Source organism: Pseudomonas sp. AC016, assembly GCF_979253365.1.
In genome coordinates this window covers 5,902,856-6,005,051 of record NZ_CEEDCC010000001.1, presented here as the reverse complement: position 1 = coordinate 6,005,051, position 102,196 = coordinate 5,902,856, and the positions used below count along the sequence as shown (strand labels likewise).

General features: G+C 59.2%; 83 protein-coding genes, 2 tRNA genes and 5 pseudogenes. 49 read left to right on the top strand and 41 right to left on the bottom strand.

Going from position 1 to position 102,196, the window contains the following annotated elements:
- On the bottom strand, positions 1-278 hold a 278-nt coding region (locus tag AC0IXS_RS27045), incomplete at its 3' end, for a hypothetical protein (RefSeq protein WP_471826169.1).
- A 366-nt stretch (positions 279-644) separates the two neighbouring features.
- On the opposite strand from AC0IXS_RS27045, the gene AC0IXS_RS27040 reads away from it, so the two are divergent.
- From AC0IXS_RS27040 to AC0IXS_RS27030, 3 genes are read left to right on the top strand one after another with little or no spacing between them, the layout of a single operon-like run.
- A complete protein-coding gene (locus tag AC0IXS_RS27040; protein ID WP_191958021.1) occupies positions 645-1,088 on the top strand; it encodes a MarR family winged helix-turn-helix transcriptional regulator in 444 nt (147 codons plus the stop codon).
- A gap of 19 nt (positions 1,089-1,107) precedes the next feature.
- The gene (locus AC0IXS_RS27035) at positions 1,108-1,842 is read left to right on the top strand and encodes an NADPH-dependent F420 reductase (RefSeq protein WP_057410179.1); all 735 of its coding nucleotides are present in this window, start codon (positions 1,108-1,110) and stop codon (positions 1,840-1,842) included.
- A 40-nt stretch (positions 1,843-1,882) separates the two neighbouring features.
- Positions 1,883-2,122 (top strand): hypothetical protein, encoded by a 240-nt coding sequence (locus AC0IXS_RS27030; protein ID WP_471826166.1) that lies wholly within the window; start codon positions 1,883-1,885, stop codon positions 2,120-2,122.
- 54 nt (positions 2,123-2,176) lie between these two features.
- Here the strand turns inward: AC0IXS_RS27030 and AC0IXS_RS27025 are convergent, their stop codons facing one another.
- A complete protein-coding gene (locus AC0IXS_RS27025; RefSeq protein WP_057410180.1) occupies positions 2,177-2,380 on the bottom strand; it encodes a hypothetical protein in 204 nt (67 codons plus the stop codon).
- Positions 2,381-2,644: 264 nt separating this feature from the next.
- On the opposite strand from AC0IXS_RS27025, the gene AC0IXS_RS27020 reads away from it, so the two are divergent.
- From AC0IXS_RS27020 to AC0IXS_RS27010, 3 genes are all read left to right on the top strand, one after another.
- On the top strand, positions 2,645-2,851 hold the full coding sequence (locus tag AC0IXS_RS27020) for a hypothetical protein (protein ID WP_025993582.1): 207 nt from the start codon (positions 2,645-2,647) through the stop codon (positions 2,849-2,851).
- 138 nt (positions 2,852-2,989) lie between these two features.
- On the top strand, positions 2,990-3,259 hold the full coding sequence (locus AC0IXS_RS27015; protein WP_025993581.1) for a DUF6388 family protein: 270 nt from the start codon (positions 2,990-2,992) through the stop codon (positions 3,257-3,259).
- A gap of 534 nt (positions 3,260-3,793) precedes the next feature.
- Positions 3,794-3,867 (top strand) — tRNA-Cys (locus AC0IXS_RS27010).
- Positions 3,868-4,004: 137 nt separating this feature from the next.
- On the opposite strand, the gene AC0IXS_RS27005 is transcribed toward AC0IXS_RS27010, so the two are convergent.
- The 4 genes from AC0IXS_RS27005 to AC0IXS_RS26990 all read right to left on the bottom strand — a co-directional run bounded on the left by AC0IXS_RS27005 (position 4,005) and on the right by AC0IXS_RS26990 (position 9,254).
- Complete coding sequence (locus AC0IXS_RS27005; RefSeq protein WP_471826164.1) at positions 4,005-5,726, bottom strand: tannase/feruloyl esterase family alpha/beta hydrolase; 1,722 nt, start codon at positions 5,724-5,726, stop codon at positions 4,005-4,007.
- 464 nt (positions 5,727-6,190) lie between these two features.
- On the bottom strand, positions 6,191-7,591 hold the full coding sequence (locus AC0IXS_RS27000; protein ID WP_471826162.1) for an LLM class flavin-dependent oxidoreductase: 1,401 nt from the start codon (positions 7,589-7,591) through the stop codon (positions 6,191-6,193).
- 4 nt (positions 7,592-7,595) lie between these two features.
- Positions 7,596-8,036: an acyl-CoA dehydrogenase gene (locus AC0IXS_RS26995; RefSeq protein WP_122668281.1), complete on the bottom strand. Its 441-nt coding sequence runs from the start codon at positions 8,034-8,036 to the stop codon at positions 7,596-7,598.
- Between the two features lie 15 nt (positions 8,037-8,051).
- Positions 8,052-9,254, bottom strand: coding sequence for an SfnB family sulfur acquisition oxidoreductase (locus AC0IXS_RS26990; protein WP_164672301.1), 1,203 nt, complete (start codon positions 9,252-9,254; stop codon positions 8,052-8,054).
- Positions 9,255-9,624: 370 nt separating this feature from the next.
- On the opposite strand from AC0IXS_RS26990, the gene AC0IXS_RS26985 reads away from it, so the two are divergent.
- Positions 9,625-10,863 (top strand): acyl-CoA dehydrogenase family protein, encoded by a 1,239-nt coding sequence (locus tag AC0IXS_RS26985; protein WP_122668279.1) that lies wholly within the window; start codon positions 9,625-9,627, stop codon positions 10,861-10,863.
- Positions 10,864-10,872: 9 nt separating this feature from the next.
- On the opposite strand, the gene AC0IXS_RS26980 is transcribed toward AC0IXS_RS26985, so the two are convergent.
- The 6 genes and pseudogenes from AC0IXS_RS26980 to AC0IXS_RS26955 all read right to left on the bottom strand — a co-directional run.
- A complete protein-coding gene (locus tag AC0IXS_RS26980) occupies positions 10,873-11,859 on the bottom strand; it encodes an ABC transporter permease (protein ID WP_057410263.1) in 987 nt (328 codons plus the stop codon).
- Complete coding sequence (locus AC0IXS_RS26975) at positions 11,856-12,860, bottom strand: ABC transporter permease (protein WP_057410262.1); 1,005 nt, start codon at positions 12,858-12,860, stop codon at positions 11,856-11,858. The genes AC0IXS_RS26980 and AC0IXS_RS26975 overlap by 4 nt, the downstream gene beginning before the upstream one ends.
- Positions 12,847-14,403: a sugar ABC transporter ATP-binding protein gene (locus tag AC0IXS_RS26970; protein ID WP_471826159.1), complete on the bottom strand. Its 1,557-nt coding sequence runs from the start codon at positions 14,401-14,403 to the stop codon at positions 12,847-12,849. The genes AC0IXS_RS26975 and AC0IXS_RS26970 overlap by 14 nt, the downstream gene beginning before the upstream one ends.
- Before the next feature lie 13 nt (positions 14,404-14,416).
- Positions 14,417-15,421 (bottom strand): sugar ABC transporter substrate-binding protein, encoded by a 1,005-nt coding sequence (locus tag AC0IXS_RS26965; RefSeq protein WP_137203346.1) that lies wholly within the window; start codon positions 15,419-15,421, stop codon positions 14,417-14,419.
- Positions 15,422-15,662: 241 nt separating this feature from the next.
- Positions 15,663-16,370: a methyl-accepting chemotaxis protein gene (locus AC0IXS_RS26960; RefSeq protein WP_412778834.1), complete on the bottom strand. Its 708-nt coding sequence runs from the start codon at positions 16,368-16,370 to the stop codon at positions 15,663-15,665.
- 393 nt (positions 16,371-16,763) lie between these two features.
- A pseudogene (locus AC0IXS_RS26955) lies at positions 16,764-17,291 on the bottom strand (MCP four helix bundle domain-containing protein); the annotation flags it as partial.
- Positions 17,292-17,530: 239 nt separating this feature from the next.
- On the opposite strand from AC0IXS_RS26955, the gene AC0IXS_RS26950 reads away from it, so the two are divergent.
- The 3 genes from AC0IXS_RS26950 to AC0IXS_RS26940 all read left to right on the top strand — a co-directional run bounded on the left by AC0IXS_RS26950 (position 17,531) and on the right by AC0IXS_RS26940 (position 21,088).
- Positions 17,531-17,959: a VirK family protein gene (locus AC0IXS_RS26950; protein ID WP_025995871.1), complete on the top strand. Its 429-nt coding sequence runs from the start codon at positions 17,531-17,533 to the stop codon at positions 17,957-17,959.
- 177 nt (positions 17,960-18,136) lie between these two features.
- Entirely contained in the window at positions 18,137-18,709 is a 573-nt protein-coding gene (locus AC0IXS_RS26945; RefSeq protein ID WP_471826156.1) for a sterol desaturase family protein, read from the top strand.
- A gap of 75 nt (positions 18,710-18,784) precedes the next feature.
- Entirely contained in the window at positions 18,785-21,088 is a 2,304-nt protein-coding gene (locus AC0IXS_RS26940) for an FdhF/YdeP family oxidoreductase (protein ID WP_471826154.1), read from the top strand.
- Between the two features lie 28 nt (positions 21,089-21,116).
- Here the strand turns inward: AC0IXS_RS26940 and AC0IXS_RS26935 are convergent, their stop codons facing one another.
- Entirely contained in the window at positions 21,117-23,108 is a 1,992-nt protein-coding gene (locus tag AC0IXS_RS26935) for a sigma-54 interaction domain-containing protein (protein WP_191958028.1), read from the bottom strand.
- A 191-nt stretch (positions 23,109-23,299) separates the two neighbouring features.
- Between AC0IXS_RS26935 and AC0IXS_RS26930 the strand changes: the two genes are divergently transcribed.
- From AC0IXS_RS26930 to AC0IXS_RS26915, 4 genes are all read left to right on the top strand, one after another.
- The gene (locus tag AC0IXS_RS26930) at positions 23,300-24,322 is read left to right on the top strand and encodes a Gfo/Idh/MocA family oxidoreductase (RefSeq protein ID WP_320471606.1); all 1,023 of its coding nucleotides are present in this window, start codon (positions 23,300-23,302) and stop codon (positions 24,320-24,322) included.
- Entirely contained in the window at positions 24,319-25,107 is a 789-nt protein-coding gene (locus AC0IXS_RS26925; protein ID WP_057408900.1) for a TIM barrel protein, read from the top strand. Before AC0IXS_RS26930 ends, AC0IXS_RS26925 begins: the two co-directional genes overlap by 4 nt.
- Positions 25,108-25,174: 67 nt before the next feature.
- Complete coding sequence (locus AC0IXS_RS26920) at positions 25,175-26,101, top strand: sugar ABC transporter substrate-binding protein (RefSeq protein ID WP_471826152.1); 927 nt, start codon at positions 25,175-25,177, stop codon at positions 26,099-26,101.
- Between the two features lie 191 nt (positions 26,102-26,292).
- Entirely contained in the window at positions 26,293-27,372 is a 1,080-nt protein-coding gene (locus tag AC0IXS_RS26915) for an alpha/beta fold hydrolase (RefSeq protein ID WP_122436928.1), read from the top strand.
- 118 nt (positions 27,373-27,490) lie between these two features.
- Here the strand turns inward: AC0IXS_RS26915 and AC0IXS_RS26910 are convergent, their stop codons facing one another.
- Positions 27,491-27,619, bottom strand: coding sequence for a hypothetical protein (locus AC0IXS_RS26910; protein ID WP_471826150.1), 129 nt, complete (start codon positions 27,617-27,619; stop codon positions 27,491-27,493).
- A 216-nt stretch (positions 27,620-27,835) separates the two neighbouring features.
- Here AC0IXS_RS26910 and AC0IXS_RS26905 point away from each other — a divergent pair, with 216 nt between their 5' ends.
- Genes AC0IXS_RS26905 through AC0IXS_RS26875 form a run of 7 tightly spaced genes read left to right on the top strand, consistent with a single transcriptional unit; the run spans position 27,836 to position 35,676 of the window.
- Positions 27,836-28,585: a FadR/GntR family transcriptional regulator gene (locus tag AC0IXS_RS26905; protein ID WP_471826148.1), complete on the top strand. Its 750-nt coding sequence runs from the start codon at positions 27,836-27,838 to the stop codon at positions 28,583-28,585.
- A complete protein-coding gene (locus AC0IXS_RS26900) occupies positions 28,582-29,586 on the top strand; it encodes an ABC transporter ATP-binding protein (RefSeq protein ID WP_471826146.1) in 1,005 nt (334 codons plus the stop codon). Before AC0IXS_RS26905 ends, AC0IXS_RS26900 begins: the two co-directional genes overlap by 4 nt.
- Complete coding sequence (locus AC0IXS_RS26895; RefSeq protein WP_449123871.1) at positions 29,583-30,701, top strand: ABC transporter ATP-binding protein; 1,119 nt, start codon at positions 29,583-29,585, stop codon at positions 30,699-30,701. The genes AC0IXS_RS26900 and AC0IXS_RS26895 overlap by 4 nt, the downstream gene beginning before the upstream one ends.
- Positions 30,698-32,200, top strand: coding sequence for an ABC transporter substrate-binding protein (locus tag AC0IXS_RS26890; RefSeq protein WP_057408906.1), 1,503 nt, complete (start codon positions 30,698-30,700; stop codon positions 32,198-32,200). Before AC0IXS_RS26895 ends, AC0IXS_RS26890 begins: the two co-directional genes overlap by 4 nt.
- A gap of 34 nt (positions 32,201-32,234) precedes the next feature.
- Positions 32,235-33,182, top strand: a complete 948-nt coding sequence (locus AC0IXS_RS26885) for an ABC transporter permease (RefSeq protein WP_122436933.1) — start codon at positions 32,235-32,237, stop codon at positions 33,180-33,182.
- Positions 33,179-34,051: an ABC transporter permease gene (locus AC0IXS_RS26880; protein WP_057408908.1), complete on the top strand. Its 873-nt coding sequence runs from the start codon at positions 33,179-33,181 to the stop codon at positions 34,049-34,051. Before AC0IXS_RS26885 ends, AC0IXS_RS26880 begins: the two co-directional genes overlap by 4 nt.
- A gap of 29 nt (positions 34,052-34,080) precedes the next feature.
- A complete protein-coding gene (locus AC0IXS_RS26875) occupies positions 34,081-35,676 on the top strand; it encodes a gamma-glutamyltransferase family protein (protein WP_057408909.1) in 1,596 nt (531 codons plus the stop codon).
- 216 nt (positions 35,677-35,892) lie between these two features.
- On the opposite strand, the gene AC0IXS_RS26870 is transcribed toward AC0IXS_RS26875, so the two are convergent.
- From AC0IXS_RS26870 to AC0IXS_RS26850, 5 genes are all read right to left on the bottom strand, one after another.
- Positions 35,893-35,968 (bottom strand) — tRNA-Gly (locus AC0IXS_RS26870).
- A 66-nt stretch (positions 35,969-36,034) separates the two neighbouring features.
- Positions 36,035-36,595 carry a CDP-diacylglycerol--glycerol-3-phosphate 3-phosphatidyltransferase gene (gene pgsA / locus AC0IXS_RS26865; protein ID WP_004879535.1) on the bottom strand — a complete coding sequence of 187 codons (561 nt, stop codon included), beginning with the start codon at positions 36,593-36,595 and terminating at the stop codon, positions 36,035-36,037.
- Positions 36,596-36,627: 32 nt separating this feature from the next.
- Positions 36,628-38,451, bottom strand: a complete 1,824-nt coding sequence (gene uvrC, locus AC0IXS_RS26860) for an excinuclease ABC subunit UvrC (RefSeq protein ID WP_025992956.1) — start codon at positions 38,449-38,451, stop codon at positions 36,628-36,630.
- Positions 38,452-38,453: 2 nt separating this feature from the next.
- Entirely contained in the window at positions 38,454-39,098 is a 645-nt protein-coding gene (gene gacA / locus AC0IXS_RS26855) for a response regulator transcription factor GacA (RefSeq protein WP_025992955.1), read from the bottom strand.
- A 242-nt stretch (positions 39,099-39,340) separates the two neighbouring features.
- On the bottom strand, positions 39,341-39,700 hold the full coding sequence (locus AC0IXS_RS26850; protein WP_025992954.1) for a helix-turn-helix domain-containing protein: 360 nt from the start codon (positions 39,698-39,700) through the stop codon (positions 39,341-39,343).
- A gap of 82 nt (positions 39,701-39,782) precedes the next feature.
- On the opposite strand from AC0IXS_RS26850, the gene AC0IXS_RS26845 reads away from it, so the two are divergent.
- The 11 genes from AC0IXS_RS26845 to AC0IXS_RS26795 all read left to right on the top strand — a co-directional run bounded on the left by AC0IXS_RS26845 (position 39,783) and on the right by AC0IXS_RS26795 (position 51,719).
- Positions 39,783-40,013, top strand: a complete 231-nt coding sequence (locus AC0IXS_RS26845; RefSeq protein ID WP_043303799.1) for a DNA-binding protein — start codon at positions 39,783-39,785, stop codon at positions 40,011-40,013.
- A 211-nt stretch (positions 40,014-40,224) separates the two neighbouring features.
- A complete protein-coding gene (locus AC0IXS_RS26840; protein WP_471826142.1) occupies positions 40,225-40,371 on the top strand; it encodes a hypothetical protein in 147 nt (48 codons plus the stop codon).
- A 329-nt stretch (positions 40,372-40,700) separates the two neighbouring features.
- Positions 40,701-41,783, top strand: a complete 1,083-nt coding sequence (locus AC0IXS_RS26835; protein WP_057408910.1) for a 3-deoxy-7-phosphoheptulonate synthase — start codon at positions 40,701-40,703, stop codon at positions 41,781-41,783.
- An 83-nt stretch (positions 41,784-41,866) separates the two neighbouring features.
- Positions 41,867-42,148 carry a peptidylprolyl isomerase gene (locus AC0IXS_RS26830; RefSeq protein ID WP_004879546.1) on the top strand — a complete coding sequence of 94 codons (282 nt, stop codon included), beginning with the start codon at positions 41,867-41,869 and terminating at the stop codon, positions 42,146-42,148.
- A gap of 154 nt (positions 42,149-42,302) precedes the next feature.
- Positions 42,303-44,165, top strand: a complete 1,863-nt coding sequence (locus AC0IXS_RS26825; RefSeq protein ID WP_122690003.1) for an extracellular solute-binding protein — start codon at positions 42,303-42,305, stop codon at positions 44,163-44,165.
- Positions 44,166-45,230: a microcin C ABC transporter permease YejB gene (locus AC0IXS_RS26820; protein WP_057408912.1), complete on the top strand. Its 1,065-nt coding sequence runs from the start codon at positions 44,166-44,168 to the stop codon at positions 45,228-45,230.
- Positions 45,230-46,252 carry an ABC transporter permease gene (locus AC0IXS_RS26815; protein ID WP_057408913.1) on the top strand — a complete coding sequence of 341 codons (1,023 nt, stop codon included), beginning with the start codon at positions 45,230-45,232 and terminating at the stop codon, positions 46,250-46,252. Before AC0IXS_RS26820 ends, AC0IXS_RS26815 begins: the two co-directional genes overlap by 1 nt.
- A gap of 1 nt (position 46,253) precedes the next feature.
- Positions 46,254-47,837 (top strand): ABC transporter ATP-binding protein, encoded by a 1,584-nt coding sequence (locus AC0IXS_RS26810; RefSeq protein ID WP_137203332.1) that lies wholly within the window; start codon positions 46,254-46,256, stop codon positions 47,835-47,837.
- 57 nt (positions 47,838-47,894) lie between these two features.
- A complete protein-coding gene (locus AC0IXS_RS26805; protein WP_471826138.1) occupies positions 47,895-49,307 on the top strand; it encodes a sigma-54 interaction domain-containing protein in 1,413 nt (470 codons plus the stop codon).
- Positions 49,308-49,558: 251 nt separating this feature from the next.
- Positions 49,559-50,950 (top strand): GntP family permease, encoded by a 1,392-nt coding sequence (locus AC0IXS_RS26800; protein WP_057408916.1) that lies wholly within the window; start codon positions 49,559-49,561, stop codon positions 50,948-50,950.
- A 10-nt stretch (positions 50,951-50,960) separates the two neighbouring features.
- Positions 50,961-51,719 carry a 3-hydroxybutyrate dehydrogenase gene (locus AC0IXS_RS26795; RefSeq protein ID WP_004879569.1) on the top strand — a complete coding sequence of 253 codons (759 nt, stop codon included), beginning with the start codon at positions 50,961-50,963 and terminating at the stop codon, positions 51,717-51,719.
- 12 nt (positions 51,720-51,731) lie between these two features.
- Here the strand turns inward: AC0IXS_RS26795 and AC0IXS_RS26790 are convergent, their stop codons facing one another.
- Positions 51,732-52,898, bottom strand: coding sequence for a PilT/PilU family type 4a pilus ATPase (locus tag AC0IXS_RS26790; protein WP_122668262.1), 1,167 nt, complete (start codon positions 52,896-52,898; stop codon positions 51,732-51,734).
- Between the two features lie 111 nt (positions 52,899-53,009).
- Between AC0IXS_RS26790 and AC0IXS_RS26785 the strand changes: the two genes are divergently transcribed.
- Positions 53,010-53,285 (top strand): peptidylprolyl isomerase, encoded by a 276-nt coding sequence (locus AC0IXS_RS26785; protein WP_004879573.1) that lies wholly within the window; start codon positions 53,010-53,012, stop codon positions 53,283-53,285.
- Positions 53,286-53,339: 54 nt separating this feature from the next.
- Here AC0IXS_RS26785 and pgm read toward each other — a convergent pair whose 3' ends face one another.
- From pgm to AC0IXS_RS26760, 5 genes are all read right to left on the bottom strand, one after another.
- Positions 53,340-54,986 (bottom strand): phosphoglucomutase (alpha-D-glucose-1,6-bisphosphate-dependent), encoded by a 1,647-nt coding sequence (pgm, locus tag AC0IXS_RS26780; RefSeq protein ID WP_449123873.1) that lies wholly within the window; start codon positions 54,984-54,986, stop codon positions 53,340-53,342.
- A 106-nt stretch (positions 54,987-55,092) separates the two neighbouring features.
- The gene (locus tag AC0IXS_RS26775) at positions 55,093-57,387 is read right to left on the bottom strand and encodes an ATP-dependent DNA helicase (protein WP_471826307.1); all 2,295 of its coding nucleotides are present in this window, start codon (positions 57,385-57,387) and stop codon (positions 55,093-55,095) included.
- 126 nt (positions 57,388-57,513) lie between these two features.
- The gene (locus AC0IXS_RS26770; protein ID WP_471826134.1) at positions 57,514-58,929 is read right to left on the bottom strand and encodes an aminotransferase-like domain-containing protein; all 1,416 of its coding nucleotides are present in this window, start codon (positions 58,927-58,929) and stop codon (positions 57,514-57,516) included.
- Between the two features lie 94 nt (positions 58,930-59,023).
- Positions 59,024-60,526 carry a hypothetical protein gene (locus AC0IXS_RS26765; protein WP_471826132.1) on the bottom strand — a complete coding sequence of 501 codons (1,503 nt, stop codon included), beginning with the start codon at positions 60,524-60,526 and terminating at the stop codon, positions 59,024-59,026.
- Positions 60,527-61,218: 692 nt separating this feature from the next.
- On the bottom strand, positions 61,219-62,241 hold the full coding sequence (locus AC0IXS_RS26760; RefSeq protein WP_057408921.1) for a zinc-dependent alcohol dehydrogenase family protein: 1,023 nt from the start codon (positions 62,239-62,241) through the stop codon (positions 61,219-61,221).
- Between the two features lie 318 nt (positions 62,242-62,559).
- On the opposite strand from AC0IXS_RS26760, the gene AC0IXS_RS26755 reads away from it, so the two are divergent.
- The 5 genes from AC0IXS_RS26755 to hxsA all read left to right on the top strand — a co-directional run bounded on the left by AC0IXS_RS26755 (position 62,560) and on the right by hxsA (position 67,441).
- Positions 62,560-63,474, top strand: a complete 915-nt coding sequence (locus AC0IXS_RS26755; protein WP_004879583.1) for a LysR family transcriptional regulator — start codon at positions 62,560-62,562, stop codon at positions 63,472-63,474.
- A 343-nt stretch (positions 63,475-63,817) separates the two neighbouring features.
- Entirely contained in the window at positions 63,818-64,117 is a 300-nt protein-coding gene (gene hxsD, locus AC0IXS_RS26750) for a His-Xaa-Ser system protein HxsD (RefSeq protein ID WP_057408922.1), read from the top strand.
- The gene (gene hxsB, locus AC0IXS_RS26745) at positions 64,114-65,601 is read left to right on the top strand and encodes a His-Xaa-Ser system radical SAM maturase HxsB (RefSeq protein ID WP_057408923.1); all 1,488 of its coding nucleotides are present in this window, start codon (positions 64,114-64,116) and stop codon (positions 65,599-65,601) included. Before hxsD ends, hxsB begins: the two co-directional genes overlap by 4 nt.
- On the top strand, positions 65,601-66,836 hold the full coding sequence (gene hxsC / locus AC0IXS_RS26740) for a His-Xaa-Ser system radical SAM maturase HxsC (RefSeq protein ID WP_122668256.1): 1,236 nt from the start codon (positions 65,601-65,603) through the stop codon (positions 66,834-66,836). The genes hxsB and hxsC overlap by 1 nt, the downstream gene beginning before the upstream one ends.
- Positions 66,833-67,441, top strand: a complete 609-nt coding sequence (gene hxsA, locus AC0IXS_RS26735) for a His-Xaa-Ser repeat protein HxsA (RefSeq protein ID WP_057408925.1) — start codon at positions 66,833-66,835, stop codon at positions 67,439-67,441. The genes hxsC and hxsA overlap by 4 nt, the downstream gene beginning before the upstream one ends.
- 466 nt (positions 67,442-67,907) lie before the next feature.
- Here the strand turns inward: hxsA and AC0IXS_RS26730 are convergent.
- A pseudogene (locus tag AC0IXS_RS26730) lies at positions 67,908-68,981 on the bottom strand (IS630 family transposase).
- Between the two features lie 164 nt (positions 68,982-69,145).
- Positions 69,146-72,181: an HD domain-containing protein gene (locus AC0IXS_RS26725; protein WP_057408926.1), complete on the bottom strand. Its 3,036-nt coding sequence runs from the start codon at positions 72,179-72,181 to the stop codon at positions 69,146-69,148.
- A 287-nt stretch (positions 72,182-72,468) separates the two neighbouring features.
- On the opposite strand from AC0IXS_RS26725, the gene AC0IXS_RS26720 reads away from it, so the two are divergent.
- Positions 72,469-72,846, top strand: a complete 378-nt coding sequence (locus AC0IXS_RS26720; protein WP_057408927.1) for a hypothetical protein — start codon at positions 72,469-72,471, stop codon at positions 72,844-72,846.
- Between the two features lie 1,025 nt (positions 72,847-73,871).
- Positions 73,872-74,117: pseudogene (locus AC0IXS_RS26715) on the top strand (transposase); the annotation flags it as partial.
- A gap of 355 nt (positions 74,118-74,472) precedes the next feature.
- Here AC0IXS_RS26715 and AC0IXS_RS26710 read toward each other — a convergent pair.
- From AC0IXS_RS26710 to AC0IXS_RS26680, 7 genes and pseudogenes are all read right to left on the bottom strand, one after another.
- The gene (locus AC0IXS_RS26710; RefSeq protein ID WP_471826129.1) at positions 74,473-80,055 is read right to left on the bottom strand and encodes a DUF3320 domain-containing protein; all 5,583 of its coding nucleotides are present in this window, start codon (positions 80,053-80,055) and stop codon (positions 74,473-74,475) included.
- A gap of 851 nt (positions 80,056-80,906) precedes the next feature.
- Positions 80,907-82,193, bottom strand: a complete 1,287-nt coding sequence (locus tag AC0IXS_RS26705) for a type II toxin-antitoxin system HipA family toxin (protein WP_122668255.1) — start codon at positions 82,191-82,193, stop codon at positions 80,907-80,909.
- Positions 82,186-82,503: a helix-turn-helix domain-containing protein gene (locus tag AC0IXS_RS26700; protein WP_057408930.1), complete on the bottom strand. Its 318-nt coding sequence runs from the start codon at positions 82,501-82,503 to the stop codon at positions 82,186-82,188. The genes AC0IXS_RS26705 and AC0IXS_RS26700 overlap by 8 nt, the downstream gene beginning before the upstream one ends.
- 230 nt (positions 82,504-82,733) lie before the next feature.
- Positions 82,734-83,111, bottom strand: a pseudogene (locus AC0IXS_RS26695) (MFS transporter); the annotation flags it as partial.
- A 153-nt stretch (positions 83,112-83,264) separates the two neighbouring features.
- Positions 83,265-83,372: pseudogene (locus tag AC0IXS_RS26690) on the bottom strand (GntR family transcriptional regulator); the annotation flags it as partial.
- Positions 83,373-83,488: 116 nt separating this feature from the next.
- On the bottom strand, positions 83,489-84,268 hold the full coding sequence (locus AC0IXS_RS26685) for a YkgJ family cysteine cluster protein (protein WP_057408932.1): 780 nt from the start codon (positions 84,266-84,268) through the stop codon (positions 83,489-83,491).
- A 240-nt stretch (positions 84,269-84,508) separates the two neighbouring features.
- Positions 84,509-85,093: a TetR/AcrR family transcriptional regulator gene (locus AC0IXS_RS26680; RefSeq protein ID WP_057408933.1), complete on the bottom strand. Its 585-nt coding sequence runs from the start codon at positions 85,091-85,093 to the stop codon at positions 84,509-84,511.
- 207 nt (positions 85,094-85,300) lie between these two features.
- Between AC0IXS_RS26680 and AC0IXS_RS26675 the strand changes: the two genes are divergently transcribed.
- The 4 genes from AC0IXS_RS26675 (at position 85,301) to AC0IXS_RS26660 (ending at position 88,361) form a co-directional block, all read left to right on the top strand.
- Entirely contained in the window at positions 85,301-85,978 is a 678-nt protein-coding gene (locus AC0IXS_RS26675) for a type 1 glutamine amidotransferase domain-containing protein (protein WP_057408934.1), read from the top strand.
- A gap of 114 nt (positions 85,979-86,092) precedes the next feature.
- Complete coding sequence (locus AC0IXS_RS26670; RefSeq protein ID WP_122668254.1) at positions 86,093-87,217, top strand: alkene reductase; 1,125 nt, start codon at positions 86,093-86,095, stop codon at positions 87,215-87,217.
- Between the two features lie 146 nt (positions 87,218-87,363).
- Positions 87,364-87,789, top strand: coding sequence for a GNAT family N-acetyltransferase (locus AC0IXS_RS26665; RefSeq protein WP_122668253.1), 426 nt, complete (start codon positions 87,364-87,366; stop codon positions 87,787-87,789).
- 128 nt (positions 87,790-87,917) lie between these two features.
- A complete protein-coding gene (locus AC0IXS_RS26660; RefSeq protein ID WP_122668252.1) occupies positions 87,918-88,361 on the top strand; it encodes an NUDIX hydrolase in 444 nt (147 codons plus the stop codon).
- 332 nt (positions 88,362-88,693) lie between these two features.
- Here the strand turns inward: AC0IXS_RS26660 and AC0IXS_RS26655 are convergent, their stop codons facing one another.
- The 5 genes from AC0IXS_RS26655 to AC0IXS_RS26635 all read right to left on the bottom strand — a co-directional run bounded on the left by AC0IXS_RS26655 (position 88,694) and on the right by AC0IXS_RS26635 (position 93,991).
- Positions 88,694-90,448: an OPT family oligopeptide transporter gene (locus AC0IXS_RS26655; RefSeq protein WP_057408939.1), complete on the bottom strand. Its 1,755-nt coding sequence runs from the start codon at positions 90,446-90,448 to the stop codon at positions 88,694-88,696.
- 80 nt (positions 90,449-90,528) lie between these two features.
- Entirely contained in the window at positions 90,529-91,248 is a 720-nt protein-coding gene (locus AC0IXS_RS26650; RefSeq protein ID WP_057408940.1) for a haloacid dehalogenase type II, read from the bottom strand.
- 90 nt (positions 91,249-91,338) lie between these two features.
- Positions 91,339-92,193 carry an oxidoreductase gene (locus tag AC0IXS_RS26645; RefSeq protein WP_449123979.1) on the bottom strand — a complete coding sequence of 285 codons (855 nt, stop codon included), beginning with the start codon at positions 92,191-92,193 and terminating at the stop codon, positions 91,339-91,341.
- A 122-nt stretch (positions 92,194-92,315) separates the two neighbouring features.
- The gene (locus AC0IXS_RS26640; RefSeq protein ID WP_449123980.1) at positions 92,316-92,846 is read right to left on the bottom strand and encodes a nuclear transport factor 2 family protein; all 531 of its coding nucleotides are present in this window, start codon (positions 92,844-92,846) and stop codon (positions 92,316-92,318) included.
- 74 nt (positions 92,847-92,920) lie between these two features.
- A complete protein-coding gene (locus AC0IXS_RS26635) occupies positions 92,921-93,991 on the bottom strand; it encodes an aldo/keto reductase (protein WP_122668250.1) in 1,071 nt (356 codons plus the stop codon).
- Positions 93,992-94,141: 150 nt separating this feature from the next.
- Here AC0IXS_RS26635 and AC0IXS_RS26630 point away from each other — a divergent pair, with 150 nt between their 5' ends.
- Positions 94,142-95,044, top strand: coding sequence for an AraC family transcriptional regulator (locus AC0IXS_RS26630; protein WP_471826125.1), 903 nt, complete (start codon positions 94,142-94,144; stop codon positions 95,042-95,044).
- 27 nt (positions 95,045-95,071) lie between these two features.
- Here AC0IXS_RS26630 and AC0IXS_RS26625 read toward each other — a convergent pair whose 3' ends face one another.
- Both AC0IXS_RS26625 and AC0IXS_RS26620 read right to left on the bottom strand, forming a co-directional pair.
- On the bottom strand, positions 95,072-95,953 hold the full coding sequence (locus AC0IXS_RS26625) for a DUF6528 family protein (RefSeq protein WP_471826124.1): 882 nt from the start codon (positions 95,951-95,953) through the stop codon (positions 95,072-95,074).
- Between the two features lie 36 nt (positions 95,954-95,989).
- On the bottom strand, positions 95,990-97,120 hold the full coding sequence (locus AC0IXS_RS26620; RefSeq protein ID WP_057408945.1) for an ROK family transcriptional regulator: 1,131 nt from the start codon (positions 97,118-97,120) through the stop codon (positions 95,990-95,992).
- Positions 97,121-97,387: 267 nt separating this feature from the next.
- Between AC0IXS_RS26620 and AC0IXS_RS26615 the strand changes: the two genes are divergently transcribed.
- From AC0IXS_RS26615 to AC0IXS_RS26600, 4 genes are all read left to right on the top strand, one after another.
- Positions 97,388-99,931, top strand: a complete 2,544-nt coding sequence (locus AC0IXS_RS26615) for a TonB-dependent receptor (protein ID WP_471826122.1) — start codon at positions 97,388-97,390, stop codon at positions 99,929-99,931.
- Between the two features lie 64 nt (positions 99,932-99,995).
- Positions 99,996-100,682, top strand: a complete 687-nt coding sequence (gene tolQ, locus AC0IXS_RS26610; protein ID WP_471826120.1) for a protein TolQ — start codon at positions 99,996-99,998, stop codon at positions 100,680-100,682.
- Complete coding sequence (gene tolR, locus AC0IXS_RS26605; protein ID WP_025993701.1) at positions 100,679-101,125, top strand: protein TolR; 447 nt, start codon at positions 100,679-100,681, stop codon at positions 101,123-101,125. Before tolQ ends, tolR begins: the two co-directional genes overlap by 4 nt.
- Positions 101,122-102,117 carry an energy transducer TonB gene (locus AC0IXS_RS26600; protein ID WP_057408948.1) on the top strand — a complete coding sequence of 332 codons (996 nt, stop codon included), beginning with the start codon at positions 101,122-101,124 and terminating at the stop codon, positions 102,115-102,117. The genes tolR and AC0IXS_RS26600 overlap by 4 nt, the downstream gene beginning before the upstream one ends.
- Positions 102,118-102,196 lie beyond the last annotated feature (79 nt).

The following is a 102,196-nucleotide window of genomic DNA, read 5'->3' as shown; positions in this document are numbered from 1 at the left end:
TCCGCGTTTTTGGCAGCGGCCGTAGCGAATTCGTAGTTGACCCAGTAATCCTGTTCCGTGACCGTCCTGGACCCTTGCAGATTTTCAAGACAACGTTGCAGGGCATGAACAATCAGACCGTCTTTTAGCGCGACTTTGGCGGCTTCGGGGCCTTCATTGAGCCTGATAGTCTCTTCGAGCTGTTGAACTTCAATGATCTTTTCCTTGAGCGCCTGCTTTGCAAATGCGTCGCGATCGAGGATCTTGTTCCACAACCTGTTCACCAGCCTGACTGCCATCTTGAGCTCCGTTGATCCGGCGTCATGCCGGTCATCCGTAATACCTCATCCACAATCGACTTACCACCCTATGCGCAAGCAGCAGGGAGCTTCGATATAAAAAACAAAAGCTGTTCACTAATGGTTTCCAGATTTTCGATATAAGAGCGTGCCCCAAAAAACTGATCACCTTTACCGTTCCTGATTTTGCCCAGGCGCGATCCTGTGGGGCAATTCGCTGGCGGCCTGCTGCCCGAGCGCAGTCATGGGTTCCAGTACCGCCCACTGAAAGCCGACCACTCCTACGTCCAGCCAAACCCGAGGCTTGATCATCTCCAGCAAACCCGCTAATTTATCTAGCACACTACATAATAGCCAACTAGATAAATGCCAAATCAAAACGATACCCCCACCCGTAGAGAAGTCGGCCAGCAGCTGTCATTCGCGCTCTACAGCGCAGCGAACCGGATGGCGCGGCTGCACAAGCCGCTTCTGGAGCCGTTTGGCCTGACGTTCCCCCAGTACCTCGTGATGCTGGAGCTTTTCAGCGCCGCGCCTCGTGCAGTGGGCGACCTGGGCACGAAGCTTGGCATGGACACCGGTACGATCACGCCGCTTTTGAAGAGGCTTGAGCTTCTGGGCGTCGTGACTCGCACCCGCGACCGGACCGATGAGCGCCGGGTACTTGTGGCGCTTTCTGCCGCAGGCGAAGCGCTGCGGCATGAGCTTTGGGGCATTACCGAGAAAATCGAATCAGCGTGTCAGCTTACAGCCGAAGGGTTGCTGGACCTTCGTGACACGCTCAATGCGTTTGCACACCCAGCCAAATGACAGTACGGAGTTTATCCAAATGAAAATCGGAATTATCGGCGCAGGCAATATCGGCTCCACCCTCGCCCGCAAGCTCGCTGCCTGCGGCCATGACGTCAAACTGGCGAATTCGAAAGACCCTCAGAGCATTCAGGCGCTTGCCAATGAACTCGGCGCACGCGCAGTCGCCAAGGAAGAGGCGGTAGCGGATGTGGACGTCATCATTCTCTCGGTACCTTTCGCAAAATACCCGGATCTTCGGGGCACATTGAGTAAAGCCTCCGAGTCAACGGTCGTCATTGATACGTCCAACTATTACCCGGTACGTGACGGCGCAATCAAGGAAGTCGATGATGGCAAGCCGGAGAGTATCTGGATCAGCGAGCAAATCGGCCGCCCTGTCGTCAAGGCGTGGAATGCGGTGCTCTCGGCGACTCTGATTGAACAAGGCCAGCCCGCAGGTTCCTCTTCACGCATAGCCTTGCCTGTAGCGGGCGATGACGTGGACGCAGTGGCAATTGCGCAGAGACTTGTAGAGGATACGGGATTCGATGCGCTGGCCACGGGCAATCTCGCAAACTCATGGCGTCAGCAGCCTGGCACACCCGCCTACTGCACCGAATTGACGCTGCCAGAACTGAAATTGGCTCTGGATGCAGCGGATAAAGCACGCGTGGCGCAAAACCGGGATGCGCTGTTTACCCGGTTTACGGCCTCTTGGGGCCAACTTACACGCGAGCAAATGGTCGCTTCCAATCGTGCCATGACGGCATGAAGAGCGGCCGATGTACCCTCAGTCAACGAGGAATGCAGCGATGAAACTCGAAGAGATGGCCCTCGCGCCAGCGATAGAGACCGAGGCAGCCCGTATTGTGCAACGGATCGAAATCGCTGACGGTTTGCTGGAAATGGCGACTGCAGGCGGCGTGGGCGAAGGCTTTTTAATGGGGTTGGCCTGTGCCAATGCAGTGTCGACGCAAGATATAGAAGCACTTGAAGATCTGTTCAGTCAGGTCATGACACGCAAGCTGGCTGAAGCCCGCAAACAGTCGTAAACAGCGCGTTGCAAAAGACCCCGCCTGGGCGGGGTCTGGCGCTCGTGACGTACTTCAGGCGCCGCTGCCCAGCGACGGAACCTCTGTTTCATCAACCGGAGGATTGACCGGCATGTCCGGGTCGCCACTCAGGTCGTTGCGAGAGGTATCCTGGTCGTCAGCCTGGTCGCTCTCTTTATCCGGATAAACCTCTTCCTCGCTACCGGGCTCTGCCGGTCCGGGATAAGCGTTTTCGGGTCCATTGTCTTCAATGCTCATTATCAGCTCCTCAAACCTGCTGCGCAGGATATCTGCGCTTAAAGATGAGAAAATGGCGGGCAACTGGAAGTGCCTGAAAGCAGACAAGCGGAACGAAAACGTCGCATGTTTCATGACTCGGAGCCGTCTGTCAGGGTTTTGCGCCGACCGGTGCACTGTATGGCTCGCGGCTTGCTATATAACGTTCTGACGGCGTCAGAAACGATGTATTTCTGACGTGTCAGCCACCCTTTGGAATGCCGTTCAGTCATCAGGAGATGCACCGTGTCAACTCTCAGTGAAATCGCAGCGAACCACGCGAAGCACTTATCAGCACTGGAAACTGAGTCGGCTCGATTGAACGCGCCCTGCACGCCTGTTTTACAGGTCTTTGAAACGCCGCCATTCCTGGCCATAGAGCAAATGCCGCCGCACGCCATCGCAGCCATCAGCGAAGGCATTCAGACCCAGACAGCAAGCTACTCACTCTGAACCTGAACACCCCGTGTCAGTGCCAAACGTCCGGCGCTGACTGCTGCCTTCGGCAAACATTCGCCGACGAACTGCACACAACATTTGCTCAGGTCCGCCGATAGAGGTATCGGTCGATATTTTCAAGGAGAGAAACACATGCTTTTCACGGACACCCAGATCAGCCAGGCACTCGAAATCTTCATCCGTCGCGATGAACAACTTCAGCAGGAGCTGGCCAACTTCAATCGTCACCCAGGCGGTTTGTTCATCAGCGAGCGTCGTGCGGAGCACGCACGGTCGGCGTTCCTGCGGGCAGCACAGGAACGCGATACAACGCCTCATGACTTTGCCTTAAGACTTCTCGCTCGCACGCCTTCGGAGCTGGAGCAACTGCGCGAAGAACGTCGGATGCGGATGGCGGGCTGAATCAGGCGCCGGGATCCGTTTCGGAAAAGTTGACGTCAAACGCCTGATAGAAAGCAGCGCCAGTGTCCGCCACTATCCAAAGCAACAAGATCAAGTGGTGCCCTTTTTAGTGAGCGGAAGGAGGACCTAGTGCCTGTCCTTGGGCTTCATATCTGCCTGATGATCGTAGTAAGGCTCATATGAATACAGGTCGTCATAAAAAGGATCAGGCTCAAGTTCGGCACGCGTGATGCGAGCTTTTTCGTTCCAGTGGACGAAATCCAAATCATGCCTTGAGCGCTGCCCGCAAAACCGGTCGGCATTTCATAGTGCTGCAGCCTGAGGCTGTCGAGAAGAACGTATCATCGTTAAGGCACCCGATGAATTATTTTCGCCCCGTTCTTGACATGCCATTCGAACCAGTACAGAATTGCGTCCATTCCCGACTGGGGAATTGAAAAAAACCCTTAAGATTCAATGGGTTGGAAGACAAAGATATTTCTCTTCCGAAAAGTTTACTACGTTTGGTGCAGCGGTAACGCATCGGATGTTTGAGGCCGAGTAGCAAAATGGTTATGCAGCGGATTGCAAATCCGCCTACGCCGGTTCGATTCCGACCTCGGCCTCCACTCTTGAAAACCCCGTCAGTTTCGATTGACGGGGTTTTTTATTGCCTGGCAGAAATGCGCCGGCATCACAGCATGGGCACGATCAGTAATTACCTGATCATGCCCGTTCGTTCTGCGTCGAAAACTTGCCAGAGCAATCAGCGCTGCAACGGCTCGTAAGGCTGGAAGAAGCCGCTGCCCATCCATTTCGGTGTCTTCTCGGCCGTCAGCGGTTCAGAGCGCTGGTAGCTGTTGGCGCGTTTCGAATAGCCCTTGTGGTCGTACTCGGCCATGTACGGATACGGGAACACCTTGCGCGTGCGACCGCGATTGGAAATGTCTTCCCGGGTCATGAACGCTGGCAGGCTCGCTGCAACAACCTTATCGACCGGCTGCGGCTGGTACTGACGGGCAACGATGGCGCCCGGAGCCTGACCTTTTTCCACCCAGGCCATGATCGGCGTCAGCAGGTCTACCTCGCTCGGCCCTTCTCCACGACCGCAGTGGTAGACGCCGGGCAGCATGTACAGCCGCGTAAAGGATTCAGTGCGCGCCTTGCCCATGTACGCCTCGACCGCCTCGTGATAGGCCAGGGTATTGAGGGGCGAGACCTGCGGATCGGCCCAGCCGTGCCAGAGGATCAGCTTGCCGCCGCGGCTGGCGAAAGGAGCGAGATCGGGATTGGTCGCGTCGTACAGCGTATGCAGCGGACGCAGACGTTCGAAGGTGCTTTTGTCAAAGCGCAGATCGGCCAGCTTGAAGTCCGCCGGAGGGTTTTTTTCGAACACCAGGCTGCGAATGGACTGCTCGGCAATCTGTTGACTGACGATAGGCTGATCAGCAGAAACAGGTACGAACAGACCCGCCCAGGCCAGCTCCGAACCGGGTTGCGGACCGCCCACGATCAGCCTTTCTCCGCTTGCCGGATCTTTGGGGCCGTCGTAGATGCGCCGCACAGCCTCCACTTCCGGCGCGGTGAGGCATTTGGCGGTGTCGGCAGACACTTTGCACTGCACCACCGAGGGGTCAAAGCGGCAGAGTCTGGGGTCGGAGATCAGACCATCGATCTGTCCATCCAGCACGTCGCACTGCGCCAGCACCGCCTTGTGCAGGATCGGCAGGCGGGACGCGAGGATGATCGGCTTGCCATCAGGACCGGTGTTGGCGCGCGCTACCCATCCGTGAAACAACACTTTCTGCACCTGAAAATTCAGCGCAGCGGCGCCCGCGATGATGCCATTGAAGTCTTCCGGGTAGCGTTGCGCTTCGACCAGCGCTTCACGGCCGCCGTCCGAACAGCCGGTGAAATACGCATACTCCGCCTTGCGGCCATAGAACGTCTGGATCAGCTTCTTCGACGCCAGTGCCGTGAGGTGTACGCCGCGATGGGCAAAGTCTGCACGTTTCTGCGGGTCTTCGCCAAAGGTGGTGTCTACCGTCTTATGCCCCATGTCGGTGGACGCCACGGCAAACGCGCCCGTCTTGAGCGGCTTGCAACTGTCAGCAACGCCCGGTCTTGAATCACTGTGACCACAAAAGCCGCCGCAGCCGACCTGCAGGTAACGTTGCGCCCACGTGTTGGTCGGCAGTTCCAGCTTGAAACCGATCTGCGGCGCCAGCAGGCCTTCCACGGCGCACACCGCCACGCCATCACGGCTGGATTCGCTGGCTGACACCAATCGGCTGCCGGAGCCGCCAATATCACTGAGATCGGTCTGGGTCAGTGCTGCGCAGGCAGTGACTGGCGTGACGACGGGCAGTTGGGCCAGGTTATCGGCCACGTTCGAGGACGGCGTTCCGGCCAGCGCCGGGGTCAGCGGAAAGAAAGAGATGACCAATAGCGCAAATACGCTGGAACGACTCGGCATCGTCGGTTTCATGAGAACTCCTGTTCATGATGGATCAAGACTGAAGCGCGAGCGGGCACTGCCCGACCGCGCAGCAGGTGTCAGTAAAACGTTTGGGGCGTCTCTCGATTCAAAGGTTAGCCAGAGAGATGATTACAGATTCCGGCTTTCATCCATGACGTTGTAAACGGTGACATGAAGGCTCTGCGCCGAGGTATGCAGTCGGGTCACACCATTGGGGAGGATGTTGATCATGCCCACGCGGAACGATGGGCACGATCAGTGTTTGACAGACTTGTGTATAACGATGAGCGCGGAGCGTAGGAACGATCAGCGTGATCTCAAGCACGCCGATCATGCCCATGCCTGTGCTCAGCGTTATACCCGAGTCCTGCCGCCTCCCACGGGGTATGCATTCAGTGCGCGTCTTGCGGATTTGTGTACAACGATGAGCACAGAGCGGGGGGAACGCTCGTCATCGTATTGCACGAGGACGCTCAGGCGCTCTGCAGCTCTCGCTGGCGAGCCAGCGCCGCCAGATCACGAAACGCCGCGCCCGGATGAGGTGCCTGCAGACGTGGTCCGCTGTCGAACAACTTCTCGCGCAGCGTGCCCTGAGCGTATTCGGTCTTGTAGACACCACGCTTCTGCAACTCCGGCACCAGCAGGTCAACCGCGTCGATAAAGGTTTCGTGGGTCAGCGCGTACGCCAGATTGAAGCCATCGACGTCGGTGTCTTCGACCCATTCCTGCAACAGATCGGCGACGGTTTCCGGGCTGCCGACGAACAACGGGCCGAAACCACCGATGCCGACCCAGTCGGCCAGTGCCTGTGGGGTCCAGATGGTGTCGGGGTCGGCGGTAGAGAAGGTTTTCACGGCTGACTGGATGGCATTGGTGTGCACATGCCTGAGGGGTTCGTCGGGTCTGAACTGGCTGAAGTCGATGCCGGTCCAGCCGGAAATCAGCGCCATTGCGCCCTCATAGCTGACCCAGCTTTTGTACTCCTCGAACTTGGCTTTCGCCTTGGCATCGGTCTCGCCCAGGATCACGGTCTGCAGGTTGAAAATCAGCACGCTGGCCGGATCCCGACCCGCTTCGGCCGTGCGCCGACGAATGTCGGCAACCGTTTTCTTCAGCAGCACTTTCGATGGCGAGGCGACAAACACGCATTCGGCATGCTCGGCGGCGAATTGCTTACCCCGGCTGGACGCACCGGCCTGATACAACACGGGCGTACGCTGTGGCGAAGGTTCGCACAGGTGGATGCCGGGTACCTGGAAATGCTTGCCGACATGACGAATCTCATGAATTTTGCTCGGGTCGCTGAACACGCGTCGCTCCCGGTCGCGCAGAATAGCGCCCTCTTCCCAACTGCCTTCCCAGAGCTTGTAGCAGACCTCCAGATACTCCTCGGCGTAGTCATAGCGGGCATCGTGTTCGGTCAAGGTTTTCTGACCCAGATTCTTCGCCCCACTTTCCAGATAGGACGTCACGATGTTCCACCCTGCCCGGCCTTTGGTCAGGTGATCCAGAGTCGAGAGGCGTCGGGCGAACGGGTACGGATGTTCGAACGACAGTGAAGCAGTCAGTCCGAAGCCCAGATGCTCGGTGACCAGCGCCATCGGCGGAATCAGTTGCAAGGGATCATTGACCGGCACCTGCGTAGCCTGGCGTATCGCCGCCTCGCCATTACCGCGATAGACGTCGTAAATACCCAGCACATCGGCGATGAACAGGCCGTCGAACTTGCCGCGCTCCAGAATTTTTGCCAGATCGGTCCAGTATTCCAGGTCCTTGTACTGCCAGGAGCGATCTCGGGGATGAGCCCACAGACCCGGTGATTGATGACCCACGCAGTTCATGTCGAAGGCATTGAGGCGAATTTGACGGGACATGCAATCACTCCTGAAGCTGGGGCGGCGCGACGCCGTTGAGGCGGTGGTTGCCCAACACCTGATAGTGCCAGCGCAGCGGCTCACGACCGGCCATCGACGGCAGAGACTGACGCTGGCCGGTCAGTTCGTGCTGGACGTTGTCTACCGCCAGCAAGGCATCGGCGCTGGCAATGACCGCTTCGGTGCTGGCGATCAGACGCTGTTCGGGCGAGCCGTCAAGCGTCTGTGCCCGCTCCAGCAGTGCTGCCGCCAGGTCGATGCGAATCTGTAGATCGCCGATCTTGCCGATCACATAAGGGTCCTCGACGATGCGCTGCACATCGCTGAACGCCCAGGGCTGACCCTGCTCGCGCAGGTATTCGAGGGTCTGCTGCAAACCTTCACGGGCGTAGCTCAGTTCTTCGGCAGCGACCGCCAGTTGAGTGTCGATAGTTGGATGAGACAAATGACTGCTCCTCGATCAGTTCCAGGCATGGCGCGGCGGCGCGACACCGTTGAGTACGCGATTGCCGATCAGGTGATATTTCCAGCGGGCGGGGTCATGAAGCGTGTGGGTTCTGGCGTTGCGCCAGTGGCGATCCAGATTCAATGAGCCCAGCACTGAACGGGTGCCAGCGAGTTCGAACAGTTTGCTGCTGATCAGCAAAGCAATCTGCGCCGACAGCACTTTTGCCTGAGCCACCACCACTGAGGCGTGCGCAACGCTGGCTTCACTGGGTGCGGCCAGTGCCTGATCGATGGCCTGCCCGGCCTTGGCCAGAATCGCGTCGGTGCCGTGCAGACGCCATTGCAGATCGCCGATGGTTGCGATGCTGAACGGGTCCTGCCAGCCGAAGTCCAGTTTGCTGTCGATCCATGGCCGCGCAAGACGCGCATGCCTGAGGGTTTCCTCGAACGCGCCGTGGGCGATGCCGGTATCGACCGCCGCCTGAATGATCTGCGAAATCGGACCATGAGCCGTGGGTTCATCGAATGCCCGATGCGCCGGTATCACCGAAGTCCTGGGCACTCTAACCGCCTTCAGGACCGCACCGCCGCTGGCCGTGGTGCGCTGACCGAAACCGTCCCAGCTGTCGATGATGGTCAGGCCGGGATTGTCGCGCTCCACAAAGGCGATAAACGCGTCGTCCTGCTCATCCACGCCCACCACCGGCACGATGTGAGCGAACAGCGCTCCGGTGCAGTAGAACTTCTCACCGTCCACCACTGCGTGTTCGCCGTCGAAGCGAATACGCGTCTGAAAGGTGCCAGCATTTTTGCTTTTGGATTCCGAGAACGCGTTGCCGAAGCGATAGCCCGCCAGCGCCTTGGCAAAGTAATGAAGCTTCTGCTCTTCCGTTCCGGTCTGCAACAGGATGTCCAGAATGCCCAGATGGTTCTGAGGGATCTGTCCCAACGAAGGGTCAGCTGCGGAGATAATCTTGATCACCTCGGCAACCGTCACATAAGACACTCCCGCGCCACCGTAGGCCTTGGGCACAGTGATTGCCCACAGGCCGCTGGCAGAAAACTCATCCAGTTCGGCAGCGGGCAGACGACGCTCGCGGTCACGAACCGACGCCTCTTCGGCAAAACGCACAGCCAGCGCTCTGGCGACCTCGATGGCCTCGGCATCCGATGCAATGACATGGGCCCTTGGCGGGCTTTTTACGGGTTGGGTCATGGGCAGGTTCCTGATCATCGATAACAGGTTGAAAGCAGCTCAACACACAGGATTCAGGTATTGCACAGGCCATGCCTAAACATGACTTTTCTTTAAATACAGTGAGTTAGGAAATACTCTTCAAGCAACATGAGTATTTACCTGAACATATTGTTTGAACGCTGTTGCTGGACGAACAGCGGCGCGCTCGGTATGCCTGAGCCTGGATCAACAGGGCTGTTGTTACGCTGTTCCGCAGCAAACAGCTGGACCCACATAAAAATAAAATATCATTTAAGATCAATAACATAACTTCGGGCACAGACTATGCAACGACCTGAGCGACCTTTCATTGGCCGAGTGCCAATCTTCCAGCGCTCAGGAGTACTGCATGACTTTATCGACCGACGCCAACCCGCTGTCCCTTGGAACCGACTACGAAACCCTCGCCCACCGCTTCCGCCCGATCTTTCGGGAAATCAGCGCGGGTGCGGTCGAGCGCGAAAAAGGTCGCGCCCTGCCCCATGAACCCATTGCCTGGCTCAAGCAGGCAGGCTTTGGTGCGGTCCGCGTGCCCAAGGAATATGGCGGCGGCGGTGCTTCGGTGGGCCAACTGTTTCAGTTGCTGATAGAGCTGGCTGAAGCGGATTCGAACATTCCACAAGCACTGCGCGCGCACTTCGCCTTTGTCGAAGACCGCCTGAATGCGCCCGCCAGCGCGGACCGGGATAAATGGTTCGCGCGCTTTGTTGCAGGTGATCTGGTCGGCAACGGCTGGACCGAAGTCGGCGCGGTGAAGATTGGCGACGTGATCACCAAGGTCAGCGCCCAGGGCGACGGCTTCGTGCTCAACGGGCGCAAGTTCTACAGCACCGGCAGCATCTTCGCGGACTGGATCGATGTGTACGCCCAGCGTGCCGACAACGGCGCCGACGTGATAGCCGTAGTCGATGCGCGCCATGCCGGTGTGCGTCACAGCGATGACTGGGACGGTTTCGGCCAGCGCACCACCGGCAGCGGCACCTCGGTGTACGAGAACGTGCCGCTGCCCGCCGAACACGTGATCCCGTTCGAGCAGCGTTTCAAATACCAGACGGCTTTTTATCAGTTGGTGCTGCTGGCCGTACTGGCAGGCATTGGCCGGGCTGTCGAGCGCGACATCGCTCAGGAAGTACGTGATCGCAAGCGCGTGTTCAGCACCGGCAATGCCGACAGCGTGAGCCAGGACGCTCAGGTGCAGCAGGTGGTCGGGCAGATTGCAGCGCAGGTCTACGCGGCCGAGGCGGCAACCCTGCGTTCGGCGGAACCTCTACAGCGCGCTTACGTGGCCCGGTTCGGCCACGATGCGCAGCAGGAGAAAGACGCCAACATCGCCGCCGAAATCGAAACTGCCAAGGCGCAGGTGATTGTCTCGGAGCTGGTGCTGCGCGCAGCCACCGACCTGTTCAACGCACTGGGCGCATCGGGTGTCAGCGTCAACAAGGCGCTGGACCGCCACTGGCGCAACGCACGCACGGCGGCGTCGCACAATCCGCTGATCTACAAGGCACGCATCGTCGGCGACTGGCGCATCAACGGCACCGAGCCGCCTTACGTCTGGCAGATCGGTAACGGCTCGGGCAAGGCCTGAGCCGCGCTTTCAATGAGTATCCTGTAACAGGTGGCGACTGGCGAAACTGAAGGCCAGCACCAGAAAGATCAGTGCCCCGGTCGCGACCTGTTGCCAATAGAAATTCCAGCCGATCAATAACAAGCCATTGGCAATGACATTGATAAACAGCACGCCCAACAGCGTTCCGGCGATATTGGGCCGCCCCTGACGGCTCAAGGTGGTGCCCATGAATACCGCGCCGATGGCGCTGATCAGGTAGGCATTGCCTGACATCGGCACGTAGGCGTTGACGGTCGAGCCGAGCAGAATGCCCGCCACCGCGCAGGCCAGTGCGCTGCCGATAAACACCTGAACGACAATGCGCCGGATCGACAGACCCGAGTAATAGGCCAGCTGTGGCTGCGTGCCCACCGCCAGAATCTCGCGCCCCAGACGCCCACGCGCCAGCACCAGCCCGTAGACGCCCGCCAATAACGCCACCAGCCAGACCGGCAACGGCAGGCCCAGAATCACCACGCCGGTGATGCCAGGCAATACACCCTGAGCGATGTAGATCGGCTGCCCGCCATCCGACAGCAATTGCTGCACGCTTGTGCCGATGAACAGTGTGCCCAGCGTCGCCAGAAATGGCGAAATCCGCAGCCCTGCAATCAACAGCGCATTGAACGCTCCCGCCGAGCCGCCCGCCAACAACGCGACGACCACTGCAGCGCCCAGCCCGTAACCGCCATTGAGCGCGACCACGAACCCCAGGCTGGCAAAGTCCACGGCGGTGCCCACCGAAAGATCGATACCGCCTGCCGCCACCGCCCAGGTCATACCCACGGCGACGATTGCCAGCAACACGAAGTTGTTCAGAATGAGGCTCGACAGGTTGCCCCAGCTCAGGAAACCCGGCGCCTCCAGCGCGAAGAACACCAGAATGATCAGCACCAGCGCCGGTAATGTGGCCGTCAACAGTCGCGCAAGAACACTGTTTCGTGGCGATGACGCGGTCAGTGTCAGCGTACTCATTGTTCACCCTCCGGTTGGCCGACGGCGCCGGAAAAGGCCACCACCAGCAGAATCAGCACGCCTTGCACGCCGTTAACCCAGAAGCTGGAAATGTTCAGCAACTGAAAGCCGTTGATGAGAAAACCCAGCAACAGGGTCGCCAACAGCGTGCCGGGAATATTGGCGGTAAGACGTCTGGAAAACACCGAGCCTAGAAAGGCGATCGCCACCACCGACAGCAGCAGGTCTCCAGAGCCGGTCGTGCTGCCGCTGAACACCGCCGCGGAGCAGAACGCCCCCAGTGCTGCGCAGGTTCCGGCAATCAGGTAAGTGGAGAACACATAACCACGGGGGTTCAAGCCAGCCGCTTTTGCTGCCAACGGGTATTCGCCAATGGCGTACAGGCGCAGGCCATAGGCGCTGTGCTGAATGAGCACATGCAGCACAGCGGCCACGCTCAATAACATCCAGGCCAGGGCCGGTAAGCCCAGCCACTCACCCGATGCCAGCACGTCCAGCAGTGCAGAGTCGGTGGCCAGCACGGTGTTCTGGGTCAGCACCAGCTCCAAGCCTGCGATCAGGTTCATGCTCGCCAGAGTTGCCAATAACGGCGGCAAGCGCAGAAGCACCACCGCCAGCCCATTCACTGCACCGACCAGCAGACCGCAGCCCAGCGTGAGCACTACGGCTTGCCAGGTTTCCAGTCCTGCGTTGTTGAGGCTGCTGTAGACGGCCGCACACAATCCCAGATTGGCCGCCAGCGACAGGTCCAGCCCACCGCGAACCACGTTGGAGCCGCCGCCGATGACCACGCAGGTCAGCCCCAGCGCGAGAATGCCCAGCACAGCCGACTGGGCAAACACGTTGCTGAGATTGCCGAGGCTCAGGAAGTTGGGCGCACTCAGGGCAAACCCCAGCAGAATGATCAGAAACACCAGCAGCGAACCACGCTGGGCCAGGCGCAGCAGCCAGCCTGCCGACAGGTTCGCTGGCTGATGAAGGGAAATTTCAAGCCCTGACATGTTGGCGCTCCTCATGGGTATGATCAAAGACGGTCTCGCGCTCACTGGCCCCGGTGGCGCAGGCCAGCAACTCATCGCTATCAGTGGTGCGCGCATCGAACTCCCCGGCGATGCGACCCCGGTGCAGCACCACGATGCGCTGCGTGATGCCGATCAGTTCCGGCAGGTCCGAGGACAGCACCAGAACCGCAGCACCGCCCTCGGCCAGCCGGGCGATCAATCGATAGATTTCTGTCTTGGCGCCGATATCGACACCCACGCTCGGCTCGTCCAGCAAATACAACGACGACTGTCGGCTGAGCCATTTGGCCAGCGCGACTTTCTGCTGATTGCCACCGCTGAGCGATTGCACCGCGCTGCCCTGCCCCGAGGTCTTGATCGCCAACTCATGGATCAGCCGTTCGCTCTCGCGAACCTGCGCCTTGCCATCCAGCAGCCCCCAGCGGCTGAACCGGCCCAGACTCGCCAGTGTGATGTTTTCCAGCACCGACAGCGCCGGTGCGACGCCGTGGCTGCGACGCTCTTCCGGCACCAGCGCGATGCCCTCACGGATGGCATCCCGTGGCGACTTCAAATGCAGCGGCTTGCCGTTGAGCAGCAGCTCGCCACGCGAAGGCTTGACCAATCCAAACAGGCTCTTGAGCAGTTCCTTGGCCCCTGAACCGACCAGCCCGGTCAGACCGACCACTTCGCCGCGTCCCACTGTCAGGTCGATGCCGTCATAGGCGTTTCCCGAACCCAGTCCCTTCAATACAAGGACCGGGGTGCCCGGTATGGCCTGCGTCCGGGGATACAGCTCGCCCACCTCACGATTGACCATCAGCCGGGCAATCTGCGCGGTACTGGTGACAGCCGGGTCCACCACTGCCACGTCGCGCCCGTTGCGCAGCACCGTTACCTGATCACACAGCGATTCGATTTCCTGCAGGTAATGCGAGATGTACAGAATCGTCAGCCCTTCATGGCGCAGGCGACGCACGATGGACAGCAAGCGGTCCACTTCCCGCTTCACCAGCGACACGCTTGGCTCGTCGAACACCAGTATTTTGGGCCTGGCAATCAGCGCGCGAATGATCTGCACAATCTGCCGCTGGGCACTGTCCAGATCGCGGATCAGCGCCCCTTTGGGAAACGCCATGGCGAAATAATCATGGATCAACCGTGCAGCCTCACGCTCTTGAGCGCGACGATCTACCAGCAGGCCATGCCTGATTTCCTGACCGAAGAACAGCGCCTCACCCACCGTGAAGCTTGCGGGCAGCAAGCGCTCCTGATGAATGAACTGCACGCCCAGCGACTCCACCTGACGCGGCGTGAAGGCGTCGAAGGACTGGCCGTGAACGCTCAGGCGGCCCTTGTCGGCCTTGTGGATGCCAGCCAGTACCTTGATCAGGGTCGATTTGCCCGCACCGTTTTCACCGACCAGACCATGAATGATGCCCGGCTCGACGCGCAGATTGACCGCATCCAGCGCCTGGGTCGCGCCGAAGCGTTTGGAGATGCCTTGCAGGTGCAAGGCAGGCGGTGACGTCACTGAAGTCATGGTCAATCCCCGATCAATTATCGCCGCGAAGCTGCCGCACTTCGGGCAGATTGCCTGCGGTGGTGAGCAACGTGGGCACCTGGGTTTCCCTGGGCAGATCACGCTGCCCCGCCAGATAGCGCGCGACGTTCTGCACGGCTGTCTTGCCGATCAGCACCGGCTGCTGCGCCACAACGGCTCCGATGGGCGAATCGCTACGGCCAAGCAGTTCCAGCACTTCCGGCGTGCCGTCCACGCCATAGGTCTTGATCTCGGTGCGCCCGGCATCGATCAGCGCCTTGCTGGCGCCCAGTTGCGGAATGTCCCAGGCCGACCAGATGGCCGACACGCTGCCCTTGGGGTATTTGTTGAGCAAGGCCGAGACCTGCGAATAGGCGTCCTGAACGGTATTAGGGATGACATCGCGCAACTCGGGCTCGATGATCTTCAACTCTGGATGATCCTTGAGCGCCAGCTTCAGTTGGTCGTAGCGAATCGCGCAGACCGGCACACCGTAAAAACCGTTGAACACCAGAATGTTGCCCTTGCCACCCGCATCCTTGATCAACTGCCCGGCCAGCGCCTTGCCGGTGGCGACGTTGTCGGAGGTGGTGTTGTTGAGGCTGTACTGCGACGGCGCATCGATGGTGAACAGCGGAATCCCCGCCTTGCTGATGCGTTTGAGCCAGGGATCGACCACGCTCAACGTACCGAGCGTCTGAATGACCGCGTCGGGTTTCTGGGTGATCACGGTCTGCAGCTGGTTCACCAGGTTCTTGTCGTTGCGCCCTGCATCCAGGGTGATCGGTGTACCGCCCAGCCTTTTGACCTCATCGACCTGCGCCTGGAACGCTTTGATATCGAAGTAATGACTGGTGCCGGTCATGCTGATTGCGATGCGCTTGCCTTCCAGCGATGGAACGTCGCTGTCATCGGCCTGTGCAGACATGCCCATGCAGGCAGCCATTAACGTCAGTGCCAGTGCGGGCCAGCGTTTGCCAAAGCGGTTGGAAGTCGAAGGGAGAACGGCATCGGGCATCGGGGTAACTCCGCAGATTCAGGACAGGAATCCGAGGAGCAGTGCACAGCCCGTGCCCGAGCGAGGCGCTGAGGGTTGAACATCGCTGCAAGCCACGGTATTTGGTCCTTTCAGGCCTTTCACCTGAAGCCACCCGACGTGCTTGCGAGCTATAAAACATCCGACAGCGCAGCGCAAATTGCCGATCTGCTGTTGCAGGGGCAACAGCGCACGACGCGTCCACCTTTTTCCAGACAGGCCATCAACGCAACGTAAATTGCCCCAGTGTGGTGTTCAAACCATTGGCCAACTCTGCCAGCGACTGGCTGGCACTCCCGGTCTGCCCGGTGCGGACCGCCGAGTGTGCGGACAGGTCGCGAATGCGCACCAGATTGCGGTCCACTTCACGTGCAACCTCTGCCTGTTGCTCAGACGCGGTGGCGATCATGGTGTTGCGCTCGTCGATGACTGCGACTGACTTCGCGATCAACGCCAGCGCCGCATTGGCCGACTCGGCCTGCTGCCGGGTCTTTTGCGCCTGTTCGGTGCTGACCTCAAGGGCCGTCAATGTACTTTGAGTGCCCAGCTGGATATGCCCGATCATGGTTTCGATCTCGCGAGTCGACTCACTGGTTCGATGCGCCAGCGCGCGGACTTCATCGGCAACCACAGCGAAGCCGCGCCCTGCATCTCCGGCGCGAGCGGCCTCGATAGCGGCGTTGAGCGCCAGCAGGTTGGTCTGCTCCGACACGGCGCGGATGACGTCCAGCACCTTGGTGATGTCCAGCGTTCGAGTGGCCAGCGATTTTGCTTCGTGAGACGCGGTGCCGACGTTCTGCGTGAGTTCAAGAATCGACTTGACGGTGTGATTGAGCTCTTCCTGCCCTTGGCGCGCCGACGCTGAAGATGCCTTGGACTCCTGCGACGTGGCCACGGCATTGCGTGCCACCTCATCAACAGCCTGACTCATCTCGGTCACTGCCGTTGCGGCCATTTCGATTTCGCTGTTCTGCGCCACCAGATCGTTGTTGCTGTCGACGATCAACGCGTTCATTTCTTCGGTCGCCGAGGCCAACTGATTCGCCGCGTCACCCACGTGGGTCAATGTCTTACTCAGACTCAGACGCATCTGTTCCATCGACTGCAGCAACAACGCGGCTTCATCGGTGCCTGCGCGGTCTACGCCGGTAGGTCGTAAATCACCCGAGGCGATGGTTTCCGAGGTCAACAACGCCTGACTGATGGGCACTGATAGGCTGCGCGACAGGCGCCAGGCAAGCAGTACGGTGAGCAGTACCGCCAGCAGCATCACCGCCAGGGTGACGGAGAATGCGCTTCCGTAGACGCTGGTGGCACTGGCGCTCGATTCCTCTTCCGAGGCGTCATTGAGCTTTTCCAGCTTGCCGACCAGCGCTTCCATGCTTTCGGCGATAGCTTTCATCTCGACCCAGGCCAATTGCTGTCCGGCGTCGATCTGATTGTCCTTGACCAGTTGGTAGACCCGCTCGGCACCCTCGGCATACGACTGATACCCCGCGCCGAGCTGATTGATCAGGGCGCGCTCGTCCTCGGATGTGATCAATGGGGCGTAAGCTTGCATGGCGTTCTGAAAACCGGCCTTTTTTTCCAGCAATTCCGCATGCACTTGTTCGACCTGCTGATCCGTATGAGTCGACAGCATTTTCATCGCCGTGGTGCGGGTTTTCTCGAACGCCAGCGCGATGTCATCGCCCAGTGCAATCCCTGGCAGCGAGTCGTTTTCGATCTCCAGGGACTGTTCACGGATGCTTCGTAGCTGTTGAAGGCTGAAAACCCCGAGCCCGATGACGAGAACCACCATCAGCGTAAAGCAAACGGCCGTTCTGACTGCGATTTTCAGCTGTCTCAGCATTTCCAACCCTCTTCCTCAAAGCGGCGACCATATTGCCACCATCATTTGTATCGGCAGATGTCTGAAAAGGATAACCGGACAAACTTTCATGTTGGCCACTGCGACAGGAGGCCCATCCGGGAAAAGCCTTATGGTAGGGTTCGCGCTGCCTAATAACCCCGGATTTGAGCGGCCCCGTCACGTTGCAACACCCTTGTAGCAGGTGACGAGGACCGGTCTGCATTGCTGGAGAGTCAACCATGAAACGTTATTGCGCTGCATTCATTGCCCTGTCACTGCCCGCCTTCGCTTTCGCAGGCGACGCCCTTCGCGACCAGCCTTCCATCATCAAAGCCTTGAACACCGGCGAGTCGGTATCGGTAGTGATCGATCTCGGACAGTGCACGTCCTCGATCAAAGGCGCGGAGCCGTCAAAGACCCAAGGCGGTAAACGTATCGATGCCTATCGCATTACCCCCGATGGCATGTTGGCGTTCTCGGACACACACTTCACGCTCGATCGGGATAACAAGCCTATCGAGCAGTTCATTCGCTACCGCGTACGTCCGAACGGCACAGCCGATTTCAGCATGACCACGCTTAGCGTGCCGGGTTACCAACCAGTGGGTCAGGCCGTGAGTTACGACTGTGCGGTTGGCAAGGGTTTGAGCTTTTTCGCAGGGAAATGAGTGCCTGCACATGAGTAAACGGCGCGTGGCGGCACAGTATCTGTGACGTACGTCACTGGAATCGCGCAACCTTTACCATCGCCGCCACGCGCCTGTTCAGATCAAGGTACATTCGCCCGCTCAAACCCTACGCCATTCCACCTTATGAGCCTTCGGGCACCCACGGATACCTTGAGCATGGCTGCCTCGAACAAATGGCTGATGTCATCGTTTGCGTACTACCTGGATTTCTTCACCGTTCCGCTATTTGTCGTCGTTGCGCTTGGCATCGCGCCTTTTCACCCGTTGCAAGCGATCGCCGGGCTGCTCATCTGGTCGTTGCTCGAATACCTGGTGCACCGCTTTCTGTTTCACGGACTTTACCGTAAGGAACACTGGACGCATCACGTCAATGTGCTGGCTTACATCGGCGTTTCGAGCTGGAAGACCAGTTCGGTCTATTCGGTACTCCTGCTGCTGGCCTGGCTGACCGGACTGACCTCGGCGTTCGTCGGGCTGGTGGCTGGCTATTTCTGCTACATCAGCGTGCATTTCGTGATGCACCGGCCTACGCACCCGGCTTATCGTTTTATTACCGGACTGATCGCCAACCATGATCTGCATCACCGTAAAGGCATCGAGAAGAACTTCGGCGTGTCTTCCCCGCTCTGGGATCATGTGTTCCGTAGCTATCTGCGAACTGAAGCCAGCGCGGTCAGTGCCGAAATTCCCTTGAGACCGCAGGCCTGCGAACAAACTGAACACCCCTGAAATCCGCTGAACCTTTCTCCCCTCGGCTTCGTCCCAGCCTTATCAAGCAGCCTGCTTAATGGCCTGGAGCGACCGATGCTGATTTACCCCAAGACCCGTTTCAAACCCTATACCAACGCCAGCGGCGGCTGGGGGTCGGCTAAGTCGGTGGCGCAGATTCTCTGGCGGGAGAAAGCGCTGACCAAGCCAGCCGTTGCGCTGTTGAAACAGAACAAACCCGATGGTTTTGCCTGCGTCAGTTGTGCGTGGGCCAAGCCCGGCCACCCGCGCGCGCTGGAGTTCTGTGAAAACGGTGCCAAGGCCACTGCCTGGGAGCTGACGTCGCTGAAAACCGACCCGACATTTTTTGCCGGGCACACGCTCAGCGAGTTGCGCGGCTGGGCCGACTACGATCTGGAGCAACACGGCCGGCTGACCCATCCCCTGCGCTACGACGCCAGGAGCGACCGTTACCTGGAAACATCCTGGGAAGAGGCCTACCGGGAGATCGGCGCACAGCTCAAGAGCATGGAGCCGGACAGCGTGGTGTTTTACGCTTCCGGGCGCGCTTCGCTGGAAACCTCGTTCATGTACCAGTTGTTCGCCCGCGCCTATGGCACCAACAACCTGCCCGACAGTTCCAACATGTGCCACGAAAGTACCTCGGTTGGTTTGCAGGAAAGCATCGGCGTGCCTGTCGGCACTGTGACGCTGGACGATTTCGAGCACACCGACTGCCTGTTTTTCTTCGGCCAGAACGTCGGCAGCAACAGCCCGCGCATGCTTCATCAATTGCAGGAGGCGCGCCAGCGCGACGTGCCGATCATCACCTTCAATCCGCTGCGTGAGCGCGGGCTGGAGCGCTTCGTCAATCCGCAATCGCCCGGCGAAATGCTGATCCCCGGCTCGACCGTTATCAGCACGCAATATCATCAAGTGGCCACTGGCGGTGACACGGCTGCCATGACCGGTATCGCCAAGGCCTTGCTGGAAATGGAAGAAAAAGCCACCGCCAACGGTACGCCGCCCGTGCTGGACCACGCATTCATCGCCAGCCATACCCAGGGCTTCGACACCTTCACAGACTATGTCCGCCACAGCACCTGGTCGGAACTGGAGCGCCAGAGCGGCCTGACACGAGGGGCGCTGGAAGCCGCTGCGAATGTTTATGCCCGCAGTCAGCGTGTCATGTTTGTCTATGGAATGGGCCTCACCCAGCACCGGCGTGGTGTGACCAACGTACAGATGCTGGTGAACCTGATGCTGATGCGCGGCAATATCGGCAAGCCGGGAGCCGGTATCTGCCCGGTGCGTGGCCACTCCAACGTGCAGGGCCAGCGAACCGTCGGCATCACCGAAGACCCGAAAAAAGTCCCGGCTGACCTGATCGAGCAGCACTTCGGCTTCAAGGTCCCGGAACAGAAAGGCATGGCGACGGTGGACGCCTGCGAAGGCATCCTCGATGGTCGTGTAACAGGTTTTATCGGTCTGGGCGGTAATTTCCTGCGGGCTATTCCCGACACCTCGCGCATGGAGCCCGCCTGGCAACGACTGCAGTTGAATGTCCAGATCGCGACCAAACTCAATCGCACGCATCTGGTGCCCGCCCATAACACCTGGTTGCTGCCTTGCCTGGGCCGAATCGAAATCGACCGGCAAAACGGCGTCGAACAAACCTACACCACCGAAGACAGCACCGGCTGCATACATGGCTGGAAAGGCAGCGCCCAGCCGGTAGGCCCTGCTGTCCGAGCGGAGGCAAGCATTGTCGCCGGGCTTGCTGCCGCCGCGGTGCCCGATGGCTGTTTGATTGACTGGCAAGCCTGGAGCGACGATTACACGAAAATCAGAACAGCCATCGGCAGCATCTATCCGGAAATCTTTCACGACATGGAAACCCGCATGGCCGAACCCGGTGGTTTTCATCGTCCGCTCGCCGCCGCGCAGCGCAAATGGAACACCGAAAGTGGCAAGGCACAGTTTGTCACGCCTGCCACGCTGGTCGAAAACGACGACATCGCGCTTCCTGAATCCGCTCGCGACGTGCTGCAACTGATGACGTTGCGCAGCAACGACCAGTTCAACACCACCATCTACGGCTATGACGATCGTTTTCGAGGTGTGAGCGGGACCCGTGAGGTGATTTTCATGCATTGCAATGACATAGAGCGGCTGGGCTTCAAGGTCGGTGAGCGCGTCCTGCTGACCACTGCGGTGGAGCCCGAGGTGAAGCGTCAGGTCGGACCGTTCGAAATCATCGCCTACGACATTCCAGAAGGGTGCGCTGGCGCTTATTACCCGGAGTGCAACGCACTGATCCCGATCTGGCACCATGCCGAGCGCAGCAAGGTGCCGGCGGCGAAATCGGTCCCGGTGCGGCTGACCTCGATCAACGCGTAATTCAAGCGAGGGGGTTGCGCGCAGCCAGTCATGATCGGAACGCCTCGGCCTTGAGTCCGTAGCGTTCCATCTTGTTGTACAGACCGCCGCGCGAGACCTTCAGCCGCTGGGCAGCCTGACGAATGTTGCCTCGCGTTTCCTCAAGGGCGGCGGCGATTGCGTTCATCTCATGGGCGCCAAGGTCCGGCGTTGTCCGAATCTCGGACACGATCCCCGGCGCCAGTGGGCGCAAACCTTGCCGGATTTCCAGCGGCAGGTCACTGAGCTGAACACGCTCATTCGTAGCGAGATTGGTCGCGCGCTCGATGATATTTTCCAGCTCGCGCACATTGCCTGGCCAGTGATAGCCGCACAGGGTATCCAATGCCTCCTGCGAAAAATCGCGCACAGGTTTGCGCAGCGAGCGGGCACAGCGAACGAGAAAGTGGCGCGCCAGCAAGGGCACGTCCTCGCGCCGCATTCGCAAGGGAGGCACGGTCAGGTTCAGCACGTTGAGACGGTAATAGAGGTCTTCACGAAAGGCTCCATCAGCCACCGCCTGACTCAGATTGCGATGAGTCGCCGCGATGATCCGCACGTTCACCCGTTGCGATTTCTTCGCCCCGACACGAGTCACTTCGCCTTCCTGCAGAACCCGTAGCAGACTGACCTGAGCATCGAAGGACATGTCTCCGATTTCATCGAGAAAGATTGTTCCGCCATCAGCCAGTTCGAACTTCCCTGCGGCGCCCCCGCGAGCCGAACCGGTGAAGGCGCCTTCTGTGTGACCAAACAGTTCGCTCTGCACCAGATCCCGCGGAATGGCTCCGCAGTTGACCGCCACAAAAGGACCGCCGCACCGTTCACTGGCGTTATGGATCGCCTGGGCGAACAACTCCTTGCCGGTACCGCTCTCGCCCAGGATCAGTGTCGTGGAATCACTACGACTGGCGATCCGGCCCAGATGCAGCGCGTCCTGTATCGCGCGTGAACTGCCCTGAATGGTGTCGAAGGTGTAGCTGGCCTGGCTGCCGATGATCTTGTGGGTGATATCCCGAATCCGTCTTTTCTCACGCAACGAAACAATCAGGCCACCCTGCTCCAGCGGGCAGATCGAAACCAGACACGCCAGATGACTGCGGTCATGCAACTCGAAGGTGCAATCCAGATCACGCACCCCTTCCCCGCCACGCTGCAGGATTCCATCGGTCAGCTCGCTCTGACCGAGCTGTTGAAAAGGACTGCCCAGCACATCAAGCCCGACGCGAAACAGCTGCCGGGCGTAACGATTGAGTGCTTTTATGCAGCCTTGCCCGTTCAACACCACCAAGCCCTCATTGAGCACCTCAAGCACCGCCTGCTGTTCTTCCAGCAGCGCCTGCAAAGCCATCTGCCGTGACACCGCCTCGGCTGCGGCCTGAACGGTGCCGAGCGTATGGAAATGAAACCAGCCCGGCTCTGCGGTCAGGGTCAACATCGCCAGTGTGCGCCCCTCCGTGTCCCTGATGGGTGCAGCGGCGCAGTGCATGCTCCGTTGTCGCAGGCCTGAACCGAAGTTCTCCTCGGCCAGCACATAGACCAGTCGATCTTCGGCGAGCGCCAGGCCGGTGCAGTTGGTGCCCTGTACCGACTCCAGCAATACGCTGCCCACCGGCGTGAGATCCAGCCCGCAGAAATACAGGGTCGTGCCCTGTGCGTCAGTCAGGTTGATATGACCTCTGGGGTTATAAGCCAGCAAGCCGCCCATGACCTGAGCCGCTGCGGCGATCAATGCACGATTTGTCGCCAACGCCGCATTCAACTCGCCGGGCGTGACGAAACGGTATTCGCCATCGGCCGGATCGATATCGGCTTCAACGCTGCGTAACCACGAATCCCAGATGACCTGCCTGATTTCTGCAGGCCGCTCGGTGCATCCCTCAAGGCAAGCTATCCAGGCGCTTTTCAGCGCCTCGCTCGGCCCGGCGTTCATTGAGGCCGGACCGAGTGCAGTGAGGTAATCGCGGTCCTCCGCACTGAGAATCATCGGCTGTGGGCTCATCGCTCATCTCGCTATGTTCATATTTTTGACATGTCAGTGTAGACATGTCTTTTAAATACACATAATTATTCAGTTTTTAAAATAATTATCTTTAAAATCAGCTACTTATTAATTGGCACAGTGATTGCTCCTGCCCTGATGCCGACCGCCCTTACCGTCGGCAAACCCAACAACAATAAAAAGGAAACGTCATGAGTACATCGCAAACGATCCGTCTGGGTCTCATCGGCGCCGGACGCATGGGTAGCTTTCACGGCCTGACCGCCGCACGGCATATTCCCGGAGCAAGTCTGACTGCCATCGCTGACCCCTCTCACGCCCACGCGACACGCCTGGCAGCAGAGCTGGGCGTGCAAAAAGTCTACTCAGACCCACAGCAACTGCTGGACGACCCGGACATCGACGGCGTTCTGATCGCCGCGCCTGCCCGCAGCCATGCCGAACTGGTGATAAAAGCCGCCCGCGACGGAAAAAGCGTCTTCTGTGAAAAACCGATGGCAATCACGCTGGACGAGGCCGACCGCGCTATCGCTGCGGCTGCCGATGCACAAGTGACCTTGCAGGTCGGCTTCAACCGGCGCTTCGCGAAAAGTTTTCGCACAGCCCATCTGGACGTTGTTGCAGGCCGAATCGGGACGCCACAGCTGCTGCGATCGCTGACTCGCGATCCGGCCCTGAATAATCCGGCCGCGTCGCCTCAGTGGGTGATCTTCCTCGAAACCCTGATTCATGACTTCGACACCCTGCGCTATCTCAATCCAGGCGCGGAAGCGGTCGAGGTGTTTGTCATGGCAGACGCCCTGATCGCCCCGGAATTCAAGGCCAACGGATTTCTCGATACCGCCGTGGTTACCGTCCGCTTCGATAACGGCGCGATTGCGGTTGCCGAGGCGAATTTCCAGGCGGTCTATGGCTACGATGTCCGGGGAGAAGTCTTTGGCAGCGCTGGCATGCTGAGCATGGGCAGTGTCAATGAGTCCGACCTGCTTCGCTATCTGGCGACCGGCGTCCAGGCTGACACCCAGAGAATGGACACCGACCTGCTGCGCGATGCCTATGTCGCCGAACTCAACCATTTCGTTGGCTGCATGCGCAGTGGCGAAAAACCTTTGGCAAGCGGCGAAGATGCACGGGCAGCCCTGGCCATTGCCCGCGCCTGCATCGAATCCTTTCAGCAAGGCAAGGCGGTACGCGTGCAAGGAGCCGCCTCATGAGCGTCACGCCCTTTAAACTGGCCGTCAGCGCTGAAATGGTATTCCTAGACCTGCCCTTCACCGAACGCGTCGAGCGTATCCATGCGCTGGGCTTCAGCGTCGAGATCTGGAACTGGACGACCACGGACATCGCGGCCCTTGTGGCCACGGGCGCAGATTTTACCTCCATGACCGGCTACATCTCCGGCAACCTGACCGATCAGGACGACATCGGTCGGTTGCTCGACTCCGCACGCGAATCACTGAGGGTCGCCGAGCAGTTGAACTGCCCGAGCCTGAACCTGCATGGCACCGGCCTGGACGCTGACGGCCTGCCGGTCAAGCCGGTCGCGCATACCACAGGGCGCATGTGGCTGAGCGCCTGCAAGACATTGGAAAAGATCGCGCGGCTGGGCGAGGACGCGGGCCGGGTGTTTCTGCTGGAAAACCTGAACACCGAGGTCGATCACCCCGGCACGCCCTTCGCCCGCGCCGAAGATACACTGGCACTCATCGAAGCCGTAGACAGCCCGTACCTGAAAATGAATCTTGACCTGTATCACGCGCAAATCGGGGAAGGAAACCTGATCGAGCTGATCCAGCGCGCCGGCAAGGCCATCGGTGAAATTCAGGTCGCGGATGTGCCCGGTCGCATGGAGCCCGGTACTGGCGAGATTCACTACCCGGCGATTGCCAGAGCATTGTCCCGCATCGGTTACAGCGGCGTGGTCGGCCTCGAGGGCTGGGCCAGCGGCGACAGCGAACGGGCACTTGAGCGTTTCCGTCACGCGTTCACGCTTGACTGAGCACGCCGCACTGAGCGCCAACGCTTGTCAGTGAAGGTCTACCCATAACAACAAAAGGAACACCGTCATGCGCATTTACACACTGCTGCTCGCTACGCTGCTGACCCTGTTCAGCCACTGGGCCGCCGCCAGTTACCGCATCGGGGTCAGTATCGCCAGAGTTGACGATAACTTCATGACCTATGTGCGTAACGGTCTGGATGACGCCGCCAGGCAGGAGAACGTCCAGATCCAGTTCGAGGACGCACAGGGCGATGTGGTTCGCCAGCTCAATCAGGTTCAGGGATTTCTCAATCAAAAAGTCGATGCAGTCATCGTCCTGCCCGTCGACACTTCCGCCACAGCGAGCATGACCCGCGCTGCGGTGGCAGCAAAAATTCCGTTGGTGTACGTCAATCGTCACCCGGACGAACGCAAGCTGCCCACAGGGGTGGTCACGGTCGCGTCCAACGATATCGAGGCCGGGCAACTGCAAATGCGTTATCTGGCTGAAAAGCTGGGAGGCAAAGGCACCCTCGCAATCATCATGGGCGACCTGGCGCAAAACGCCACGCATGACCGTACCGAAGGCGTCAAACAGATCCTCAAGGACTACCCGAACATAAAGGTCGTTGAACAGCAAAGTGCCGAGTGGCAACGCAGCAAGGGAATGGACCTGACCAGCAACTGGCTGCTCGCAGGCAGCCGTTTCGACGCGATCATTGCCAATAACGACGAGATGGCAATCGGCGCAGCCATGGCCCTGCAGCAGGCAGGCAAGGCAAAGGGCGAGGTTGCGATTGTCGGTATCGACGGCCTGCCTGACGGTCTGGCAGCGATCAAACGCGGGATGCTGGTTGCGTCGGTCTTTCAGGACCCCAAGGCCCAGGCCGCCAGTGCGATGCAGTCAGCGATCAAGATGATCAAGGGTGAGCCAGTCACAGCTGACGTGTGGGTGCCTTTTCAATTGATCACGCCAGAAAATCTGGCGACGTTCGAGCAGCGCTATAAGTAGCCCGCTCGACTTCTGGTCTATGGCACCTGGCGGTTTACCCCAGAAACGAAAAAAGGACCTAAGGTCCTTTTTTCGTTGCCCAATGTTAATCATTGTTAACTGAAAAACAGCTTCACAAAATACGATCACAGGAGGAGTATCCGTCCGGCACGCATACAACCTGACAATAAAAACCAGACAGGATACCTTTCATGCAGCGCTCCGCCTTGCGCCCTGCCACCGGGCTGATGTTTCTGTTTTGTCTCGCCTCCAGCCTTCACGCCGCCCCCCTCCCGGCTGCGAAAGAAGGCGACTGGGTCGCCCCCGAGTTCACCTTTCACACGGGTGAAAAACTCGCCAACCTGAAACTGCACTACATCACTCTCGGCGACCCGAAGAACCCTGCCATTCTTTTCCTGCACGGCACTTACCGGCCCGGCAGCGACATCCTGGCCAAGGATTTTGGGGGTGAGTTATTCGGCGAAGGCCAGCCGCTGAGCGCGAGCAAGTACTACATCATTTCCACCGATGGCATTGGCATGGGGCAATCCACCAAACCCTCGGACGGCCTGCGCGCCAGCTTCCCCGAATACAACTACGCCGATATGGTTCAGGCGCAGTATCGACTGGTGACCGAGGGACTTGGCGTCAAGCACCTGCGCCTGATCATTGGTAATTCCATGGGCGGCATGCAAACCTGGATGTGGGGTCAGACCTGGCCGCAGATGATGGATGCACTCGTGCCGATGGCCTCGCAACCCACGCCAATGTCATCGCGCAACTGGATGATGCGTCGGCTGCTTGTGGAATCAATCAAGCAGGATCCGGCCTGGAACAACGGCAACTACACCACACAACCGCCGTCCCTGCGCCTGGCCAACGCAATGTTCAGCATCGGCACCAGCGGTGGCAATCTGGCCTATCAGGCTGCGGCCCCTTCCCGGGCGCTGGCTGACAAGTACGTGGATGACCGGCTCAACTCACCACAGACGTCTGACGCCAACGACTTCATCTATCAATGGCAGTCCTCCGCCGATTACGACGCGTCGAAGGGGCTGAATAAAATCCAGGCGCCAGTGCTGGCGATAAACGCGGCAGACGACGAACGTAACCCACCGGAAACAGGGCTGCTGGAAGGCTCGCTACGAGAGATCAGGAACGCCAGGCTGCTGCTCATCCCTGCCAGCGCCGAAACCCGAGGCCATGGGACGACAAGCAACGCGAAGTTCTACAGCAAGGAACTGGAGCAGTTCATGCGGGAGACCGAAAAGCCGCACGTGGCGAACAACTGAGTCGCGGTTTGCGTAGAAATAAAAAAGGACCTTCAGGTCCTTTTTCTTAGAGGCCGTTTTGATCGCTGCCTATTGGTGTCAAAGGTGCGGCTTCCCCGCCAACGCAGGCTCTACGGCATCAGCTGGAAGGCAGACATAGAATCACCAGCACTGGAATCGCATTCCAGATCAATACCAGGCACCAGCCCGGCGCACTGCGCACGAATCGATGCACAATCCGCATCAGCGACAAAATTGGTTCAATCATCCACGAACCAATTCCCTTTCATCCCCTGAACATGCCGACGAATCTTTGCTTATTGGCCCCTGCCTCCGCGACTTCTGAGTAATAGCCTGGCACATGGCGCCAATCCCTGTGTGAACCAATTTTGATTGGCATCGCTCTTGCACTTGCACCTTTGCCTCGATCTCCTGCCTACAGGCAGCTCGGAGCGTACGTTTATGGACTGCCGCGAGTACCAGGATGCAAAGGTTCGACCCCGACACCTCCATCGACGCCCGCATCGACAACACGTCGAAACTGGCGCTGGATGCCTTGCGGCAGATGGTCGCGCAACATGCTGCCTTCCCGCAGCGGGCATTGCCGACCGAACGGGATCTGGCCGCCGATTTTGGCGTCAGTCGCCGGGCGATCCGGCGGGCGCTGGCGGTACTGGAAGCCGAAGGGCAGATCTGGCGGCGTCAGGGCAAAGGAACCTTCGTCGGCCCTACTCCGCCCAGTGCGGCCATGAGCTTTGCCCGGTTGTCCGGACGGACCAATTTCAGCGAGGTGATGGAGGCGCGCCTGCATCTGGAACCGGCACTGGCTTCCCTGGCGGCGGTTCGAGCCAACGGCGACCAGATGGCAATCTTGCGCCGCCTTGCCGAACGCACCAGACACCAACAGGCCACCGAGCCTGCCGATGCCGAGGGCATTGAGCTGTGGGACAGCGCCCTGCATCGCGCAATCGCCGAGGCCGCAGGTAACCGCCTGATGCTGGATATCTTTGAAATGCTCGATGCGATCCGGCTCGACCCGGCATGGCGTGACCTGCGTCAGCGGGCTCGTAACGCAGACCGCCTCGACAACTACAGCCACGACCACAACGACATTGTCGGCGCTATAGAAAGCCGTGATCCGATCAAAGCAGCCGCAGCCATGCGTGGCCATTTGCGCGCGTTGCAACAGGCGCTGGACACCGTCATCAACCAAGATCTGGAGGCAAGCTCATGAGCACCACAACTCAGGCTATCGACACGGTATTGAGTGTCAGCAACTTGACCGTGTGCTTTGCAGGCGCACCCGCCAATGTCGTGGATGGCGTCTCGTTCTCGGTCCAGCGCGGCAAGACCCTGGCCATCGTTGGAGAGTCAGGATGCGGTAAAAGCGTTACGTCCATGGCGCTGATGGGCTTACTGCCTGACACCGCCAGGATCACCGCCCGTACCTCCGCCCTGCTCGATGAAGCCTTGCTGGGCATGTCCGACGAGCGCTTGCTGGATGTGCGCGGCAACCGTATGGCGATGATTTTCCAGGAGCCCATGACCTCCTTGAACCCGGTCTTCACCATTGGCGAGCAGATCGCCGAAAGCGTGATCCGCCATCAGGGCATGTCGGTCCGGGACGCCCGTCAGCGCGCGCTGCAAATGCTCGAAAAGGTCCGTGTGCCTGATGCCGCGCAACGCCTGGACGCTTACCCCCATGAGCTGTCCGGCGGCATGCGGCAGCGGGCAATGATTGCCATGGCGCTGGCCAACGATCCGGCGCTGATCATCGCCGACGAACCCACCACAGCTCTGGACGTGACCATTCAGGCGCAGATCCTGTCGCTGATCGCCAATCTGCAGTCTGAAACCGGCACGGCCATGATCCTGATCACCCACGATCTGGGCGTGGTCGCCGAAGTCGCTGACGACGTGATGGTGATGTACGCAGGGCAAGTGGTGGAAAGCGGCCCGGTAAAAACCCTATTCGATGACCCCCAGCACCCTTACACCATCGGCCTGATGGGTTCGATGCCATCTATTGGCCCGCGTGAAGGTCGCCTGGCAACCATCAGTGGTCGCGTCCCGACGCCTGCGGAGATGCCCACCGGTTGCCGATTCGCCGGGCGCTGCCCTTTTGTGATTCAGGCCTGTCACGAGGCGCGCCCAGCGCTGCTTGAGCTTACCCCCGGACATTTCGCTGCGTGCATTCGTGCGCCACTGGAACAGCATATCGGAGTCAGTGCGTGAGCCTTTCTGAACGCCACATCATTGAGGGTGCAAACCCCGAGATCATTCTCGAAGGCATCGACCTGAGCAAACACTTCGGGGTGGAAAGCGGCTTGTTTCAGCGCAAAAAGCCGCCGGTGCAAGCCGTCAATCAGGTCAATCTGTCGGTGCGCAAAGGGGAAACCCTGGCGTTGGTAGGCGAGTCCGGCTCGGGTAAATCAACCCTCGGCCGTCTGCTGCTCAACCTGCTCAAACCTACGGCAGGTGACGTCATCTATGAAGGCCGCAACCTGGCCAATCTGTCCCCGGAAAAGCTGCGCCAGGTACGGCGTGACTTGCAGATCATTTTTCAGGATCCCTTTGCCTCGCTCAATCCGCGCATGACTGTGGAATCCATCGTCGGTGAGCCTATCTGGCTGCACGACGATATCAGCCGTAGCGACCGCCAGGCCAAAGTCGCCGAGTTGCTGTGCACCGTGGGCCTCGCGCCCGAGCACGGCAACCGCCACCCTCACGAGTTCTCCGGTGGTCAGCGTCAGCGCATCGGCATTGCCAGGGCACTGGCGTCCGACCCGCGTCTGATTCTGGGTGACGAGCCTGTGTCCGCGCTGGACGTTTCGGTGCAGGCGCAAGTGGTCAACCTGCTGGAAGACCTCAAGCATCAGTTCGGTCTTACCTTGGTGATTGTCGCCCACGGCCTGGCCGTGATCCGCCACATGAGCGACCGGGTAGCCGTGATGTATCTGGGGGAAATCGTCGAACTGGCGCCGGTCAACGATCTGTTTGAAAACCCTCTGCACCCTTACACCCAGGCGCTGATGGCCGCCGTGCCGGTCAGCCATCCGGACCTGCGCCAGCCACGCCCATTGCTGGGTGGCGACATGCCGAGCCCGAGCCGCCCGCCATCGGGTTGCCGCTTCCATACCCGCTGCCCGCACGCCCGGGCGCTGTGCAAGGAAGTCGTGCCCGTGATGGAAACCGTCGAGGCCGAGCGTCAGGTGGCGTGTCACTTCTGGCGTGAAATCGCCAATGCCGGTGCAGGCACCCTGATTTTACCGACACCCAGCGCTGCCTATACCCAGCGCCTGAACCTGTTCAAGAACCATCAATCCCTTGCAATGGAGAGCCAGCCATGAAAATTGCACGCGTCATGACAGGAACCTTGTTATTGCTGGCTGCCAACGCCGCTTTTGCCGAGTCAATCCTGCGCATCGGCATTCAGGACGATCCTGACGGGCTTGACCCGCATCGTTCGCGTACCTATTCGGGCCGCCTGGTCTATACGGCACTGTGTGACAAGCTGGTAGATGTGAATCCGGACCTGACTTACGCTCCACAACTGGCCACTGCCTGGAACTGGAGCGAAGACGGCAAGACCCTGACCATGACGCTGCGCGAAGGGGTGACTTACCACGACGGCGAAGCGTTCGATGCTGCCTCGGTGAAGTTCAACCTGGACCGCGCCCGCACCCTGCCCGACTCCCTGCGCAAGAGTGAACTGGCCTCGGTGGACAGCGTTGAAGTGGTCGACGCCAAAACCGTTGCCATCAAACTCAAGCAAGCGGACGCCACCCTGGTCTCCCAACTTTCGGACCGCGCCGGAATGATGCTTGCGCCGAAGGCCACCCAGGGTGAGTTTGCCTCCAGACCGGTGTGCTCCGGCCCTTACAAATTCGTCCAGCGCGTGCAGCAGGATCGCATTGTGCTGGAGCGATTCGATAACTACTGGAACAAGCAGGCTTATCACTTCGACAAAGTGATTTTCCTGCCGATTCCGGACACCTCCGTGCGTCTGGCCAACCTGCGCTCCGGCGACCTGGACATCATCGAACGGGTCGCCCCCACCGACGTGAAAACCGCCAAGGCGGACAGCAAGCTGGCGGTCTACAACACTCCCGGGCTTGGCTACATGCAGTTGATGTTCAACATCAACAACGGCGAAAAGGCCAGTTCGCCGATGGGCAAAGACAAGCGCGTGCGCAAGGCATTCGAGCTGTCCATCGACCGTGACGCGATCAACCAGGTGGTGTTCGAAGGCCTGTATGCGCCAAGCGCCCAGCCGTTTCCGAAAAACAGCCCGTACTACGACAAGGATCTGCCGATCCCGACCCGCGATGTGGAAAAGAGCAAGGCCTTGCTGGCCGAAGCAGGCGTGAAGCTGCCAATGGCAGTGGACCTGAAAGTGGCCAACAACCCTATCGCACAACAGGTCGGACAGATCATTCAGGCCATGGCTGAGGAAGCGGGTTTCAAGGTCAATCTGATTGCCACTGAATACGCCACCCTGCTTAGCGAACAGCAAAGCGGCAACTTCCAGATCGGCATGAGCGCCTGGTCGGGCCGTCCTGATCCGGATGGTGACATTCACCAGTTCGTGACCTGCAAGGGCGGCCAGAATGACGGCAAATATTGCAACGCCAAACTCGACGAGCTGTTGAACAAGGCCCGTACTGTCAACGATGTTGCCCAGCGTCAGGCCCTTTACAACGAAGCCCTGCGTTTACTGGCTGATGAAATGCCGACCGCGTACCTGTATTTCGATCCGCGAATCATTGCCATGCGTAACAACGTAACCGGTTTCGTGCCAAACCCGGATGGCCTGATTCGTCTGAACAATGTCGCGTTCAAGCCATGACAGTGAATGATCGCCGCAGAAAAGAGGGTCCGGTATGCTGATGTTTATTCTGCGACGCCTGCTTAGTGCGATCCCGACACTGATTCTGGTTTCGCTCTTCGTCTTCACCCTGCAGAAACTGTTACCGGGCGACCCGGTGCTTGCCATGGCAGGTGAAGAGCGTGACCCGGCGGTGATGGAATACCTGCGCGACAAGTATCGGCTCAACGACCCGATCCCCTTGCAGTACCTGAACTGGGTCGGCAATGTCCTGACCGGCGACTTCGGCACTTCGCTGCGCACCGAACAACCGGTGACCACGCTGTTGGCGTCCAAGCTGCCGGTGACACTGGAGCTGGCGGTGCTGGCTTTGCTGATCGCGCTGCTGATTGGCATACCCACAGGGATCATTTCGGCGGTGCGCAAAGGCACTGCCGTCGACTACGGGGCCAACGTCGTGGCGTTGTCAGGAATTTCCATTCCGCATTTCTGGCTGGGGATCCTGCTGATTATGGTCTTTGCGGTGAAGCTGCAATGGCTGCCGGCATCGGGCTTTGTACCAGTGGGCGAGGACCTCGGGCAAAACCTGAAAACCCTCGTCCTGCCTGCCTTCGTGCTGGGTGCCGGGTTGTCGGGGATTCTCATGCGCCATACCCGTAGCGCCATGCTCGAAGTGTTGCGCACCGATTATGTACGTACTGCCCGCGCCAAAGGCCTGTTACCGCGCACGGTGATCCTCAAGCACGCCTTGCGTAATGCCTTGATGCCCATCGTGACCCTGACCACGTTGCTGTTCGGTGAGCTGCTTGGCGGCGCTGTGCTGACCGAGCAAGTGTTCAGCATCCCCGGCTTCGGCAAGATGATTGTCGATGCCGTGTTCAACCGCGACTACGCCGTGGTGCAAGGTGTGGTGTTGTGTGTGGCGATCGGCTTTCTGCTGCTGAACATGCTGGCCGACGTGCTGTATCGGACCATCAACCCGCGCCTGAGGACTGCTTCATGACCGCTATTGCCAGTCTGCCTCATAGCGCGCTTGCACCTCGCAGCCGCTCGCCGTTCGTGAAGAAATTCCTCGCTAACAAAGGCGCGGTGATTGGAGCGGCGGTATTACTGCTGTTTATCCTGACGGCCCTGCTGGCACCATGGATTGCGCCACACGACCCGCTCAAAGCCAACTTCCTCGCGGTCCGCAAAGCGCCGTCGCTGATTTACTGGATGGGCACTGACGAACTCGGTCGCGATCTCTTCTCCCGTCTGCTTCTGGGCGCACGTAGCTCGTTACTGGCCGGTGGTGTTTCGGTGGCCATCGCGATGGTCATCGGCGTGCCGCTTGGCCTGCTGGGTGGTTACTTCGGCGGCAAGCTGGACGCGGTCATCTCCCGTGTCATGGAAGCACTGCTGTCCTGCCCGTTTCTGGTATTGGCCATCGCGCTGGGCGCCTTCCTCGGCCCTAGTCTGACCAACGCAATGATTGCCATCGGCCTTTCAGCCATGCCGATCTTTGCCCGGCTCACCCGCGGTCAGGTGATGGCTATCAAACACGAGGACTACCTGGAAGGTGCCCGTGCGATTGGCTTGCCGGACGGCTGGATCATCATGCGCTATGTGCTGCCCAACGTGATGTCGCCCTTGGTCGTGCAAGCGACCTTGACTATCGCCTCGGCGATTCTGGCTGAAGCCAGTTTGTCGTTCCTTGGTCTGGGCCAGCAACCGCCCTCGCCTTCATGGGGTTCGATGCTCAATACCGCGAAAAACTTTATGGAACAGGCCCCCTGGATGTCGATTGCCCCTGGTGTGGCGATCTACATCACGGTCCTGTGTTTCAACCTGCTGGGGGATGGCCTGCGCGATGCGCTGGACCCAAGAGGCTAAACATTCGTCTTCTGCCGAGAGAAAAGCTTATGTTCGATGATTTGGATTACAGCCAACCCTACGCTTCGGCACGTTCGCCGGTGATGGGCAGCAACATGGTCGCCTGCTCCCAGCCATTGGCCGCTCAGGCCGGGCTGGACATGCTGCGCAAAGGTGGCAACGCCGTCGACGCAGCCATTGCTGCGGCCATGGTCCTGACCGTGGTCGAGCCCACCGGTTGCGGGATTGGCAGCGACGCCTTCGCTATCGTCTGGGACGGCAACACGTTGCAGGGCCTGAACGCTTCCGGCCGCGCGCCACAAGCCTGGACCCCTGAGTTCTTCGCAGGTCAAAGCCAGATGCCACAGCGCGGCTGGCCAGCGGTCACCGTGCCGGGCGCAGTGTCGGCCTGGGTCGAACTGTCAGCGCGTTACGGCAAACTGCCGTTCGCCACCCTGGCTGAGCCTGCCATTGGTTATGCCCGTGACGGTTATCAGGTCACGCCAATCATCGCTGAACTATGGAAGCGCGGCGCGCATCTGCTCAAGGACCAACCGGGTTTTGCCGATTGCTTCATGCCCGATGGCAGAGCGCCGAACGCCGGGGAAAAAATCCAGCTCAAGGATCATGCCCGCACGCTCGAACTGATCGCTCAGACCAAGGGTGAAGCCTTCTATCGCGGCGAACTGGCCGAGGCCATCATCGCCCATGCCAACACCCATGGCAGCGTCATGAGCCTGGAGGATCTGGCGACCCACCGCGTTGACTGGATCGATACACTTTCGGTGCCTTACGCCGGTGCTGTGGTTCATGAGCTGCCACCAAATGGTCAAGGCATCGCCACGCTGTCCGGCCTGACAATGCTCGAAGCCCTGGGGGTCGGCGAGCATCCGGTGGACAGCCTGGAAACCGTGCACCCTGTGCTTGAAGCCATGAAACTGGCCCTTGCCGACCTGGACGAGCATGTGGCGGACAGTGACCACATGCGTGTGCCTTCCGAGCATCTGCTGGACAACAACTATCTGAACGAACGCGCAGGGTTGGTCACCGACCAGGCTGCCAATCCGGGGCATGGTTCGCCGAAACCGGGCGGCACGGTGTACCTGTCGGCAGCCGATGAAAGCGGCACGATGATCTCATTCATCCAGTCCAACTACATGGGCTTCGGCTCCGGGGTGGTGGTGCCGGGTACGGGCATCAGCCTGCAGAACCGTGGCGCGGGCTTCTCTCTCGATCCGCAACACGTCAACTACGTGGCACCGCGCAAGCGCCCATTCCACACCATCATTCCTGGGTTCGTGATGAATGCCGACGGCACGCCGTTGATGTCCTTCGGTTTGATGGGCGGGCCGATGCAAGCCCAAGGGCACCTGCAGATGATGATGCGCATCCTGCGCTATAAACAAAACCCACAGGCCGCCGCCGACGCCCCACGCTGGAGGCTCGAAGAGGGTTTGAAAGTCGCCGTGGAGCGCACATTCGACCCCAAGGTAATCCAGGCTTTGCGCGCCAAAGGTCATGACATTGAGGTGGAGGAGCCCAGCGGTGTGTTTGCCTTTGGCGGTGCGCAGATCATCCAGCGCACCGCTCATGGTTATGTCGGCGGCACCGACCCACGCAAAGATGGTGTGGTGGCTGCGTACTGAAAGCACGAAGGTAGCGTTGCCTCTTTATTGAGCGGTGGTTTTTCTGTTTGTCCAACCCCTGAATCGCGGCTGCGATGTGGGAGGCGCCACTACGTCTTCGGCGTAGCGCTGTCGTGCAGCAAACTCAGTGGTTTACAGGCTGTTTGATAAGAGGACTGCAGGCATTTTCCAGGCAAAAAAAAAAGCCACTCAATCTGAGTGGCTTTCTTCTGAATCTGGAGCGGGAAACGAGACTCGAACTCGCGACCCCGACCTTGGCAAGGTCGTGCTCTACCAACTGAGCTATTCCCGCATTGTCGTGTTGACGGGCGCCATTCTAGCGATTCAAAAACTCCCGTCAAGCCCTTGATTCAAAAACTTATTTTTTTTCTGCCGTGGTTTTCAGGTGCGGCCAGGCGGCCCTCAGGTATTGCACCATCGACCACAATGTCAGCCCTGCTGCCACCAGCAGCAACGCGTAGCCCAGAATGACCCAGAACGTGATGGCTGGCGGATTACCGAGCAGGATGACCAGCGCCAGCATCTGGGCAGCGGTTTTCCATTTGCCCATGTTCGAGACTGCGACCTGAGCTCTGGCGCCGATTTCTGCCATCCATTCGCGCAGGGCGGAAATGACGATTTCGCGTCCGATGATCACCGCCGCCGGCAGCGTCAGCCACAGGTTTGCGTGAGCCTGAACCAGTAACACCAATGCAACGGCCACCATGAGCTTGTCGGCGACCGGATCGAGAAACGCACCGAATGGCGTGCTCTGCTCCAGACGACGTGCCAGATACCCATCCAGCCAGTCGGTCGCCGCAGCAAAGGCAAACACCGCGCTGGCAGCCATATAGCTCCAGTGATAAGGCATGTAGAACAACAGAATGAAGATCGGAATCAGTAAAACGCGTAGTACGGTAATCAGATTAGGGATATTCATCGGCACAACTGGCTACGAGGTGAGCGAGCATTCTACTCGCTGTGCAGGTTTGCATAAATCGACTCTGCCAGCTTTTTACTGATTCCCGGTGCTTTTGCTATTTCATCGATGCTTGCACGAGACAATTCCTGAAGACCGCCGAAGTGTTTGAGCAGGTCGCGACGTCGTGTCGGCCCTACCCCGGCCACGCCTTCAAGCGTCGAGGTACGGCGAGTCTTGCCCCGTCTGGCGCGGTGCCCGGTGATTGCAAAACGGTGCGCCTCGTCTCGAATCTGCTGGATAAGGTGCAGCGCAGGCGAGTCACCCGGCAACGTGAACTCATGGGCGGCATCGTTGAGGTACAGGGTTTCGAAACCGGCCTTGCGCGTGGTGCCCTTGGCGACCCCGAGCAGGATGAGGTCCGGTATGGCCAGTTCATTCAGCACGTCGCGAGCCATCGCCATCTGCCCTTTACCACCGTCGACCAACAGGACGTCAGGCAGCTTGCCCTCTCCGTCCTTGATGCGGCTGTAGCGTCGGGTCAGCGCCTGATGCATGGCAGCATAGTCATCGCCTGCCGTCACGCCTTCGATGTTGAAACGGCGATAATCCGCCTTGATCGGGCCTTCCGGGCCGAATACCACGCAGGAAGCAACGGTCGCCTCACCACTGGAGTGACTGATGTCATAGCACTCGAGACGCACCGGCGGTTCGTCCAGATTGAGCACCTTGGCCAGCGCTTCGAAGCGCGACGCCACATGCTGGCGATTGGCAAGACGCGCCGACAGGGCCTGTTCAGCATTGGTCACCGCCAGTTGCTGCCAGCGCGCGCGGGTACCGCGCACCCGGTGGCTGATGGTCATCTCGCGACCGCGCGACTCTTCAATTGCGTCGATCAGGGCCGGAAAATCTTCATTAACGACGTTGACGATGACTTCGCTGGGCAACTCACGGTCAACGCCACCCAGGAAATATTGGGCCAGGAAGGCCGACATGACTTCGCCAACCTCCTCCTCGATACCCACCTGAGGGAAAAAATTCTTGCTGCCCAGTACGCGACCACCGCGCACCGAGATCAGATGCACGCACGCACCGCCCGGGTTGACGAACGCAGCGACCACATCGACGTCGCCGGTGCCGCCTTCCATGCTCTGCTGATCCTGCACACGGCGCAACAAGGCGACCTGATCGCGCAGTTCGGCCGCGCGCTCGAAATCCAGGGCCATGGCGGCCTTTTCCATTGCAGCGTTCAACTCGTCGCTCAAGGCATTACTGCGCCCTTCCAGAAACATCACCGAGTGACGCACATCTTCTGCGTACACCTCAGGCTCGACCAGATCAACGCACGGCCCTTTGCAGCGCTTGATCTGGTACTGCAGACAGGGTCGGTTACGGTTCTTGAAGTAACTGTCTTCGCACTGACGCACCAGAAAGGTCTTTTGCAGCAGACTAAGACTTTCCCTGATGGCACCCGCGCTCGGATAAGGGCCAAAATACCGGCCTTTGGCTTTCTTTGCGCCACGATGGATGCTCAGGCGCGGAAACTTGCCGTCGGACAGGAACACATACGGATAAGACTTATCGTCGCGCAGCAGAATGTTGTAAGGAGGTCGCCATTCCTTGATCAGCGTCTGTTCGAGCAACAGCGCTTCGGTTTCGTTACCGGTGATGGTGGTTTCAATCTGCGCGATGCGCGCCACCAGAGCGCCAGTCTTGGGCGCGTGCCCGGTCTTGCGAAAATAACTGGCGAGGCGCTTCTTCAGATTCTTGGCTTTGCCCACATACAGAAGCCTGGCTTCGGCATCGAACATGCGATAGACGCCGGGACGACCACTGCAGGTCGCGAGAAAGGCACTTGGATCAAAGGTCTGGGTCATGTTCAGGCGCTGGCGTCCACCATGCCGTGACGTACTGCCAGCAACGCCAATTCGACATCACTGCTGATGGAGAGCTTTTCAAAGATTCGGTAGCGGTAAGTATTCACGGTTTTCGGCGACAGGCACAGCTTGTCCGAGATGGTCTGGACCTTCTGGCAACCGACAATCATCAATGCAATCTGGATTTCGCGCTCGGACAGCAGGTCAAACGGTGAATTGTTGACCTGCGGCTGAAATGACTTTAGCGCCAGCTGTTGGGCAATCTGCGGGCTGATGTAGCGCTGACCGGCAAAGACCAGACGGATCGCCTGAACCATTTCCGCAAGGCCTGCGCCCTTGGTCATGTAACCGGCCGCTCCGGCCTGAAGCAGCCGCGTCGGAAATGGATCTTCTTCGCAGACCGTCACGGCCACGACCTTGATATCCGGATGGCTGCGCAAGAGCTTGCGGGTGGCTTCAAGGCCGCCGATGCCCGGCATCTTGACGTCCATCAGCACGACGTCGGGTTTGAGTTCCCGCGCCTTCTTCAAGGACTCCTCACCGGAATCGGCCTGACCTACCACCTGCAAGCCATCTATATCGGCGAGCATCCGTGTGATGCCTGTCCGAACAAGATCATGGTCATCGACAACTAGCACCCTAATCAAGCAGACACCTCGCGCAACGGACATAACGAATGCTATTCACCATAACAAAAACGGCGAGGCAGACCTAGGGGATGTTGCCGTTTTCGCTCGAACCGCCCGCAGGCAAGCTTCAGCACGAGAGAATGACGACGATTAACTGAGCCGGACGAGGCCGCGCAGCCTGGACCGGACCGGCTCAGGCGCGGCGTACAAGGGCAACAGACCCGGCAGCGCTCGACGGATCTGAAGAGAACGAGCGACCCTCAACTGTCGGTCGGCTTGTCGGTTGTGATGTACGAAGCCGACAGCTCCGCCATGGTCGTGGTCAACCGTCTGATCGCGTCCTGATCTTCCTTGTCGAGCACACGATAGCTGCCCAGCACCTTTTCTTCGGCAACACTGAGGTTGTCGACCGGAATCGGCGTAGGCGTTCCGGTGAGCACGTAGAGTACATCGACACCCTTGGCTGCTACCGCTGCCAGGTAATCGGCCTTGGGGGCACGATCGCCGCTTTCATACTTCCCTTGAGCGTTTGCTTCCACACCACCGATTTCACCGAAGGCACGCTGAGACAGCCCCAGACGTTCTCTTTCTTTTCTTAGTCGGTACCCAATTCCACTCATTTGAATGCATAACCCTGTTGACCCCATCCTTACGAATGGTAGAATCCAGCTAAAATTAAACTGATTTGAACGGTTTTGAACTATGCCCGGAATACGTACTGCTGCACAAGCCAAGGCCTGGCTCGAACAACAGGGTAAATCTGTTCAAGAATTCGCTCGGGAGAACAGCATTGATCCTGCGACGACCTACCAAGTGCTGGCAGGACGCAAGAAGGGAAAACGCGGCGAGGCCCATAAAGTGGCGGTTTTGCTGGGGATGAAGATTGGCAGCATCCCTTCCGAGGGTGATGCGTCCCAGACTGTGCCCGATTGAGGGGGATTGTTCCGAGCGGCGTCTTACGGAAATCCTTGCCGCCCAGCGGCACAGGCGGACTGACGAAATAGCCTTTTCTGACAGTTTTTGTCCGCAGCTCATCTTTCAGCAGCCCTGCGGCGGTAAAATCGATATCAATCCGATTGAATTTTCCAATTGAATGAGCGCACCAGCCTGAAGTAAGCTCCTGCTCATTCAACGGAGATACACCATGCTGCAAACCACACCATCACAGCGCTTCACCCATGCCAGCGCCCGTCGCTCGGCAGAAGCTGTGACTGTGCGCATTGCTCCAGCGATGGCAGATCTCCAGCTCAACGCTTATTACGGGTATTGGTTTAGCCACTGGCGCGCCTGATACCCATCCGGCGCCCACTTCAAGGGGACGCCAACCAGAGAATTCTCTACCCCCGGTCGGCTTCCCGACCGGGGGTTTTGTTTTTTTGGCCCTTCACAAAACACCACATTGAATCGAATCGAGGAACACGACATGAACTACGCCACCTATTACCGCAACGACATCGACTTCGCCTGGCGATTTAGCAACCTCCGTTCGGGACAGCCTGCCGCCTCCGATCGGTCACTGCCAGGTGGCAACTGCACACGTATGGCCGAACCGGCCCTTTGTCGAACACCCCAGTAGGGCTTTGAGCGGGAACACCACCCGCCAGCCCAGGAAGCCAGAACATGAATTCGTCCGTTGCCGTAAAACCGTCCGACCTGTCCAGCCACTCGATCACGCTGCCCCACAGCACATCCACCTCGACGCGCCTGCCCAGTGCCCTTGAGCTCAAAAGCAGCCTGCCGCTGAGCACCGCCCTGACCGAACAGGTCACCGCCCACCGCCGTGCCGTCAGCGCCATCCTTGAAGGCCAGGACTCACGCCTGCTGGTCGTCGTTGGCCCCTGCTCCTTGCACGATCCAGAGTCCGCACTCGAATACGCAGAACGCCTGGCCAGTCTCGCCTCTGAAGTGAGCGACCAGATGCTGCTGGTCATGCGCGCCTACGTTGAAAAGCCGCGCACGACCGTCGGCTGGAAAGGCCTGGCCTACGATCCCCGCCTCGACGGCAGCGACGACATGGCGGTGGGACTGAAGCTGTCACGGGAACTGATGCGCGAGATGCTGCACATAGGCCTGCCCGTCGCGACCGAGATCCTGCAGCCCATGGCAGCCGGCTACTTCGACGACCTGCTCAGCTGGGTCGCCATCGGTGCCCGCACAACCGAATCGCAGATCCACCGGGAAATGGCCAGCGGTCTGCCCATGGCGGTCGGTTTCAAGAACGGTACGGACGGTGGCGTCGCGGTAGCCAGTGATGCGATCCGCTCGGCGGCTCATCCCCATCGCCACTTCGGCATGGACAGCCACGGCCATCCGGCGATCATCGAGACGCGGGGCAACGCGGATACCCATATCGTGCTGCGCGGCGGACACAGCGGACCGAACCACGACAGCGAGAGCATTGCCAGAGTGCAGGCCAGTCTGGCAAAGAACCGGATTGCGGCGCGCATCATGGTCGACTGCAGCCATGCCAACAGTGGCAAAGACCCGCTGCGCCAGCCGCAGGTGTTCGACGATGTGCTCCAGCAGCGCCTGCAAGGCAACACATCCCTGATCGGCATGATGGTCGAAAGCCACCTGTTCGACGGCTGCCAGCCTTTGAGCAAAACCCTTGAATACGGTGTTTCGGTGACCGATGGCTGTCTGGGCTGGGCGGGAACCGAGCAGTTGCTGCGCCGGGCGGTTGATCGGTTGCGCTACAGATAACAGCGTTGCGAAGGAACTTTGTCAGGAAATACCGAACTGATTCCGGTAGGCTATTTCTTTTTTTTCACAGGAGATTCTTCCCCATGGCTAAAGCCACTGCCCGCCACATCCTTGTTTCGAGCGAAGAGAAGTGCAACGAACTCAAGGCACAGATCGAAGGCGGCGCTGATTTCGCTGAAGTTGCCAAAGCCAATTCCACCTGCCCATCCAGCCGCCAGGGCGGTGAACTGGGTTCGTTCGGTCCAGGCCAGATGGTCAAGGAATTCGACACCGTCGTGTTCAGCGCTCCGGTGAATACCGTTCAGGGTCCGGTCAAGACCCAGTTCGGCTATCACCTGCTGGAAGTGACCAGCCGTCAGGACTGATCCTGTCGCACGGTTACACACGGGTTACCAAACGGCTCATCTTCGGATGGGCCGTTTTTGCAGGTGGCTTGGCGAATCACGGATTTATCTGTAGAAGATACCGCTGTCTGCAATGCGACGCCGGACGCTTCTACGGTCAATCGGGATTCGAGTAATGCGTTTTGTTTTTTCTTCACTGATCGCCGCAACACTGGCGCTGGCCTCATCCTCGCTGTTCGCCGCACCGCAACACGCCCTGACCGTTTATGGTGAAGTGCCCCGCTACCCCGCCAACTTCCAGCATTTCGATTACGTGAACCCCGACGCCCCGAAAGGCGGCAGCATGCGCCGCTCCGCAATCGAGATTGGTCAGTTCGATCATCTGATGCCGTTCACAGACAAAGGCATGGGCGTTTCCCAGATCAACGGCATGCTGTATTCGCCGCTGGCCGTACGCTCGATGGACGAGCCCTATACCGTTTACGGGCTGGTGGCCGAGAAGATGGAGCGTGGCGCTGACGGCCTGTCCCTCACCTTCTACCTGAATCCCAAGGCACGCTTTGCCGACGGCACAGCGATTACCGCCAATGATGTGAAATACACCTATGAGCTGCTGATGACCCAAGGCAGCATGCAGTACCGCACCCAGTTCGAAGCGGTCAAAGGCCTGGAAGTCGAATCACCGACGCAGATCCGTTTCGACTTCAAACACAGCGACAGTCGCACCCTGCCCCTGGATCTCGCCTCGTTGCCGGTGTTTCCCGAACACTGGTGGAAGACCCGCGACTTTGCCAGCGGCGCAGGCTTCGAAGTGCCGCCGGGCAGCGGCCCTTACAAGATCGCGCATGTTGATCCGGGTCGCACCATCACGTTCGAACGTGATCCGACATGGTGGGGCAAGGATCTGCCGGTCAGCCGCGGTCTCTATAACTTCGACACGTTCAGCATCGAGTACTTCGGCGACATCGACGTCGCGCGTCAGGTGCTCAAGGGCGGCGCCTACGACTACAACCGGGAGTTCTCGGCCACCGGCTATTCGATTCGCTACGACAGCCCGCAATTGAGCGACGGAAGACTGCAAAAGGCGCATCTGGCCAAGGGCGCCGTGCAAAGTTCGCAGGGTTTTGTGTTCAACCTGAACCGACCGATGTTTCAGGACCGAAGGGTACGACAGGCGCTGTCGCTGCTCTGGGATTTCGAGTGGACCAACCGGCAGATGATGCGCAGCATGTACATCCGCCAGGACAGCTACTTTTCCAACTCCGAGCTGGCCGCCACGGAACTGCCAACACCAGCCGAACTGAAGATTCTTGAACCGTTGCGCGGCCAGGTGCCGGAGCAGGTGTTCGATACGGTCTACAAGACGCCCAAGACCGATGGCACGGGCTTTATCCGTGACAAGCAACTGCAAGCGCTGGAACTCATGAAGGAAGCCGGCTGGACCCCCAAAGGGGACGAACTGGTGAACGCACAAGGAGAGCCGTTCCGTTTCACTTTTCTCAACGCCCAGAACGGTTTGGAGCGCATGTTGCTGCCCTACAAGCGCAATCTGGCGCAGATCGGCATCCATTTCGATATTCGCCGAATCGATGCAGCGCAGTACCTGAACCGGGTCATGGCTCGTGACTACGACATGATCGTCACCGGCTATCCGGTTTCCACCTCGCCGGGCTCGGAGCTATACAACAGCTTCGGCTCCAGGGTGGCGATGGATCCCGGCTCCAGCAATTACATGGCGCTGCAGGACCCGGCTGTGGACACGCTGATTGCCGGGCTGCTCAAGGCCGATAACAAGCAGACGATGACTGACTATGCGCACTGCCTGGACCGCGTGCTGCAGTGGAATTATTACTGGATTCCCAACTATTACCCGCCCGGTTCCTCGACCGTGTGGTGGAACCGCTTCGGGATTCCCAAGATCCAGGCCAGCAACAACGAAGCCATCGAAACCTGGTGGGAAGTCAGCCCGACAGCGCTGACCAACGAGCAGTTCGCGGCCAAACGCGGTGCTTCAGCCCTTGTTTCGGAGATGAAGTAGATGCTCGGCTACATTCTGCGGCGTCTGCTGCTGATCATCCCGACCCTGCTGTGCATTCTGCTGGTCAACTTTTTCATTGTGCAGGCGGCGCCCGGCGGCCCGGTCGAACAGGCCATTGCGCGGCTGCAGGGCATCGGCGGCGTTACCGCAGGTGCCAGCGCCTCTGAGTCGGCTGGTGCCGGGCAATCCAGAGCCTCCCGCGGGCTGGACCCCATGCTGATCAAGGAAATCGAGCATCAGTATGGTTTCGACAAACCACTGCACGAACGGCTGTGGCTGATGCTCAAGAACTACGCACAACTGGACTTCGGCAACAGTTTCTTTCGCGGGGCGACGGTCACCGACCTGATTCTGCAGAAGATGCCGGTCTCCATCTCTCTGGGGCTCTGGGCGACGCTGCTGACCTATCTGGTGTCGATTCCTCTGGGCATTCGCAAGGCCGTCAAACATGGCAGCCATTTCGATATCTGGAGCAGTACCGCCATCATCATCGGCTACGCAACGCCAGCCTTTCTGTTCGCCATGCTGCTGATCGTGGTGTTCTGCGGCGGCACCTCGATGAGCTGGTTTCCGGTGCGAGGGCTGGTATCGGACAACTTCGATCAACTGTCGACACTGGGCAAGATCGCCGACTATTTCTGGCACCTGGTGCTGCCGGTGTCGGCACTGGTCATCGGTGGTTTCGCCTCCCTGACCTTGCTGACCAAACACTCGTTTCTCAATGAGATCACCCGTCAATACGTGATTACCGCCAGAGCCAAGGGCATGAGCGAACGGCGCGTGCTGTACGGCCATGTGTTTCGCAACGCCATGCTGCTGGTGGTGTCGGGTATTCCCCAGGCGTTTATCAGTGTGTTCTTTGCAGGATCGCTGCTGATCGAGGTGATTTTCTCGCTGGATGGTCTGGGGCGCATGAGTTACGAAGCCGCCGTTTCGCGGGACTATCCCGTAGTGTTCGGCTCGCTGTTCATCTTCACGTTGTTCGGGCTGCTGATCAAACTGGTGGGGGACGTCTGTTACACGCTGGTCGATCCCAGAATCGACTTCAACGCGAGGACGGCATGATGCGCAGTCTTTCTCCGCTCGCCCGTCGCCGTCTGGAGCGCTTTCGGGGCAATCGCCGAGGCTGGTGGTCGCTCTGGCTATTCTGCGCCCTTTTCGCCCTGACGCTGGGTGGCGAACTGATCGCCAACGACAAGCCGCTGATGGTCAGCTACCAGCACTCGTTGTATTTCCCGGTGTTCAAGCGTTACACCGAGCAGCAATTCGGGGGCGAGCTGCCGTTCCAACCGGACTACCGCAGTGACTATGTGCGCCAGTTGATCGACAAGGGCGATGGCTGGATGCTGTTCCCGCCCATCCCGTTCAGCGACGACACACCCAACTACGAGCTGAGCATCCCTGCGCCCAGCCCGCCGTCTGCGACCAACTGGCTGGGCACTGACGATCAGGCCCGCGATGTGCTGGCCAGGGTCATCTTCGGTGCCCGCGTGTCGATTCTTTTCGCGCTGGCTCTGACCTTCATCAGCGCCTTGATCGGCATCACCGCAGGTGCGCTTCAGGGTTATTACGGCGGTTGGGTGGATCTGCTTGGCCAGCGTCTGCTGGAAGTCTGGTCGGGCCTGCCGGTGCTGTACCTGCTGATCATTCTCTCGGGCTTTGTCGAGCCGGACTTCTGGTGGCTGCTGGGCATCATGGCCTTGTTTTCCTGGCTGACCCTGGTGGACGTGGTGCGTGCCGAGTTTCTGCGTGGCCGAAATCTGGAATACGTCAAAGCCGCACGCGCCCTCGGGCTGAGCGACCGGACAGTGATCCTGCGCCATATCCTGCCGAACGCCATGAACGCCACGCTCAGTTACCTGCCTTTCATTCTTACAGGCGCGATTTCGACCCTGACCGCACTGGATTTCCTTGGCTTCGGCATGCCGGCGGGCAGTGCTTCGCTGGGCGAGCTGATCGCTCAGGGCAAACAGAACCTGCAGGCACCCTGGCTGGGCCTCACGGCGTTTTTCGCCCTTGCCCTGATCCTCACGCTGCTGGTGTTCATTGGCGAGGCGCTGCGCGATGCCTTCGACCCGAGGTCCTGACATGCAAGAAAACCTGATCGAAATCCGCGACCTGAGTGTTGCCTTCAGCGGGCAGACAGTGGTCAGCAACCTGAGTCTGGATGTACGGCCGGGCGAGTGCCTGGCGCTGGTTGGCGAGTCCGGCTCAGGCAAGTCGGTCACTGCACACTCGATTCTGCAACTGCTGCCCAAAAGCGGCACCGTCACGACGGGCAGCATTACCTATCGCGGCCAGCAACTGGTCGGCGCTAGCGATCAAACCCTGCGGGAGTTGCGCGGTAACCGCATCGCCATGATCTTTCAGGAGCCCATGACGTCGCTGAACCCTCTGCACACTGTGTCCAAACAGATCGGTGAAACCCTGTTGCTACACCGCGGCATGGCCGGACGGGAGGCCCAGAAGCGGATCATTGAATTACTGGAACTGGTGGGCATCCAGCAGCCGCACAAGCGACTGAAGGCCTACCCCCATGAACTGTCCGGCGGCCAGCGCCAGCGGGTGATGATTGCGATGGCGCTGGCCTGCGAGCCGGAATTGTTGATTGCCGACGAGCCGACCACTGCGCTGGATGTGACCGTACAACGCAAGATCCTGCTGCTGCTCAAGGAATTGCAGCAACGCCTGGGCATGTCGTTGCTGCTGATCAGCCATGACCTGAACCTGGTACACAGCGTCGCGCAGCGGGTCTGTGTGATGCGCGCGGGCGAAATCGTCGAACAGGCCGATTGCCAGTCGCTGTTCAAGGCACCTCAACACCCCTACAGCCGTCTGCTGCTGGATGCCGAGCCTGCAGGCGAGCCATTGCCGCGTGATGCGCGGGAGAACGTGCTCGAAGTCGACAACCTGAAGGTATGGTTCTCGTTGACGGGCGGCATTCTGAGGCGGCACAAGGAATACCTGAAAGCAGTCGATGACATCAGTCTGAGTATCGAGCGCGGCAAGACCCTGGGCATCGTCGGTGAATCGGGGTCCGGAAAGTCGACGCTGGGCCAGGCCATTCTGCGACTGCTGGATTCGCGTGGCAGCATCCGCTTTCGTGGCAACGCGCTGGACGGCCTGAACCAGAAACAGATGCGGCCCTGGCGCAAAGAGATGCAGGTGGTGTTTCAGGATCCTTATGGCAGTCTCAGCCCGCGCATGTCCGTGGCGCAGATCATCGCCGAAGGTCTGGAGGTGCATGGCGGCCTGGATGCGGTTCAGTGTGATGTCGAGGTGATACGCGCATTGGAAGAAGTCGGTATCGATCCGCAGAGCCGTCATCGCTATCCACACGAGTTTTCCGGCGGCCAGCGACAACGCATCGCCATCGCCCGGGCACTGGTGCTCAAACCGGCGCTGATCCTGCTCGACGAACCCACTTCGGCGCTGGATCGCACCGTGCAGAAGCAAGTCGTTGCCCTGCTGCGCGAGTTGCAGGAGAAACACGGCCTGACCTACCTGTTCATCAGCCACGATCTGGCGGTGGTCAAGGCCTTGGCCCATGATGTAATCGTGGTCAAGGACGGCAAGGTGGTCGAGCGAGGCCCCAGCCACGCGGTATTCGAGTCGCCGCAGCAGCCGTACACCCAGGAGTTGCTGGCGGCCGCGCATCCGGGCTTCATCTGATTGCTTAAAAACGGACAGTCTGTGCGGCCAGGCGCCCGCTTTTGACGGAACACCTCCATGAACGACAACAATCTCAACGACTATAAAAGCATCCGGCGCCTGGCGATCCGTTCGCTGTTCGAGATCATCGAGCAATCCAGTGAAGGGACGGTCATCGTCGACAAGGACGCACGTATCGTCTGGATCAACGAGCGGTATGCGCGGCGTTTCGGGCTGCAGGATCCGACCCTGGCCATCGGGCAGCCGTGCGAGAACGTGATTCCTGGCAGTTTGCTGCGTCAGGTGGCGAGCAACGGCCAGCCCATCCTGCTGGACATGATGGACACGGCCAAGGACCCGCTGGTGGTCATGCGCCTGCCCATCCACGATGACGCGGGCGGACTGATCGGCGCCATCGGCTTTGCGCTGTTCGATCAGTTGCAGACGTTGTCTCCCCTGCTCACCCGCTACCTGAGCATGCAACAGGAGCTGGCCACTACACGCTCGCTGCTCAAGGCGCGGCAGGCCAAGTACAGCTTCGCGCACTTCATTGGTACCAGCGAGGCGTCGCTTGAGGTCAAGCGTCGCGCCAGACGCGGCGCCAACACTCAGTCAACCGTGTTGCTGCTGGGTGAAACCGGGACTGGCAAGGAATTGCTCGCCCATGCCATTCACAACGCCTCGCCCCGGGCGGGCAAGCCGTTTGTCAGTATCAACAGCGCCGCGATCCCGGAAACCCTGTTGGAAGCAGAATTCTTCGGCACCGCACCCGGCGCTTTCACCGGTGCCGAACGCAAGGGACGCCCCGGAAAGCTGAAAATCGCTCAAGGGGGCACGCTGTTTCTCGATGAGATTGGCGACATGCCGCTGGCCCTGCAAAGCAAACTGCTGCGCGTACTGCAGGAAAAGGAATACGAGCCGGTGGGCTCCAACGAAGTCTTTCAAAGCGATGTGCGCTTGATCGCGGCAACGTCCACTGACCTTGAAGCCGCCATCCAGCGCGGCGAGTTTCGCGCCGACCTTTATTACCGGCTCAACGTGCTGCCTATCAAAGTGCCGCCCTTGCGCGAGCGTCTCGAGGACCTGCCCGCACTCAGCGAGGCGATTCTGGAAGAACTGCGCAGTCATCATGAACTGGAAAGCGAGGCGCTGGGAGTGCTCGCCCGACACGCCTGGCCTGGCAATATCCGTGAGCTGCGCAACGTACTGGAGCGTGCCGCGCTGCTGAGTGACGAGTCGTTGCTGACCGCTGCAGATATTCAGGCAGCCATCGGTACGCTGATGCCGTTGAAGGCAACCGCCGCAAGCGTCAGCAGCCCCGTGCACCAGGAGACGTTCAGCGAGGCGCGGCAGCGCTTCGACCGCCACCTGATCGAAACCACCTTGCATCAGTGCGCAGGCAGCGTCGTGCTGGCAGCCAGCCAACTGGGCCTGGGGCGCTCCACTCTCTACAAGAAAATGGCGACCTTGGGCATTGCCGAGTCTCCCTAAAGAGACAGCAGTCTTTTTAGGGAGATAGCGCTAAATCTCCTGTAATCAGGCTCTTTATGATCGATTTATCGCCGCGCTGCAGACCTGAGCACTGTTATCTGTCTCTATTTGTAGACAAAACCTTGGTCTGCATTCTGGTCAGACTGAAAATACTCATATATTTCAACATCTTGCTTACATGGCACGAAACCCGCTATGTCGACTGCAGCTGTTCCGGTTTCATCAAAAACAATAACAACAGGAGACACCTGATGAGCGTTCTCATCGCCCTCGCAGCGCTTGCGCTGTTGATGCTTGCCGCCTACCGCGGCTACAGCGTCATTCTTTTCGCACCCATCGCGGCTCTGGGTGCCGTGCTGCTGACCGACCCCTCGGCGGTGGCCCCGGCGTTTACCGGGGTGTTCATGGACAAGATGGTCGGCTTCATCAAGCTGTATTTTCCGGTATTCCTCTTGGGCGCAGTGTTCGGCAAGCTGATCGAGCTGTCCGGGTTTTCACGCTCCATTGTGGCAGCCGCCATCGGCGTGCTTGGCACGCGCCAGGCCATGCTGGTGATCGTGCTGGTCTGCGCACTGCTGACCTACGGCGGCGTGTCACTGTTCGTCGTGGTGTTCGCGGTCTATCCGTTCGCTTCGGAGATGTTCAGGCAGAGCAACATTCCCAAGCGCCTGATCCCGGCCACCATCGCTTTGGGCGCGTTCTCGTTCACCATGGATGCCCTGCCCGGCACGCCACAGATCCAGAACATCATTCCGACCACCTTTTTCAACACCACCGCATGGGCGGCACCGTGGCTCGGACTCATCGGTTCGATTTTCGTGTTCAGCGCAGGCATGCTTTATCTGCAACGCCAGCGCAACAAGGCACAACGTGCCGGTGAAGGTTACGGCACTGAACTGCGCAACGAACCGGAGACTGCCCCTGACCTCAAGCTGCCCAATCCCTGGCTGGCGTTGTCGCCACTGGTCGCCGTGGGCGTCATGAACCTGCTGTTCACCTGGTGGATTCCGCAGTGGTACGGCAAGACCCACACGCTCGCGCTGCCAGGCATGGCGGCACCGGTGCAGACCGAAGTGGCCAAGGTCACGGCCATCTGGGCAGTCGAAGCGGCGCTGCTGGTCGGCATTCTGATGGTGCTGATCTTCGGCTTCCGGGCCATTAAAAGCAGGCTCGCTGAAGGCACCAAAAGCGCAGTGAGCGGCGCGTTGCTGGCGGCCATGAACACGGCCTCCGAGTACGGATTTGGTGCGGTCATCGCCTCACTTCCGGGGTTTCTGGTGCTGGCCAACGGTCTCAAAAGCATCCCCAACCCGCTGGTCAATGAAGCGATCACCGTCACGCTGCTGGCTGGCATCACCGGTTCCGCGTCGGGCGGCATGAGCATCGCCCTGGCCGCCATGTCGCAGAACTTCATCGCCGCCGCCAATGCCGCGAACATCCCGCTGGAGGTTCTGCACCGGGTGGCCGCCATGGCCAGCGGCGGCATGGACACGCTGCCGCACAACGGCGCAGTGATCACCCTGCTGGCGGTGACCGGGCTGACCCACCGCGAAGCCTACAAGGACATTTTCGGCATCACATTGATCAAGACGCTGGCGGTATTCGTCGTTATTGCAACGTTCTACGCCACCGGCATCGTGTAAGGAATCGATTATGAATCTGCAAGGCAAAACCGCACTGGTGACCGGCTCCACCAGCGGCATCGGTCTGGGCATCGCGCTCGAACTGGCCAAGGCTGGCGCCGACGTGATCCTCAACGGCTTTGGTGATACATCCGAAGTGATCAGTCAGGTCGAACAGGCTGGCGGCAAGGTCGGCCATCATCCGGCCGACGTGAGCGATCCGGCGCAGATCGCGGACATGATCGCCTATGCCGAGCGTGAGTTCGGCGGCGTCGATATTCTGGTCAATAACGCCGGTATTCAGCACGTCAGCAGCGTGGAAGAGTTTCCGGTCGAGCGCTGGGATTCGATCCTCGCCATCAACCTGTCCTCGGTCTTCCACACCACGCGCCTCAGTCTGCCGGGCATGAGCAGAAAAGGCTGGGGGCGGATCATCAACATTGCCTCGGTGCACGGGCTGGTCGGTTCGACCGGCAAGGCGGCGTACGTGGCGGCCAAGCACGGCGTGATCGGTCTGACCAAGGTCGTCGCGCTGGAAACCGCCTCCACCCAGATCACCTGCAACGCCATCTGCCCCGGCTGGGTGCTGACCCCGCTGGTACAGCAACAGATCGACAAGCGAGGCGGAACCGAGCAGGCGCGTTACGACCTGTTGGCGGAAAAGCAGCCATCACTGGATTTCGTCACGCCGCAGCAACTGGGTGAGCTGGCGCTCTTCCTGTGCAGCGATGCGGCAGTTCAGGTGCGTGGCGCAGCCTGGAATGTGGACGGCGGCTGGCTGGCTCAGTAGCGACGTTGCCCCTCAGCTCTGGGACGGGGGCTCGTCGTCGACCAGCCCCCACTCGACCATGCTCGGCTTGGCCGCGCCGGTCGGCGCAGCAGGCGCTGTCGTGAGGGTGTTCACCCCGTTTTCGCCGTGCAACTTGAGGCGCAGGCGCACGTTGTTCTGCGAATCCGCATGTTTCAGCGCTTCCTCTTCGCTGATCGCGCCCTCCACCGCAAGGTTGAACAGCGCGGTATCGAAGGTCTGCATGCCCAGGCTGCCGGACTTCTCCATGATCCCTTTGAGTTCGTTCAACTGGTTACGCTGGATCAGATCACGAATGGTCGGCGTGCCCATCATCACCTCCACCGCTGCACGGCGCTTGCCATCCGGGGTTTTGACCAGGCGCTGCGACACGAACGCCTTGAGGTTGTTACCCAGGTCATGCAGCAATTGTGGACGACGTTCTTCCGGGAAGAAGTTGATGATCCGGTCCAGCGCCTGGTTGGCGTTGTTGGCGTGCAGGGTCGAGATTGCCAGGTGCCCGGTGTCGGCGAATGCCAACGCGTGCTCCATGGTTTCACGGTCGCGGATCTCGCCTATCAGAATCACATCCGGTGCCTGGCGCAGGGTGTTTTTCAGCGCAGCCCTGAAGCTGCGGGTATCGACGCCCACCTCCCGCTGATTGACGATAGATTTCTTGTGCCTGTGAATGAATTCGACCGGGTCTTCAATGGTGATGATATGGCCGCTGGCGTTGCGGTTGCGGTAGTCGATCAGCGCCGCCAATGAAGTGGACTTACCCGAACCGGTGGCACCGACGAACAGCACCAGGCCATGCTTTTCCATGATCACATCGAGCAGAATCGGCGGCAGATACAGGTCTTCGAAGCGCGGGATGTCCAGCTTGATGTTACGCGCCACGATCGACACTTCGTTGCGCTGCATGAAGATGTTGATCCGGAAACGCCCGATGCCCGCCAGCGAAACGGCGAGGTTCATTTCCAGCTCGCGCAGGAACTCCAGCTTCTGCTCTTCATCCATCAGGCCCTGGGCGATCTTCGCCACTTCGCCCGGCTTGAGGGTTTCGGTGCCCAGAGGCTTGAGCACGCCATTGAACTTGGCGCAGGGCGGCGCTCCGGTGGAAAGATAAAGGTCCGATCCGTCCTGACTGGCCAGAATCTTCAACAACGCCGGGAAATCCATAATCACTACCGTACGAAATCAGGGTGGAAAAACGTTTGCCTGTCGCCTGAGCGCCAGATGCCGCAAGGACAGGCATAATGGCAGGCTTTTACAGTTGCTGGATATCGAGACATGAAAGCACAGGCCCGCCATATTCTGGTGAAAACTGCCGAAGAGGCCGAACAGCTCAAGCAGCGTATCGCCAAGGGCGAGGCGTTTGACGTATTGGCCAAGAAGCATTCTAGCTGCCCATCCGGCAAACGCGGCGGCGATCTGGGCGAAGTCCGGCCAGGACAGATGGTCGGCGCCATCGACCAGGTGATTTTCAAGAAGCCGCTGCGCACCGTGCACGGGCCGATCAAGAGCAAGTTCGGCTACCACTTGGTGCAGGTTTTTTACCGGGATTGACGAAAACGGCCCGCCTGCGCGAACGCAGGCGGGCCGTCAATTTGACCTCAGCGATTACTTCGCGGAGATCGCGCTGTCTACCAGCACCTGAGCCTCTTCGACCAGACGCTTCAGGTGATCCTCGCCCACGAAGCTCTCGGCGTAGATCTTGTAGATGTCTTCTGTGCCCGATGGGCGCGCCGCGAACCAGCCGTTTTCAGTCATGACTTTCACGCCGCCAAACGCCTGATCATTGCCCGGCGCATTGCTCAGCACGTTCTGGATCGACTCGCCCGCAAGTTCAGTGGACGTGACCTGCTCCGGCGACAGCTTGCTCAGCAACGCCTTCTGCTGCGGATTGGCCTTGGCGTCGACACGGGTCGAATACGGCTTGCCCAACTGCTCGGTCATGGTCTGGTAGTGCTCGCTCGGATCACGGCCGGTACGTGCAGTGATCTCGGCCGCCAGCAGCGCCGGAATCAGACCGTCCTTGTCGGTGGTCCAGACCGTGCCGTCACGACGCAGGAACGAAGCGCCCGCGCTCTCCTCGCCTCCAAAGCCCAGCGAACCTTCGAACAGACCTTCAGCGAAGTATTTGAAGCCCACCGGCACTTCGTACAGGCGTCGTCCCAGACGCGCGGCGACACGGTCGATCATGCCGCTGCTGACGACGGTCTTGCCGACCGCTGCGTCAGCGCGCCACTCGGGACGATTCTGAAACAGATAATCGATGGACACCGCCAGGTAGCTGTTAGGCGTCATCAGGCCGCCGGTCGGGGTCACGATGCCGTGGCGGTCGTGGTCGGGGTCGCAGGCAAAGGCGACCTGATAGCGATCCTTGAGGCCGATCAGGCTCTGCATGGCATGGCTGGACGACGGGTCCATACGGATCTGTCCGTCCCAGTCAACGCTCATGAAGCGGAAGGTCGGGTCGACGAACTTGTTCACCACGTCCAGGTTCAGGCCGTAATGCTCGCCAATCGCCGTCCAGTAGTTGACCCCGGCGCCGCCCAGCGGATCCACGCCAAGGCGCAGTCCGGCATCGCGAATGGCATCCATGTCGATGACATTCTTCAGGTCTGCCACGTACGTATTGACGTAGTCATGACGATGAGTGGTGTCAGCACGCAGGGCCTTTTCGTGGCTCATGCGCGACACGCCCAGGACCTTCTCGGCCAGCAATTCGTTGGCCTTGTTCTCGATCCACTTGGTAACGTCGCTGTCGGCCGGGCCGCCGTTGGGCGGGTTGTACTTGAAGCCGCCGCTCTGGGGCGGGTTGTGCGACGGGGTGATGACGATGCCGTCCGCAAGGCCCGAGGTACGGCCACGGTTGTAGCAGATGATCGCGTGGGAAACCGCAGGCGTCGGCGTGTACTCATCGCCCTGTGAAATCATCACCTGCACGCCATTGGCCGCCAGCACTTCAAGCGCTGTGGCAGCAGCCGGAGTGGACAGTGCGTGGGTATCGGCGCCCAGGAACAGGGGGCCGTCGATGCCCTTGGTCTGGCGATACAGGCAGATGGCCTGACTGATGGCCAGGACGTGCCATTCGTTAAAGCTCAGTTCGAACGAGGTGCCACGATGACCGGAGGTGCCGAACGAAACACGCTGGGTGGCGACCGAAGCATCGGGCTGGCCGGTGTAATAAGCCGTGACCAGTCTCGGGATATCGACCAGTAACTGCGCAGGTGCCAGCTTGCCGGCGAAAGGACTGAGACTCATACAACCTCCGTGGATAAAAAGAAAATTCGTACAGAAGAAATCGAACGGACCGCGAGCGATGCGGCAGTTTACTGGCAGTTCGACAGCGACGCTCAAATATCGATCCTTAAGTCTTTGAGCCAACTGGACGCCACCAGGCAGGAAACAGCTGCGTCACCTTGTGCTCGGCAAAACGGTCATCGATCAGCATCACCACACCGCGATCACTCTGGCTGCGAATGACTCGGCCGGCCGCCTGTATGACTTTCTGCACGCCGGGATACAGATAGGTGTAATCGTAGCCAGCGCCAAACAAGGCCGCCATGCGCTGCTTGAACTGTTCATTGACGGGGTTGAGCTGTGGCAGCCCGAGCGTGGCGATGAACGCACCGATCAGGCGTGCACCGGGCAAATCGATGCCTTCGCCGAAAGCGCCGCCCAGCACCGCAAAACCGATGCCCTGACTGCTCAGGGTGAAGCGTTCGAGAAAGGCATGTCGTTCGTCTTCGCCCATGCCCCTCGCCTGCTGCCAGAGCGTGATGTGCGGATGCGTGCGCGCCATCAGTTCCGCAACCTGCTGCAGGTAATCGAAACTGCTGAAGAACGCCAGGTAATTGCCCGGCCGTGCCTGGAACTGCTCCGCCATCAGTTCGACGATGGGTGCCAGTGACGCCTGTCGATGGGTGTAGCGCGTAGAGATGCGACTGACGATATGCACCTCCAGTTGTTCGTGATGAAACGGCGACTCCACATCAATCCACACCGTGCTGGCGGGCAGTCCCAACAGATCGCGATAATAATGGCTCGGGTTGAGTGTGGCGGAAAACAGCACCGTACTGCGCGCCGCCGTCAGACGCGGCTGGATGAAGCGGGCGGGCACCACATTGCGCAGACTCAGGCGCGACAGGCTGCCTTTGCTGCCGACATCCCGCTTGGCAATGTCGAACAGGAAGTGCTCATCGAACAGTTCTGCAATGCGCACAAAACTGATCGCTTCCAGATAGAAGCCTTGCAACGCAACGTCAACCGCCTGTGGGTGTTCGTTGAAATGATCACCCACGGTTGAAATGCAGAGGTTGAGGCTGTTGAGGAATTTATCCGGCAGTTGGGCATAGGCCTGGTAGACGCCCGTCTGTTCCTTGTGCAGCGCTGTCCACTGCCGACTCACGCGCTGCAAGGCTTTCTTCACTGGCTCAGGCGCCGTGTGGATCAACGTCTTGACCGTATTTTGGTCGAGGCTGGCGCTGTACATCTGTCGCGCGCGCTCGACCATGTTGTGGGCTTCGTCTACCAGCGTCGCGACGCGCCACTGATTCAGCTGGCCGAGACCGAACAGCAGCGCGCTCAGGTCAAAATAATAGTTGTAGTCGCCGACGACGACGTCGGCCCAGCGCGCCAGTTCCTGACTCAGGTAATACGGACAGACCTGATGCTGCAACGCGATGTCGCGCACACCGGCCTGATCCAGCCAGGGCGATTGCACGGCCGCCGAACGTGCCGCAGGCAAGCGGTCATAGAATCCCTTGGCCAGCGGGCATGAATCGCCATTGCAGGCTTTGTCCGGGTATTCGCAGGCCTTGTCCCGCGCCACCAGCTCCAGCACTCGCAATCCGAGCGTCGGTGCGCTTTTGCCGATCACCTGCAAGGCATCCAGCGCGAGTCTTCGGCCCGGCGTCTTGGCAGTCAGGAAGAAGATCTTGTCGAGCGTCTGGACCGGCATCGCCTTGAGCAACGGAAACAGCGTACCGACAGTCTTGCCGATGCCGGTCGGGGCCTGCGCCATCAGACAACGCCCAGTGCTCACGGCCTTGTAGACCGACTCCGCCAGGGTTCGCTGACCGGTACGAAACGCGGGATGAGGAAAGGCCAGCGTGCCCAGTGACTGATGCAGCTCTTGCGTGTGGGCCAGTTCCTGACGCGCCCAGCTCAGAAACAGCGCGCACTGCTGTTCGAAAAAACCTCGCAGCGCCTCGGCACTGAACTGTTCTCGAATCAGGGTTTCCTGCTCGCTGACGATGTTGAAATACACCAGCGCGAGCGTAACGTCCTGAAGATCGAGCTGCTGGCAGAGCAGCCAGCCGTAGACCTTCACCTGAGCCCAGTGCAACTGACGGTGATTGGCAGGCATGGCGTCCAGCTCGCCGCGATAGGTTTTCACTTCTTCCAGCTGATTGCGGCCCGGATCGTAGCCGTCCGCCCTGCCCCTGACAGTCAGTTCTTCGTAGTCACCCGTCAAGCTCAGTTCGGCCTGATAGTCAGCACCCCGTCGGGAAGCGACCGTGCGATGTCCAGCGATACCTTCCTGTGCCGTGGGTGATGGCGTGAAGCGCAGGTCGAGGTCGCCCACCTTGGCGGTGAACTCGCACAACGCACGCACAGCCACCGTATACCGTTGCGTCGGCAGAGGGTCGAGGACGGGCACGGATTCAGCGTGGGCGGGAGCGGTCGAAGTCACTGCGAGGAGAAGCCATTAATGATGAGTACTGGACAGGCGTCCAGTTAACAGCCTCGCAGCAGCGCTGGCAAACACAAATGGATCGACGGGCGATCACTTGGCCACTTGATTGCCACTCGCCTGCTCGAACGCCTCGGCCAGTGCGATGAACAGAGGCTCGGAGTCATCGCTCCCGTTCACGGCATAGCCGATACGCAGATGCTGCCGATGCAGCCCTTCCAGACTGAACAACTCGCCGGGACTGATGACAATGCGTTGCTCCAGCAGGCACGCAAAGACCTTTCGCATGTCCACTGTGTGGAGGCTTTCAGCCCAGATTCCGCTGCCACCTGCCGGGATTTCGTATCGCAGCGCATGTGCCAGATGGCGGTCGAGCCGCTCGGTCGTATTCCGCATTCGTCCGGCCAGTGAGCTTCGCAGCGAATCCAGGTACCGGTCCAGACGTCCACTCGTGTAAAGCCTGGCGATTGCCTTCTGGCGAATCGGCGGCAGCTCGAACGAACGCTGCAGAAAATAGCGTTGCCAGTCCCGCTCCAGCGTCTGGCACAACAGGTAGCCATACGGCGCCTCCGGTCCCAACGTTTTGGCGAAGGAACCCAGAATCAGCAGATGCTGCGGTTCGATCAGATCACGCAGGCGGATAGCCTGACGTGCAAACAGCAGCTCGCCGTGGCTGTCATTTTCCAGCACCCGGATCTTGTGGCGGTTCAGTAACAAGGCTGCAGCCCGGGTGTTGTCATCAGAACGAATGCTGCCCCGGACCGGATTGAGCACCGATGACAGCAGCGCCATGCCAATTCGCTCGCTCAGCAACACCTGCTCAAGCTTGGCCAGATCAATGCCTGCGTGCTCGTCCAGCGGCATTTCGATAACACGAATGTCGAACGCCTGCAGCATCCGCAACAACGTCCACGGACAAGGAGACTCCACCAGAACCGTAGCGCCACGCAGTTCGAGGGTTTCAATCACGGCCTTGAGCATGCCCGGCAGGTCCGACCCTACATAGACATTGTCGGCGTACCAGACCTGTCCGGCATCACGTGTATAGCGCGCTGCCAGCGCTGCGCGCAGCTCAAGGTCACCAAAAGGCTGATACCCCAGGCCATCGGGACGCGGATAAAGCCGCGCCAGCTCCCGCTCCATGAGTAACAGCGGACAGACCGATTCCTTGACTGCGCTCGGCTCGTCACTGCTCAGCAGGTGCAAGCCCGGACGGCGAGCGCTTCGGCAGTACAGGTCCAGAAGCGAACCGTCGCTGTCGCTTTCTGCATGACTCTCGTTGCTATCGAAAGGGACCGAGTAATAGCCCGACTTGGGCACCGAGCAGACGCGCCGCTCTTTTTCCAGCATCGAATAGGCACTTTGCACGGTCGAGATGGACACCTTGAGACGCCGTGCCAGTTGACGCAGCGAGGGCAGTTTGACGGGGGATGTAGCCTGCGCCTCGTTGACCAGACGCAGCAGATAGCGGTAGACCGCCTGATAGGCGAAATCCGTTTTGTTTTTCATCGAAGAGTTACCTGGCGCTCAGCCAATAAGAGATTCCAGGCAGCCGCGACCCGACCGATGTCGACATCGACACGGTCCAGGTCGCAACGCAGGCTTAACGCCCGGAAAGGATCTGCACCACGGACTCACCGGTTGCCGGATCAATCGTCAGGATCCGACGCTTGTCAGGGTCGGCGGCACGGATTCGGGCGATGATCGAGTCATCCTCGTTGAAGTCCACCCGTTGCCGGGTGTACAGGCTGCGCAGTCCCTCGATCGTGAGACCGCTGATGTCCATCAACCAATGAAGCACCTGATCAGGCGCTGTGGCACCCGATAGCACCTTGTGCAGGTCCGGCAGCGCAATCAGCATTCCGGGATGACAGCGCCGCAAAAAAGCTTCCAGTCCGCGCCCTTCGTTTACAAAGGGAGAGAACAACAGGCAGATCAGTTGCGTTTCGTTAAGGCCATAACCTTCCTGAGCGAAACTGGCGGCAAGATCACGACGCGCCTCGATGCGCTCATGACCCTCGTAGGCACTCAAGGCCTGCTCGACGAGCCGGGCAGGCATCTGCTTGGCACGCATCAGGGATTCTGCCAGCGTCAGGTATTCGGCGATTCCGGCGGCATAGCTGCGGTCCTGCAGATACTGCGTGGTGAGCCCTCGCATGTGCGCCATCAATAATGGGTTGGCGCAATCGGACTCGCTGAAGCTGAACGACAGGTCGTCGAATCGAAAGCCCAGAAACTCTGTGAGCAGCGTCCAGTGCTCGTCGGCATTGCAACTGACCAGATCGGCAATACCAATCAGCGCTGGCGCACTCGGTCTGAATGCAGAGCCGGAAGGTCGAGCGACCCGGTTCAACCCTTCTTCGTCGCCATACAACTCATGGTAAAACGCCTCGCCGACATGGTCCAGCGTTCTGAGCACCGTGTTGGCACTCTGGTTTTTCCAGCGACCGGCACCCTGCCCCGTGTTCTGCGCCAGACGCATGATCCAGGTGATGTACTGTTTCTGCTCCTTTCTCGAATCGCCACTGACCAGCGCATCGACACCCTTGCCCCAGCACGACGCGCGGCCCAGAAACTCGGCCAGCCCCAAGTAGCAACTGTTGCAGAACGTAGTGCGCGCATCGCCCGCCGAGAGATGGCCTGCCAGCAACATGTCGGAACGGTTCTGCTCGCGACCTGCGCTGGAAAACGGCAGATCCGGCTCGAAGGGCTGGACGTACTGGTTATCGAAGACCAGCATTTCGACCCGTGGATCATCGTAGAGAAACAGCGCGCCATAGCTTCTGTCGATATTGTCCATGACCGCCGGAGTCATGCCTGCGTGACGCCGATTGGCTACACGCAGGTTGAACGTCCCTGGCGCGCGGCAGGCAATGCTCAGTTGGGCCGCCCGAACAAACGCCAGCGTGTAGGCACTGTCCTTGCCCCCGCCGAACGCGACCAGCACCTTGAAGGTGGAAATTCGTTCTATGCCGCCAGCTGCGACAATCAACCGCTGAATCAACAGTTGCAACGCTGTGCGCTCGGCCCGCGAGAAATAACCCAACAAGCGTTGTAGCACTTGCTGATATACATAATTCATTGCCTGTTCGTGAATCGCACTCATCGTGTTCCCCCTGCCCGTTTATCAAGGCAAGGCACCACGCGCACGCGGTATTCAACATCAGGCTGACCAACACATCTGGAATCGACCATGACTCATTCCCTGAGTAATAATTACCCAACTATTATCAGTATCCTTGAAACAATTACAAGGCACAGATATGTGCGGAAAAGAGTGCAGTTGACGATCAAGTCATGCGACGCTAAACAAAGTGTTTATTGTTGGCGCAGCTCATCCATTTACAGGCAGCATCCCTGCTGCATTGAGCCGGCAGGATTTCGACCAATAAACACGGGTGGGTCGCCGACGTCCCCGCTGTGGTACATACAGCCAAATACGTGTAGCGCGTAGGAAATACTTATTACACGACAGACTTTCTGAAAGCCTGATTAAACATGAATAATCATCACGCCCGGCATAAAAAATGCCATTCACTTACTACGACCGCAACGTGCATGGACATGATCTGGGGGTGAGTGAACCTGACCTCCGTTATTTTACGACTACAGAGGATTGCCGCCTTCGCTTAATTTTCCATTCCGGAGTTATTCCATAATTCCGCAGACAACATACATTCCCTACATCCTTGCCTGTCAATGCCGACCAGAAAAACATATTTTCCCGAATACAAAAAAGCCTTCCGTAGGGAAGGCTTTTAGTTAGGTGCAACATCTGGCTATCGCCGTTCGCGGACTTCAGTCAGACCCGATCTCAAGCACCGCACGCCCACCAATCGGACAGGTGTCCATGTACCGGTGCGCCTGTACCACCTGCTCGAACGGGAAGCTGCGGGTCTGCAACGGAGCCAGCACGCGGTCGGCAGTCAGTTGGTTGAGGTCCTGCAGTGCACGCTTCAGCGCTTCCTCGTCCTGAGTAATGCCCAGTTCCGGCTTGCCGGTGAAGTTGCCCAGACAATGAACGTAAAACTGGATGTTCTTCTGGAAGGCAGCGCAGGCCGGGAATGGCGTCTGGTTGCCACCTTGCAGACCGTAGAGCACCAGGCTGCCTCGCGGCGCCAGCACATCACCCATCAACGACATCTGTGGGCCACCCAGGCCATCGAAGACCGCATCGACGCCGCGGTTATCGGTGTACTTGTTGATCGCCATCAACAGGTCCTGCTCTTCGGTCACAACGACCTTCTCGGCGCCTAGAGACAGCAGGTAATCGCGAGCATCTTCCGTCTTGGTCGCCGCGATGACACGTACACCCAGCGCCTTGCCCAACTGCACGAAGGAAGGTCCGGCGCAGTGGCTTGCATCGGTCACCAGCACGTACTGACCCGCCTTGACCCGTGCCAGATCGACATAGGCAAAGTAAGCCACCAGATACGACGTGTAATGCACACTGGCCTGAACCGGCGTCAACACATCGGCGTAACGGACCAGCGCCTTGCGTGGCAACACAATGGACTCGCCGTACACCGGATGCTCATTGGCGTCCGCTGCAGGGAAGCTTGCCACCTTGTCGCCAACGCGCAGGTCATCGACACCCTCGCCCAGCGCAGTCACCACGCCGGCCATTTCGTAACCCAGACCTGCGGGTAAGCGGGCATGAGTGGAAGCCAGATTTTGTCGCCAGAGAACGTCATACCAGCTGACACCGATCGCCTGGACGCGCACTTGCACCTCACCGGGTGCAGGCAACGCGTCGGGGTGCTCTTCGATCTTGAGCACCTCGGCCGGGCCAAACTGGTTAAAACGGATCATGCGGGACATTGAGAACCTCGCCTCGTAAACCTTGATGCCACAAACTCTATCCGGGCATTGCCGGTAACACTATCAGTGGCTATTAATAGTCGACATGCCTGTCATCGATTGTCCCTGAAAGGCTGCACAGCTTGCCGGACAACGCTTGTGCGGCGATTCGCAGATGGCGGCCATTGTTCGCATGTCGACGAAACATTGCAACCCATGTGGGCATTTAACGCAGGTCAATGATCTTTCTGTTAATTTTTGATTCGTGAAATCGACGTTTGCTCGTACTATCGCACCCTGCCCCCGCTTCCATTCGACAAATGGCCCGAGACCCTTCGTATGAATCGCAACGACCTGCGTCGCGTCGACCTCAACCTGCTCATCGTCTTTGAAACACTGATGCATGAACGAAGCGTGACGCGCGCGGCGGAGAAACTGTTCCTCGGCCAACCGGCCATCAGCGCCGCCCTGTCGCGACTGCGAGGGCTGTTCGACGATCCGCTGTTCGTCCGCACCGGCCGCAGCATGGAGCCCACCGCACGCGCCACCGAGATCTTCGGCCTGCTCTCGCCGGCGCTGGACTCCATCTCCACAGCCGTCAGCCGCGCTTCGGAGTTCGACCCGGCCACCAGCACCTCGGTATTCCGAATCGGCCTGTCCGACGACGTCGAATTCGCCCTGCTGCCCACCCTGCTCAAACGCTTGCGCTCGGAAGCGCCGGGCATCGTACTGGTCATTCGACGGGTCAATTACATCCTGATGCCGCCCCTGCTGGCATCAGGCGAAATCTCGGTCGGCGTCAGTTACACCCAGGACCTGCCCGCCAACGCCAAGCGCAAGGTCCTGCGCCGCAGCAAGCCGCAACTGCTGCGCGCCGACTCGATCCCCGGCCCACTGAGCCTCGACGACTTCTGCGCCCGCCCCCACGCCCTCGTGTCCTTCGCAGGCGATCTGAGCGGGTTCATCGACGAGCACCTGGAACAACTGGACCGAAAACGCCACGTCGTCCTCGCCGTCCCGCAGTTCAATGGCCTGGCCACACTGCTGACCGGCACCGACATCATCGCCACCGTTCCGGATTATGCCGCGCAGGTGTTGACTGCAGCCGGTGGTGTGCGGGCTGAAGAGCTGCCGATTGAAACGCGTACGTTTGAACTGCACATGGCGTGGCGTGGCGCGCAGGACAATGATCCGGGGGAGCGGTGGTTGCGGTCGCGGATTCAGATGTTTTTTGGGGATCCGGATAGTCTTTAGGCGTTGTCGGACAAGCTGTTTAGCTGATCATTTCTGGCTTTTCTAGGCCATGGATGTCCGTTCATTTCCAGTGGATTGCTACATTGGAGGCATATTTGAGGGCAGGCTTTGGATGGTTTGAAAAGGATACCCCCAGTCTGAGGCCAAGCGGGCTATTGATGAGGATGGGTGAATTGAGAGAGATTGAACCCTCGGCTCTACCCCTTATTAATGGGCGAGCCGTACTGAACGCACCACCCACCACACTGGCAAAATGCGCGCAAATGTAAAAATTATAATGGCACAATGCCTCGGTAACCGGCAAAATCCACACGTTCCCAACGGATATGAAGGAGCGGTTCCGATGACATGGCCAGTCACACTGAAACTCGATAGCGCAGCCTACCCGCTCAGTGTGGTGCAACGCGCAGCTTATTCGCTGGCCGGCACTGTCGCGATCCAAGTCGGTATTGACGCCAGTCATATAAGTCTCACTGCCCACCCCGCTGAATCAAGGCTAATACTTTCCCCGGAGCAAGCTCACTCGCTGATCCTTCAGCATCTGAACGACTTTGCCCTGCGCGACCACATCAACCGCGAAACAGACGGGTTACGAGAAGTTCTGGCCCGAGCCGCACTCGCTGGATGTGGGGTTTCGCAGTGACACTGATTGCGACAGACGCCAAGCGATACCACTTGCTGCCTTTCCGATTCATGCGCATGGACACGGGACGTGACCGTGACATCCTGCTCACCTCCGATACCGGTGAGTACATGCACGTGAACGACGCGCAATTACGAGCCCTCAGTTACTTCGACGTTCAAGCAAGTACGCCTTTTTACAAGGACCTGCTGGCCCGCCACTTCATCTACGAACCAAGCCGCCACGACCCGTTCCCGGAAATGGCCGCGCAGTATCGCAGTCGCAAGGACTTCCTCTTCCAGGGCCCTGCACTGCACTTGTTCGTAGTGACATTGCGTTGCAACCACACCTGCCAGTACTGCCAGGTGTCGCGGGCCCCTCTGGGAGGATCCGGCCACGACCTTTCGGAAGCGGATGCACTGGCGGCGGTCGATCGCCTGTTCGAATCGAACGCTCCCGCCCTCACTGTAGAATTTCAGGGTGGCGAGCCGCTTCTGGCTTTCGAGCGCGTCCGCCAGATTGTCGAATGGATCGCTGAACGGAACGTGGTCGAACAACGGGATATCCAGTTCGTCATCACCACCACGCTGCACCACCTGACGGAGGAAATACTCGACTTCGCAGAACAAAATCGCATCCAGTTTTCGACCTCGCTCGATGGGCCGGCGCCCTTGCACAATGCCAACCGCCCTACCCCGTCACGAGACTCCTACGAGCGCACTGTAAAAGGCATCCAGTGGGTCCGTGAGCGCCTTGGCCATGATGCGGTTTCCGCGCTGACCACGCTGACTTCAAGAAGCCTCGAACAACCTGAAGCGATCATCGATGAGTATGTAAGCCAGGGCTTCTCCAGCATCTCGCTTCGGCCTCTGAGCCCTTATGGGTTTGCCACCAAGAGTGCCCTTCGACTTGATTACCCTATTGAGCGATACCTGGCCTTCTACAAGAAGGCACTGGCCTATTTGCTGCATATCAACCAACAGGGCGTATACCTCTCAGAGAGTTATACGAGTCTGTTGCTGAAAAATATCCTAACACCCTTCTCCTCCGGCTATGTAGACCTGCGCTCCCCTGCTGGCGCAGGCACTGCAGCGCTGGTTTACAACTATGACGGTTACGTCTATCCCTCGGACGAAGCCCGAATGTTGCTGGAGATGGGTGAAGACGGCTTGAGGCTCGGCACCGTACAGCAACCCTTGTCTGAATTACTCGCATCGCCCGTTATGAATGCGTTGCTCGCCAGTGGTGTAGCAGAGGCGCTGCCGGGCTGCTCCGACTGCGCACTTGTCCCATACTGTGGTGCTGACCCCGTCGAACACTATGCCCACCAAGCTGACCCGATCGGACACCGAGTGTTCAGCAGCTTCTGCAAGAAGAACATGGGGCTGCTGAAGCATCTTTTCGGCCTGCTTTGCGATGGCGACGACAACGTGCAGAGGGTGCTGCTGTCTTGGTTGAACAGGCGCTCTTACAACGATGTCCGGTTCCCGGGTTACAGGGGCTGATGGCGATGCTGCGCAAAGATACCCACTTCGAAATCCATCACCTGAATGAGCCGAAACTGCTCAAGGTCATCACTGTGGATGAGTTCATAGAACAAGGCTTGGCTGTTTGTGCCGGAAGCGCTGATTTCGGTGACCTGCTGCTTTGGCTGCCAAACGAAGAACGGCTACGGAGCCCGCATCTGCTCTCATTACCAGTGGGTGGATTCCTGACCCCAGAGCCATTGATTGGCGACTTCGACAGCGCGCAGCTACACCTGCACACACCCAAAGATGCGGAGGTCGTGCAGCCCGGCGATGTCATTGCCATCACACCAGGCAACGCGTTGGTGCGAGTGCTCTATCGACGATGCTCAGACAGCAACCTGCTGTTTATGACCGATCGTTGCAATAGCCTCTGTCTAATGTGCTCGCAGCCGCCCAAAGATATTGATGACCGCTGGCATATCGAGGAGAACCTACGGCTAATCGACCTGATGGACCATAGCGAGGAAAATCTGGGAATCAGCGGCGGAGAACCCACGCTTTATCGCGACGGGCTGCTCGAAATCCTAGCCAAGTGCAAAGCCGTTTTGCCGCAGAAATCCATTCATGTGCTCAGCAACGGGCGTCTGTTCCAAGACCCGAGCTGGATCGATGCGCTCTCTTCCATCGGTCACCCTCAGTTGAGCTGGGGCATCCCGCTGTATGCCGACAATGCAGAAGACCATGACCATGTGGTGCAGGCTCCCGGCGCGTTTAGCGAAACCCTGCAAGGTCTTTACAACCTGGCGCGCGCCAACCAGATCATCGAGATACGCGTGGTGCTCAATCGCCTGACCACGCCGCGCTTGCCAGAGCTCGCCCACTACGTGTTCAGGAATTTGCCCTTCGTGCGGCATGTTGCGCTGATGGGTATCGAAAGTACCGGCCTGGCTAGGAAGAACTACGAAGAACTGTGGATTGACCCGCTGGACTATCAGGAGTCGTTGAGCCAGACCGTGTATTTCCTGTTCAACCGCGGAGTGCCGGTTTCGATCTACAACTTGCCCCTGTGCCTGATCCCGGCCCACCTCTCGCGTTTCGCCCGCCAGAGCATCTCGGACTGGAAGAACCTGTTCATCGATACCTGCCAACAATGCGCTGCCGTCAGACATTGCTCTGGCTTCTTCAAATCCCACACCGACCGCTGGCAGAGCCGCGGCGTACAACTACTATCGACCGAGGCCTTTAGCGCCTATGCAAGGAGTGCACAGTGAAATTGCTCGACCGCTGGAAAGTCCTGATTAGTGGGATCAGCTTGCTGCCAATGGCAGGCACCACCCTGGCACAGGCGGGCCATCTATCGCTCGCCGATGCGAACTGGCAACCCAACGACAAGCTACGGCCCCCGGTATTTGCCGATACGCTCAATGCGCCAGACACCGTCAACATCTATGCGGCGCATCGTTCGCACAGTTCACACCGGTCCCACAGTTCGCACAGTTCTCACTACAGCGGCTCGGGTGGCTATAGCGCACCTCGCTACTACAGCCCACCCGCTACCAGTACCCGAAGCTACAGTGCGCCGAGCGCTTCAAGCAGCACCCCAAGCAGCAATAGTCTTTATCAGTCGCCTGGCACTGCCAGCGGGACAACTTCGAGCCCTTCAAATAGCCGCGCCACCAATGAGCAGAAAAGCAACTTGGTCACCCGTGTGCAGACCGCGCTGATGGTGCGCCAGTATTACCAAGGCACCATTGATGGGGTGATGGGCAAGGCGACACGTGGGGCGTTGATGGCCTTTCAGATGGACAGTGGGCTGGCCGTGAATGGCCGGATGGATACACCATCGCTGAATGCGTTGGGTATCAAGATTCCATAAGTTGTTGGCGCTGATGCGATTTTGACGCCGGCTACCGGAATTCATTGACCCACCCGAGTACTCAAGAAATGATTTCGGAGGCTGCGTGTGGGTCAGTCAAAATCAGCAACCTGGGTCAAAATCGCATCAGCGCCGACACGAATAGGTCTCCTGGGAACTCGCCGGGCTGCTGCCGACGCATTGCAGCATAAAAATACTGCAACGCAACGCCGAAGCAGGATGAGGACTGTCACAAGAACATTAAATACTGACTTCAAGGCGCACACTGAAAGCTAGCCAAAGCCACACTGGTGTTTATCAGGAATCGCCATTCACGATCGCTAGCACAGCCGATGCAAGTGGGGGCACAAATGGGGGCACAACTCTTTTTTTTCGACCTTAAATAACCGTCCTAGAGCCATGTCAAAATGTTCTTCGGCTTGCCTGAGAGTCTCTAGTGTGGTGTTTCAGAAGTACCACTGAAAAATCATTTGCCTAGCGCTCGTGCTGCACGAGCGACTGAGGCGAGAATATCTTCTGCCTTCTTATGCCACCGAAACGGCTTCGGATTCTGGTTGTACGTTTCCAGGTAATACTCAATCGAAGCTTCTAGATCTTTGACGCTAACGTGTGCTTGCCGCTTGATCCATTTCTCGCTCAGCGTTGAGAAAAAGCGCTCGACCAAATTCAGCCACGCGGCCGACGTCGGTGTGAAGTGGATGTTGTAGCGTGGAAGCGCCGCAAGCCAGGCTCTGACTTTGTCGGTCTTGTGCGTTGCGTAGTTATCCATGATCAGATGAATCGGCATTTCAGCAGGTACCGACGCATCGATCTCTTTCAGAAAGGCAAGAAACTCAATGCTGCGATGTTGACGCCTCAAGCGGCCGATGACCTCACCGGTTGCTACATCCAGAGCAGCGAACAGAGAGGTCGTACCGTGTCGTTTGTAATCGTGCGTGCGAGTTGCAGGGTTGCCCGGCGATAGGGGTAAACCAGGTTGCGTGTGGTTCAAGGCTTAAATCTCACTCTTCTCATCAACGCATAGCACCAAGGCTCTCTCGGGCGGATTCAAGTACAGCCCAAGGATGTCGTGGACCTTGTCGACAAACAACGGATCGGTGGAGAGCTTGAAGGTTTTTTCCAGATGCGGCTTGATCCCGAACGCGTGCTAGATACGCATGATGCTGGCAGGAGAAAGGCCCGTCTCGCGGCTCATGCGGCGCGTACTCCAGTGACTGGAGTCGTCGGGCTTACCTTGCAATATCTGATTTACTACTTGTTGAACCTGCTCATCCGAAATCGTGCGTGGCCGGCCAGAGCGCGGCTCATCGTTCAAACCCAACAATCCCAACTTAGCGAAACGCTGCCGCCACCGCGATACGACATCCTTGCTGGTACCCAAGCGCTGTGCAATGTCATTGCCAGATTCGCCGGCTGCACAAGCGAGGACTATTTCGGCCCGCAGACGTGCATCCTGGGGGCCTTTACGGAGTTTGACCCGACGTAGCAGCTCCGCATTTTCAGTTTCAGATAGGGTAATGACAGTCGCTGGTCGGCCCATGTCGATACACAACTCTTGATGAGTGGGTTTCTACAGAGCCTAGTCCAAATTTTCAGCGTTACTTCTGAAACACCACACTAAGTGTCTGGCTCGAAAATAAGCTGTTCACTTTTGACGGCGAATTGGGCGCTCGCCAAAAGTGAACGTATTTCCGAGACAGGACACTAGCAGCGGGCTTTTTGCCAGGCGTCCGAGCATGCCATCACGTCGAGGTTGATGAAGTCGGCCAACGACTGGTAGGCCTCGCGCATTTCTTCACGGGTCATCGGTTGCTTCAGCTTGCCTTCGGTCCATTGGCAGATTCTCTGCAATTGTTCGTCATCGAAGCGAACCTCTGCTGGGCCATAATCATTGGAGCCAACAAACAGCAAAGGTACGAGAACCCTGTCTTGAGAGAGGTCATGCTCAGCGAGGTTGAACAGTCTCAAGTCGACATCCGCTCTCAACGAGAGACGTTCAAAAGCCTTGCCTGGGTTCATGTAGTACCGTGAATTTCCGCCGGATGAATGCAGCGCCTTATTAAGAAAGTACGCCAATGATTCCTTATCCAAAGGTTCTTGATAGTCAGTGGAGAACTGATAATAGATCCTGCCGATTGTACTACCATCTTCAAGCCCGATCATGTCTCGGTAATGTTCAGAAGGTGGGCAGTAGATGACTTTTGCCGAAATCGAATGCCCTGGGACTTTTAACCACTCTCTAAATATCAGGTCCCCCATGGCTTCAAATTCATAAGGAAGTATACGCAGGCTTTCCAGTTGATCAACCGCATCCACATAGTAATCCTCAACCCAGAGTTTCCACGTTGGCCGACTATAAAACTGCTCTATAGTCGCTGGCTGACGGCCCGGCCTAAAACCCTGCCACGTATCCCTGAACTTTTCGGACAACACCCCCCAGCGCGGACCATAATAGGCCTCCATTTCCTTCAGGAAGATCGAGTAGTCTATTTTAGTGCAGTCAAGCTGCTTGAATAATTGCTCCTTCAGCCCCTGTGCCAGATCAAACTCAACGGTGTGATAAAGCGCCTCAAGCACCGCTCGCCTAAAAGCTTCTCGTGCTTTTTTCGACAATGTGTCGCGATTAAAATCCAGCCATATTCCCGCACCACCGGAAACGAGATTGACTTCAACATTGACGAGAGGGAATGAAATGGAGTCGGTATCAAAGTGCTGCCCGCGATAAGCTGCGTAAAAAGTTTCCTCTTCCTGCTGCGTAGCAACAGGAAGAGGCTTGTAACGAATCTTGAGTTGCGTATCTTTCATGTCGATGAATCGCCATCCCTCGGCTTTGCCAGACTTACCTCCCGCATAGACATCCGCGATATCGAACCGTCCTCCTTTCGTTACCAAGGTGCCGTCTATTTTTATCAGTGGATCATTTGCAAACTCCACTACCTTGTCGAAAAGTTTTCCCGCCTCATAGGGAAATGACTCATCCAGCAAGGGGTCTCGCTTGCGTGCGATCCTGGCGGCTACCGTGTCCCTGTCTTCGCCGTCAGACCACCAGTGCTGTGTGAACGCATCCAGCTTGAACCTCAAGGTCATCTCGGTCCCGTAGGGTTCAGCGATATCTTCAGGCAGCTTTCTCAGCAGTACGAGCCCACGGTTGGGGCCCGAAGGCTTGTGCATGACGATGTCGAATATTTCGTTATTGACGACATTTTTGGTGCGCACATTTATCTCGTCGCACAAGATGAATGCGCTGTGCAGGCCGATACCGAACGCTCCGGAAGGTTTCGCCCACTCCGGCATTTGCCGAATTTCCCTCTGGCGCTGCTGATTCCGTTGCGAGCCGCCAATGCTCAGCATGAACTCCAGGTCGTTTCGGGTGATACCGGTACCTTTGTCTCTGATGCGCAACTGCCACGTCGTCAATGCAGAGTCGGCATCCTGCTCGGTATCGAGTTCTTCCAGCGTGACTGTCACCGCATGCGCATTAAAGACTGTTTTCAGCTTCTCGCACCCTGGTTGTTTCCAGTCCAGTGCAGGATCATTCCTATGGGTCAGCCAGACTTTCAGCAAGGTCGCGTCCACCGCATTCTGCAACAGCTCACGGATACACGCGTACTTGCTGCCATAAAGGTTCTTGCCCTCAAGCAGTTCGGTGACCTTTTCTGAGTCCAGTGAGAACGCCGGCCTTACGCCATCCTTCAGAATCTGCAAGTTTCCATTCAACCGCACGGTAATCGGCCCCAGCATGGGCAACAACCCAAGCTTCCTGCTCGGCACAATATCCCGCCAGTTGTTGCGCTGGTTGCTGACCTCCTCCTCCAGCCAGCTGAACCATTTGAACGCTTCCATGTAGCCATCCACCGTCTCGCACTCGGCCACCAGCTCGATACGCTCGGGGTCGAGGCGCAAGTGGCGCATGCCGGCGTGCTTGTCTTCGTGGGCCTTGCTCAGCGCCGGGCGGTGTTCGCCGGCGATGCCCTGCATTACCGGGCAGAAGCGGTTGTCGTCTAGGTCGAGCAAGTCGCCCATACGCAGCAGGCAGGCGACGAAGCGTGGGTGGCAGTCATCTTTGCCCAGACCGGCCTCACGGAATGGCAGGCCCTCGGGGGCCAGCAGGTCCTTGAAAGCGGCACCGTGCATTTGGCAGATACGCCCAAGTACTCGGATGAGCCTGGCCGGGATCAGTTCGGTGCGTGGCGAGCTCAGCCCGATCGAGGTCATCGGCGAACGCACAATCTCGGCCGCACGGTCAGCGTGTTGCCTGCGGAACCATTCGGCCAGCAGTTCGCGCAGTTTGCCCAGCATCTCCACCGGGCTTTCGCAATCGAATATCAGCCCGGTGTCCGAACGGGACTTGAACGCGCGTGCAATGGCGTTCAGCTCGTGGTAGGGCTGAGCACATATCCCGTCGATATATGCTGCGAACCCTGGTTCGGCGATGGCCTTCTGCAGGTCGGCATGGGGTACTACCATGCCGATGTCGTGCCAGTAGGCCGCTTCCAGAATCAACCAGGTATCCGTGGCGGACAGCAGCCTGATGTTGTCGCCTAGCAGCCGCTCGATGTTGATCAGGATCTGCTTGCTGTGGGACTCATCATGTCGACTGTAGTGCGGGAACAGCCCACCGATGCTCTGCAAGGCCTTGGGTATCAGCTTCTTGTCGAAGTCCCACTGACTGGCCAGCAGGCTCAGTGCCGAATGTTTGCCCGCTTTTTCCTTCAGGTGCTTTACCAGCAGATCTGCCATGAAACATCGCTCTCCGGTCTGTCGTCTTGCAACCCAGGCGCTTACAGCCTCTGGATCCAAAAGCGCTACTTTATCTGCATAATGGCGCATTGGCATATAGCTCGTAGGTGGGCTGCCGCATCACACAAGTCCGTCACCACAGGCAACCGCGCCTGGCTGTATATGCAAACGGAGCAGGACTGCGACACACTGGCTATTGAAGTCGCCAGCGTCAGAAACTGCCTGCCGACACTGTGGCAGGTCCTACTGGCCACCAGCGAACTACCCGCGCAAACACCACCCAGCGGGTGTTCGGCGATGCCGGCACCGAGGGCTTGTGCGCCCCCTCCCAGGCGGCACTGGCGCGCCTGACGCAGTTGGCGGCCTTTTTTACTGAGCGGGCGGACGACCCGGGCGCAACCTACTGTCGCCAGTTGCAAGGGGCGGTGCTGTGGTTCGGCCAACTGCTCGCGCGCGATTTTGATGGCGCCCCATGCCTGTTCAACGCCGACCTCGACGAGGTCTCTTGGCTGGTAGATAACGACCCTGACGGTTTTAACCGGGCCGTGCGCCAGGAATGCAACGAACGCTGGCTGGCATTGTGCGAAGGCCGAGACAGCGTATATGCCCCTCGCTCAGAACGTCGAGCGCATCGACGCGGACCCCAGGGTTTCCCCGGAAGCTGATTTCGATCTTTTCTTCGCCAGTCAAAGGGAGATGCAGCGCTGATAGCTTACCGGCAACGTACCGAGCGCGAATTACATTGCCAAGGCCAGGGCAGCAAGGGAAGCGCTCAACGACCGAGATGCGCTCGCTGCTTCTCGCCAAGCCTTGGAGATGCTGAGCGAGAAAGTTTGGCGGTGGCTTGGAAGTCATGGCCAAGGCGTGTTGAATCTGATGTTGGCTGGCGTCGGTGCCGAGCCTGCGTTGAGAAATCTATGCGAAGCGTTGGTCAAGAAATTGGGAGATGCCCAGACCTTCCACCATGCGAACAGAGAGCCACTTCTTGCTGCGTATAGCCGCATTTTGGGTATTCCAGTCAATAATCTTGTCTGGACCTACCTGAACAAAGGCACTCATGAGGAGGCAGACCGCGATGACTTTGACGGGGAACTTGTCGAGGTCGTTGTCCAAACTCTTGAGGAGCTAGACCGCCTAGATCTGCGAGGCGGACGCTAGCATTCGTTGCGGCGCACGCTTGATCTCGGCTGGGAGTAATTGACTTCAACTATCGGGGCGAGTGCACAGGCACGCTCCTTTATCAATAGACTTCTCCCAACACAGATATTACGGCAAGCAGCGTAAGCAGCTAGCCGTAATATCTGTCGCTGAGCTATGACACACCGGACACCGAATGTGATTTGGTGTCCTACCAGGCGCTTAGTGCCCTGCCCTAGGCGACCAATCATCCAGGCATTCCCCGTGCAAGCCGAGTTTGACATACATTGAAAGCCATCGCCGACCACCCTGCTCCGCCTCAGGGATCGCCAATCTCGATCGCCCGCATATCCCGCGCTACTGGGGGCAAAACTGGGGGCACATTTGAATTTTTTCCGCCTGAAAACACCGTCCTAGAGCCAAGTCCAAATGTTTTTTGGGGATCCTGAGAGCTTGTGATCCGCCCCCCGGGACCGCGATGTTATGTCCTTGAATCGCTCTCGGCAGACAGGCCCCTACGTTTCGCTCTACGTATTGATGTGTCCAGAGATGTAAGGCCACTAAAAAGAGAAGTCTGTTGTACAAGGCGAAGCGACTCATCGAACGGCTCAAGGCTCAGATTTGATCCAAGGTTGAACACCCGTTTAGGGTAATCAAGCGCCAGTTTGGCTACACCAAGGTGAGATTTCGCGGGCTGGCCAAGAACCATGCACATAGGACCACTTTGTTTGCCTTGTCGAACCTATGGATGTCGCGGCGACATTTATTGGACATGGCAGGACAGGTGCGTCCGCTATGAGACAAATGGACCCGATGGCCCTTCTGCAAGGCAAAAACGGCTTTGAAAATCGTTTTTTCGGGCCGTTTTTTCTGATTTGCAGTCCCCACTCAAGTAAATTTCAGCTTGACCGGGGTAGTCACGCCTGAATAGTCGCGTGCTTCAGACCATCCCTAGAAAGCGCAATATTCCGTTACTGTCATGTTCCCTACCTTAAGTTGTGCCTGTCAGAGGTTACGCATACGAAAGGCTGATGTTCAGATTTCCACGCTAAATAACGGTCTGCCCAGCAGTCCTCATCGTGTCGCCGGACGCCTCACCGACCGCAAATGTCTTCTGACACTCTAGGACCGGTCAGGACGCCCCCAAAAAATAGCTACTCCCGAACCTTCAGGAGGCCTTCTTCATCAACCAAACGACCACAGGCGACGACGTGTTCGACCATCGCCGCCACACGTTCTCGTACCGAAGCCGAGATAGCTCGGATGCCGATGGCGCGCGCAACGCGTTCGACGACCTGATCGCGGTTCGCGCCAAAGTTACGCGCTACGACGATGACGATGGCCTCTGCAAGTTCTGCTTCCGGTAGGTACTCCGCCCGGCGGAGCGTCAGTGAAGATACCTGCGAACGATCGCGTGGAACGACAGGCGCGCCGGCCATGGCGAGCCAAACGCCGTCACGCACCACAGAGTTCTGGCGGACAGCCACATCGATGGCCCTTTCGACGGCGTCCTGAATCCGGCTACCAGCTCGCTTGGCGCCCCAGGCGTCACGGATACGGGACACGACCTCATCGGCATGCACGGGTCCCTCTATACGCACAACATCAACCGCAATCTCGGTAAGAACGCCGGTCGGGGTATCGTGGATTTCTTCCGAACGATGTGTTGGCCGCTGTGGGTTCGCTTCGACATACGGTTCGAAGGTGAAATCACCGTCTTCCGTCCTCAGCTCCCGTTCGATGGCAGCTGCATCGACAGCCTGCTCTTTTGAAAGGACCTCTTCGACTACGCGCTCGTCGAACGCAGCACGAGCCGCATCAATCTGCCGGCAGATAAGGTCGAGTTGCTCTTGTGGACGCTGGAACCAATCGGTGCTCCAGATACGGTGGAGGTTCCAGCCATGATCGAGCAAAACCTGCTGGCGAAGACGATCACGGTCCCGGGCGGACTGGGCGCTATGATACGACGCGCCATCGCACTCGATGCCCAGGAGGAAGCGACCTGGGCGCTCCGGATCAGTCACCGCAAGGTCGATGTAGAACCCGGCCAGGCCCACCTGACGCTGGACACTGTATCCGCGAGATTCGAGAGCCGAGGCAACCTGCTCTTCAAATATGGAATCAAAGTCCCGTCCCGTGACGGCCGCCGTGTCGAGCTTCCCCGTGCGGGCATAGCGGAGAAAGATGCGGAACGCCTCGATCCCTTTGCGGCTGGCGGAAAATGCGGGATCGATGTCCTCATCGGTGATCGAGGAGAACACCTCGCATCGCTGCTTGGCACGGCTGATCAGCACGTTGAGCCGGCGCTCGCCGCCCTCGTTGTTGAGAGGCCCGAAACGCATGGGTACCTTGCCGCCCGGTACGGTCGGTCCATAGCCAACCGAGATGAAGATGACATCCCGCTCGTCACCCTGAACGTTTTCAAGGTTCTTGATGAAGAACGGCTCACTGTTGCGGCGGTTGAAGAAGGCCTCCACCTCCGCTGGCAAACCACGGCGCAGCACTTCAAGCTCGTCGAAGATGGCGCGGCTTTGCGATGCGGAGAACGCTGCTACACCCAAGGACAGCTTCGGGTGCAGTCGGGCGTGCTGGACGATGGCCTCAGCGACTACCTTGGCCTCCGGCCCGTTGACGCTCTTGACCGGTGAACCGAAGACGCCATCCCGAACAGGGTTGAAGCGCAGGCCCCGCCCACCCTCCTGAGTCCAGGGGCTGGGCACGATGAACAGCTTGTTTTCATAGAACTGACGGTTGCTGACCGCAATGAGCGACTGGTGACGGCTACGGTAGTGCCAGCGGAGCATGCGCATGGGCAGGCCGCGTGCGGTAAACAGGCCAAGGATGCTTTCAACATCGCCGACCTTCGTTGGCTCATCCTCGTCGATGTCTTCATCGCCACTGGTGAGCTTGGCAAAGAAACTGGTTGGCGGTAGCTGACGAGGGTCACCGACCACAACTACCTGCTTGGCGCGAGCCACCGCACCCAAGGCGTCGACCGGCTGGATCTGGCTCGCTTCGTCCATAACGAGCAGGTCGAACTCCAGTGCGCCCGGCGGCAGGAACTGCGCGACCGACAACGGGCTCATCATGAAGACCGGCTTCAGGGCGGTGAGCGCAGGGGCCGCGCGTTCGACCAGCTTTCGCAAGGCCATGTGACCCTTCTTCTTCTGAATTTCCCCCCGAAGCACCCCGAGTGGGCCAATCGAACCACTGTCCCTTCGAGGAACATTCTGGTGGTGAGCCTGAACGACTTCGCCTGCCGCCGCTGCGATGCGCTGGCGGTCAAGGTCGGCGAACTCGCGGACGATATGGCCGTGGGCGACGCCATCGAAGCGGCCCAGAGCCGGTTCAGCCTTCAGCACCCGACGGTATTGCCCTTCAAAATAAGCGAACTCGAACGCAGCGACCGCGCTCGTCGTCGATAGCCGTCCATCGGCAAGTCTGGCAACGACATCCGCGCAACCGTCGCCAATGGCTCGTGCAGCACGATCGCGATAGGCCAGCCACCGGTGTAGTTCTTCCTGTTCGGTAACCCAGCGTGATAGCCGTGCTGCCAGGGAATCCAAATGCACCTCATAGATCCGCGGCGCACCGACACTGGCTGACAGATCGAGTGCAAGCTCATCTGCAATGGAGTGGAAGGCCGTGGCGAGATGCGCGGCTTGCTCGTCAAGAGCCTTGGCGCGAGGAATGAGCGCCTCACGCTCGTTGACTCGACCGGCCAGCGCGCGGATGTCTCCATTGACTTTCAGCCAACCAGCAGCTGTCGATAGGGCGTCCCAATCACTGTCAAGCCCTCGCCACGCGGAGCCGAACAGCGCGTGGCCGAGGCTATACCCATCTCGTACGCCTTGGCGCCCCACGCGTCCCGCGTTCAGCCTTTCAAAAATGGCACAGGCTGATGCTGCGCTGGTGGGGGGCTGAATCAGGAAGCGGCTGGCCGTCGACCAGGCGTTCGTATGGCGGACGGCGAGCTGCAACAACGACTCGAGGTCGAGTTGTTCAGGCGCGGTGGCGTCACCGAACACCTGCGTTGCCTGTGCAAGAAAATCGGTATGGACGCCGGACAGGTTGGGAGCGACCTGGGAGAGCAAAAGGCTTACGTGCTTCGAACGCTGGGCGACATCATCCTTCTCAGGACCGCGGGAAGCGATAAGGCGGGGTTCTGCCCCGAGCCCGCGCAGGGACCGCATCCATTCAACCAGAGCCACCAGCGGCGCGGAGGCCGAGCGATCGCCTTGCCAGTCTTCAGCGAAGGCAGCCTTGCCGAAGCAGTCTTCATCGCGCAGCACACGCCGCGCTTCCTGACCGCGGATCAGGGTATCGAGAGAAGCCAGGGTCACCGGGAGAGGTTGGGCGGGCTGAACCAGGACCGAGCGCATGAGCTTGTTGGCTGCACGCCAGTCGCCACTGAGGAAGCGGAACAGGCTCCTGCCCTTGGCCGCGAGCGCGGCGCGGGCGGGACCTACGTCGATATCCCAGGCGAGCTCGTGGAGCTGACCTGCCAGTGACGTACGAACCCCTTCGAGGTCGGCAGCGGTTTGGGCGATCTGCCCGGCCCGCTCTACGCCGCCGTCCCATAGCTCGGAAGCGAACGTTTCGGGGCTTGCCGGTGGCGCATTTGCAACCCGCTCGCCGATCTTGGCGAGGCGGGCAAATTCCCCAACGGTCGGCGTGCATTCGCGGCCCAGTGCGTGAGCGAGACCGCGGCCCGCCTGCAATAACGCCGGGATGGCGTCGCGGACGGCGCAGAGGCGGCGAACAGCGTCCGCATCGAAGTCACCAGGGCATTCGGTGAGCGCCTGCTGCACTTCGTGAGTGTCCTCGTCCCACGCCTCGACATTGACTTCGCTCGACAGCGACTGGCGCAAGGCGGCATAGCGATCACCCAACGCCAGCAATGTATCGACCGCCGATACGTTCGACCAACCGTCATCTGCCATGGCGTCGGCATCAAGCACAGGCGCCACACTGATGCGCCGGGCGAGTGCGCTGACAGCGGCCAGTTCGTCGAGCCTGGACGGAGGCTGGGCTTCCAGCAAACTGGCAGTAGCATTCATATACTGCCGGGCGTCCTCGAGCTGGCCGCGCAGCGTTTCGATACGGGCGACGAGACGCTCACGATCGGTGGGCAGCATCGCTTCGATGCCCACCCCGGTAAAGGCGTGGTCGTCGGGTCTGCCGATGATCTCGATCCGTGTGACCAAGTCATTCAGAAGCGCATGACGCCGTTCGAAACCATCCGCCCCCCAAGCTTCGATCCCCTCCAGAACGACATCATTGGGCATCACCCCCGCTTGCCGCAGGCGTGCGAGATGGCCCATGACCTGGAAAGAGGACAGACTGGATGCTGGGTCGACGGCATGCAGCCGGGCCACATGGCCGTTCAACTCGTCCCGCGCTTCGGTCAGGCGAGCAATAAGGCTTCCCGTGGGAGCTGGCTTCGGCGCTCCGAGATCCCAGGTGCGTCGCAGCTCATCGAGTACCGCGCGCTTATTGGCCTTGTTGCTATGGAGTTCCAGGCACGCATCGCCCACGCCCTTTTCGTCAAGGCGCCGTTTTACCACCTCCAGAGCAGCCATCTTCTCGGCCACGAACAGGACCGTTTTGCCGTCCTTGATAGCCGAAGCAATGATATTGGCGATCGTCTGGCTCTTGCCGGTGCCAGGAGGGCCCTGGATGACCATGTCGCGACCGCGACGCACCTCATGGATGGCAATGGCTTGCGAACTGTCGCAATCGAGGATGTGGAGCATGTCCGCCGGCGAGATAACCGGATCGATGTTGGCGCTCTCGTCGAGCATTCCCTCTCCACCTGAGAAGCCGTCTGAGAGCAGGCCCTTAATGAGTGCGCGATCGACGAGTGTGTTGCCCTTGGGCCACACGGCAGGGTCGAGGTCTCTGTACATCAGGAATTTGGCAAACGAAAAGAACCCGACGGTCATCTCATCCGGCAGCACTTCCCACTGGGGCTTGTCCGCCACCGCAGCCGTGACCTCTGCAAAATAGGCATCGATGTCGAAGCTGTCGCTGGCTTCGAAGGCGGGCATACGAAGCTTGTGGATGCGGTCCAGGTACGCTTCCAACGACAGGTTGGATGCGACATCTTCAGCGCGGGCCTTGAGTCGAAATTTCTCGCCCGCCGTTCCGCGGTTCAACTCGACCGGAATTAAGATCAGTGGCGCATGGCGAACGTTGGCCGCATTGTTCGGATCGATCCACTTGAGGGCGCCAAGGGAGGCAAAGAGGACGTTGACGCCCTGCTCTTCCTCGAGTGTCTTTGAGTTCAGGTAGAGCTCGAGCAGATGCTTTTGCAGACCCTTGCCCGTGAGGCGAGTCTGGAGTTTTGTGTCGCTGTGACGGGTGAGCACGCCCCTCTCGTCGACGCTGTCGTCGGGTTGGGCAAGCTGTTCGATTTCATCGGAGTCTTTGGCCGGCTTTGCATCGTCGGCTGCCGAATCATTATCGGACTCATCAGTTGCCGCCTTGCCGGCCAGGAAGGTAAACGCCTTTCCCTCCCGAACGAGGAGGCGATACACCTCGGATATCTTCTCATCAACGATCGCTATCGACGAGGTACGGCTCGATCGCGGCATATTAAGGAGTCGATTTCGCGCTGAGAGGTCAAGCAACTGTGTACGCGCCTGCTCAAGCTTCTCGGCGTTGGGGAGCGCGCTCTGAAAAATCGATGCATCCATGGTCGAGTCGGGCGTCGCTGCTTCTGTCTTACTGTCCATCGTCATGTCCCTGGCGGACCATTTCCGCCGAACGAGCCCTTCATTGGGCGATCAGTCTATTTTCGCATCTCGGGCGGACATACGTTGGCTGCCGATAAGGCCAGGAGCCAAGTTGCGACCAGAAATCTCCTTCCAACATCGAAACTGCGTGCGCCTGTTCCAGATCGCATCCATATTAATCCACTGGGAGGCACTTCCAGTACGGTGATTTGATGTCGAGCAATCAATTTATGTAGAGGGCTGGATACGTGTGTCCATGCCGCTTCCTCTGTCACACCATTCGATAGGCTTTAGTGCGCCGTCCTCGGTGTGCCCTTGCCGACGTTTTCGCACAACCCGTTAAAACCAGGGACGACCACGCATGACTATGGTTCTCCTCATGCTCACTGTATCGCGACTCGGCGACATCCTCCCGCACAGAGCTTGACGACTGGATTGACTTGGCTTTCTTCGTCCTGAAGATATTTGGCATGGTTATAGGCCGAACCCCCTTATTCGGATCAGCATGGGAACAACTGCGTATCCACCCAAATTGAAGTGCCCCTCCAAAAGTTGAACACAACTTTGGAGGTGTCATGCGCAAATACACAGAGCAGATCAAACTCGCAGCCGTGCTGGATTATTGTTCCGGCAAAACGGGTTTAAGGGATGTTGCAGAGCGTCATCAGGTGGACTAAACAGCCGGACCGCAGCAGGCCTTGTCCTCATCCTAGTTTCAGGCTTCATCCTGCTGAAAGGCCACCGTCACGCGCTGAACGCTTCACTTGTACAGCCTTAACAAGGAGCTGTTCATGCTGCTGGGACTGTCGCCAGGCATGGTGATATGAGAGTCGCCCCACCCTTCCTGCTCATCAACGGCGACCGCGGCCTTCATGACCTTGGTGCAACCGATCGACGTTCTGATCAATACGGCCCTGAATCACGCGCAAGGTGTCTGAAGTAATACCCCCAGGACACAGCTTCTCTGCAACGCTCGTAAATCGGCTCGCCACATCACAAATACCATCAATCATCCTACCGGCAACGTCCGGAGGCACCTCGGCCTCTTCGGCAAGCCGAAGCATGTGTGCGCGGGAAATCGACAGGGCTTCTCCCATCACATCCATCTGGTGATATCCACCTGGCCCCTCACAGAAGGTCACGTCGTAAGCCGGGGACAGTTTCCACTGACCGTCTTGCGACATGATGTAAGCAAAGTTCTTGGGGTGATCGTCTCTGTTGTTGAATGCAACATTGAAGACGGCACGTTCGAAGGCCACCGCCATCTCTCGCACATCGTTGGTACACATCTGTGTTGCACGCAGGAAATTGACGTAATCCATTACGCCTGGAGACCGGTAATTGGCCCCTGTAAAGGCGGCAAGGCTTTGCATGGGGATGCGCAGCCCCTCCTGTCGGTCGAATCGCTTGCTGGCAAAAGCAGCCAGCCCATCAGGCAGACTGAAGTACTCCGTGTCAGGGGTTTCAATCCCGCACATGCGCAGGCACTCGGCGTAGGCCATTTCGATAGCGCACACTTCGGCATGCTCTTCTTTGGCCGGAAACTTGACCATCCATGCTTCAAAACCGGGTGTGACCGCCGTGGTAAACGCGCCGGTTTCGGGATCGCGATAGACGAGCGCCTTGGGCCTTGCTCCTTGAGGCGAGCCACCGACCAGCATCAATGTCTGCAGAAACTCGCCACCGTCTCCACGCAGCACTTCCTGCACTTCGGCGGCAAGTTTTTCCAGCGGGATATGGACTTCGGCCCCCTGCCCTTCGGGCGCCACGGGTTCAAACGTCATGGCGCCCATGGCATTGCTGCCGATGTAGGCCAACCGTTCCAGTGAGCCGATACGCGCCGTGGTGAGCCCGCGGCGCCTGAACATACGGTCCATCAACAACATTCCCCACCCATCGGGCAAGGAGTCGTAGACAGGCCCGGGCAAGTACAGCTGGTGGTCCGGGAAATCCTTGCGCAACTGAGGCCCCTGCAACGGGAGCGTGTAGGAAGACAGCTCCAGGCCTCTTTGCCTGGCTTCATTGCTGTACTCGAACACGATCAGCGGGCGACCGGTCAGGGCGGTTGTGGAGACCAGCGTGCCCCATTGCCACCGCTCGCCCCAGCCCTCGTAGAAGACGTTTACCTGCTCAAGCATTGCCGGATTTCCTCTTCGTACGAAGACGATTGGCGCTGTTTTCATAGCGCCGAATATCTTCGATGCTATCCAGCTTTGGCAGGAACAAACCTTCAAGCTCCCTGGTTCGGCCAAGCGCCATCGCCACACGAACGACGTTCTCGAATCCTACATTGCGCCCGGCTTCAAGGTTCGACACGGTGTTTGTACCGATGCCGGCACGTCCGGCCAGGTCGGCTTGTGTCATGTCCAGCGCGAGCCGCTCTGTGCGCAGGCGATCGCAGAGGCGCCTGACGACTTCGCTCGGCTTGCTGAAGCTTAAATCCAACATCGTGCACACCAAGCCCGTTCGCTGATCGTTAATCTACAAAATTGTAGAGTTAATGCCCTTAGGTATCAAGCGACTTAATTCCCAGATATCGTGGCTTATACGACGATATTGGGCTTTAACCACAATATGGTGGATTTAACCCACATAAAAAGTCGAGCCGTTGGTGTCCTCTGCAATTGCATTCTGGTCCACTGAAATCCCGGCAGCCCTCACCACCGGGACCAAACCCATCAAAGTCCCGTCTGAGCAACCAACACTTGCGGCCGATGAGAAAACAGCTGCAGGAACGCTCCGCCGAGCGCGCAGCCTGCCATGACAAAGAAACACACCGTGTAGCCGTGAAGGCTCGTCCAGCCACCGCCCATGCTGATCAGTGTGCCCATCAATATCGGTGCGATACCGCCACCGATGAACATTGCCGTGGTGATGATGCCGTTGGCGGTCGAGGTGGCAGATGGCTGTGCGGAGTCAGAGGCCACTGCGTAGTAGATCGGCCAGACTGCGTTGGCGACCAGACCGAACAGCAGTTGCACGACGATGATGATGAATGTGGTGTTGGCGAAGTAGAACGCACCGACGCTGGCAGCCATCCACACGCCGTAGATGAGCCTTGCTTCCTGGGCGAGCCCCGGCCTGTTCAACCACTTGGGCGATGCCCTTGCGCGCCATCGTATTGAGTGGCCGCTCAACGCTGGTGCCGTCACAAAGGTTCCACGGTTGCCGCGACGCTCAAGCATCCCTCGGTCGATCAGTATCTGCAATGCCTTGCGCAAGGTCATGCGGCTGATGCCCAAGTGCTCAGCCAGGTCCCGCTCCGCCGGAATACGCTCAGTCGGCCCGAACTCCGGGCGTTCAGCATTTGGTGGCATTTACTCTGGTTGGCCTGTTTCGAGCGACCGAGCACCGGTTGCTGACGTATCAACGGTTGCGCTGAAGTCTCGGTATTTTTTTTCATTCTGTAAAAGTACGAGCATCCCCGGCAGGCTCACACGGCAACGGAATGAAAGATGTAGTCAGTCTGTTTTCCAAAATCCATTTCAACGCCCGCCAAGTCCAGACGGGTGTGAAGATCGGCATCATCGGCACGGACTTTCCAGGACACGTTTGCAGGCACAGGATCCCCTGCCCTGACGAGCCTTATGGCCTGCCGCAGTAACACGCGGTCAGCCAAGTAAACAGCCAGGGCATCGCCTTTCCAGGCCGCGACGTTCATTCCCATGTGTTCACACACGGCAATCTTGGCCCCGGCATCGTCTCGGTCAGCCTGGCGGGAGCGTTGAATCTGATCCTCCAGGACAGGGTCAACGACCAGATCGGAAAACAACACGTCGCCCGACTCCCAGACTTCCGGCGGACAAACCTTTTCTTCGGGACGCAGGGTCAGAAACGGGTTGATTTCCATGGGATAGATTCGACAGACCAGCGGCCGGTCTTCGTAGATTCCGCAGCGGTTATCCTCACCCAGACTCGGGCACTGTGTCAGCGCGTTACCCGCAAAGACGGCGACCACCTGGATGCGTGCCTCGCCACTGATCACTTCCGCAGCGCGCTTGACGCTGTGGGCGTAGTGCGCCGGATCAAGGTAGGTCGAGTGGTCGAACGCTTCAAGTATGACGGCGACATCGTTACCGCGATCCAGCCATTCCTCGGCCTCTCGTAGCGTGAGAGGTATGAGACGTCCTTTGCAGCAGATTCCGCATCCATTGCATGCAAACGTAATCGGGCCGCTTTTCGTCTGCATGGGGGGTTGGCTTTCGGGCTTCATGGTCAGTCCTTAACGCTCACCCTTCACTCTTCGTGTAGCGGCGACGGCTAAAAAAGAAAAAGGGTATACATCAAATGCGGGACGGCAATCAGCCAACAATTAGTTACCAATTATATGTAAGCAAGCCTTCGCAGGCCGGTCGCCTGTCAGCTCTGAAAGGCGACGTTGAATTATCCAGACTCGTATCCGCACGGCAGATAGGCATCTAGCTGTTAGAGGCGGAATCGAACAACTAGCCGATCAGGCCCGCAGCAACCGCTTCGTCGTCTCCATCGCCCTGCCCAGTGAATGCCCGGTGCGCTGCAACTTGTTCAGCAGACTGGCCCCCAGCCAAAGCTGATAAAGCGTCTCCGCCAGTGCACGGGCATCGCCGACAGGCAGGCACTTGTCGGCTTGTCCTTGCTCGATGCAAACAGTGATACGCGACACGACCCGCTCCGTGCCGTCACGCAGCGTAAGACGCATGGTTTCGGAAAGGTCCGACACCTCGGCACTGAGCTTGACCACCAGACATTCGTCGCCCTGCCCGTCCGGCACGCAGCGATCCTGCCAGCCCTGCCAGTAGTCCATCAAACGCTCGTAAGCGCTCAGACCGGGCAGCGTGAGACGTCGCTCCATGTCAGCGAGGTAGCCGACAAAGTAGTCCTCCAGCAAGGCCTGGCCATAGAGCTCCTTGGACTTGAAGTAGTGATAGAACGAGCCCTTGGGCACGCCTGCCGCCTGCAGAAGTTCGTTCAGGCCGACGCTGGTGAAGCCTCGCTCGGCCATCATACGGTGGCCGGTGTCGAGCAGGTGTTGGCGGGTGTCGTCGTAGGTCGGTTTCATGGGGCGGATTACCAGGCAATAGACCAGTCGTATTCGAAGGACCGAGAGTTTGCCACATCCGGTGGTGAAAAACCTCGGGTTAAAAAAACTACTAGACGACTGGTCTAATTAGAAACTATGCTGCGCCCCGTCAACCTATTCCACAGGTACTCGGGACACGCAAATTCATTGCACGTCGCTGATGCCTGACCAACTACAGGGTGCGCTATGAAAATCTTGATGGTTCTGACCTCACACGATCAGCTCGGCAACACCGGCAAGAAAACCGGCTTCTGGCTGGAAGAATTCGCCGCCCCCTACTTCGCCTTCAAGGACGCTGGCGCAGAGATCACACTGGTTTCGCCAGCGGGCGGCCAGCCTCCGCTGGATCCGAAGAGCGATGAGCCGGATGCACAGACCGCCGAGACTGATCGTTTCCGCAATGACCCTGCTGCTCAGCAGGCATTGGCCACTACCGGTCGCCTGGCTGATGTCAGCGCTGATGACTTTGATGCGGTGTTCTACCCAGGCGGTCATGGCCCGCTGTGGGACCTGGCCGAAGACAAGCATTCCATCGCGCTGATTGAAGCCTTTGATCGCAGCAACAAGCCACATGGCTTCGTTTGCCACGCACCGGGCGTGTTGCGTCACGTGGTCGGAGCCGATGGCAAGCCGTTGATCCAACACCGCGAAGTGACCGGTTTCACCAATGCCGAAGAAGCTGCGGTCGGCCTGACCGACGTCGTGCCTTTCCTGATCGAAGACGAGTTTCAACGCCTTGGCGGCCATTACTCCAAGGTTGCTGACTGGCAAGTCCATGTGGTCGCTGACGGCCAACTGGTCACGGGTCAGAACCCTGCCAGCTCGGCTGCAGTGGCCGAGAAGCTTCTGAAGATGCTTGGCTGATCCGTAGACCAGTATCCGTCCTCGGCAGCTCATGAAACCGTGTGCCTGGCACACGGTTTTATTTTCAACCAAATACTAGTCGACTGGTCTAATCAGGCCAAACAAGGTACACCGATGAAAAACAGCGTTTTCTTCACCCCAGCCAAACTGGGTTCCCACACCCTGAAAAACCGCATCGTCCTGCCGCCGCTGACTCGCCAGCGCAGCACGCAACCGGGCAACGTCGCCAACGAATTGATGGCCGAGTATTACCAACAGCGCGTCGGTGCTGGCCTGCTGGTCACTGAAGGCACACAGATCGAGCCGCGCGGTCAGGGTTATGCCTGGACTCCGGGTATTCATACCGCAGAGCAGATCGCCGGATGGCGCAAAGTGACCGAAGCCGTTCATGCCAAAGACGGCGTGATCTTCGCTCAGCTCTGGCATGTGGGCCGTGTATCGCATACCGCCTTGCAGCCAAACGGCGATGCCCCCGTGTCGGCCTCTGCCGTTGCCACTGATCGCGTCAGCGTGTTCATCGAAACCGCCCCCGGCGCAGGCGAACTGGTTCCACCTTCCGCTCCACGAGCGCTGAGCACCGATGAAGTCCAGGAACTGATCCAGCTTTACATTCAGGCTGCGCGCAACGCCATGGAAGCCGGCTTCGACGGTATCGAACTGCACTGCGCCAACGGCTATCTGGTCAACCAGTTCATTTCCGCTCACAGCAACGTTCGCACCGACCAGTACGGCGGATCGCTGCAGAACCGCCTGCGTTTTCTGCGCGAAGTAGTGGCGGGTGTGGCCGAATGCATCGGCAAGGAAAAGGTCGGCGTGCGTTTTGCGCCACTGTTCACGACCACCGACGAAGCCCGTACTTACCTGGGCATGGTCGAGGAAGACCCGCACACCACGTACATCGAAGCGATCAAGATCCTTCAGGATGTGGGCATCGCGTACCTGTCCATCGCCGAAGCCGACTGGGACAACGCACCTGCCATGCCGGAAACCTTCCGCCGTGCAGTGCGCGACACGTTCAAGGGCGCGATCATCTACGCAGGCCGCTACAACGCCGAATCGGGCGCCAAACTGCTGGACTCAGGACTGGCAGACTTCGTTGCGTTCGGCCGCCCGTTCATGGCCAACCCCGACCTGCCTGCGCGGATCAAACATGACTGGCCCTTGAATACGCTGAACCCGGCGACGGTGTATGGCGGGAATGCCGAGGGGTATACGGATTATCCTGTTTATCGTGATTGACCCACAGGGTTTATCAGGCGCGCGCTTTTTGTAGAAGAGCGCGCGCCAACTTTTCAGCGCATTTTTTCGGAGCTCATTCTGGACACCGACCGCTTTGGCACTTCGTTTGCCTGTGTGTTTGGCACACACATGCAGGGTGCACTGAAATGAGAGAATGGATAACCGATGACAAGGTCGGTAGTGACTTTCTGCAGAGTATTAGAAAGGGCGTGATCGACACCGGCCGCGATTTATCCGAGCCACTAGGCGGAAATGCCAAAGCCATTGCCTGTGCACTCACTGAAGACTCGTTGCTCATGGGCGGTGCCACTGGCCGCACGGAGTTTCAACGCCTGTTTGTCAATTTCCTCTGGGTCGATCAACAATGGCGCGGAACCGGGCTCGGTGCCGAAGCACTGCGCAGGCTTGAGGCGCTGGCGCTCGAAAGAGGTTGCGTGGATTCAATCATTGAAACGCTGGATGACGGGGTTGCCGGTTGGTATCAGCGCATCGGCTATGTGCTGATCGCACACATCCCCAGGTATTGCGGACCGTGGAATCGGCACATTCTTTTGAAGTCGCTTGTTGGATAACTCAGTCATACCCAGACTGTCTTGCTTTGACCAGCGCCTCAACGTCATCGAAAAGCCACACAATGACGCATTCGCAAAAAAAAAAGGCTGATCTCACAGCGCTGTTTACTCACAAGGATGTTCCCACCATGTCGTTACCATGCATTCGTCCCCTCGCCATCTGCATCTTCCATCACCAAGGGAAGATTCTGGTGAATGAGTTCTACGACGAGGCCAAACAGCAAACCTTCTTTCGCCCCGTCGGCGGAGGTATCGAGTTTGGCGAAAGGAGTAGCGACGCCATCATCCGGGAAGTCCAGGAAGAGCTAGGCCTATCAATCAGCAACCTGCGACTGATCGGCACGCTGGAAAGCATTTTCACTTACGCTGGCAAGCCCGGACACGAGATAGTCCAGGTGTATGACGCGACGTTTGATGACGTGACTGTTTACGAAAAGCTCCTGCTGGACGGGTATGAGAGCGACGGATCGTGTTTCAGGGCAGCGTGGCGTACAGCGTCCAGCTTCTCGACTGAATCTCCCCTCGTACCTGAAGGCCTGTCAGAACTGCTCGAGAGGGCTTCGCTGCTTTGATGTGCAGCGAACCATACAAAGCAGCGAACTGTGGGATGCCCCGCCACGTCTTCGATGTAGCGCTGTCGTTCAGCAAACACGGACCGTAGCGCGCTTGCCCGCGATTGCGTCAGTTCAGTCGCTGATTTTCTGTCTGTAAGATCCTATCGGATTGCCGCCCAGACCAAGCCCGCTCCTACAAAATCTTTTTCTTCAGTAAGTTACAGGCTGTTTGATAAGAGGCAGCTTAGCTGCGATCTGCCGGGGCCCAGCAGCAAAACTGCTCATCCAACGCATTAGATGAAACCGCCAAAATATCCCGCGCCCTGCGTGCAAAAGCATATCTCTGCACTTCAACCATTCCCCACCATCTGCCACAACGACGCCCCCACCCCGGTAATACTCTCCCCTGCAATCAGTCCCGCAGCCGCGGTAATCGCGAACCGCTCGGTCAGGCTCGCCCAGCGGCAGCTCACCAGCCAGGTCACGATTGCGCCGAGGGCCATCATCAGCGATACCGATGCGGGCAGTACAAAGGCCAGACCCAGCGCGGCGGTGCTGGGGAGGAATCTGGCGCGGCGTGGGGGCAATACGCTGTCGAGAATGCCCAGCAGCAGCCCGGCCAGCCCGCCGATGAAGATCGCCCAGCGGATGCTCGTGGAAAGCGAGTCCAGCCCGTGGGTCAGGGTTTGCGCTACCGCTTTCCAGGTAGCGACGGCGGGCGCAGGCCATTCTTCGGTGAGCAGCATGTTCTGCGGATCGGGGATCAGGGCCAGGTAGGCAAACACGCCAACGATGCTGCCGACGAAGATCCCCAGGGTTTGCGCGATCAATTGTTTGCGCGGTGTCGCACCGATGGCGCGGCCGACCTTGAAATCGTTCATCAGGTCGGTGCACTGCCCGGCCGAACCGCCTGCGGTGTTGGCGCTCATCAGGTTGATCGGCACCTGACCCGGCGCGACGATGCCAAAGCTCAACTGGGAAAGCTGGCCAATGGCGCCGATGGGTGGAATGCCAGTGGCGCCGACCACTCGGGCAGCCACTGCGGCCAGGCAGATGGCCAATGGAATGGTCAGCAGCGCCATCCACAGATTGATGCCGAACAACAGGGCCTGCAGGCTGACCACCAACACAATTGCCAGCGCGAAACCGGCTGCCGGTCCAGGCTTTGGCAGGGTCCAGGTTTTGCCGCCCTCCGCCCGGGTAGTTTTGTGCAGTGACCAAAGCCGTATCGCCAGCGACGCGAGTGTCGAGCAGACCATCAGGCTCACGCCCGGCCACAGCAACCACTCCACCAGCGCGGCGAACTGTGGTCCGCTGCTGTCGGGCGCCAACTGCACCAGCCCCTGTTCCAGCAGCCAGGGCGCCAGCCCGCCCCACGCCAGAACGGCACCGAGCAGCAACGTCAGGCCCACGCGAATGCCGATGATCGCGCCAAAGCCCACCAGAAGCAGCGAGGGGTCGGCGGTAAAGGTCAGACGCTCCAGCTGTGCGTTGGGCGACCAGCGTGGCAAGGCCCACATGAACGTATCGACCCACTTGACCGATGCCGACAGCAATGCAGCGCTCAGCAACACTTTGAGACGTGTTGCGGCTTCATGGCCGTGGTTGTAGATGTGCAGCAGGGTTTCCAGCGTCGCCATGCCTTCGGGAAACTTCAGCGCCTTGTCGTTGAGCAGCGACGGGCGCAGGTACCAGGCGATCCAGATGCCCAGAAAACTCACCGAGAACACCCAGGCGATCATCGGAATCGCATCCAGTTGCTGGCCGGTGAGCAGCGTGTAGGCAGGAATCGGCGCAACCAGCCCACCGGAAATGATCGATGCGGCGGCAGAAGCGACCGTCTGGTTGATGTTGCTTTCGTGCAGGGTCCAGGGCAATTGCCTGCTCGAACGCCGGGCCAGCCCCTGCCAGATGCCATAGCCGATCAGCAAGGCAATGATCGACATGTTGAACGACCAGCCGATCTTGAGTCCCGCGTACACATTGGAAGGCGTCAGGAGGATACCGAGCACAATCCCGGTAACCACAGCGCGCAGGCTGAGCTCACGCTCTACAGGTCCGGCCAGCGAAGTCGTCGACGAAAGCGATGGCGAGGCTTGGTGCATGCGAATTCCTTATCGGCAATGAAACAGCGCGGTCACTCAACGCGGCGGCTTAACAAGTGAGCGCTGTATCGTCGGAAGGTTCAGGGGGCGGTGCAAAGCTGCCGGGCGAGATCGATGAGACTGTCGGCTTCGTAGTCCCAGTCCTGGGCATAATCCGCGTCGGGCGCGGGCGCTCCACCGTACTCCATGGGCCGATGGACAAAAGCCGTCATCAGCCCGCAATCCCTGGCTGCCGCCAGATCGCTGTGATGGCACGCCACCAGACACAATTGCTGTGGTTTCAGGCCCAGAGCATCGACTGTCGTCAGGTAGGCGGCAGGCTCCGGTTTGTAGGTCTGGGCAAATTCGGCTCCCAGCAAGGCGTCCCACTGCAAGCCGTTGTAGCGGTTCATCGCGATCATCAGCTCGACGTTGGCGTTGGACAGGGTCACGACAGGCAGACGCTCGCGCAGTCGCACCAGCCCTTCAGGCACATCGGGCCAGGGATCCAGCCGCCGCCAGGCGTGGGCGAGCCGCCATAATTCATCGGGCTGAATCCGGCCGACGTCCAGGCCGTGGGTCGTCAACAGCTGTTGCAGCGTCTCGTGGTGCAAGGTGTCCAGCACCACGAAGCCCCTTGCCTCATTGATGCACTCGCGCATTGCCGGGGCGTACAGCTTGCGCCACTGCAACGCGAACTCGGCCGGGCTGACCGAAGGCAGGTTGTTCGCCAGAAACGCTGCGGTTTCGCGGGCAATACCCGAATGCCAGTCAACCACTGTACCGAAGACATCAAACGCCAGCGCTTTTGGAAGCGTCATCGGGTTCCTCCTGAAGTTGCCATCGGGAACCACTGTAGTGAGTAAACGCGCGTCTGGCGAACATGGATTGATCGGGCGATGCCGGCCGGATCAACCTGGCTGGTGAGACGTGCGTGCCTGCGGAGGCGATTTTGCGTCCAGTTTCAGGTTCTTGCGGATGGCCGCATCCAGAAAACCCGCTGGCGCAAAGCGGCGCATGAATTGAAACTGGCCAGCGGTTTTACCGGCGGTATAACGCAACTTGGGACGCTCGGCACGCGCAGCCTTGAGCACCACCTGGGCGACCACATCCGGGCTGTCGGCATTGGCCATGGCGTGGTTGACGGCTTTGGACACCCTGGCCCGCACGTCCTGATAGAGCTCAAGCTTGGCGTCGGCTTCGAGGTTGTTGGTTTCGAACGAGGTCTTGGTGTAGCCAGGCTCGATGATCGTGACCCGGATACCAAAGGTGCGCAACTCGTGATCCAGAGATTCCGAGTACCCTTCCACTGCGTGCTTGCTGGCTGCATACAGCGCAACGAACGGCACCGGCACGATGCCCAGAATGGAGCCGATGTTGATGATTCGGCCACCGCCCTGCCGACGCATGTGCGGCACGACCGCACGGGTGGTGCGCACAATGCCCAGAAAATTGGTGTCGAAGATCGCCTTGGCCTGCTCGATTGAGCTCTCTTCAGCCGCTGCTGGCGAAAGTCCGAATCCGGCGTTGTTGACCAGCAGGTCGATACGCCCTTCCAGCACCAGCAGTTCCTTGATCGCCGCCTCGACGGACGCATCGTCGGTCACGTCGAGGGCCAGCATCGAAAAGTTGCGCTGTCCGCTCTGATTCCCTTTCCGGCTGGTTCCGTACACGGTATAGCCTGCCGCAACGAGCGCATTGGCAGTGGCTTCGCCGATGCCGGAAGAAGCGCCGGTCACCAGTGCTACAGGTTTAGGAGTCGTCATGGGAATTCCTTCGCGGGTCGATTGACTGAAGATGGCGCTATGATGATGAACGTAATCGTAGCCGTCAACGACTTTGATGCTGATCGACATCAATAAACATCTATCGCCCGAATGTAAACCTTCTATCCGCCGCTCGCGGCAGGCACTGGAATCCGTCGTAACACATCGTCGTAAGGTGCAAGATCGAGAAACGCGGTGGCTTCAAACGCCTTGCCGTCACGCATGTGAAAGATCCACGCGTAGCTGTTGTTGTAAGCCTGTCCGTCGCGCGCCACGCCAACGCCGTCCCACTGAACGATGACGTGATCGCCATCCGCCCAGACGCGTTTGCTTACCGGCCTGACCGGACTGGACAACCGCGACACGAACGGTTGCACCGCCTGCTGAACGAATGAATCGACGCCTCGATAAACGCCCGCGCTGGGACCCGAACCCTTGATGGTCCAGACCACATCCGGCCACAGCATGTCAGTGAAGAATGTCGTCCCTCCAGCCGCCCAGCGATCAAAGGCCTGAGCCACGAGCTGCTTGTTGTATGCCTCGATATACGGGCCGCAAGCGGCATGAGCGATGCCGAAAATCAGCCCGGCGCCAATCAGGGACGCCACTGTCAGCGCCAACGCGTGGATGTTTTTCAGAATGGAAACGTGCATCTAAAGACTCCTTCGGCCGTCACGGCATTGAAGAGCAGAAGGCCCGCCCAGGATGAGCGGGCATTTGCGAGCTGTCACATCCGGTTTTGCAGCCGGGCACCGCCGAAGATCAGTTGCTGAACCATAGGCCGCGACACGAAGCGCTCGGGGAAGATCGGCGCGGGCGCACTGATCTGATCCAGCCGGGCGACCTGTTCGTCATCCAGTTGCAGATCAAGTGCGGCCAGATTGTCCAGCGCCTGCGCAAGCGTCCTGGCACCCAGTACCGGCGCAACCACGGCCGGGTTCATGAGCGTCCAGGCCAGTGCGACCTGTGAAGCCGTGACGCCGATGTCTTTCGCGATCTCACCCACGACACTGGCGATTTCGAGCGATCGCTCGGTCATGTGCCCCGATGAACTGATCACGCCCTTGCGCGTGGTCGAAACCCCCGCTTCGCTGACCTGTTGCAGATCGTCGCGGCTGTACTTGCCGCTCAGAATGCCGCCACCCAGCGGCGACCACGGCAGCACGCCAAGCCCCATCGCTTCGGCCATCGGAATCAGCTCGTGCTCGACACTGCGTTCGACCAGGCTGTACTCGATCTGCAGCGCAACCAGCGGCGACCAGCCACGCAGCAGGGCCAGGGTTTGCAACTCAGCGACCTTCCACGCCGGGGTGTTACAGATACCGAGGTAAAGCACCTTGCCGGCGCGCACCAGATCGTCCAGCGCACGCATCACTTCGTCGGCGGAGGTGGTGAAGTCCCAGGCATGCAGGTAGAGCAACTCGATGCGATCAGTGTCGAGCTGCCTGAGGCTGGTCTCGACCGAGCGCATCAGGTTCAGCCGATGGTTGCCGCCCGAGTTCGGATTACCCGGATCACGCGCCATGGTGTACTTGGTCGAGACGACGAGGCGCTCGCGCTTGCCCTTGAGAAACTGCCCCAGGATGCGCTCCGACTCGCCGTTGGTGTAGTTGACGGCGGTGTCGATGAAATTGCCGCCCTTGTCGACATACGCATCGAATATCTGCCGTGCCTGATCGGCCTCGGCGCCCCAGCCCCAGTTGGCACCGAAGGTCATGGTGCCAAGTGCCATGGGCGAGACGCGCATACCTGATCGTCCGAGCAGGCGGTAGTGGTCGAGTGCAGTGATAGCGGGCATGATGGCCTCCTTGTGGATGTGAAGTTCTGAACAGTCAGGTTCAGTCTGCCGTCAGGAAGGCGCTGCGCTGTAGCCGGATAATCCTGCGTTCTTGCACGATTATCCGAACGGGATTGAAGGCTGTTTCATCACTGAGCGACCGGAGCCGCTATGGGTTCTCTTGAAAAACTGATCGACGTCATCAGCCGGCATGCAAGGACCGACGGCATGCACACCACGCCTGTCGCAGGTGTCAGCCTGGTTCGCTCGGGCGCGCCTACCGTGCCGATGCCGGTGGTCTACGAACCGACCCTCTGCCTGATCGTTCAGGGCCGTAAGCAGGTCGCGGCTGGCGCCTTGTCCTATGTGTACGATGCATCGACCTATCTGGTGGCGTCGGTGGACATGCCGGTCATGGGCTCGGTCATCGAGGCAAGCGAAGCATTGCCGTACCTGTGTCTCGTGCTGGATCTGGACATGGCCATCCTGAGCGAGCTGGCGCTTCGGCACCCGGACACCAGCGAAAGGAGCGATCTGCCGACTGCAGGCATCGAACTCAACGCGACCACGCCGGAGCTGCTCGACGCCGCAGCCAGGCTTGCCGGTCTGCTGGACACACCCCAGGATATCGACGCACTGGCACCGCTCATCATCCGAGAGATGCTGTATCGGCTGCTGAGCGAGAGCGGCAACGGCATCGTCCGGCAACTGGCCCGGGCAGACAGCCGACTGCGGCAGATTGCCAAAGCGATTGCCTGGATGCGCGAGCACTACCGACAGGGTTGCCGGATCGATGACATCGCCGAACTGGCGGGCATGAGCCGCTCTACATTTCACGCGCATTTCAAGGCCGTGACCTCAATGAGTCCGCTGGAGTTTCGCAGTCAGTTGCGATTGCAGGAAGCACGTCGTCTGATGGTGGCCGAAGCTGTGGATGCGGCCGGTGCGGGCTATCAGGTCGGCTACGAAAGCCCCTCGCAGTTCAGCCGGGACTACGTGCGCCTGTTCGGTCTGCCGCCTGCGAGGGATGCCAGCCGGTTGCGAAGCGCGGTCGAGCTGGGCGCAGGAAAATGAGCAGGCAGTCCGCAAAGCCAGGGCAGGTCAATGCACCCAGCGCACCTTGTACAGATGCAGATCCGCGACCGGCACACGCACCCCGCCGCTGCCGTCGCGCTCAGCCAGATGAAAACCAAAGGCCCACCAGCTTTGCTCCACTTCGACCCAGGCCATGCGCTCATCCATAACGCTCAATGCCTTGACCCTTGAAGCCGAGCGTAAAGGCTCGAACGTCGAAAACACACCGCTGTCCGGGCTGAACAGCCAGACGCCATCATCGGTTGTGACCGCATAACGACCATTGCCAAGCGCCGACAGGTCATGGCCATCGCGCCTTCCCGGCAACGTCCAGCGCTCAGATTCCTGCAACACGGGTGATGCGCGGTCGCCGCTCAGCGTGAAGGCCTGCAACAGGTCATGGGACAACGCAAACAGACGCTGACGCTGCTCATCCCAGACCACGCCGTGCCCCGAGGGCAGCGGCGTCTCGAACAGTGGCTTTTCGTTGCGGTACCGGTCGTAGAGTTGCAGTCGGTCGCCGTTCGGCTCAATCGACAACGCGACAGCGATCAAACCGTTGGGCAGGTACTCGGCCGAATGCGCCATCGGCGCCAGGGCCCGAAACAGAACCCGACCCGAGGTCCGATCCAGCAGAACCACGCCGCCCGTCGAAGACGTCACCAGAATGGCGCGGCCACCCTCGACCGGCTTGCATTCGTCGATATGCGACAGCAGCTTCTGGCGGTAGGCGTCCGGCAAGTCCTTCGCCTGAGCCGCACTCCAGCGCCAGATCTCGGTGGCACTCGCCGCTTGCACACGGTACTCGCGAACCTGATCGTCTCCGCAGACATACAGTCTTTCGGCCGACCGGGCGACAGTCGCTGTGGCAGTCAGCAGAAATATGAGCAGGCAGTGCAGCGTTCGCATTATTGAACCTCATAGGCCGGACATACGAAAAACCGCTTACAGGAAAAAGCAGGCCCGCAGCGGAATCAGCGCCGCGCCGCGGGCGGCGGCGTCACAGCTCTGTTGTCCCATCACCAGACTGGGCCGGGTGGCCGTGATGCCGTAACGGTCGCCGCCCCAGTATTCGACTCGCGCCATCAGGGCTTCGCCAAGCGCGACCGGCAATTGCCCGCCAAACACGATGGCCTGAGGATCTAGAATGCCGCTGAGCGAGTTGATAATGCGGTTCAGGCAAGGCATCACCCGGTCGACCCAGGCGTCGACGCCTGGCCACCGAGGGTCGAACCGCAGCGAAATGTCTTCGATGGAATCGACGTCAATGCCCTGCTCCTGAAGCATCTCCAGCAGGTAGCGCAGGGCCGGACGCACTTCCTGCTCTTCGCGCGTCAGTATCGAACTGAGTTCGCCAGCGTTTCCATTGGCACCGAAAAACGGTTTGCCCTCGATCACCAGCCCGCCACCGAAACCGTAGTTGAACCCCAGGTACACAAAGGAACGCGCCCAGCGCCCGGCACCGCAAAGGCTCTCGCCTACGGCAGCCGCGCTGACGCTGTTTTCGATCCAGACCGGCAGGCCGAAGGTTTCTTCCAGCAGTGGCTGCAGATCGATCAATGACCAGTCGCGTAACGGCTCCGGCGCGTTGATCTGCCGACGGTTGGCGACGAAATAGCCGTTGATCGAGAACCCGACGCCGATCAGGCTCGCCTTGTCCACGCCATTGCGGACACAAATCCTGTCCAGCGCCGTGCTCAACCGCTCCAGCGTGGTCTGGCGACTCAGCGGCGGAAACCGGAAGCGCACCTCCTCCACCAGTTCGCAATCCAGCGCGGTCAACGAAAGGATGGCGCAATCGGTATTGATCGCGATGCCGACGCTGAAAACGGTTCTGGCTGCCAATTGCAGGCTGGGCGAAGGCTTGCCGCGTCCTGCACCGGATGCAGGCGGCCCGGCCTGCAACAGGTCGCGCGCCAGCAGCGCACTGATGATCCGGTGCGTTGACTGCTGGGTCAGGTGGCTCAATTGACCGACACGGGACTGGCTGATACTGCCTTCACGCCGGATGACATCCAGAATGAACCGCTCGTTATCCGATACGTGAATCCCTTCATTGAGCGTGCGATTGGGCAAGAAACGTCTCCTTTGTCAGAGTGCGTGTGAGCAGGACGCATATTTTCACACTTAATGTTTAAATCTGATGACAATATTTGGATTTCGAACGTATGCAGCTGCCTGCCCAGGCAGTCCTTGAGCAAAAAGCCTTTTAAGCCCTGCCCATGAACAAGGCGCGCATCAAATCCTGATGAAATCTCCAACCGATTATAGCCAGTCATTTTTATTTAACACTTTAAGCGTAAATAAAAATCCAGACCTCTTCGGCCTCCACGAGATTTCACCATGATGACCAGAACCCGTGCCTGTTACCCGCTTGTTTCCGGCGCTGTGCTGCTTACCCTCATCACCCCTGCAGTTGCCCAGGATTCATCCGGCAAAAGCGATACGCCGGCGGCGGAAAGCGTCATGGTCACGGGGTACGTCAAACAGAATCGCGAGGAAATTCGCGCCAAACGCAACACGTCTCAGGTCGCCGACTTCATCTCGTCCGACGAACTGGGCCAGCAGCCCGACCTGAACGTGGCCGATTCCCTGCGTCGCCTCCCGGACGTGACCACCGAATTCGATGAAGACGAAGGTCGCTTCGTCTCCATACGCGGCCTGCCCTCGCGCTTCACGACGACCACCTTCGACGGCGCGATGATTCCTGATGGCTGGTTCGCGCTGGGCCGACAGACCGACCTGGAAGCCATCCCCGGCGTCGCCCTCAAACGTGTGGCGGTCTACAAGAGCCTGACGCCCGACCTGCAACCGGCAATTGCCGGGATCGTCGATTTGCAACCGATCAGCGCGTTCGATTACAGCGGCTTCCAGGCCGTTGCCGATGCCAAGGTCGGGCGCTACAGCAACATGAGCGTACCGGGCGGGCCTTCCAGCCCTTCCGCGATCATCGACGGCAGAGTCAACGACCGCTTCGGCGAGGACAAACAATTCGGCTACATGCTGGCGGGCAGCTTCTCCGACCGCAGTCGCGATCAGGAAAAGGACATCCGTACCATCAACTACAGCGCGGCCGGCACGCCGTTGGTGGACCGTCGTGATCAGGCGCAGTACACCAACCGGCTGGATCGCTGGAGTCTGCTGGGCCGCCTGGAATACAAGCCCAGCGAAAATCTTTACTCATCGCTGCTCGGCGCGCACTACAGCTACGACTCGGACGAATACCGCTACCTGAACATTCTCGAAGGTCGCTCGCCGCGCAACATCACCGATGTCAGCGGCAGTTATGCCCAGGGCCGCAATCGCTATCGCGTTGACTACTTCCCGGAAACCACGGCAACGGATCTGGCCATCTGGGATGTCGACTTCAAGCCTGCCGATCAACAGCGCCTGACCAGCAAACTCTACGCGGCCCGCAGCACCTATGAGCGCAAGGATGACGGCCAGTTTGAATTCCGCTCGGCTTACGGCTCCAATTTCGGCTACCAGTACGACCTGACGAGTCAGGACGCCGACAATCGCGACATGTCCACCATCACGCCCGCCAACCCTTCGGCGGCCGACACGCCATCGAACTATCAGTTGTTCAACATTCAGCCGGAAAAGCTGGAGCGTCAGCAGACCATCAAGGAATGGCAAGGAACCTACGGTTTCAATACCGACCCGCAGGACCGGGGACTGGGTGCCAAGGTGGGCACAAGCTGGCGACGCATGGAGGTCACTCAGGACATCGATCAACAGACCTTCCTGCCCACCAGTGCAGCCAGCCTCCCCGCCAGCTCGTTCAGCAACGCGGGCGACTACTACAAGGCAACCAACCGTTTCTTCGCTGGCAACCCCGGACTGTTTCGGCTCGATCAGGCCAACAGCACACTGCTCAGCGCCCAGAACGACCTCAATTATCAGGAAGACATTGCCGCAGGCTTCGGTCTGCTCAGGTATCGCGGCGAGCGCTTCGAAGTGCTCGGTGGCGCGCGCTATGAACACACGCGTTTCGATTCCTCGGCCTTTCAGAACAACAGCGGCACACTCAACCCCAGCAGCAACTCCGGCAGCTACGACAACGTATTGCCCTCGTTCAGCGCCTTTTACGACCTGACGCCCTCGGTGCGTCTGCGTGCGGGTTTCAGCCAGTCACTGGGTCGGCCGAATCCGGAATACGTGGTGCCGCTGAACAGCGTCAGTCAGGTGGACGGCGCTGTCAGCATCAACCGTGGCAACCCGAGCCTCAAACCCATCACGTCCAACAACTACGATCTGGCCGCCGATTACTACTTCGGCCAGGGCGCGCTGCTGTCCATGGCGCTGTTTCAGAAGGACCTGAAAAACGAAATCTTCGTCGGCAGCTCCAGCAGCACAGACAGCACGGGTATTCAGACCACGATCTCGCAACCCCTCAACACCTCGACGGCGCAGGTCCGTGGCGTGTCGATCAACCTGATCAAGGACCGCCTGGCCTTTCTGCCCGCGCCGTTCGACGGGCTGGGCTTCAAGCTCAACAGCACCTGGCTCGACGGGTCGATGAATGTGCCGATGGCTGACGGCTCGACGCGCCGGGCGAGCCAGTTGGTCGGCGCGCCCAAGCAGCAATACAACGCCACGCTGATGTACGGCATCGGCGATCTCAAGTCGCAGATCAGCTACGCCGTGGTCGGCGACCGGCGCACCAGCCTCAGCGTTCAGAACCCGCGCCAGGACAAGTTCGAAGAGCGCTATGGGCAACTGGATGCTCAGGTCAGCTACGCGCTCAACGCCAACCTGACCCTTTACACAGAAGGGCGAAACCTCACCGACCAGAAGCGCCTGATCCGCGACGCGGACAACAACCTGCTTGAGCGCAACAGCTTCGGGCAGTCCTTCTGGGTCGGCATGAAAGTCAAACTCTGACCCGCACCGCTGCCTCTCTTCTCACACATGAACACCACGGAGATACCCGTCGATGCAATCGTCCATGTCCATTGTCAGCTTGATCGAAGGCGCCAGTCCGGTTGCCCAGACCGTCATGTTTATCCTGTTGCTGGCCTCTGCGGTCAGTTGGTTACTGATCTTTCTTCGCAGCTACGATCTGCGGCGCGACAGCGGTGAACTGACCGATTTCGAGCGACGCTTTCATACAGGCACCGACCTCAACCAGTTGTACAAGGAACTGCCCGACCAGCCCGGCGGCGCAGGCAAGGTGTTTCGCGATGGCTTCCGCCACTTCTGCCAACTGACCCACGCCAACACCGATCCGACCGTGACCATGGACGCCGTGGGCAGCGCGCTGCGTCTGGCGTTGTCGCGCGAAGGCATGCGCCTGAATCGTCGCCTGGTGATCCTGGCGACCATCAGCTCGGTCAGTCCCTATATCGGCCTGTTCGGCACGGTGTGGGGAATCATGGGTTCGTTTCAGGCACTCGGGGCCACGGCGCAGGCGACGCTCGCCACCGTGGCGCCGTGGATTGCCGAAGCGCTGGTGGCCACCGCAATCGGTCTGTTTACCGCCATTCCTGCAGTGATCGCCTACAACTTCCTGTCGAAAAAGGTCGCCGACTTACAGACCCGGCTGGCAGACCTGGCCGAAGAGCTGCACACCCTGCTGCTGACCAGCCTGCATGCCCGCAGTCACCTGCACATGGCAGCGAGGGAAAGCGCATGAATCAGAAGGGCTCGTTCCACGCGGTATCACGGGGCAGGATTTCCAGCGAAATGAACGTTGTGCCGTTCATTGATGTGGTGCTGGTGCTACTGGTGATTTTCATGGTCGCCACGCCCCTGATGACTCAGGGTGTACACGTTGACCTGCCGCGCCTCGGCGCGCAGGCGATTGACGCACCGGATCACCCGCCGCTGGTTATCAGCATCGACGCCGAAGGCCTGTACTACCTCAATCGCGGCGAAGACCCGCGTGTCCAGCTGGCGCTGCCCACCGTGGGTCAGCAAGTGCACGATGCGCTCGGCGACCAGGCCAATACCGCCGTGCTGATTCGCGGCGACCGGGCTGTCAGCTACGGGCGGATCATGGAGTTGATGGGCGCCTTGCAGCAGGCCGGTGTACCCAATGTCGGGTTGATCTCACAAACTCCGGATACCGCGCCATGAAGACCGCTCTGAAACACGCGATGCACGCCGCATCCCCGCTTCCCGACATGGGCATCTCGTTCACTGCGGCCAGCAATCAATTAGCCGAATCCGGCGTGCGCTGTCGCTTCCACCCTCAAGGTAACGATGGCGCATGGAAAGTCGGGCCCGTCAGTTACCTGGCAATCAGGCCCGACCTCAGGCTGGTCGCCCCGCTACGCACGTCACCGGCAAGCGATCCTGCGCCTGCGTCGGCACGCGCGGCATTGCTGCTCATCCCTTTAGTGGTGGCCGTGCATTTTCTGGCGGCGTGGCTCGGCAGCACAGCATCTACCCCCTCGACAGCCGAGCCGGACAGGCAGACGGTGGTGATCCACACCGGACTGGCTGCGGACCCCGCCATTGCGGCCGCTGCCGCAGCAAGCGCTCGCGCTGCAGAGGCGCAACGTCAGCAGGCGGCCGAGCAACAGAAGCAGGCGGTGGCGGAACAGGCCGCCAGACAACAGGCTCAGCTTGAAGCCAGCAGGCTGGCCGAACAAGCTGATATTCAGGCGCGACAGAAACCGCCACGACAACCCCCGACCAAACCGGCACCGCATCCAGCCCCCGCTGCGCCCGCCAAAGCTTCAGCACAGGCACCGGCCAGCTCAAACTCTGCACCGGCCGCAACCGAGGCGAAACCTGCGCCGTCGGTACCCGGACCCGCCACCGATGTCGCCGCAACCGCTGGCAAACAGTACCTGCCGCTGACCAAGGCTGCGCCCGACTACCCGGCTTCAGCGCTTGAAAACGAGCTGGAAGGTGACTGCACGGTGGAGTACGACCTGATGCCCGATGGCACGACGACGGCAGCACGACTGGTCAAGGGGCAATGCGATGCGTCCCACTTCGGAGCCGCCTCGCTCAAGGCCGCCGCCGGTTTCCGCTACAGCCCGCAAGTTGCAGACGGCCACCCGGTCAAGGTCATCGGCGTGCGCAACACGTTTCGTTACCGGCTGCAGAATGCTCAGTGAGGTTGCGCAGCAGCCTGCGTAGGGCTGGCGGCGAAGATGACGTTCATCATTACGGATGATAGTAACCTTCGATTTATTC

What these genes read in the sequence shown, in the direction of transcription:
- AC0IXS_RS27040 (WP_191958021.1), top strand. Translation starts at nt 645, where the DNA reads ATGCCAAATCAAAACGATACCCCCACCCGTAGAGAAGTCGGCCAGCAG.
- AC0IXS_RS27035 (WP_057410179.1), top strand. Translation starts at nt 1,108, where the DNA reads ATGAAAATCGGAATTATCGGCGCAGGCAATATCGGCTCCACCCTCGCC.
- AC0IXS_RS27030 (WP_471826166.1), top strand. Translation starts at nt 1,883, where the DNA reads ATGAAACTCGAAGAGATGGCCCTCGCGCCAGCGATAGAGACCGAGGCA.
- AC0IXS_RS27025 (WP_057410180.1), bottom strand. Translation starts at nt 2,380, where the DNA reads ATGAGCATTGAAGACAATGGACCCGAAAACGCTTATCCCGGACCGGCA.
- AC0IXS_RS27015 (WP_025993581.1), top strand. Translation starts at nt 2,990, where the DNA reads ATGCTTTTCACGGACACCCAGATCAGCCAGGCACTCGAAATCTTCATC.
- AC0IXS_RS27005 (WP_471826164.1), bottom strand. Translation starts at nt 5,726, where the DNA reads ATGAAACCGACGATGCCGAGTCGTTCCAGCGTATTTGCGCTATTGGTC.
- AC0IXS_RS27000 (WP_471826162.1), bottom strand. Translation starts at nt 7,591, where the DNA reads ATGTCCCGTCAAATTCGCCTCAATGCCTTCGACATGAACTGCGTGGGT.
- AC0IXS_RS26990 (WP_164672301.1), bottom strand. Translation starts at nt 9,254, where the DNA reads ATGACCCAACCCGTAAAAAGCCCGCCAAGGGCCCATGTCATTGCATCG.
- AC0IXS_RS26985 (WP_122668279.1), top strand. Translation starts at nt 9,625, where the DNA reads ATGACTTTATCGACCGACGCCAACCCGCTGTCCCTTGGAACCGACTAC.
- AC0IXS_RS26980 (WP_057410263.1), bottom strand. Translation starts at nt 11,859, where the DNA reads ATGAGTACGCTGACACTGACCGCGTCATCGCCACGAAACAGTGTTCTT.
- AC0IXS_RS26975 (WP_057410262.1), bottom strand. Translation starts at nt 12,860, where the DNA reads ATGTCAGGGCTTGAAATTTCCCTTCATCAGCCAGCGAACCTGTCGGCA.
- AC0IXS_RS26970 (WP_471826159.1), bottom strand. Translation starts at nt 14,403, where the DNA reads ATGACTTCAGTGACGTCACCGCCTGCCTTGCACCTGCAAGGCATCTCC.
- AC0IXS_RS26965 (WP_137203346.1), bottom strand. Translation starts at nt 15,421, where the DNA reads ATGCCCGATGCCGTTCTCCCTTCGACTTCCAACCGCTTTGGCAAACGC.
- AC0IXS_RS26960 (WP_412778834.1), bottom strand. Translation starts at nt 16,370, where the DNA reads ATGAGTCAGGCTGTTGATGAGGTGGCACGCAATGCCGTGGCCACGTCG.
- AC0IXS_RS26950 (WP_025995871.1), top strand. Translation starts at nt 17,531, where the DNA reads ATGAAACGTTATTGCGCTGCATTCATTGCCCTGTCACTGCCCGCCTTC.
- AC0IXS_RS26945 (WP_471826156.1), top strand. Translation starts at nt 18,137, where the DNA reads ATGGCTGCCTCGAACAAATGGCTGATGTCATCGTTTGCGTACTACCTG.
- AC0IXS_RS26940 (WP_471826154.1), top strand. Translation starts at nt 18,785, where the DNA reads ATGCTGATTTACCCCAAGACCCGTTTCAAACCCTATACCAACGCCAGC.
- AC0IXS_RS26935 (WP_191958028.1), bottom strand. Translation starts at nt 23,108, where the DNA reads ATGAGCCCACAGCCGATGATTCTCAGTGCGGAGGACCGCGATTACCTC.
- AC0IXS_RS26930 (WP_320471606.1), top strand. Translation starts at nt 23,300, where the DNA reads ATGAGTACATCGCAAACGATCCGTCTGGGTCTCATCGGCGCCGGACGC.
- AC0IXS_RS26925 (WP_057408900.1), top strand. Translation starts at nt 24,319, where the DNA reads ATGAGCGTCACGCCCTTTAAACTGGCCGTCAGCGCTGAAATGGTATTC.
- AC0IXS_RS26920 (WP_471826152.1), top strand. Translation starts at nt 25,175, where the DNA reads ATGCGCATTTACACACTGCTGCTCGCTACGCTGCTGACCCTGTTCAGC.
- AC0IXS_RS26915 (WP_122436928.1), top strand. Translation starts at nt 26,293, where the DNA reads ATGCAGCGCTCCGCCTTGCGCCCTGCCACCGGGCTGATGTTTCTGTTT.
- AC0IXS_RS26910 (WP_471826150.1), bottom strand. Translation starts at nt 27,619, where the DNA reads ATGATTGAACCAATTTTGTCGCTGATGCGGATTGTGCATCGATTCGTG.
- AC0IXS_RS26905 (WP_471826148.1), top strand. Translation starts at nt 27,836, where the DNA reads ATGCAAAGGTTCGACCCCGACACCTCCATCGACGCCCGCATCGACAAC.
- AC0IXS_RS26900 (WP_471826146.1), top strand. Translation starts at nt 28,582, where the DNA reads ATGAGCACCACAACTCAGGCTATCGACACGGTATTGAGTGTCAGCAAC.
- AC0IXS_RS26890 (WP_057408906.1), top strand. Translation starts at nt 30,698, where the DNA reads ATGAAAATTGCACGCGTCATGACAGGAACCTTGTTATTGCTGGCTGCC.
- AC0IXS_RS26885 (WP_122436933.1), top strand. Translation starts at nt 32,235, where the DNA reads ATGCTGATGTTTATTCTGCGACGCCTGCTTAGTGCGATCCCGACACTG.
- AC0IXS_RS26880 (WP_057408908.1), top strand. Translation starts at nt 33,179, where the DNA reads ATGACCGCTATTGCCAGTCTGCCTCATAGCGCGCTTGCACCTCGCAGC.
- AC0IXS_RS26875 (WP_057408909.1), top strand. Translation starts at nt 34,081, where the DNA reads ATGTTCGATGATTTGGATTACAGCCAACCCTACGCTTCGGCACGTTCG.
- pgsA (WP_004879535.1), bottom strand. Translation starts at nt 36,595, where the DNA reads ATGAATATCCCTAATCTGATTACCGTACTACGCGTTTTACTGATTCCG.
- uvrC (WP_025992956.1), bottom strand. Translation starts at nt 38,451, where the DNA reads ATGACCCAGACCTTTGATCCAAGTGCCTTTCTCGCGACCTGCAGTGGT.
- AC0IXS_RS26850 (WP_025992954.1), bottom strand. Translation starts at nt 39,700, where the DNA reads ATGAGTGGAATTGGGTACCGACTAAGAAAAGAAAGAGAACGTCTGGGG.
- AC0IXS_RS26845 (WP_043303799.1), top strand. Translation starts at nt 39,783, where the DNA reads ATGCCCGGAATACGTACTGCTGCACAAGCCAAGGCCTGGCTCGAACAA.
- AC0IXS_RS26840 (WP_471826142.1), top strand. Translation starts at nt 40,225, where the DNA reads ATGCTGCAAACCACACCATCACAGCGCTTCACCCATGCCAGCGCCCGT.
- AC0IXS_RS26835 (WP_057408910.1), top strand. Translation starts at nt 40,701, where the DNA reads ATGAATTCGTCCGTTGCCGTAAAACCGTCCGACCTGTCCAGCCACTCG.
- AC0IXS_RS26830 (WP_004879546.1), top strand. Translation starts at nt 41,867, where the DNA reads ATGGCTAAAGCCACTGCCCGCCACATCCTTGTTTCGAGCGAAGAGAAG.
- AC0IXS_RS26825 (WP_122690003.1), top strand. Translation starts at nt 42,303, where the DNA reads ATGCGTTTTGTTTTTTCTTCACTGATCGCCGCAACACTGGCGCTGGCC.
- AC0IXS_RS26820 (WP_057408912.1), top strand. Translation starts at nt 44,166, where the DNA reads ATGCTCGGCTACATTCTGCGGCGTCTGCTGCTGATCATCCCGACCCTG.
- AC0IXS_RS26815 (WP_057408913.1), top strand. Translation starts at nt 45,230, where the DNA reads ATGCGCAGTCTTTCTCCGCTCGCCCGTCGCCGTCTGGAGCGCTTTCGG.
- AC0IXS_RS26810 (WP_137203332.1), top strand. Translation starts at nt 46,254, where the DNA reads ATGCAAGAAAACCTGATCGAAATCCGCGACCTGAGTGTTGCCTTCAGC.
- AC0IXS_RS26805 (WP_471826138.1), top strand. Translation starts at nt 47,895, where the DNA reads ATGAACGACAACAATCTCAACGACTATAAAAGCATCCGGCGCCTGGCG.
- AC0IXS_RS26800 (WP_057408916.1), top strand. Translation starts at nt 49,559, where the DNA reads ATGAGCGTTCTCATCGCCCTCGCAGCGCTTGCGCTGTTGATGCTTGCC.
- AC0IXS_RS26795 (WP_004879569.1), top strand. Translation starts at nt 50,961, where the DNA reads ATGAATCTGCAAGGCAAAACCGCACTGGTGACCGGCTCCACCAGCGGC.
- AC0IXS_RS26790 (WP_122668262.1), bottom strand. Translation starts at nt 52,898, where the DNA reads ATGGATTTCCCGGCGTTGTTGAAGATTCTGGCCAGTCAGGACGGATCG.
- AC0IXS_RS26785 (WP_004879573.1), top strand. Translation starts at nt 53,010, where the DNA reads ATGAAAGCACAGGCCCGCCATATTCTGGTGAAAACTGCCGAAGAGGCC.
- pgm (WP_449123873.1), bottom strand. Translation starts at nt 54,986, where the DNA reads ATGAGTCTCAGTCCTTTCGCCGGCAAGCTGGCACCTGCGCAGTTACTG.
- AC0IXS_RS26770 (WP_471826134.1), bottom strand. Translation starts at nt 58,929, where the DNA reads ATGAAAAACAAAACGGATTTCGCCTATCAGGCGGTCTACCGCTATCTG.
- AC0IXS_RS26765 (WP_471826132.1), bottom strand. Translation starts at nt 60,526, where the DNA reads ATGAGTGCGATTCACGAACAGGCAATGAATTATGTATATCAGCAAGTG.
- AC0IXS_RS26760 (WP_057408921.1), bottom strand. Translation starts at nt 62,241, where the DNA reads ATGTCCCGCATGATCCGTTTTAACCAGTTTGGCCCGGCCGAGGTGCTC.
- AC0IXS_RS26755 (WP_004879583.1), top strand. Translation starts at nt 62,560, where the DNA reads ATGAATCGCAACGACCTGCGTCGCGTCGACCTCAACCTGCTCATCGTC.
- hxsD (WP_057408922.1), top strand. Translation starts at nt 63,818, where the DNA reads ATGACATGGCCAGTCACACTGAAACTCGATAGCGCAGCCTACCCGCTC.
- hxsC (WP_122668256.1), top strand. Translation starts at nt 65,601, where the DNA reads ATGGCGATGCTGCGCAAAGATACCCACTTCGAAATCCATCACCTGAAT.
- AC0IXS_RS26725 (WP_057408926.1), bottom strand. Translation starts at nt 72,181, where the DNA reads ATGGCAGATCTGCTGGTAAAGCACCTGAAGGAAAAAGCGGGCAAACAT.
- AC0IXS_RS26710 (WP_471826129.1), bottom strand. Translation starts at nt 80,055, where the DNA reads ATGGACAGTAAGACAGAAGCAGCGACGCCCGACTCGACCATGGATGCA.
- AC0IXS_RS26705 (WP_122668255.1), bottom strand. Translation starts at nt 82,193, where the DNA reads ATGCTTGAGCAGGTAAACGTCTTCTACGAGGGCTGGGGCGAGCGGTGG.
- AC0IXS_RS26700 (WP_057408930.1), bottom strand. Translation starts at nt 82,503, where the DNA reads ATGTTGGATTTAAGCTTCAGCAAGCCGAGCGAAGTCGTCAGGCGCCTC.
- AC0IXS_RS26685 (WP_057408932.1), bottom strand. Translation starts at nt 84,268, where the DNA reads ATGAAGCCCGAAAGCCAACCCCCCATGCAGACGAAAAGCGGCCCGATT.
- AC0IXS_RS26680 (WP_057408933.1), bottom strand. Translation starts at nt 85,093, where the DNA reads ATGAAACCGACCTACGACGACACCCGCCAACACCTGCTCGACACCGGC.
- AC0IXS_RS26675 (WP_057408934.1), top strand. Translation starts at nt 85,301, where the DNA reads ATGAAAATCTTGATGGTTCTGACCTCACACGATCAGCTCGGCAACACC.
- AC0IXS_RS26670 (WP_122668254.1), top strand. Translation starts at nt 86,093, where the DNA reads ATGAAAAACAGCGTTTTCTTCACCCCAGCCAAACTGGGTTCCCACACC.
- AC0IXS_RS26665 (WP_122668253.1), top strand. Translation starts at nt 87,364, where the DNA reads ATGAGAGAATGGATAACCGATGACAAGGTCGGTAGTGACTTTCTGCAG.
- AC0IXS_RS26660 (WP_122668252.1), top strand. Translation starts at nt 87,918, where the DNA reads ATGTCGTTACCATGCATTCGTCCCCTCGCCATCTGCATCTTCCATCAC.
- AC0IXS_RS26655 (WP_057408939.1), bottom strand. Translation starts at nt 90,448, where the DNA reads ATGCACCAAGCCTCGCCATCGCTTTCGTCGACGACTTCGCTGGCCGGA.
- AC0IXS_RS26650 (WP_057408940.1), bottom strand. Translation starts at nt 91,248, where the DNA reads ATGACGCTTCCAAAAGCGCTGGCGTTTGATGTCTTCGGTACAGTGGTT.
- AC0IXS_RS26645 (WP_449123979.1), bottom strand. Translation starts at nt 92,193, where the DNA reads ATGACGACTCCTAAACCTGTAGCACTGGTGACCGGCGCTTCTTCCGGC.
- AC0IXS_RS26640 (WP_449123980.1), bottom strand. Translation starts at nt 92,846, where the DNA reads ATGCACGTTTCCATTCTGAAAAACATCCACGCGTTGGCGCTGACAGTG.
- AC0IXS_RS26635 (WP_122668250.1), bottom strand. Translation starts at nt 93,991, where the DNA reads ATGCCCGCTATCACTGCACTCGACCACTACCGCCTGCTCGGACGATCA.
- AC0IXS_RS26630 (WP_471826125.1), top strand. Translation starts at nt 94,142, where the DNA reads ATGGGTTCTCTTGAAAAACTGATCGACGTCATCAGCCGGCATGCAAGG.
- AC0IXS_RS26625 (WP_471826124.1), bottom strand. Translation starts at nt 95,953, where the DNA reads ATGCGAACGCTGCACTGCCTGCTCATATTTCTGCTGACTGCCACAGCG.
- AC0IXS_RS26615 (WP_471826122.1), top strand. Translation starts at nt 97,388, where the DNA reads ATGATGACCAGAACCCGTGCCTGTTACCCGCTTGTTTCCGGCGCTGTG.
- tolQ (WP_471826120.1), top strand. Translation starts at nt 99,996, where the DNA reads ATGTCCATTGTCAGCTTGATCGAAGGCGCCAGTCCGGTTGCCCAGACC.
- tolR (WP_025993701.1), top strand. Translation starts at nt 100,679, where the DNA reads ATGAATCAGAAGGGCTCGTTCCACGCGGTATCACGGGGCAGGATTTCC.
- AC0IXS_RS26600 (WP_057408948.1), top strand. Translation starts at nt 101,122, where the DNA reads ATGAAGACCGCTCTGAAACACGCGATGCACGCCGCATCCCCGCTTCCC.